A 114,217-nucleotide genomic window follows, 5' to 3' on the forward strand; every position below is an offset into this window, starting at 1 on the left:
GGAGGCCTATTCGATGCGCTGCCGGGTCAGCCAGAGCTGGGCCGGGGGTGGCTGGGGCGGCATGGTGATCCCCCGCATCGGCATGGAGGTCGTCGTCGAGTTCCTCGAAGGCGATCCCGACAAGCCGATCGTCGTCGGCAATGTCTTCAACGGCAAGAACAATGCCCCCTATCCCTTGCCGGCCAACAAGACCAAGATGGTCATGCGTTCAAATACGCATCAGGGCAGCGGGTTCAACGAATTCAGCTTTGAGGATCAGGCGGGCAGCGAGGAAATCTTCATGCACGGCCAGAAGGACCACCGGGTCCAAATCCTCAATGATCAAAACCAAACTATCGGCAACAACCGGTCGAAATCCGTCGGCAATGATCAATCCGAGTCGGTCGGCAACGATAAGTCGGTTTCCGTGGGCAATAACCATACCGAGACCATTACCGCCAACAAGACCCTGTCGGTCGGCGGATCGCATAGTGAAAGCGTTACCGGCGACATGTCGGTGAATGTCACCGGCAATCGTGCGGAAACAGTGAAAAGTGCTCGCACACTAACGGTCACCGGCAATGATACCACACTGATCGAACAGGGCGACCATTCGCTGACGGTCAATACGGGTAGCCAGTCCACCACGGTCAAGACCGGTTCGCGCCAGATCGAGGTCCTTGCTGCCGGGCAGTATACAACAGTCAATCAGGACATCGTGACAGTATCAAAGACGGGCGGAATATCCATCAAGGCGGCAACCAGCGTGGTCATCGAGGCTCCCAGCATCCTGCTGAAATCGGATGCGAACAACTTTATCCAGATCGGTGGCGGCCAGTTGATCATCGAAGGTGCAGAGACATATGTGAACCCCCGCATGACCGCACCGGATACCTCTGCCCCGTAGGGGAGCGCCGGAGGTGGTCCCGATCCGCAGATCGTCTAACCGTCAGGAGCCGTTTGCATGCCCGTCTGCCATACCGACCGCTACAGTCTCGAAGTGCCTGATGACTGGATCGACCGTAGCATGATCACCTGGGTGGCACCACCTTCGGCCGGATACAAGGTGATGCCCAACGTGCTGTGTTCAAAAGGTGAAATTTACGACACCGAGGATTTGGACAAATACGTGAACCGGCAACTCAAGGAGTTGATGGGCAAGGTAAAGAATTTCGACCTGATCAGCCGCCAGAACACCACCCTCGGCAGGGTGCCCGCGGTCGAACTGAGCTTTTGCATGCGTCCCCAGGGAATAATGCTGCAGCAGCGGCAGATATTCTTCCGAACGAGCCTGGGCGAACGCATTGTACATACAGTTGTTTTTACCGCTGCGCGCGACGATTTCGACAAGCTCGCTCCGACGTTCGACACTATCCTGAACTCGGTCTCATGGACTAGCTGACCATGCCTCCCGCCCTCGCTGCAGCCCATATCGGACATGAGATCGAACACAGTTCTGCCCTGATGGGCTTCCTGATCGGGGCGGCGGTCGGGCTTGCAGTCGGTGCGCTGATCGTGGCCGCGACGGTGGCAACCGGGGGCGCAGCACTGGCGGTTGTCGCTGCCGTCGGCGGGGCGGTTGCCGCAACCGGTGGCGGAGCCTTGTCCGGGATGTATATCGGCGCCGCGCATATGAGCCCGAAAGGTCCGATCTCGTCCGGCTCGCCGAATGTGTTCTATGGTCCAGGCCGCATTCCGGCAGCGCGTGCCATCATCGATACCGTCACCTGCCAGGATCATGGGCAGAAGTTTCTGGCTACCGGCAGCGACAGCGTCTTCATCAACGAATATCCGGCCGTCCGGGACGACGACAAATCCGAATGCGACGGCACAGTAAAATCGGAATTCGACAATATCTTCATTGGTGCCGAAACTGCGCAATATCTGGAAATCGACCCGGAAGTCCCTGAATGGATGGTTAATGTCGCCATGGGGATGGTGATCGTGGGCGGCACAGTTGCGCTGGTCTTCGGGGCAGCGGCAGCAGCGAGCGCGGCTGGTATCTGCGGATTGATCAATTTTGGTGGAACGGTAATCGGAGGAGTATTGGGATCGGCAATCCTGGCGCCGATTGGCGGCATGATCGGCGAGTCACTCGGAGGAGAGCTGGGCAAGCGTATCGGCGAAACTGTTGGGGGGTTCCTGGGCGGTTTGGTCGGCGGTGGGTTGGGCAATCGGCTATCGGCAGGCCATCCCGTCGATGTGGCGACAGGTGAGCTTTATACATCGGAGACCGATTTTGTAATTGGGGGGATCATCTCCGTAGCCTGGGAGCGGTTCTGGATTTCGTCATCCACGCAGCATGGTGCACTCGGTGCGAAATGGCATCATCCGCTGGACATGGCTATGGCCCCGGCTGATAATTACATCGTCCTCCGTGTCGAGCATGGACGACTAGTGTTATTGCCGCAGCTTCGAGTTGGCCAGAGTTTCTACCATCGGGCGGAGAAACTTGTCGCCATGCGCAAGGGCGATGCCGACTGGACCATTCGAAAAAGCAATGGTCTTCTTTATCAGATGAGGGAAGACCCGACGGGTCGCGCATGGCTGCGTCTATCGCGGATAGAGGACGATAACGGTAATTGTGTGACAGTTGAATATGACGATCGGGGCAACCTTGCAGAGGCCGTCGGCTCGGACGGTCTCCGCTATCTGTTTATTTCTGACCTAAATGATCGCATCAAGACCATTGAAAGGACCGATGGAAAGCATCGGGTAAAGCTTTGCGAATATCATTACGATTCTCTGGGTGATCTGGTAGCAGCTGCCGATCCCCATGGCGTGCCCATACATTATGAGTATCGCGCGCACCTGATGACAAAAGAGACAATGCGTGGTGGGTTATCATATCACTTCAAATGGGATAATCACGCTTTAGGCCTTCAGGCGCGCTGTGTTTCGACATGGGGCGATGGCGAACTGTATCGCCGAAATCTTGAATACTTTCCCGGAGAGCGCATCACACGCGTCACCAACGCACAGGGCGCCTCAGAAATATTTGAATATGATGAGAATGGGCTTGTCACTTATGTCAGACAACCTCTCGGCCAGGCTTCAACTTTGAAATACAACCGTTTCGCAGAGCCGGAGCAGGTCATAGATCCCAACGGTGCGACGAGCAGTTGGCGCTACGATGCCTTTGGACGGGTAGTTGAAACAGTCAACCGAGGTGGAGCCAAAACGCGCTTTAAATACCGGGCCGACAATCCGGAAAATCCGAACTTCTTCAATATCTACGGAGAAGTTGATGGTCTGGATGCCGAGACAGCCTACGAATATGACGCAAGAGGTAACCTTGTAGTAATCGCTGATGCCCTTGGTAATGAAACCCGCATCTTGCGTGACCAGCGTGGCCTTCCATTGAACTTGCAAGACTCCGAGGGGACGGTGGTCCGCTTTTCCTGGACCCCGACTGGTCGGCTTCGGGAAGAGCGGGCCTCTAAAGGGGGCCGCATTTCACTTGATTACGACGGTTTCGGTCGTGTTATCCGGGAGACGGTAGAGAATATAGAGCCGACGACGTTCGATTATGACTCCAGCGACCGCGTCACGCATGTCCATCATCCAAACGGTCGTAAAACCGTGATAGATTATGATGCAGATGGCAATATTGCAGCATTGACCGCGCCATCAGGTAAAACCACACGTTGGGAATATGGCGGCCTGCCAGCACCATTAATGCGGATCAACGCCGATGGTACCCGCTTCAATTATCGCTACGACACTGAGATGAGCTTGGTCGAGTTGACGAACGAGGTGGGTGACACTTATCGACTGGAATATGATCTCAACCAGCGCATGAAAACCGAGATCGGATTCGACGGACGGCACCAGACATACACCTACGACGATGCCGGCTACGTGGTTGGTATCGTCGATGGTCACCGGAAGCACAAATTCCAGCGTGACCTTATGGGCCGTCTATTGCGTCGCGACAGCAGTGACGGAAGCTGGGCGAGTTACACATACGATCTGCTCGGTCGAATGTTGCGTGCCGACAATGATGTGCGAAAGATCAGTTACAGTTACGACGCGATGGGTCAAGTCATCGCCGAGATCCAGGACGATGCCGAGCTTACACATACGTATTCTCCTAGAGGCAGGAGAATCATGAGCCTTTTGCCGGATGGAAGGCTTCTACGCTTTGGCTATGATCAGAATGGTGACTTTGACAGCCTTATACTTGGTTCACGAGAGATCATGAAGTTAGATCGCGATCGTATCGGACGGATATGACGGCGGCAGGGCGGCGCCATTACCCAAACAACTGATTACGATCCTCAGGGTCGGATCTCGCGTCAGCTTGCCTATCGAAATACGTTGTCGAATCCGATATTTGGAAGAATCTATAGTTACGATCCTGCGGGGCGAGTTAGTTCTGTCGTAGATGTTGTGCGAGGTGAAGCCGCTTTCCAGTTCGATGATCGCTATCGCTTGCGCCGCGTACTAACAAGCGAGAGCGAAGAGTTCTTCGAGTTTGATCCGGCGAACACGATTCTGGTCGACGTCCGGAATGTAAGAGATGCCTCAGTTCAGGGTGGGCGTGTGCTGATGCGGGGAGATTGCCACTACGAATACGATAATGCAGGCAATCGTGTCCGCTTGCGACGCGGGCAAGGCGGTGCCCACATATTCAGATATGTTTACGATGATATGAACAATCTGATCGAGGTGCGTGAAGAACGGGGTCGAACGCGGCGCATCACGCGATTTGCCTATGACGCACTGACCCGCCGCGTATCAAAGGCTCATCGGGAAATCATGGAGGCGGCCAATAGCCCGCTGACTCCTGATAGAGAAGATTCAGAAGAACTCGTTCGCGACGAGACGACATGGTTTCTTTGGAATGGTGACGCCCTGTTGGCAGAAGGGCGATCGAGCGGTACTGGCACATTTGATCCCCTGGCACTCGTCTATGTGTACGAGCCAGATAGCTTCCGACCCGCTGCTCAGATCCTCCGTCACTCTGCCGACGCCGAAAGCAAGATCCTGCTGTATTGGCTAGACCATATAGGAACGCCTCAGGAACTGTCTAACGAGAACGGTGAACTGGTCTGGCAAGTAGCATTGAAGGCTTGGGGCAAAACCGCTCGTGTGTTCGTTGGCCGTGTGTCGCAGAATTTGCGCTTTCAAGGCCAGTACTACGATGAGGAAACCGGGCTTCATTACAATCGCTTTCGACACTATGACCCTTCGTCAGGCATTTTCTTGAGCCAAGACCCCATTACTCTTCTAGGAGGTGAACGACCGTTTTCCTATCCAACCAACCCTATGAACCAAGTTGATCCGTTAGGGTTGATTGATCCAGGTGACACCAATGGCGGTAAGGGTTATGTTGTCTATCAGTTGGTAGATAGAAAAACCGGTGATGTAAAATACGTTGGTATAACGGAGGCAGATCGATACGAACAGCGTATGGCGGAACACAGAAGATCCGGACGCTACCATGGAGGCCTCAGAGACGGCACAATAACAAATACCTCGACATATGGAGCGGCCCGCGGTGCCGAGCAATACCATATCGAACACGCAAACAATGGCAAAGGAACATTGAGCCTGGATTCCAGAGGAAAGCCGCTTGGAAAAGGCACCGAAGGAAATCGTGCGAGGTCATATGATCCTGCAAGAACTGACCTGCGCGCAACTGCATATAAGAACGAGTACGATAATGAAAGACGGCGCGTGACCAGCATTGGTCTAGGATGCAATTGAAAAACGGAGTTTCATTTTGTCTTCAGATACGAAATTGGCAAAAGACGGCATTGACTGGTTTCAGCGCAAAGCCAAAGGTATCGAAGCAGGAGATATTTTTTCAATTCCACTACCGGGGGGGGGGTATGGGTTCGGCCGGGTCATGAATACTCAGGATGGTGCCCGTATCGCCGAGTTTTTCCGTTTTTGGCAGGAGGATGACTCGTTTTCGGATGCTATCTCCGCGTCGGGAAGGCTGTTTTCACCCATCGGGATTTTTCTTGACGATATCGCCTATCGCAATCGAAAACGCCCATGGAAAGTCATTGCCAAAAACACAAGTTACTACCCCGACGATCTTTACGAAATACCATTCCTACTCGAAAAAGGTCCAGGGTATGATTATGGATACTTTACTTTGAATGAGAGGTATGAGCGTTTCGGACCTGTCTCGCAGGAGGATGTAGATAAAGGAAGAGTTTGTTCGCTTCTTCCACAACATCCTGACATGATTACCGAGATGGTTGAAGAATTATTGACTAAGCTTGGAATTCGCCAAGCTTAAATATGACATTGGTTGGGCGCTGATGACACAGGCGCCGCCAAAGAAGGCAAATGCCCTGTCGTTGGGCGTCGAAGACCATCTCTTGTGTCTCGCGCGGATATGACTCGCCCATCTGATTGGTCCGGTTTGATTGTTAGTGCATGAGCGGGTTCGGGTCTATCGAGACGATGGTTTTCGGTGTCGGCGGGCGATAGCCCAGAGCGCTATGCGATCGTCTCGTGTTGTGTAGTGTTTCCTCCATTTTTCGATCAGTATCTGCGTTTCTTGCAGGCTGTAAATGCGGGTATTGGGCACAACGCTCTAATGAGTCGATCAGGATCAAGATTTGTTCGGTTTTGGCCCAATCTGATTCTGACCCGTTTGGAAATCGGCGTCATATGTACTGAATGATCGCCTTCGTCCTTTCGAACCATGAAGGTGGGCAGCGCTGCGATACTTGAAGTCTCCGCGCTTCCCGCCTTCGCTACCACTGGTGACATCGTTGACGCGTCTCCAGATTCTCATCTTAGATGTCGCGGCGTTCTCAAGTGAGCTGTCGCGCTATAGGTTGCTCATGCCGAGTGTCTTAACTTGGTGGATTCGCAACGTGAATCCCCCCGCACCAGAGTTCTGCAACAGCGCCCGGGCGATATCATCAATTTGCCCCTTGAACCTCTGGTTGCTGTAGGAATTATGTAATTCGGACCCAAGCGAATCAGAGGTCCATGTCATGCCATCCGACTCCCGTTCTCACAGTCACGACCACGCCGCCGGGCGCGGATGTTCTCACGATCACGGTCCCAGACATTACCACAGCGAGGGCGGCAGCTGTTGCGGTTCGGCTATGCCGGAAGGCCCGGTGAACTCCGCCGGACGCAGCTTTCAGGTCAGCGGGCTGGACTGCACGGAAGAAGTCGCGATCCTGAACCGTGTCGTGGGACCGGTGGTCGGCGGAACCGAGCATCTGGCGTTCGATGTCATCAATGGCCGGATGACGGTTCTGGACACGGCGGGATCCGTCCCCGACGACAGAATCGTCAAGGCGGTCGCGGGCACCGGGATGAGCGCGCGGCCATGGAATGCGGACAAGGCCGAGGCCGACCGGGCTGCGCATCTCAAGCGGCAGGCCCGGTTCACCGCGGCGAGCGGCAGCTGCTGGGCGGCGGGTTTCCTCTGGCACCTTGTCGAGACGGGTATGAACAGCGCGCTCGGTCTTTTTGCAGGCCATGGTGAAGCGCCGATGCCCCTGATCGAGAGAGGGCTTTTCGGCCTCGCGATCCTTTTCGGGGTCTGGCTGGTTGCGCCCAAGGCGTGGTCCTCGGCACGCAGGCTCAGCCCCGACATGAATCTGCTGATGGTGATAGCGGTCGCCGGTGCCATCGGGCTGGGCGAATTCTTCGAAGCGGCAACCGTTGCCTTCTTCTTTGCGCTCTCGCTTTATCTCGAAAGCTGGTCGGTGGGACGTGCGCGCAACGCGGTTTCGGCACTTCTCGACCTTGCGCCGCCAACAGCGCGGGTGGTCCGTGCGGATGGTTCCGAGGCGGATCTGCCGGCGGCACAGGTTGCTGTCGGCGATCTCTTCGTGGTGCGTGGCGGCGACCGTATCCCGCTGGACGGCGAGGTGACCGACGGTATGGGCGCAGTCGATCAGGCGCCGATCACGGGAGAAAGTGCGCTGGTGCCAAAGGAACCGGGCGACGAGGTTTATGCCGGCACGATCAACGGTGAGGGTACGCTGACAGTCCGTGCGACCAAACCCGCCACCGATACGGTGCTGGCAAAGATCACCCGTATGGTGGGGGACGCTCATTCTCGCCGCGCGCCGGTGGAACAATGGGTGACGCAGTTTGCCCGCATCTACACCCCTGCGGTGATGATGCTGGCCGTTGCCATCGCCCTGCTGCCGCCCCTCGTGACAGGCGGTGCCTGGGGCTTCTGGTTCTACAACGCGCTGGTTCTGCTGGTCATCGCCTGTCCCTGTGCACTGGTGATCTCGACGCCCGTTTCTATTGTCGCGGCGCTGACGGCCTCCGCGCGGGCGGGCGTGCTGATCAAGGGCGGTGCCTATGTAGAGGCGCCGGGCCAGACAACCGCTCTGGCGTTGGACAAGACGGGCACGATCACGGAGGGCAGGCCGGAACTGGTGGCGGTGCATCCCTTCGGCGATACTACCGACACCGGATTGCTTACCATCGCCGCATCGCTTGAGGCACGGTCATCCCACCCGCTGTCACGCGCGATCCTTGAGCGTGCGGGATCGGATGTTACTGCCGCCGAGGATACGCGCACCGTGCCGGGCCGTGGGCTGGAAGGCCGGATAGGCAGCCGCAAGGTCTGGCTTGGTTCGGACCGTTTCGCCGCCGAAAGGGGTATCGGCAAGGCAATCCCTGCCGACCTGCGCGACCGGATCGAAGGCACTGGCGCAACAATGGTCGTCGTCGGCGACGACACCGGGGCGCTGGGCGTGCTGGAACTGCGCGACCGTATCCGGGCGGATGCCAGGCAGATTGTCGCGCAACTGCACGCGCAGGGCGTCAAGACCATTGTGATGTTGACTGGTGACAATGAACGCACCGCACGCGCAGTCGCCGCAGAGGTCGGCATCGACGAAGTGCGCGCCGAATTGCTGCCCGAGGACAAGGTTGCCGCCATTGAAGGACTGGTTGCCAGCCATAAGATGGTCGCCATGATCGGCGACGGGGTGAACGATGCCCCGGCCATGGCTCGGGCGCATTACGGTATCGCCATGGGCGCTGTGGGTTCGGATGCCGCCATCGAGACGGCGGATATCGCGCTGATGACCGACGACATCGGCAAGGTGCCCTGGCTGATCGGCCATTCGCGCCGGACCATGGCAATCATCCACCAGAACATCGGCATCTCGATTGCGACCAAAGCCGTCTTCGTCGCGGCGACAGCCTTTGGCATGGCGTCAATGTGGGGGGCGATCGCTGCCGATGTGGGCGTGTCACTGCTGGTGGTGGCCAACGCCCTGCGCCTGCTGAACACGGCCAGTCGCGAGGCGCCGGCAGAGGGAGGCAAAAGCAAGTGGATCACAAACGTAAAGGCGCCGGTATCTGCTGGGGAATGACCGTTGTCATGGTGCCGCCGCCGACCTTATCGGGCGGCGGCGCATCAGTTCAGCCTAGCCAGACGTCGAGGAACAACATGATGACCAGCCCGATGGACAGACCAAGGGTAGCCTTGTTCTGGTGCCCGTTCCGATGGGTTTCGGGGATGATTTCGTGACTGATGACATAAAGCATTGCCCCCGCGGCAAAAGCGAGGCCCCAGGGCAGCAGCGGTGCGGACAATGTGATGATGCCGGCGCCCAACAGTCCGCCGGCTGGCTCGACCAGCCCGGTAAACGCGGCGATGCGCCAGGCGCGCCATTTGGAATAACCCTCGCCGAGAAGCGACACAGCCACGGCCAGCCCTTCGGGTGCATTTTGCAGGCCGATGCCGATGGCCAGCGGCAAACCTCCATCCACGCCGCCCGACCCGAAGCCTACGCCGACGGCGAGGCCCTCGGGGAAGTTGTGGATCGTGATTGCAATGGTGAAGAGCCAGACACGCCGGAGCGAGGCGGCCTCGGGGCCTTCACGCCCGGTACGGAAATGCTCGTGCGGCAGCTTCTCGTTCATCAGGGCTACCGCGCCGATGCCCAGCAGGATCGCCACGCAGACGATTGCGGCGGGTGCCGGGCCACTGTCGAAACGCATCTCTGCCGCATCGAGTGCAGGAATGATCAGCGAGAAGAAAGAGGCTGCCAGCATCACGCCGGCCGCGAAGCCCAGCAAAAGATCCCGCGTTGCCCGCGAAGGGACGCGTCCGAACAGGACCGGAATTGCCCCGAACGTGGTAAGAGAGCCGGCGGCGAGACTGCCCAGAAACCCAAGGGCGACAGGAGAAAGCTCAATCACAATCTGCTCCAGGCTTGCCTGATGGCATCGGCAAACAATGTTTAAGAACGATCCGGAACCGAAAAGCCGAGTCGATCACAAAGGTTTGCTCAACGATGAAGGTTGCATAGTTTTCAATGCTATCCGGGTTTGAAATACTGCACAAAAGTGGAAGGGATGCGGTTTCATGTTTACCAGACGCCATTTCATCGGAGCGACTGCCGCTCTGTTTTCTCCCGCGATATCCAGCCCTGTCCTCGCCAGCTCCTGGCCGACAGAGGCTGAGAAAGCTGCCTGGGACGCGCAGGTGACGCCGCCCTTCTACGATCCGGCAACGACGAATCCGTGGGGACTGCATCCGCGGCTGTTGCCGCAGCGGGTGGAAGCCCGTGCCGGTCTCGTGCCCGGCGATATCCATGTCGACGCGGTCGCGCGGTATCTCTATCATATTGAGGAGGGTGGGACAGCCATGCGTTACGGGGTGGCTATCGGCCGTGACGGTCTCTATGAGCCGGGCACTTACACGATCCGGCGCAAGGTGGAGTGGCCCCACTGGACCCCCACGGCGGATATGATCCGGCGCGAACCAGAGATCTATGCCCAGTATGAAGACGGCATGGAACCCGGTCCCATAAATGCGCTGGGGTCGCGAGCGCTCTACCTTTATGTCGGTGATCGGGACACGTATCTTCGTATCCACGGTACTCCCTATCCGCGCTCGATCGGCAGCCGTGCGAGTTCGGGCTGCGTGCGTATGGTCATGCCACATATCAACGATCTTTATGAAAAGGTCGAAACCGGCGTCACTGCCTTTCTTTATCCGGCCGAGGGTGATGGACCCACGGCTGCACATAGCGGTACGGTCTGACGGTACTGTTTGCATCTCAGGCGGTCTCGACACTGCAAGCGGGATTGACGCCACGGCTGCCTTCGGAAGACAGCATTATCCTGTCACCGGCAGCGTGTTTTCCCGCGGCCTGCAGATCAAACGACCATCGATCGTGCGCAGCGGCAGCAGGGTTGTCTCCACCGGTCCGGCATGACTATACCAGTAGCACCCATCCTCGGGATTCAGGCGCACGGCCTGCAAATTCTGGTAGGGCGCCGCTTGTGCCGCCACCTGCTCGGGCACTTCCTCCAGGAAAAACGGCTGGGCTTCGGGGGACCGGCTAGGCGGTGCTGCGCAGGCTCCAAGCGCCAGCAACGCCGTTGTGCCGACAATGACCCTCAGGATTCCGGCCGAGCCATCATGCGTTCGAACTGATTTTGTATCATGCATTATTCACCACTTCCTCTGTAACTGACGAAAATTTTTGCCGGACGCTCGTCCACGAATAACTGCAGTATGTCCGATACGGCAATACACGGCCGCGTCATGTGTCATAGCGTTTCACCCGTGCCGGGGTCGTCGCGCAGACTCACCAGCTTCTCTTCCAGAAGAACTCGTGCGTCACTCAAACGTGCAAATGCGGTGCCGTCATCCTCACCACGCTCTGCGGCATCCGCAAGCAGGTTGTCTGACAGCGGATCGGTTGGCCTGCCGTCTACGCGCACTTCGTAATGCAGATTCGGGCCTGTCGCTATCCCCGTCGCGCCCACATTGCCGATGCTGTCACCTGCCCGACGCAATCGCCCACGGAAAGTCCGCCGGGCACGGCACTCAGATGGGCATAAAGGGTTGTGGTATCGGACCCGTGCGCAACCTCGACCACGCGGCCATAGCCACCGCGCCACCCGATGAAGCTGATGTGGCCGGGACCGGTTGCGTAAACCGGTGTCCCGCGCGTGGCCGCGACATCGACACCTGTATGCATGCGCACGTTGTCATAAATCAGGTGAGTCCCGCGCCCGAAAACCGAGCTGATTCGAGCCCCTTCGACAGGTTGGCCGAAGACACGCATCACCGCGCCATCACGATAAATCGTGGCACGGCCGGAGCCATCCTCGGACCAGACGACTTCGAAGAGCGCATCGCCAAGATCAAGCGCAGCGAAGGCCAGTTCCGGCTGATCTGTAATCTCATTTCCGGTCCATGCCTCGCGCCACAAAAGACGAAGCGTTTCGAGGACACCTTGCATCCGGGCCGCTTCAAGCACGCGGATCGCCTCGACCGAGGTCTCGCCGTGGAACGGCGTGTAGCGGATCGCGACACGCACCGCATCGCCATGCCCTGCCATGATATTCTTGACGGCCGGGTAGAAGGCACGGCACGCTTCGCAGGCCGGGTCAAAGAATTCAACGATGGTGACAGGCGCTTCGTCAAGACCGAGAATCGGGGAATATGGCCGAATAAGAGCTTCCGGCTGCTCGGAAGAGGCTGCAACAGTGGCAGCCGTGGGGACGGATCGTGTCGCATACCAAGCCGCAGCCGCAAACACGGCCAGGACAAGGACGAAGATCGACAGGATCAATGGGCGGGTCGACGTGCTGATCAACAATGCGGGTATCGTGCCCCTCTCATCCCTCGAAACACTCAAGGTCGAGGAATGGGACCGGATGATCGATGCGGACCTCAAGGGGGCGCTGCACGGTATCGCGGCCGTGCTTCTGCTCGGCCACACGGCGCATCAGTTCGACCATCGGCATGTTGGCCGCAAGGTCCTGAGACCGATCGGCGCGCGCAGCTTCAGGCAGGTATTCGAGGCCATCGCCAAGATTTACGACATGTTCCCGACCCAGGAATACCAGAACTTCTTCAAAGCCGCAGGATATGTCGCAGGTTAAAGGAGAAATGCTTTAAGCCCTGCGGGTGCATATGCCGAGCTATATCAACATGGCCGCAACCAGCGCTTCATCACCAGCTATAGCGAGCTCCATGAAAAGCCGGTCCCTTGTATCCATGATGTCCACGAAGCAGACGCCCTCGAAGCTCAAAGCCCTCGCCGTGCTTGCCGTAACAAGGCCGATGCCAACGCCTCCTGCAACAATGGCCAGCTGCGAGTGAACACGTGGTGCGCTTGCGGCGACGTTCAATGTTGTTCCGTGCTCGAATGCGAGCCGTTCGATTGCACCCATGAGCGACGGGCCCTGTTCACGCGGGAACAAAACGAAGGTCTCGGCAGCAATTTGTGCAAACGAGATCCGCCCGCTCTGCGCAAGCGGGTGATTAATAGGTAAAGCCGCAACGAACGGGTCGCGTCCAAGAGAATGGACCGGCATGTCCAGGAACGCTATCGGCGGATGCAGCAGGCCGACATCTATCCGCCCCTCGAGCAAAGCGGCCTCTTGTTCGGGGGTGGTCATTTCCAGCAGGTTTATTGGCTGCCCTGCAAGAGTCCGTAAAAGGCGTTGCAGCGCGCCGGTCAGCGCGGCGCTGACGAAACCGATCCGCACCACTGGATTGTTCTCAGCCACTCTCCGGACTCTGGTTTCTGCCCGGCTGAGCTGGGCGAGCACCTCCCGCGCTTCCTCCGCCAGAACGCGGCCCGCCTCCGTTAGTGCCATTCCCTTTGGCAATCGGTCGAACAGCACAAGACCGAGATCATCTTCCAGACGTTTGATTGCCTGTGTGAGCGGCGGTTGTGAAATATTCAGCGCCACGGCGGCGCCACGGACTGAACCGGCATCGGCGACGGCAAGGAATTGCCGAAGGAGCTTGTGATCGAGAGCGAGACGGGACTTGGATCGAAGCATATTCCGATAGGTAAACCAGATCAATTGCGTTGATAATAGTATTGGAATGATATCGCAAAAACCTCCATCTCTGTGCGCGGAAATTCAATTCGAAGTGAGCGTTATGCCAAACCAATCCACCAGGACTGCAATCCGTTCATCCTCCTCGCTCGCCATCTTCATGATAACGGCGCTCGCCGGATCGGCGACAGCAGATGTCATCCGCGAAGATTTTACGGTGCCTTCGGCTCCGGGGATCGATCTCTTTGTCCGGCAGGTGCAGGAGGAGGAGGTCGAGACGCGCCGCGGGCCCGTGCTCTTGTTGCATGGTGCACGTGTCGGCGGACTTGCTTCCTTCGACGTGGACGTTGATCAGTTATCACTGGCGGAGGATCTCGCGAAAGCAGGGTATACCGTCTACATCGCAGATTTGCGCGGCTATGGCCGCTCGTCGTTTCCACCGGCGATGCAGGGCCATCGTTTTGCCGCCCCACCTGCCGTGCCGACAGCAGAAGCCGTCGAGGATGTCAAGGTGGTGCTGGATGAGATCGGGAGGCGCCACGGGAGCGAAGCGATTGGCGCGATGGGTTGGGCCACGGGTTCCCATTGGCTCGCCGCGACAGAAGCCACGTATCCGGGCTCAATCGATTATCTGGTCTTCTACAACTCTGTCTACGGCGGACAGGGCGAATGGGCTCTGACAGGGAGCTTCGCGGTAAAGGACGAACCCGCGATCTTCAATTATGACAGGTTCGGCGCCTATCGTCTCTCCGATGCAGCAAGTCTGATCGGGCGCTGGACCAAGGCGGAAGGAATAAGCGATGCATTCGTCGATCGTTATGTCGAGCTGGCAATGGAGGGTGATCCGGCCGCTGCAGAGCGTGATCCGGCAAGCTTCCGTCATCCCTCGGGTCCCATTGCCGATACACTGAAGGCTGTCAACGATGCGCCGCTCTATGATGCCGGGAAAATCCGCGCCAACGTGCTAATCCTCCGTTCGGGCGAGGATTTCTGGTCGCGCCCAGTGGATGTGGAGACTATGGTGGGCGACCTGATCGCGGCTGACGATGTCGCGGTTCACGAGTTGCCGGGTGCATCCCACTATGTGCATCTGGAGCCGGGCGAGGGACGCCTCTCGTTCATCAAGGTTCTGATCGACTACCTTGCTGACGGCACGTTGGACGAGGTCGGGAGGCAGACACCCAATGAGGTTCCGACCTGACTTGCGCGGTGGTCCTCTTCAGGGAAGCTATGACGCTCTTTCCAATTCTTCCGTTGATCCTGCCACTGTTTATCTCCTCGCACCCGCACGAAGAGATGGCTCGTTCAAAGCAGTGTCATCACGCCGCCGAAGTCGATGACTGCTGCGAGCCGCCAGCCAGCAGGCGTTCGTGATAGCAGCAGGTCTTTGGGAAGCCATTCGCCGGTCAGGATAACGGGCCGCATATTTTCGGAAGGCCGGAAGGGCGCTGCGCAGAAGCTCGGATAAATCGGCCAGAAGATGTGCCGGTAAACAATCATATCCGTCATTGCCCTCATTGATCGGAGGGAGATTTCCCGGCATGCCCGGCCTCATCATGCGCTGACGTGCTGCAGCCTCGTCGGCGAGGATGAAAGTGCTTTCGATAATGGAGGACGGCAGCGCGTCGGGTTTCTTTTCCGCCGGTCGCGATCGGGGGTGATTGACGTTCGATAAGTTTATACATATAGAATAATTAAGTTTAGACATAATGAAATATCGAAAATGGGGCATCCATGCGGCTTCTCAGCAACGCTAGGCTTGCGCGGATTGACGGGAAATCAGCGCATTACGCGGTGAGCGAACCAATGCCGCTGGTCAAGCGGGGCGACCGAATCGCGTGGATTGGCGCAGAGGATGCGCCGCCTGACGATTTCGCGGGGGCCGTGCCGCATGACCTGGGCGGGCGGACCGTCACGCCGGGGCTGATCGACTGCCACAGCCATATCGTCTTTGGCGGCGACCGCGCCCGCGAATTCGAGATGCGGCTGGAAGGCGTCAGCTATGAAGATATCGCCTGCAACGGCGATGGACGATACGGTATTACGGTCAGCACACGCCTGGTGCCCACGCCATCCAGATGGAGCCGGCGCAATCGACGCATCTTGCAACGGAAACTCCACCTTTCGACTATGACGAAGCCAAGGCAGAGGCGTTGAGAAGGCCACTGTGTGAAATTCTGATCCGGCTGGCCGCTTTGGAACAGGAGCTGGCAGCATGAGCGGTCCCTTGACCGGTATCAAGGTTCTGGACCTGTCGCGGGTTCTGGCCGGCCCTTATTGCACCGCGCTTTTGGCCGATCTGGGCGCAGAGATCATCAAGCTGGAGCCTCCTGGGGGCGACGATTACCGCCATATCGGCCCCTTCAAGAATGGCGAAAGCGCGTTGTTCACGCTGAACAACCGCGGCAAGAAAAGCCTGTCACTTGACCTAAAAAATCCGGCGGATCTGAAGCTCGCCCAACAGATTGCCACCCATGTCGATGTGGTGGTCGAGAATTTCCGCCCCGGCGTGGCCGACCGGCTGGGTCTGGGGGCCGAGACGCTGCGCGAGGCCAATCCCGGCCTGATCTATTGCTCGATCTCGGGATTTGGGCAGGACGGTCCGTTCCGCGACCTGCCGGCCTATGATCTGGTCGTGCAAGCCATGTCGGGATTGATGGCCGCAACGGGCGAAGAGGGTGCTGCGCCGCTCAAGACCGGCGAAAGCATGGCGGATCTGATTGCCGGGCTGTTCGCAAGCTGGTCGATTACTGCCGCGCTGGTCGGCCGTCAGGCAACCGGGCAGGGCACCACGCTCGATGTTGCCATGTATGACGCGCTGTTTTCGATGCTGACGACCAGCCACGCGCTGTATCTTTATGCCGGTCAACTGCCGCAGCGTGTCGGCAACCGTCATCCGCTGTCCACGCCCTTCGGCTGTTTTGCGACCCGCGATGGACAGGTGGTGATCGCGGTTTTGAATGCCAGCCAGTTCGGACGGCTTGCAACGCTGATAGGAGCGCCGGACGCAGCCCACGACCCGCGCTTTTCCAGCGACGAAAGCCGCACCGCGCATGAGCCTGCCCTGAAGGCGCTGATCGAGCAGTGGTCGAGCGGTCTGACCACCGAACAGGCCGTCGCGGCATTATCCGGCGTGGGACTTCCCGGCGCACCGATCTGGAACATTGCCCAGGCCGCAACCAGCGATCACGCTGTGGCGCGTGGCCTGATCAACGATCTGCCGCATCCGCTATTGGGCCGGGTGCCCGTAGTTGGCCAGCCGGTGCACTTTGATGGGCAGAAGCCGGTGGCCGCGACTCCGGCCCCGTGCCTCGGCGGCGATCTGGAAACAGTTCTGGCAGAATTGGGGTTGGAGAAAAGCGTATGAACGATGATTGGTACATGCTGGCCGAGGAAGAACGGCTGTTCTGCGATGTGCTGGCCCGACTATGCGCCGACCGGATCGCCCCGAAGGCCGCTGAAACCGATGAAACATCAGCCTTTGTCCGCGCTCAACTGACGCAGCTAGGCGAAGTTGGCATGATGGGCGCCAACCTGCCCGAGGAATATGACGGCAGTGGAATCTCGGCGCCCGCCCTCTTGCGGGCGGTGGCGATCGTTGCCGGCGCCTGCGGCTCCACCGCCTCGGCGCTGACCGCGCATTATCTTGCCACGGACTCGATCCTGATCGGCGGGACTGACGCGCAGAAAAGGGCATGGTTGCCAAGGGCAGCCGCAGGGCAGGCCCTTGGCGCATTCGCTTTGACGGAACCCACCGCGGGTTCGGACCCTGCCGACATGAAGACGCGAGCGCGCCGACAGGCCGATGGCTGGCATCTGAAAGGCACCAAGTGTTTTATTTCCAATGGCGGGGTGGCGGATTTCCTCATCGTTTACGCAGTGACCGATCCGGAAAAGGCGCATCATGGCATTTCGGCCTTCATTCTGCCGAAAGGCACTGCGGGGCTGGATGCCGGTCCGCCGGAACGGACGATGGGGCTGAAGGGGGGACATGTTTTTACGCTGAATATCGATTGCCAGCTGCCTGAAGCCGCGCTGCTGGGTGAGGAGGGTCGTGGCTTCCGTACCGCAATGCAGGTGCTCGATAATGGCCGAATCGAGGTGGCCGCCCAATGTCTGGGCATGGCCGAGGCCGCGATGCAGGTCGCATGCGAATATGCGAAGGACCGGGTGATTGGCGGGAAAGCCTTGACTGATCGGCAGGGTATTCGCTGGATGATCGCCGATATGGGCGTAGCCTATCGTCAGGCGCTGCTCCTGGCGCAGGACGCTGCGCGGCAACGTGACGCAGCCCATCATAGCGGCGGGCGGTTTTCGCTCGCGGCGTCGATGGCCAAGCTGGCGGCATCCGAGGCAGCGGGGCGCATCGCCGACACCGCGCTGCAACTGCATGGCGGCTATGGCTTTACCCGGGACTTTCCTGTGGAACGAATTAATCGCGATCTGCGAATCATGCGCATCTATGAAGGATCCAGTGAGATCCAGCGTAACATCATCTCCGGCCAGATGCTGGCCTGACCATCGGAGCGAGACATGGACAGTCCCCGTCACAACTGCCGCGACATCCATGCTGTGACCGGCACCAAGATTATCGAGAAAAGCTGGCTGACCGAGGCGCCGGTGCGAATGCTGATGAACAACCTGCATCCCGAAATGGCCGAGAACCCGCATGAACTGGTCGTCTATGGCGGCATCGGGCCTGCCGCGCGAACATGGCGCGATTTCGACCTGATCTGCTGCGACGGCAGCAAGGATGCCGATGCACGGATCGTGCGGGTGCTGTGGAACGACCCGGCAGCAAGAGTGATGCGTCACGCCGATGCCGGTTACGAGATTGCGTTGCACTGCGCGAAAGAGCATCAACTGAATCTGCCCGGTATCCTGTAACGCCGAGTCGATGCGGCACTATCATTGGCGGTAGTGCCTTGAACGGATAATAGACCGAAACTACCCAACAAGGAGACTGACATGACCCTGAAGACCACCCTGAAAGGCGCCCTGCTCGGGATCGCCGCACTAGGCCTGGCCGCGCCCGCCATGGCCGACCAACTCGCCGACATCAAGGCCGAAGGCAAGATCATCACCGCGACCGACATGCATTATGCGCCCTTCGACATGCTGAGCAACGGTACATATGAGGGCATGACCAAGGACCTGTTTGACGAGGTCGCCAAGGAAATCGGCGTCGAGCCTGTCTATCAGGACATTCCCTGGACGGCCGAACTGCCGGGGCTGGAAGTCGGCAAGTTCGACATCGTCATCGCTCCTGTGACGATTACCCCCGAACGGCTGGAGCGTTACACCTTCACTCCGCCGATTGCCGATGCGACAGTCTCGCTGGTGAAGGCCAAGGGCAATGACGATCTGCAGAAGCCCGAAGATATCGCCGGCAAGACCGTAGGCGTTCAGCAAGGCACGGCGCAGTTCCGCCAGCTTCAGGCCTATGGCGAAGAGCTGGGTGGAATCACCATCAAGGAGTATGGCACCACCGACGAAGCATATGCCGATCTGGCTGCGGGCCGTCTGGACGCTGTTGCAGGATCGCTTCCGAACCTGACCTATCTGGTAAAGAACCGCCCCGAAAGCTTCGCCCTGTTCGAGCCTGCGCAATTCGGTGAACCCACTTATTTCGCATGGGTTCTGCGCAAGGAAGAGGCCAGCGAAAGTTTTGCCAAGGCCATTGAGGACGCCATCGCCAAGATGACTGAAGATGGCCGCATCAAGGCGATCCAGGAAAAATGGCTGGGCAGCTATACCGAACTGCCGCTGACCGCATCCGCCAACTGATTTCCTGCCGGGCGGCGTTTTGAACCTGCCCGGCCTCTCGATCAAACGGAGTGGCGATGTTCTCTATCGAGACATTCTTCGACAGCTTCGGCCCGCTGTTCTGGGCGGCGCGTTATACACTGCTGGTTTCGGGCCTTGGCATTGCGCTGGGGCTGGTGATCGGGGCTCTGATCTGTGCCGCCGGCCTGTCACGCTGGACCGCTGCACAGCGTTTCGCAGCGATCTGGGTCAGCTTCCTGCGCGGGGTGCCGTTGCTGGTCCAGCTTTTGCTGATGTATTACCTGCTGCCGGTCATAGGTATCAACGTGCCTGCCATTGCCGCAGCCGTCATTACCGTCGGCATCTGTGCCAGTGCCTATATCAGCGAAATCTGGCGTGGAGCGATCGGTGCCCTGCCCAAAGGCCAGTCCGAGGCGGCAATCGCCATAGGCATGGACCCGCGTAACGTCTGGACCCGGATCATCCTGCCACAGGCGGTTGTCCTGTCGCTGCCGGCGCTGGTCAACGAGCTGATCCTGCTGGTCAAGGCTTCCTCGCTGGTGTCTGTCGTCGGTATTCTCGAGGTCACCCGCGCCAGTCAGGCGCACGCTGCCACGACCTTCCGCCCGCTGGAGGTTTATCTGGCCGCCGCCTGCATTTACCTGCTGATCAATCTGTGCCTTGCCGGGCTTGGCCGCTATCTCGAACACAGGACGGCCGTCTGATGGAATGGAGCATTTTTCAGCAATACGGCCCTATGTTGCTACGCGGCTTTCAGATTACGGTTTTCTGTTGGCTGTTCGGCACGATCTTCGGGATGATTCTTGGCCTGCTCATCGCGCTGGCGCAGCGTTACGGCGTCAAGCCTGTTCGCTGGCTGCTGCAGGCCTATATCGAGATCATTCGGGGCACGCCGTTTCTGGTGCAATTATTCGTGCTGTATTACGGCGGTCCGCTGATCGGACTGCGGCTGGACGCGTTGCCGGCCGGGCTGTTGGGTCTGACTATCTATGGCAGCCCGTATTTCGCGGAGATCTTCCGCTCGGCCTTTCGCGCCGTTCCGCATGGCCAGATCGAGGCAGCCCGGGCCATCGGAATGGCCGAGGTCTCGATCATCCGCCGCATCCTGCTGCCGCTCGGGCTGGTGTCGGCCCTGCCGGCGCTGGTCAATTTCTCGATCATCCTGACCAAGGAAACGGTGATCCTGTCGATCATCACGGTTCCCGAACTGATGTATCAGGTTCAGCGCATGTCTACGGAAACCTTCCGCTATCTGGAAGCGAATCTTGTTCTGGCGCTGTTCTTCTGGGCCTTGGTCGAACTGATCTCGCGCGTCGGCCGCCGGCTGGAAATCCGCATTACGAAACATCTTATCGAAAGGACCTGAGATGGTTCAGGCATCCTCTGTCGAGATCCGCAAGGTGAACAAGTTCTACGGCCCGTTTCAGGCGCTTAAGGATATTGACCTGTCCGTGCCGCCGGGCAAGGTCACCTGCCTGATCGGACCATCCGGCTCCGGCAAATCCACGCTGCTGCGCTGCATCAACTTCCTTGAGGAATACGATTCCGGCGAAGTTCGCATCGACGATCAACTGATCGGCTATGAAGTGCCGGGCGGGCGCAAGATGCCGGCCCGCAAACTGCGCGAGATGCGCCGCTCGATCGGGATGGTATTCCAGCAGTTCAACCTGTGGCCGCACATGACCGCGCAGGAAAATGTGGCCGAGGGGCTGATTCGCGTGCGGGGCCTGCCCAGGGCCGAAGCCGCCGACCGCGCAGTCGAGGCATTGCGCAAGGTGGGGCTGGGCGACAAGATGGCCAATCACCCGGCGCGGCTGTCGGGTGGGCAGCAACAGCGCGTCGCGATTGCCCGCGCCATCGCGATGGAACCGCAGCTGATGCTGTTCGATGAACCGACCAGCGCGCTGGATCCCGAACTGGTAGGCGAAGTGCTGAACGTCATGAAGACGCTGGCAGGCGAGGGCATGACCATGGTCGTCGTCACGCATGAAATGGGCTTTGCCGCCCATGTCGCCGATCAGGTCGCCTTCATGGAGGCAGGCGAGCTGGTTGCCGTCGATGCTCCGGCCCGCATCTTGCATCAGCCCGAAGATCCTCGCATTCAGGGTTTTTTGCGGACCTATCACGAGCGAAATGCGTTCTGATGATCAACGGGCAGCCCCATCGCGATGGGCTGCGCGCCTTGCGCATCTGGCCGGAAGTCTGGGTGTCCTGGATGAGCGTTTGTGCCGTTGCCCGGATGACTGGCCCCGATTGGTGCCAGCCGCAACCTTGCATGGTTGGAAGCACGGGCTGATCCATGAGAGCACGGGCAGGGCGGTTCAGGATGTAGCGTGCGGCGATTTAAGACTTGAACATCTTCGAGCAGGATTAGAGCGCGTCGCGTTTGATCGGTTTTGTATCCGGCGGCTTTGAAGAAGTTGTGGCATTCCTCTTCGCTGAACAGATCGCAGGCCTGTCCGACATCAGAGCTTGCGAGCTCACTGTGACCAGGAGATATCGACCACCCGTCTGATCTCGTCGATCATGTGCATCATCTCCAAAGTTGCGGTCAACGGCCTCTGACCAGCCTCAAAGCGACCATCGGCGATGCAGCGCGCGACCTCTGCCGCCTCGAAATACAGCCCCTCGAAATGACGACCGGCGGGTTCCTCATAACGCAGGCATGTTGAACCATCCGCCGAGATAAGTTCGAACGGGCCTGGCAGATTGAATTCCGATCCGAACCGGATGGTTGCCTCTGTGCCGACGATGGCGGCGTTCGTCGGGGTAAGGCCGTAAAGCGTCGTCGACATGGTGCCATGATTTCCGGCTGCGTTCGCCATGGCGATCGAGAGCTGCCCATGCACCCCACTCGGGTCGTCCTGTTTCAGGCCGACCATCTGCTTGGCCGGTCCAAGAAGCTTTGACAGGAGTGAAATCGGGTAAGTGCCCAGATCAAGCAGTGGACCGCCTGCCAATGCCGGGTTGAAAATACGGTGATCGCGGGTGAAATATTCGCCATATTCGGTATGGATCGACTTGATCTCGCCCAGGACTCCCGCGTCGAAAAGCTGTTGCAGCACGTCGAATTTCGGCAGGAAATAGGTCCAGAGCGCTTCGCAGAGGAACAGTTCTTTCTTGCGAGCCACGGCCACCATTTCGGCAGCCTGCGCATGGTCAAGCGCCATCGGCTTTTCAACCAGCACATTGCGCCCCGCGTTCAGCGCCAGCAGGACATGAGCATGATGCGTGTTATGCGGTGTGGCGACATAAATCACGTTAAGGCTGTCATCCGCGACCAGTTCCTCGTAACCGCCATATACGTGCGTGATATCCCAGTTGCGGGCGAAGGTGGCGGCCTTTTCCGGGCTTCGGGAGCCTACGGCAGCAATCTCCTGTCGCGTATGAGCGCGGACGGATCGAATGAATTGCTCGGCGATCCAGCCGGAGCCAAGAATGCCCCAGCGAAGCGCCGGGGCCTGCATCGGGTCAGGGACGCGCGAGGCAGGCAGGGCATTCGGAAAGGCCATCAGACAATCTCCCATGCGCGGGATTGCAGCGAGCGTTCCATTGCATCCGCGATCCGCATGTTTTGCAGGCCAAAGGCAAAATCGGGGTCACAGCCATTCTGTCCGCATATACCGGCGATCAGATCATGGACCTCGATTACCTTGACGTCGAAATAGCCCAATCCGCCGCCGCCAAAATCGAAAGGGAAAAAGGCGGCGAATTGCGGCACCTGTGATCCGGCAAGCAGGGTCTTGAAGCCCCGGTCGCGTTTGTCATCGCCGAATCGTGCGACTTTCAACTCGTTGAAGCGTTCGCCATCCATGATGATCGTTCCTTCGGTGCCCGAGATTTCCCAGTAGATGCCGAACACCTTGCCCGCCGCGACGCGGGACGCCTCGATCGTGCCGCCGGCGCCGCTGGCAAAGCGGATCATCGTCTGGATCTGGTCTTCGTTCTCGACTTCGCGCCGGGGCGCGCCGGGATCGGCCTTGGCACTGTAGCTTGCAGCACCCTGCGGCACGGGTCGGGTCGGGAAATATGTCTGTGCTTGCGCAATCGCGCTTTCAATATCGCCCATCAGGTATTGCGCTACCGAAATAACATGGCTGCCCAGATCGCCGAGCGCACCGGATCCGGCCTCCTTGCGGGTGCAGCGCCATGAAAACGGAAGGTCGGGATCGTTGAAGAACCCCTGATCGAACCAGCCACGGAAGCGCATCGGGGTGCCGATCTCTCCGGCCTCGATGATCTGCCTGGCCAGCATCGCGGCGGGTGTCTTGACGTTGTTGAAGGCAACCATTGTCTTGACGCCTGCGGCATTGGCGGCGGCGGTCATCTCTTCCGCCTCGGCCACCGTCACGGAAAGCGGTTTTTCGCAATAGACATGCTTGCCCGCCGCAATCGCCGCCAGGGCCATCTCGTGATGCAAGGCGTTCGGAGAGGTGATGTCGACCACATCCACCTTTGGGTCGGTCACGAGGTTCCGCCAATCTCCCGTCCAGGTCTCGAAGCCGAAGCGTGCGGCAGCGTCGGCAGCGAGTTCTTCGCTCACATCCGCCAGTTTATAAAGATGGGGCACGGCGGGCAGATCCTTGTAGAGCATTCCCGCGCGGCGGAAGGCGTCGGCATGGGCCTGCCCCATGAAGCCCGATCCGATCAGGCCAATATTGAGTTGTTGCTTGGTCATCAGAACTCTCCGGAAATGTGGCGGAATACGGTTTCGACATGGCGAATCGCGCGGGTGACAGCAGGCAACGGCGGTGCCTTGGCCGGATCCTGCTCGGCCTCTACCACCATCCATCCCCGATAGCCGCTGTCGTGCACAAAACGCGCAACAGGAGCGAAATCAACGCAGCCGTCACCCGGCACGGTGAACATGCCTGCCCGGACGCCGGTATTGAAACTGGCATCGCGCGAGCGGATATCGTCCATGACCTGACGTCGAATATCCTTCAGATGAATATGCACGATCCGGTCGCCATGACGCTCGATCAGCCTGGCATGGTCAAAGCCGGCAGCGGCGGCATGGCCTGTGTCCAGCAAAAGGCCCAGTTCCAGCCCGGCATGGTCAAGAATAGCGCTGATCTCGGGTAATGTTTCGGCGACCATCATCAAGTGGTGATGATAGGCCAGCCGCAGCCCGTATTCACCATGCAGCCAGCGGGCGAATTCCGTCAGACGCCGCGCATAGCCGGGCCGGGCATCCTCATCCATTACCAGCCGCCGCGACATGGGTTCATTCAATGGCGCCTCGCCCGTCATCATCGCGACCTCGCCATAGACCATGACATCGCAGCCCATTTCGGTCAGCAGCGACGCATGTGCCTGCGCGGCGGCGCACTCGTCCGCGGCGTTCCGCGTGGCAAGCTTTCCGGAATACCAACCTGACGCGAGGTTCAGATTTTCCGCTGTGAGAAGAGGCGCGAGCTGCCCGGCTTCTCGTGGAAACAACCGCCCGAGTTCTACCCCCTGATACCCGGCCCGCGCCGCCTCCTTCAGGCAGGTCTCGACCGGAGTGAGGCCGCCCAGATCCTCCAGAACGTCATTTGTCCAGGATAGCGGGCTGACCGCCAGACGCACCCCTTTTGGCAGGAACTCCATCGCTCACCTTCCCTGAGCCGGGGACCAATCGGGTCCAAAAGCGATGGCCTGACCCGTCTGCGCGGATTGGGCGGCAGCCTCGACCAGCCGTTGCGCCTCCAGACCGTCTCCTATTCCGGCAAGTGGCTGGGTGCCGTCACGCAGCAGGGCGACGAAGGCATCCATCTCATCGCGATAGGCCTGCGCGAAACGTTCAAGGAAATAGTTCTCGGGCGGGGCGGTCCTGCATCCTTGCGGGTCACAGATACTCAGCGTGGATTGAGGCTGGTTCCCGACTGTCAGAACTTCCCTGGCGCAAAGTGCTTCCAGCCGCTGATCGTAGCCCATCGGCCCCCGTCGGCACGCGGTAATCTGTGCCATGCGCCCGGATTGGGTGGTCAGTGTGATCATCACCGTATCGACATCGCCAGCCGCGCCGATCTCGCCGGAAATCAGGCAGGAGCCGACTGCGTAAACGCTGGCAATGGGTTCCTCGAGAAGGTGCCGCGCCATATCGACATCATGGATGGAACTGTCGCGGAACATCCCGCCTGAGGTTTCGACATAGCTGCGCGGAGGCGGCGCCGGATCACGCGAGAACATCACCACCTGTTCCAGCCGTCCGCTGATGCCGGAGGATATGCGCTCCTTCAACTGCCGGAAGCTTTTGTCATATCGGCGCTGGAAACCCATCATGCAGGGAATGCCCGATTCCCGCACCTTTCGCACGACATTGGCGGTCAAGGCGAAATCCAGGCTGACCGGTTTTTCGCAGAATACTGCCTTTCCAGTTTCGGCGGCACTCAGCAGCAACCCGGCATGGCTGTCGGTTGAGCTGGCGATAATGATCCCGTCCACGCTGTCATCTGCGAAGACTTCGCCTGATCCGGCGATTTCAGCGCCGGTTCGCGCAGCAAGAAGATTGCGATGAGTGCCTGCCGCCGGATCGACCAGATAGGCCAGTTCCACATCGGCATGCGCGGCCGCATTGACCGCATGAATCTGGCCGATACGGCCCGCACCGAAACAGGCAAGCCTGATCATGGAATCCTCCTTTTCCACCTCGTGGTAGCCCTGCTTGCAGGATTGCGATTGCGAGTGCTGCCGCCAAGCGTCATTCTTGAAGAAATTTCTTCAAACGAGGTGACAATGGCGCGCAAAGCCACAGCGCAGGATGTCGCGCGCGAAGCGGGGGTCTCGGCATCCACCGTGGATCGAGTGCTTAACGGTCGCGGCGGTGTCAGTTTTGAAAAGGAACAGCGTGTCTATTCCGCAGCCCGCCGATTGAAGCTGGATCGCGCGCTGAATCCGCGCGATGCGAGGACACTTCGTGTCGCGGCATTCATTCAGCCGCCCTCGAATCCGTTCCACGCGGCACTGAAACGGGCCATCCAGGATGAGAACCAGGGGCCAAATCCGTTCAATATCCAGATCAGGGTGTTTCATCTCGATATGTCACGCCCGGCGGAAATCATCCGGAAGGTAAGTGAGGTCGGGCCTTCCCATGATGCGCTCATCATTTGCGTTGCCCATGACGAAGGGCTGGCGCAGGTGCTGAGCCGTTTCGTTGCCGCAGGTCAGCCGGTTGTGGCCTTGGCGACCGATATCCGTTGCCCTGGCGCGATCTATGTCGGCCCTGACAATTATCGCTCGGGGCGGCTGGCCGGAGAGTTGATGGGGCGACTGCTCGGGCGGGACGGTGGAGATGTGATTGTCATTGCCGGGCTCTTGACCATGATCGGGCAGCAGGAACGCCACGCCGGGTTCCGGGCTGTCCTGCAGGAGCGCTATCCGAATTGCCGTATCGTCTCGGTGCATGAAAGCGGGGAGCGGGGCGACAGGGCGGGCAGTCTCGTTCGGCGTGCTTTGCGGCAATGGCCGAAAATCAGAGGCATCTATAACCAAAGCGCGGGCGCGGGGCCGGTGGTCGATGCCTTGCGGGCCAATGGCAGGTTGGATGACATCCTGTTCGTTACCCATGAACTGACCGACAATCGCAGGAAGTTGCTTGAAGCCGGTGCCATAGACATGTTGATAGACCAGAACCCGAGACTTGAAGTTGAAGCTGCGGTCAAGGCGATTGCCGGCGTTTTCGGAAGGCTTGATCCACCGCCGGGCCAGACAATCACACCGGTCACCATCTTCACGCGTGAAAACTGCTGACGATCGCCGGGGTTGTTGCAATACATCATCATCTGAATGATGATATACATCATTCAATGTGATGGGGTGGCATCATGACCCGACCGACGATTGCCGATTTGGCCAAGGCCGCCGGTGTCAGCACGGCCACCGTTGATCGGGTGCTGAATGGCCGCCAGAACGTGCGCGAGGAAACCGTGCGCCGCGTCCATCAGGCTGCCGGAGAGATCGGGTATCACGGCGCGAATGTGATCCGGCATCGGATGCTGGCCGATAAGGCCCAGCTGCGCATAGGCCTCTTGCTGCAAAAACCGCGCCACGCCTTCTATCAGGATGTGCAGGCGATTTTCGAGGCACAGGCGCGCGCCTGCATGCAGCGCCGAGTCGAGGTCATGACGCGCTTTACCGAAACTGGCCAGCCCGAAGAGATTTCGGACATTCTTCGTAGCTTCAGGGGTCGCGCAGACGCGGTTGCCGCGACGGGGATAGATCATCACCTGGTCACCCAGGCCGTGCAGGAACTGCGTGGGGCCGGGGTTCCCGTCTATTCGCTTTTGTCGGATTTCGCGCAGGGCGTGCGTGAAAGCTATATGGGGACAAATAACCTCAAGGTTGGTCGCATCGCGGGCTGGTTCATCGCTGGCCTGTCGAAACGACCAGGCAAGGTTGCGCTGTTCATCGGCGGATCGCGTTACCACGGGCATGAGTTGCGGGAGACGGGTTTTCGCAGCTTTTTCCGCCAATCGGCGCCGGCGTTTCAGTTGCTGGATACGCAGATCAACCTCGAGACACGGCAGTTGACATATGAGGCGACGGTTAACCTTCTGGCCAGACATAGCGATCTGGTTGGGCTTTATTGCGCGGGCGGTGGCATGGAGGGCGCCATCGAGGCCGTGCGGGAGATGCGCAAGCCCGGTGATATGGTGCTGATCGTCAATGAATTGACGCCGGAGTCGCGTGCGGGTCTGCAAGACCAGACACTCAGCGTGGTTCTGTCAACGCCGGTGCAGCAGATTGCCGATGATCTGATAGAGATGATGATTGCAACCTCGGATAAGGGAATGTTGGAAACGCCCGGTCAGCGGTTCTTTCCGGCGCAGGTCTGGACTCCTGAAAGCGAATTCATGAGGTGATTACATCATTCTGATTTTATTTTACATCATGAATGATGTTTTCCGGTGACTCATTTTATTGACCGGTTGAGCGGAATCGGGAATCGTAATGCCATCGGCACGGGTAGGAGGCCCTGCTGCAATCTAGTGGGAGCCGGGCTGCTGCCACCGCGTTCAGCGGGTGGGTGAGTTTGTCCTTGTTGCACAGGCGGCGCTTATGTGCCGCGTTTGGAGGAGACAATGAAAAAAATTCTGCTTTCGACCACCTTGATCGCCGGGCTGGCCGGGACGGCCTCGGCCGAGAATATCGGCGTCAGCATGGCGCTGTTTGATGATAACTTCCTGACTGTGCTTCGGAACGGCATCCAGGACCTCGCCGACGGCATGGATGGTGTCGATGTCCAGATCGAGGACGCACAGAATGACGTTGCCAAGCAACTTGACCAGATCAACAACTTCATCGCCAGTGGCGTGGATGCGATCATCGTCAATCCGGTCGATACCTCGGCCACACAGGCGATGACCGATGCGGCAGAGGCGGCCGGTGTGCCGCTGGTCTTCGTCAACCGCGAGCCGATCAATGTCGATACGCTGCCGGAGGGCCAGGCATTCGTCGCCTCGGATGAGCGCGAATCCGGAACGCTGGAAACCATCGAGATCTGCGACCAGCTTGCCGGGGCCGGTAAGACCGAGGCCAATGTCTATGTCATGATGGGTGAGCTTTCGAACCAGGCCGCCGTGCAGCGCACAGCCGATATCCATGACGTGATCGAAGCGGGAAAATGTGCCGTGACGCTGAACATCATTGATGAGCAGACGGCCAACTGGAACCGCGACGAGGCACAGGACCTGATGACCAACTGGCTGACGACGGGCGAGCCCTTCGATGCCGTGATCTCGAATAATGACGAGATGGCGATTGGCGCCATTCAGGCCATGAAAGCGTCGGGCGTCAGCATGGATGATGTTGTCGTCGGCGGGATCGATGCCACGCAGGACGCGCTGCTGGCCATGGCGGCAGGGGAGTTGGACGTCACCGTGTTTCAGGATGCTGCCGGGCAGGGCTCCGGTGCCCTTGATGCAGCGCTGAAGCTTTCGCGTGGAGAAGAGGTGGAACAGAAGGTCTATGTGCCGTTCCAACTGGTGACACCCGAGAACATGTCCGAGTTCACGCAAAGTAACTGAGGCATGGCCTTGCATCCGGGCGGCGCGCAAGGTGCCGTCCGGGGATCGGCAGGCGAGACGTGTCTCGCAAGAGGGGATCAATCATGTCAGATACGTCGCACGGAGTCGGCGGACTGAGCTTTGATCAGTCAAAGCGCGGGCTTCCCGCAGAAGCAGGTGTCGCCATTGCACTTGTCCTGATCATTGTCGTGTTCGAATTGCTCGGCCGGATACTGATGAACGACAGTTTCCTGTTCAATACGCGCGAAAATGTTGACGCGATATTCAACATGGCGCGCCTGGAAATCATCATTCTGCAGGTTTCGATCATCGGAATCATCGCGCTTGGCGTGACGCAGGTCATCATTACCGGAGGTATCGATCTGTCATCGGGTTCCGTGGTCGGCATGACCGCGATGATCGCCATGAGCTTTGCGCAGGTGGGCGAGATCAACGGCCTGGAAAATACCCGTGCTGTCTTTTTTGACCTGGGCTGGGTCAATTTGCCCGTTATCATTCCTGTGCTGGTCGGGTTGGCCTGCGGGCTGTTGGCAGGACTCATCAACGGGCTGCTGATCGCCTATACCAAGATTCCGCCCTTCATCGCGACGCTGGGGATGATGGTCTCGGCGCGCGGAGTCGCAAAATGGTGGACGGCCGGGCAGCCGGTGTCTTTCCCGACCGGAGGCTATGCAGCTATCGGCAAGGGCATGATGCCGGTGGTGATATTCGTTGTCCTGGCGATCCTGTTCTACCTGATCCTGAAATATACAGTCTATGGCAAGCATACCTACGCGATCGGCTCGAACGAGGCGGCGGCGCGCATGTCCGGTATCAATGTCGCCCGCCACAAGGTTCTGGTCTATACCATCGCCGGGTTGCTGGCGGGTATCGCCGCCATCGTGCTGAGCGCAAAGAACCTGACCGCGCAGGCCGGCATGGGGGTGATGTATGAGCTGGACGCGATTGCCATGGCGGTCATCGGCGGCATTTCCCTGGCCGGTGGACGCGGGACGATCCTGGGCACCGTTCTGGGCGCACTGATCTTTGGCGTCATCATATCGGGTTTCACCTTCCTGAGGCTGGATGCCTATTACCAGGAAATGGTCAAGGGCGCGATCATCGTCGGTGCCGTCGTGCTGGACCAGTGGCGTCAAAGCCGCGCGGCAGCAAGGTCCTGAGGAGGATATCATGTCAAGCGATCTGCAAACCAACATCTCGGGCGCCGAGGCCCCGAAACCGCAGGCCGATCCGGGTGAGGTGATCCTGCGCACCGAAGGCCTGACCAAGCATTACGGCGGTGTCCACGCACTGATCGATTGCAATTTCGAGATCCGCAAGGGCGAGCATGTGGCGATCATGGGTGATAACGGAGCCGGCAAGTCCACATTTGTTCGCCAGATCACCGCGGTCGAGCAGAAGACGGCGGGCAAAATCTGGTTCAACGGCGATTACGTCGAGTTCGACGGACCACTGGCCGCGCGCGAAGCCGGGATCGAGACGGTGTTCCAGACCCTCGCGCTGGCGGATCATCTCGACGTGCCCGACAATCTGTTTCTCGGACGGGAAAAGCGGCTGTTCAATCTGGGACCGTTCTCGATCCTCGATTACAAGGCCATGCGCGAGGCGACGATGCGCGGGTTGGAAAAGACCGGGGTAAAAATCCCCAATATCCGCAACACGATCCAGAACATGTCGGGTGGTCAGCGGCAATGTGTGGCCATCGCCCGCACCGCGACCTTCCATTCCAAATTGACCATCATGGACGAGCCGACGGCGGCGCTTGGCGTTCAGGAAACCGCGCAGGTGGAAAACATCATCCGGACCTTGAAGGAGGCGGGCGAGCCGCTGATCCTGATCAGCCACAACATGCGGCAGGTGATGGATTTATGCGACCGTATCGTCGTCTGGCGGCGTGGCCGGATCTGCGCGAACCTGCGGAAAGAGGAAACCGACGGCGAAGACGTCGTTGCCTATATCACCGGCGCCAAGACGCAGCCGGAATATGAGATCGCAGCCTGAACCCGTTAGCAGCAGGAGAGCATGATGCAATTCTTGACGAAAGCTTTTCCCGCGCTGGCGGTGTTTGGTGCCGGAGTGGTTGTCGTGGGTTCCGCGATCACTGCTGGTGAAAGCGCTGACCGCAATATCTGGAGCCCGTCCGGGCCTGTCACCCGCGCCAATCCCGACGCCTACAAGTAGCCCGGCCGCGGGTTGCGCCCGCGCCGTACTCGACCACGCGGAACATGTGGCACGTCGGCGACAGCGCGGCGGCCTGTCCGCTACACCTCAAAGGTAAGATCATGAAAATCGCCCTCGACCCTTTTATGCATCGCCATCTGAGCCTGGAGAAACTACCCTCCAAGGTGGCAGAGCTTGGCTACGAGTGGATCGAACTCAGCCCACGCGCCGATTTCCTCGAATGGTTCAAGGCACCGCGCGCGTATCCCGACCGCGTCAGGTCCTTCAGGAAGGCGCTGAGCGACGCCAGTGTCGGTATTGCCAGCCTGCTGCCCATGTATCGCTGGGCCAGCAACGACGAGGAAGAGCGCAAGGCCGCCGTCCGGCACTGGAAACGTGCCATCGAGATCGCCGTGGAACTGGGCGTCGATACGATGAACAGCGAGTTCGGCCGCGGTCCGCATCCCGACAAGGGCACCTGCTATTGCTGTCATACCGGCTCGATGATCGAAGCCTGCGAGGATGCGTGGTGGCGGTCGATGGAGGAACTGGTGCCGATCCTCGAGAAGGAAGGCATTAACCTGCATATCGAGCCCCATCCCGAGGATTGGGTGGAAACGCTGCAACCTTCGGTGGATCTGATCCGCACCGTGAACTCGCCGCGCGTCAAGTTCCTGTATTGCACGCCGCATACCTTCTATTTCGGCGATGACACCGTGGCGATGCTGCGCGAATGCGCCGATGTGTTGGCCCATGTCCACATCGCCGACACTTTCAATCACAAGGCCAGCTCAGGCCTGCGCTATATCATCAACCCCCCGGGTTCGTCCGCCCGCGTGCATCAGCATCTGAATATCGGTCAGGGCGAGGTGCCATGGGACGACTTCTATCGCACGCTGGCCGAGATCGGCTTTGATGGCATCATGACCGCCTGCGTCTTCGCGTGGGAGGAAAAGGCCGACGAGTCGGGCAAGTTCATGCGCAGCGAGATGCAGCGCTATGTCGATCAATATTTCAAATGAGGCACAGGACATGACCGTCAAAATTGGCGTTATCGGAACAGGCATGATCGGCCGCGACCACACGCGGAGAATCCAGCAGGTGTTGGCCGGGGCCGAGGTGGTCGCGCTGAGCGATTATAACCCGGATGCGGCGAGGGCCGTTCAGGCCGATCTCGCGCCCGGTGCAAAGGTCCATGAGACAGGCGAGGGTCTGATCTCCGCCGGTGATGTGGACGCGGTGCTGGTCTGCTCGACCGGCTCGACGCATGAGACCTATGTGCTGGCGGCGATTGCGGCGGGCAAGCCATGTTTTTGCGAAAAACCGCTGGCGACGACAGCCGAAGGTGCGCTTCGCATCGTCGATGCGGAAGTTGCTCATGGCAAGCGGCTGGTTCAGGTTGGTTTCATGCGCCGCTACGATGCCGGATACCGAATGCTCAAACAGGCTGTCGATCATGAGATCGGCACCCCGCTGATGGTCCATGCCGCGCATCGGAACCCCACGGTGCCAGAGCAATATGTCACCCCGATGGCGATCCATGACACGCTGATCCACGAGATCGATGTGTTCCGCTGGCTGCTGGACGATGATTACGTTTCGGCGCAGGTCGTCTTTCCGCGCAAATCAGGCCATGCCCATGACAGGGTGGCTGACCCGCAGATCGTGCTGCTGGAAACGGCAAAGGGCATCCGCATCGATGTCGAGATTTTCGTGAATTGCCGCTATGGTTACGACATCCAGTGCCAGGTTGTCGGAGAGGAGGGGCTGGTCAGTCTGCCCGACCCGATGGCGGTTACCCTGCGCAAGGAGGCGCGGTTGCAACGCGAAATCCTGACAGACTGGAAGGACCGTTTCATCGACAGCTACGATGTCGAGTTGCAGGATTTCATCACCGCTGCCGCGAAGGGAACCGCCGCTGGCCCAACCAGTTGGGATGGCTATGTCGCAGCAATCTCTTCGGATGCCTGCGTCGAGGCGCAGGAGAAATCCGGCCAGATCATTTCCATCTCTCTGCCGGACCGACCGGCGCTTTACGACAGGGGCTGACCCATGCGTTTCGCGATCAATCATATTTCGGCACCGAAACTGCCACTGGCCGGGTTTTTCGCCATGTGCCGTCGCCTCGGCGTCTCGGAAGTCGAGATCCGCAACGATATTCCGGATGTTCTGGGAGCCATGACCCCTACCGCTGTCCGTGCCGAGGCTGCGGCACAGGGTATCACCATCCTGTCGATCAACGCATTGTATCCGTTCAACCTGTGGGCCGGCGATCTTCCCGACCGTGCGCAGAGAATGGCCGATTATGCGGCGGAATGCGGGGCGCGGGCGCTGGTCATGTGCCCGCTGAACGACGGGAACAAGGTGCCGCATTCCGAGGTGGTGAGGGCGCTGGATGCCATGAAAGACATCCTGCATGAGCGGAACCTGACCGGTCTGGTCGAGCCTTTGGGTTTTCCGGTCAGCTCATTGCGCAACAAGGCTGAAGCCATCACCGCCATCACCGAGGCTGGCGCAGACGGCACCTATGCATTGATGCATGATACGTTCCATCACCATCTTGCCGGCGAAGCCGGGCTCTTCCCGAACCGCACCGGCCTCGTTCATATTTCCGGCGTGACCGATCCGGGCGTGGAGGTTGACGATATGCTGGACGCGCATCGTGTTCTGGTGGATGGGGGCGACCGGCTGAAGAATATCTCGCAGATCAGGGCGCTTCTGGCAGGGGGGTATGACGGTCCGTTTTCATTCGAACCCTTCGCGGAAGAAGTTCACAACTCCGCCAACCCCGAGGCGGCGTTGCGTCAGAGCATGGATTTCATTCTGGCCGCTTTGGCTGAAGAGGGGGCGGCATGAAAACGCTTGACGTGATCACGATTGGGCGGAGTTCGGTTGACCTTTACGGTCAGCAGGTCGGCGGCCGTCTGGAGGATATGGGGAGCTTTGCCAAATATATCGGCGGCTCCCCGACCAATATCGCCTGCGGGACGGCGCGGCTCGGGTTGCGCTCGGCAGTGATCACCAGGGTCGGCGACGAGCATATGGGGCGGTTTATCCGCGAACAGCTTGCGCGCGAGGGCGTGGATCTGCGCGGCGTGGCGACCGATCCTGAGCGGCTGACGGCATTGGTGCTGCTGGGCATCCGCGACGAGGACAGTTTTCCGCTGATCTTTTACCGCGAGAACTGCGCCGACATGGCACTGAGCGAGGACGATATCGACGAGGATTTCATCGCCGAGGCGCGCTCGGTCCTGGCGACGGGAACGCATCTGAGCCATCCGCGCACCGAGGGCGCGGTGCTCAAGGCGCTGGAACTGGCGCGGAAGCATAGAGCCAGAACCGCGCTGGATATCGACTACCGCCCGAATCTCTGGGGAGTGGCCGGGCATGGAGAGGGCGAAAGCCGCTTTATCGAAAGCGCCAAGGTGACGGCCAAGCTGCAATCGGTGCTGCATTTCTTTGACCTGATCGTCGGCACCGAGGAAGAATTTCACATCGCGGGTGGCACCACCGATACGGTGGCAGCTTTGCGCGCGGTGCGCAGGGTCACGAAGGCCACGCTGGTCTGCAAGCGTGGGGCGGCGGGGGCGGTGGCTTTCGAGGGCGCGATTCCCGACAGTCTCGATGACGGCGAAAGCGGGCCGGGCTTCCCGATCGAAGTGTTCAACGTGCTGGGCGCGGGGGACGGGTTCTTCTCGGGCCTGCTGAAGGGCTGGCTGGATGGTGAAGGCTGGCCGACCGCGCTGAAATACGCCAATGCCTGCGGCGCCTTCGCGGTCAGTCGCCACGGCTGCACGCCGGCCTATCCCTCGCTGGCCGAGTTGGAATTCTTCCTCACGCGCGGGGTGATCCGCCCCGATCTGCGCAACGATCCGGAACTGGAGCAGATCCACTGGGCGACCAATCGCGGCGGCGACTGGTCCAGCATGCGGGTATTCGCCTTCGATCACCGGATTCAGTTGGAGGAAATGGCGGGCTACACGCCCGAGAAGGGCGGGGCCTTCAAGGAACTGTGCCTGAAGGCTGCGCTGCGGGTCGCGGACGGGCGGTTGGGCTATGGCATCCTTTGCGACAACCGGATCGGGAAGCGGGCGCTCCATGCGGCCTCGGGTACGGGGCTGTGGATCGGGCGTCCCTGCGAATGGCCGGGCTCGCGCCCGCTGGAGCTGGAGCCGGAACTGGGGCCGGATTGCGGCGGCTTGCAGGAATGGGCGCGCGAGAATGTGGTGAAGGTTCTGTGCTTCTGCCATCCCGATGACGATGCGGCCATCCGTGCGGATCAGGAGGCAACGGTCAAGCGGCTGTTCACGGCGGCACGGAGGAGCGGGTTGGAGTTCCTGATGGAGATCATCCCCTCGAAACTGGGGAAGATGGATGACGAGACCACGGCCACGCTGATCCGGCAATTTTACGCGGCGGGGATTTATCCCGACTGGTGGAAGCTGGAGCCGCTGAAGACGCGCGCGGCCTGGGCGAATGCCATCGCCGTGATCGAGAAACATGACCGGCATACGCGCGGCATCGTGGTGCTGGGGCTGGACGCGCCCGAGACGGAACTGGCCGCCAGCTTTGAAGTCGCAGCCGGGTTCGATCTGGTCCGGGGCTTTGCCGTGGGCCGGACGATCTTCGGCGAGGTGGCGCGAGACTGGCTTGATGGGCGGATCGGGGACGACGATGCCGTGACGCGGATGGCGGAACGCTACGCGCGGCTCTGCGGGATCTGGGATCAGGCTCGTATTCGGGCGGCAGCATGAGATTGGCAGGGAGAGGCAGGGGCGCCGCCCCTCTTGGCCTGCGGCCAATTCACCCCGAGGTATTTGGACAAAGAAGAAGGGGCTTGAGATGAGTGGAACGGTTCGACTAACGGCGGCTCAGGCCATGATGCGCTGGTTGTCAGAGCAGATGACCGGGGAAGGCGAGCGTTTCATCGAGGGGGTCTGGGCGATTTTCGGGCATGGCAACGTGGCCGGGCTGGGCGAGGCGCTGCACGGGATTGGCGAAGCGCTGCCGACATGGCGTGGACAGAACGAGCAGACGATGGCCCATGCCGCGATCGCCTATGCCAAGGGCAAGTCGCGCAGGCGGGCGATGGCGGTCACGAGTTCCATCGGGCCGGGGGCGACGAATATGGTGACGGCGGCGGCGCTGGCGCATGTGAACCGGCTGCCGGTGCTGTTCATCGCGGGCGATGTCTTTGCGAGCCGCAGGCCGGATCCGGTCCTGCAGCAGGTCGAGGATTTCGACGACGGCACAGTGAGCGCGAATGATTGTTTCCGTCCGGTGGTGCGTTATTTCGACCGCATCACCCGGCCCGAGCATCTGTTGACGGCGCTGCCACGTGCACTGCGGGTGATGACCGACCCGGCCAATTGCGGGCCGGTCTGCCTGTCCTTTTGCCAGGATGTGCAGACCGAGGCCTTTGACTGGCCCGAGGAATTCTTTGCATCGCGTGTCTGGCATATCCGTCGGCCCGAGCCGGATGCACGCGAGCTGGAAGAGGCTTCAGAGATGATCCGGGCAGCGAAAACCCCGGTGATCGTCTGCGGCGGTGGGGTGGTCTATTCCGGGGCGGAATCGATTTTGGGTGAGTTTGCGACCCGCCACAATATCCCGGTGATCGAAACTCAGGCCGGAAAATCGGCGCTGGCGCAGGCGCATGAGATGAATTTCGGGGCAGTCGGGGTGGATGGCTCGGCGGCGGCGAACAGGGTGGCGGGTGAGGCCGATCTGGTGATTGCGGTCGGGACGCGGCTGCAGGATTTCACCACCGGCTCTCGGACCTTGTTCGGGGAGGCGAAGCTGATCGGTATCAATGTGCAGCCCTGTGATGCCGCCAAGCATGGCGCGGTGAGCCTTGTCGCCGATGCGAAGGTTGCGTTGGAGAAGCTGACGGCGAAGCTGGGCGATTACCGCGCCGATGCCGCCGATCCGCAGGCGCGCGCCGACTGGCTGGCGGCGGTGGATGCGCATTGTGCCGAGTCTGCCGTGGGGAACGAGTTGCCGACGGATGCGCAGGTGATCGGTGCGGTGCAGCGGGCCTCGACCCCGGCCAGCATTGCCATGTGTGCCGCCGGAACGATGCCGGGGGCGCTCAAGCTGCTCTGGCAGCCTGCACAGGGCGGCTATCACATGGAATATGGCTATAGCTGCATGGGCTACGAGATTGCCGGGGCCATGGGGCTGAAGCTGGCGCAGCCGGACCGCGAGGTGCTGTGCTTCGTGGGTGACGGCAGCTACATGATGGCGAATTCCGAACTGGCGACGGCGGTGATGCGGCGCATCCCCTTTACCGTGATCCTGACCGATAACCGGGGATATGGCTGCATCAACCGGCTACAGCAGGGCTGCGGCGGGGAAGAGTTCAACAATCTCTACAAGGATTGCAATGTCGAGGCGCAGCCGCAGATCGACTTTGTTGCCCATGCCGCCAGCATGGGCGCGCATGCGGTGAAGGCGGCGGGTATCCCCGATCTGGAGACGCAGATCGCGGCGGCGCGGGGCCGGGACATTCCGACCGTGATCGTGATCGACACCACTGCCGTTCCGGGGCCGGGCGACGGTTTGGAAGCGGCAGGCCATTGGTGGGATGTCGCCGTGCCGGAGGTGGGCGGCAGTGAAAAGCTGAAACGGGCCTATGCCGAATACCTGGATTATGCCGCACGGCAGAGCCTTGCGAATTGAGGGGGACGCGATGATTTTCTACGGCACCAATCCGATTGCCTGGTCGAATGACGACGACCACTCGATCGGCGATCATCTGAGCCTGGATGACTGCCTGTCCGATTGCCGCGAGATCGGTTTCGACGGGATCGAGAAGGGGCACAAGATGCCCTCGGAAGGCGCGGCGCTGAAGGCCGCGCTTGGCGCTTACGGGCTGCGATTTATCGGTGGCTGGCATTCGACAAATATTCTTGCCGATGATTCGACGCCGGAAACCGAGAAGGCGGCGATGGACGCGCATATCGCCATGTCGAAAGCGGCAGGGACGGATGTTCTGATCGTCTGCGAATGTTCGAACACCGTGCATGGCCGACCGGATGTGGCGGTGAATGACCGGCCCGTGCTGTCGGATGCGGAATGGGATCGCTTCATGGCCGGGATCAATGCGCTGGCCGAACATGCGAGCGCGCAGGGGATGCGTTTCTGCTATCATCACCACATGGGAAGCTGTGTGGAGAGCGCGGCGGATATCGACCGTTTCATGGCGGCGGCGGGGCCGAACACTCTGCTGCTGCTGGATACCGGCCATTGCCTGTTCGGGGGCGCGGATCCGGCGGAAGTGGCGCGGAAACATGTGGACCGGGTGGGGCATATCCATTGCAAGAATATCCGCCGACCCGTCATGGAGCAGGTGCGCGCCGAGGGGCTGAGCTTTATCGAGGGAGTGAAGCGGGGCGCCTTCACCGTGCCGGGCGATCCCGAGGGATGTGTCGCCTTCGAGCCGGTGCTGAAACTCGCGGCCGAACATGGTTATCGGGGCTGGCTGGTGATCGAGGCCGAGCAGGACAGCGCGATCCGCGAGCCTCTGCATTATCAGCGCATGGGCTATGAGGCGCTACGTCGCATGGCGGTCGAAGCGGGGCTCGACCGGGAAGCCGCCGCGTGACCATGGGCGAGGGGGCGCTCGCGCCCCCTCTTGGCCTGCGGCCAATTCACCCCCGAGGATATTTGGATGAAGAAGAAAGGGACGAGGATGAGTCAACTACTGCGGCGACCCTTTGGCAGCCATGGCAAGACCCACCAGATCACGCCGGCGGATGCGGGCTGGCGCTATGTGGGGTTTTCCCTCTACCGGCTGCGGCCCGGCGAGAGTGCCGGGGAGGCGACCGGCAGTAACGAGGTGATCCTGGTTATGGTCGAGGGCAAGGCCGCCTTTCACGCCGCGGATCGCGATTGGGGTGTGCTGGGCGAGCGGATGGATGTGTTCGAGAAAACCCCGCCGCATTGCCTTTATGTCCCCAATGGCGCGGAATGGCGCGCTGTGGCGGAGAGTGATTGCATTATCGCGGTCTGCGCCGCCCCCGGGCGGGGCGGGCATGATGCGCGGCGGATCGGGCCGGACGGAATTTCCCTGACCGAGCGCGGCAAGGGCGGCAATACCCGCTATATCAACAATATCGCCATGGAGGCCGAGGATTACTGCGACAGCCTGCTGGTGACCGAGGTGTTCACGCCCGCCGGGCATTGGTCCTCCTATCCCAGCCATCGCCATGACGAGGACGATTTTCCACGCATCACCTATCTGGAGGAGACCTATTACCATCGTCTGAACCCGGCGAATGGCTGGGCCGTGCAGCGTGTCTATACCGATGATGGCAGTCTCGACGAGGTGATGGCCGTGCGGGACCATGATGTGGTATTGGTCCCGCGTGGCCACCATCCCTGCGGTGCGCCCTATGGGTTTGAGCTCTATTACCTGAACGTCATGGCGGGGCCGCGCAGGAACTGGCGCTTCGTGCCGGCGCCGGAAGTGGAACAGCTCATGTGAGGGGTAAGGCTGCCCGTCTACGAGCCCGATCCCGGCACGGGGCTGTATTCGCGTTGTATCTGATGCAAGATCTGTGATTTTACCCTTCGCCCTCCAGAATGGATTCGATCAGGGTCAACCCCGTATCCACGCGGGCGGGAAGCGGAATGTTGCGATTGGCCAGAATGACAAGGCCCAGATCCTCGTCGGGGATGAAGGCGACATAGCCGCCGAAGCCATTGGTCGATCCTGTCTTGCTGAACAGCGCGGCGTGGTCCGATGTTTCGGGGGATGACAGCCGCGTCGCAGGCTGGCTTTCGGTGGTCATTTCCGGTGCATTCCCGGCCAGCAACTGATCGCGTGAAACCGGCCAGGGGTAGCGTTCCCAGATCATCGCCTGCACGAAATTCCTTGTGCGTGTCTGGCCCAGGTGGGTTTTCGCCACAGCCTCACGCAGGTCCGACGGGACATCCATATCGCCCAGGCTGACCCGCAGAAACCGCAGCATGTCGCGCAGGTCCGACTTGAGGCCATAGGCTTCGTCATCCAGCATTCCCGGATTCACCCGGATGGGGCTGTCATCCTCGCGCGAATAACCCCAAGCGTAGCTCGGCATGGCAGCCGTTGGCACATCGATGTAAACATTCTCCAGCCCCAGCGGATCCAGAACATGGGCTTGCAGTGCCTCGGCATAGGTTCCATCGAAAGCGTGAGCGGCAATGCGTCCCAGAAGGCCGATGCTGATATTCGAGTAAGATCGTTCGCCCTGCCCCGGCGCAGGCTGCCATTCCTGCAGCCAGCGCATCATCGTGCCGTCATCGCTTGCCTCATCCGGCACCTGCAGGGGTAACCCGCTGGTCTGATGGGTGGCGAGATCCATCAGTGACACGGAGCCAATTGCACTGTCTTTCAGTTCCGGCAGATGGTCCGCTACCGGATCCGCGAGTGACAGGCGTCCTTCCTGTTCTGAAAGAGCGGCGAGGATCACGTTGAAGGTTTTGCTGATCGAGCCAAGCTCGAACAGGGTATCCGCTGTAACCGGCCTTGCCTCCGCACGATCAGCTTTGCCTGTGGTATAGATATATTCCCGGCCCTGCCAGATCACGCCGACGGCGAGACCCGGAATGTCATGCTCCGCAATGACGGGGGCAAGAATGCCGGCCGTCATTTGTTGAAACTCGGCTTCGCTCATCGCCGATGCCGGCATGGCAAGACCGGCTGCAAACAGGCCAAGGCCCACGCATCCATAATTCATGCTAATGTTTCCGCTTTGTCTTATATCCGGTCGACGGGGTCTCGCCGACATATGCAGGGTTACGGCGAATTTGCGTCAAAGCACAAACGATCATATTTCAATTCGGCCATGAGATAATCTAATCTCGCTTCATGGATCGTCCTCAACTTCCCCTGAACGCCCTGCGTGCCTTCGAGGTGGCCTCGCGCCATCTGAACCTGACCCGTGCCGCAGTCGAGCTTTGCGTGACGCAAGCGGCGTTGAGCCATCAGATCCGAGGCTTGGAGGAACGCCTTGGGGTCACCTTGTTCCGCCGCGTTCCGCGCGGGCTGGTGCTGACCGAGGAAGGCATCATGCTGGCCCCGGTCCTGACCCGGATTTTTGACGAAATGTCCGGGACGCTGGACCGCTTTTCCACAGGACATTATCACGAGACCATCAATCTGGGCGTTGTCAACAGCTTTGCCGCGGAATGGCTGATCCCGCGCATCCCGGATTTCCAGCGGCTTCATCCTTCGATAGATCTGCGTGTCCATACCAACAACAACCGCGTCGACCTGGCGGGCGAAGGGCTGGATCTTGCGATCCGCTTCGGTGACGGAAGCTGGCACGGCGTGGCGGCGACAAGGCTGATGAGAGGCGCGATGATGGTGGTTTGCAGCCCCGGACTGGCCGACCGCCTGCGCAATGTCGAGGATCTTTTGTCTATGCCCTTGCTGCGGTCCTACCGCGCGAATGAATGGGAGCGGTGGTTCGCCATCCACGGCCTTCCGGCGCCACAGCTACGGGGGCCGGTCTTTGATACCTCTCTGGCCATCGCCGAAATGGCTGCCCGGTCCCACGGGGCCGGGCTGGTGCCTGTCGCGCTGTTTTCATCCTGGATCGAGTCCGGACGGTTGGTCCGGCCGTTCGAAGCCCTGCTTACGGCAGGCGACTATTGGCTGACACGTTTGCATGCCAATCCGGAATCCACCGGACAAGGGGCGTTCCGGGAATGGCTTGCGTCAAGCTTCGGGACGGAGGCATGATGAGATATTTAGGCCAGCGCATTATCAATAGCGATTGAAGCGGCCCTCAGTATTTCTGAGGCACATACAGTTCGCGTGGCAAGACCTCGCGCTCGTAATCGGGGTTGAACACCCGGTTGGGCAGCGTCACCTCCTCGTGCGGCACCTCGGTATAGGGGATCAGGCTCAGCAGGTGACTCATGCAGTTCAGTCGGGCGCGCTTCTTGTCGTTGCCGGGAACGATATACCAGGGCGCCTCGGGAATATTGGTGCGTTCGAACATATCCTCCTTGGCCTTGGTATAGGCCTCCCACCGGACGCGGGACTGCAGGTCCATGGGTGAGAGCTTCCACTGTTTCAGCGGATCGTGGATGCGAATCAGGAATCGCATCTGCTGTTCCTCGTCGGTGATCGAGAACCAGTATTTCACCAGACGGATCCCTGACCGGACCAGCATCCGCTCGAATTCGGGAACGTCCTGAAAGAACTGTTCCACCTGATCCTCGTCGGCGAATCCCATCACCCGCTCGACCCCGGCGCGGTTATACCAACTGCGGTCGAACAGCACGATTTCGCCGCCCGCGGGCAGATGCGGAACGTAGCGCTGGAAATACCATTGCGTCTTTTCGCGGTCCGACGGGGCGGGAAGGGCGACGACCCGGGCGACGCGGGGGTTCAGGCGCTGCGTGATCCGCTTGATCGCGCCGCCCTTGCCCGCCGAATCGCGACCCTCGAAGATCACCACCACCTTTTCCTTGTGATAGCTGACCCAGTCCTGCAGCTTGATCAACTCCGATTGCAGGCGAAGAAGCTCGTGGAAATATTCCTTCCGGGGCAACTGGTTGGGATGGTGGCTGCGATAGATGCGCTTGATCTCGGCCGAAAGGATGGCGTCCTCCATCTCGATTTCGACATCCTCGTCGATCGTGTCCTGAAGCTCGGCTTCCAGCCAGTCCCTGGGTTGTTCGCTCATGATCCTCTCCGGCGTTTCGTTCCCCCGTTTAAGGCGGAAATGTAACGGAATTACGGCCCCGTCCCGGGCATTCCCCGTCTCAGCGCCCGAACCTGAAGGCGCAGCCCCGGGTGACGGCCAGCACGAAGCTGCCACCGCTTCCGGAATCGACCGTGCCGCACCATTCGCCGCCCACGGTGAACAGGCTCCTCGTGCCGCTGGCGGGGCGGTAGGCGACCCGGCGGCCATTCACGTCGAACAGGTTCAGAACGCCGCCGGCATTGGTCGCATAATAGCCCAGAACGCCACCATCGGCCGTGATGATCAGCCGCTTTTCATTCGCCGGATTCGAGGGGCGGTTTTCCCATGCAGAAGGGGAGTTTGCCGTGTTCCCGGCCGAATTCCACGACGCATTGGGCGAGTTCGACGGCTTGGCAGGATTGTTCGCCGGATGGCCGGGACCAAGATCGAAAGGAAGCTGATTGCGGTCAAGGATGATCAGGGGGGCATCCGCGATGGCTGGTGCCGCGCCCATGATCAATGCAGAAAAAAGGGCTATGAGGCGAAGCATCGGTCCTCCCGGGGCGGATGCCCCAAATCTGCCCGAAGCCGTGTCGAAAAGCCAGCGTTCCGGATGTCACGCTGTGCGGAGCGCGGCAGTCAGCCTGTCCCACTCTTGCGAATTGCCGGGTATTCCAAGCCGCAGCCAGCGATCGGAATAGGGAAAGCGCCGGGTCCAGATATGTGCGCGGGCAAGCCGGTCCTGCGCTGTCGCTGCATCCCCGGTGTCATAGAGGCGAAACAGATGGGTGCCGCCAGCGGGCTGCCAACCCGCCGCCATGGCAAGGCGGTCAAGGCGCAGGCTTGCTTCCGAATGATACATTACCGCAGTGTCGGCCCAGATATGGTCGGCCATGGCGGCCGCGCCGATCTCCAGGGCGGGACCGCTGACGGACCATGGCCCCGCAGCCTCGGCGATCTGCCGAAGCAGGGCCGGCGCGGCGATGACAAAACCAAGGCGCAACCCCGCAAGACCCCAGAACTTCCCGAAACTTCGCAGGATGATGGCATTCTCCGGCAACAAGGGGGCAAGCGACAGGTCGGGGCGAGGATCGGCAAAGCTCTCATCGACGATCAGGTGGCCAGTTCGTGCCGCAAGCGCCGCAAGGGCTTCGGGCCGCCATTCGCGGCCATCCGGATTGTTCGGGTTGACCACGACGGCAAGATCGGCTCCGGCCATGTCCTCGATCCGCGCGGCTTCGCCGATCTTCCAGCCTGCGGAGCGCAGACTGGCGGCATGCTCGTTATAGCTGGGCGCAAGGATGGCGGCCCGTCCGTGCGGCAGAGTGCGTGGTATCAACTGAATGGCCGCAGATGCTCCCGCAACCGGCAGAACCAGCGAGGGATCGCAGTGAAACCAGCCTGCGGCCACCTCGGTGAGGCGGTGCCGTGCGGCGGCTGTTGGCAGGGCATGCCAGACATGATCATTCAACGGGGCGACAGGCCAGGGGCGGCGATTGATTCCCGTGGAAAGGTCAATCCAGTCACCGGCACCATAACGAGTCGCCGCCACATCGATATCGCCGCCATGGTCACGCTGCATCTTGTGCCTTTCTGACAGGTCGCCCCAGGGAACCGAAAGGGCCAGCCGGGGATTGTTACAATGCGACAGATATTTTCCCTTTACAGCAGAGGCAATCCGAACCACGATATATTGTAAGCGCTTCACGGCGATCCCGCCCGGTGTAGAGGTCGCCACAACGCTTAGCGGTCGAAGAATCGCTTTGGCAGTCAGGCAGGAGACAGGTATGGCACATACCGGCGAATTTATCCCTAGCGACGACATCCACCCTATCGACATCGTTGAAACGGTCGCCACGCATCACGAATGGGACTTCGACCGATTGGCCGATGACCAGATCGCGATGATCGTCGAAGGCCAGTGGCGCAGCTATTCGCTGACGCTGGCATGGTCCCCGGGCGAGGAGATGCTGCGCCTGATCTGCACCTTCGACATGGACCCGCCGGCCGAACGGTTGCCGGCGCTCTACGAGATGCTGAACCTTGCCAATGATCAGGTCTGGGAAGGGGCCTTTACCTTCTGGTCCGGTCAACGGCTGATGGTCTGGCGCTATGGGCTCGTGCTCGCCGGCGACAACCTGGCCACGCCCGAACAGATCGACGAGATGATCGGCAATGCGCTGAGCGCCTGCGAACGCTATTACCCGGCTTTCCAGATGATCGGTTGGGCCGAATCTTCCGCGACCGAAGCGCTGGACATCGCCATAGGCGAGGCCTACGGACGGGCATGAGGGGACATCCGGTCCCCGCATGACAGGAGGGGAGCGGATGAGCGATTTCGACGATATCAACGCGCGCGGCCTGGTCTTGGTCGGTTGCGGCCGGATGGGTGGCGCGATGTTGCGGGGCTGGCTGGCACAGGGCCTGCAACCCGGTGCGGTCACGGTGATCGACCCGAAAATTGCACCCGAATGGCTGGACATGGGGCTGCGCGTGAATGCGCCGCTGCCCCATGACCCGGCAGTGCTGGTATTGGCGGTCAAGCCGCAGATGATGGCCGATGCCTTGGGTGAATTGCCGGTGCTGAAGGATACGCTGGTCGTCTCGGTCGCGGCGGGAACGATGATTTCCACCTTCGAGGGGGTCTTTTCCGGTGCTGCCATCGTCCGGGTGATGCCGAACACTCCCGCAGCGATTGGCAAGGGGATTTCCGCGATCATCGGTAACGCGGTTGCCACGGCGGCGCATCTCGATCTGGCCGAGGCGCTGATGGCTGCGGTGGGGCGCGTGGTGCGCTTGGACAGCGAGGATCAGATGGACGCGGTTACCGGCCTTTCAGGCAGCGGCCCGGCCTATGTGTTTCACATGATCGAGGCAATGGCCAAGGCGGGCGAGGCGCAGGGGCTGGCCCCGGCGCTGGCGCTGGAACTGGCGCGGATGACCGTCGCCGGGGCAGGGGCGCTGGCCATCGATACTGACGAGGATCCGGCGGTGCTGCGCGAAAACGTGACCTCACCGGGGGGGACCACTGCAGCGGGGTTGAAGGTGCTGATGGATGCCGATACGGGGCTGCCGCCGCTGATAGCCCGAACCGTCGCGGCGGCGACGGAACGGGGGCGTGAACTGGGGAAAGGCGCGAAATGACGATCAGTTTCGACGATTTCCTGAAAGTTGATATCAGGGTTGCGACCATCATCCGCGCCGAACCTTTCCCCGAGGCGCGCAAGCCCGCCATAAAGCTGTGGCTGGACCTCGGAGAACTCGGCGAGCGCAAATCCTCGGCCCAGATCACCCGGCATTATCAGCCGGAACAGTTGATCGGCAAGCAGGTGCTCTGCGTGGTGAATTTCCCGCCGCGCCAGATCGGGCCGGTCATGTCTGAGGTGCTGGTTCTGGGTGTGCCCGACAGTGACAGTGAAGTGGTGTTGATCCGGCCCGATCTCGAGGTGCCGAACGGGGGGAGGCTCTATTGATGAAGCTCTTGGTGACACGACCGATGACCGAAACCGCGACGAAGGCGCTGGAGGCACGGTTCGATACGGTCTTTCGGGACAATACCCCGATGATCGAGACCGAGGCGGGGGCGGCATTGCGTGACTATGACGCGATTATTCCGACCTTGGGGGACGCTTTCACAGCCAGGACCTTCGAGGGTGACTTGCGCTGCCGGATCCTCGCCAATTTCGGGGCAGGGTATAATCATATCGACGTGGCGGCGGCGAAGGCAGCCGGGGTGGCCGTTACCAATACGCCTGATGTCGTGACCGATGCCACCGCCGATATCGCCATGGCGCTGATCCTGATGACCATGCGCCGCGCGAGCGAGGGCGAGAGATTGCTCAGGGCGGGACAATGGACCGGCTGGAACCCGACCCAGCTTCTGGGGGGCAATGTCACCGGGCGGACCGTGGGTATCATCGGCATGGGCCGGATCGGCAAGGCCATCGCCCGGCGGTGTCATCTGGGCTTTGGCATGCGGGTGGTATTCCACAACCGCTCGACGGTATCGGCGCTGGACATTCCGGCACGGCAGATGCCGGGACTGCACGAGATGCTGCGGGCTTGTGACATCGCCGTGGTGGCGGTGCCGGGCGGGGTTGGGACGCGTCACATGATCGGCAAGGCGGAACTGGAGGCTCTGGGCCACAGATCCTACCTGGTCAATATCGCCCGCGGCGATGTGGTCGAGGAGGCCGCACTGATTTCTGCCCTGAACGAGTGCGTGATCGCGGGGGCGGGGCTGGATGTCTACGAGCGCGAGCCAGAGGTGCCGCAAGCACTGATCGACGCTCCGAACGCCACGCTGCTGCCGCATCTGGGGACTGCCACGGACGAGGTGCGCACCGATATGGCGATGCGTGCACTCGCCAATCTGATTGCCTTTACCGAAGGGCAGCACCCTGGCGATCTGGTCAGCTGAAGGGGCCGCCGATGCTCTATGCCTATGTCACCCGCAACGGCCGGATCACGCGGCTGGAAAAAGGGGCCGATCTGGAGCAGGCGATCTGGATCGACCTGATCCAGCCCGGCGACGAGGAGATCGACAGTTTGCGGGCGATAGGCGTTCCCGTTCCCAGCCTTGCCGATATGGAAGAGATCGAGATCTCGAACCGGCTTTATCGCGAGGATGGGCTGGATTACATGACCGCCGTTCTGCCCGGTGAGCGTGCCGATGGCGACCGTGCGGCTATGCCCGTCAGCTTTATCCTGTCGATGCAGCGGCTGGTGACGGTGCGCCACCATTCGCCGCGCCCTTTCCTGACATTTCCCGACCGGGGAGAGCGTTCGACGCTTGGCTGCGGCAGCCCGGATCGGTTGTTCGTGGGGTTGCTGGAGGAAATCATCGCCCGGCTGGCCGATATCCTCGAAGGCTCCGGCAGGGTGCTGGACGACACGATGTCGGGAATATTCGAGCCCCGCGCCAGCAGCATGGGCTCGGATCGGCTGCAAGCCGCCCTGCAAAGGGTCGGGCACGAGGCCGAGTTGCTGGCACGGGTGCGCCTCGGGCTTCTCACGGTCGAGCGTATCCTCGCATTCTATACCGCCATCATTGACGAACGCCCCGAAGCAGAGCGGCTTCGCCCGGTGGTCCGCTCGCAATTCCGCGATGTTCAGGCACTTGAGGTGCATGCGGATTTCCTGTCTTCGCGGGTCAGCCTGACGGTGGACACGACGCTTGGCATGATCAATCTGCAGCAGAACAACACCGTCCGCGTGCTGTCGGTCGTGGCGGCATTGTTCCTGCCGCCGACGCTGATCGCCAGTATCTATGGCATGAACTTTACCGATATGCCCGAACTGGATCAGCCATGGGGTTATCCGATGGCGATTGGCCTGATGATCGGCACTGCGGTCGGAATCTGGTTGCTGCTGCGCTGGAAAAACTGGCTATAGGGTCCGTCCGGCCCGGCCGGAAGCGGCTGTAACCCTTCTTCTTTGTTCAAATACCTTCTTGTGTGCCTGCGGCACGAGACCTGCCGGTGATGTGGCAGGTCCCGGTTTGGGGCTCAGTGCAGCAGGCGCTGCTTGACCATGGCGCCCACGGCTCCGAAATCCATCTGCCCGGCATGGCGCGCGCGCAGTTCGGCCATTACGCGGCCCATGTCGCGGATACTGGATGCGCCCAGATCGGACACCACGGCGTCCACCGCCTGTGCGACCTCTGCGTCATCCAGCTGGCGTGGCAGGAACTCCTGCACGATCTTGATTTCTTCCTCTTCCTTCTGGGCAAGCTCCAGGCGTCCGCCTTCCTCATAGGCCTTGGCCGATTCCTGGCTTTGCTTGACCATCTTCGAAAGGATCGCAATGAGGTCGGCATCGCTCAGCCCGGCCTCGTCGCCGCCTTCTCCGCGTGCGGCAATCTCCCGATCCTTGATGGCCGCAGAGATCAGGCGCAGCGTCGAAAGCCGCGCGTTGTCCTTGGACTTCATCGCCTCTTTGGTGGCGGCTTGCAATTTGGCTCGCAGTTCCATGACTGACTCCCGGGATGATCCCATATGCCTCGGGCCCCGTGTCGGGGCCGGCGGAAAGACCGGGATCTAGGGAAAACCCGCGCATAATTCAAGCCATCGCAGCGATCGGCAAGGATGCCAGCGCTTGACCTTGCCCGCCGCCACCCCTATTCACCGGCTGATTTCACGACAGAGGTGCCGACATGGCCAAAAAACCCACCGCCTGCCTTGTGCTTGCCGACGGGACCGTGTTCTACGGCCGAGGCTTCGGAGCCACCGGCGAGGTCGTGGCCGAACTGGTCTTCAACACCGCCATGACCGGTTATCAGGAGATGATGACCGATCCCTCCTATGCCAGCCAGATCGTCACGTTCACCTTCCCGCATATCGGAAATACCGGGATCACGCCCGAGGATGACGAAGCACAGGACCCGATCGCCAGCGGTATCGTCGTGCATTGGGATCCGACTGTGCCGTCCAACTGGCGCTCGGCGGGCGAGTTGTCCGGCTGGATGGAACGGCGCGGCCGAATCGGTATTGGCGGCGTCGATACAAGACGGCTGACCCGTGCGATTCGGCAGCAGGGCGCGCCGCATGTGGTGCTTGCCCATGACCCCGAAGGCAATTTCGATCTGGAGGCGATGGTTGCCCGGGCGCGTGACTGGAAGGGGCTGGTCGGGCTTGATCTGGCCAAGCAGGTCAGTTGCGCGCAAAGCTATCACTGGGATCAGGGAAGCTGGGAATGGGGCGAGGGGTTCGGTGCAAGCCCCGAGGACAAGCCTTTCAAGGTCGTGGCGCTGGATTACGGCGCCAAGCGCAACATCCTGCGTTCGCTGGTGGCGCATGGTGCCGATGTCACCGTCTTGCCCGCGACGGCCACCGCTGAGCAGGTGCTGGCCCATCAGCCCGAGGGGGTATTCCTGTCGAACGGTCCCGGAGATCCGGCCGCGACGGGCGAATACGCAGTGCCGATGATACAGGAATTGCTGAATCGCGACCTGCCGATCTTTGGTATATGCTTGGGGCATCAGATGCTGGCCTTGGCCTTGGGGGCGCAGACGGTCAAGATGAACCACGGCCATCACGGCGCCAATCATCCGGTGCGGGACAACGAGACCGGTAAGGTCGAGATCACCTCGATGAACCACGGTTTCGCGGTCGATTCGCAAACCTTGCCAAAGGGCGTGATCGAAACGCATGTCAGCCTGTTCGATGGCAGCAATTGTGGCATCCGGGTTGCCGATAAGCCGGTCTTCTCGGTCCAGTACCATCCCGAAGCCGCGCCGGGACCGCAGGACAGCATGTATCTGTTCCGCAGGTTCATCGAATCGATGCGTAGCCGCAGAAGCTGATCCGACCAGCCAGCCGATTAACCGGTTTTTAGGCGAAGCCATGTGAAGAACGGGTGTTCCAGAAAGGACATCCGATGACCGGTTTCAGTCGCGCAGCACCCCCTGCAAATTCGTTATCCCCCGATGACGGGGGATGTCTAAACGCTACGAGGCTGCCGTCCGCGAAATGCACTCTGGGACAGTGCCTGCTTGATGAGGGTGCGGTTGATCCCGCCCATCTGATAAAGGCGGCGATGATGCGGCATCGGCATGATACACCGCTCGGACGGATTCTTCTCGCTCATGGATGGGTGACGCCCGAGGCGTTGGCCCGTGCGCAGTCCCGGCAATGGGGCGTTGATGTGATCGATCCTGTCGCAAGCCCGCCCGATCCACGCCTGATCGATGCTGTTGGGGCGGCCCACTGCCTGACCCACAATATCCTGCCCTGGCGCCGCATGGGGAATATCACCTGGGTTGCAACCTGCGACCCCGAGCGCTTTGGCGACCTGATCAGGATGCTTCCGGCCGAATTCGGAACGATACGCATGCTGATTTGCAGCGAAAAGCAAATCCATGCGGCCATCCTGGCGATTCGCCGGACCGAGCTGATCCGCATGGCTGAAGTCTGCGTTCCCGCTACCGAAAGCTGTCGGACAAGAAAGCACAGGATGCTTGGCGGTGTTTATCTTCTGGCCGCCAGCATGGTGATATTGGGGTTCTGCTTGCTTCCGGTTGCGATGCTGAGGACTTTGGTGGCGATTGCCGCAATAGGACTGATCGCGCAGGCCGGATTGAAACTGGTTTGTTTCGTGACGGCGTTGTGGACATCCTGGAAGGATCGACGGTGCAGGAAAACGCTGATCGACGAGGAAGCAGGGGCTATGGAAATGGCCGTGCCGCTGCCTGTCATTTCTGTCTTGGTACCGCTGTTTCAGGAAAGCGATGTTGCAGAGCAGCTGGTCGCACGTTTGTTGCGACTCCGGTATCCGCGGGAGCTTACCGATATCGTGATGGTGGTTGAAACCGGCGATGAGGTCACCAAGGACGCATTGGCGGTTGCCGATCTGCCGCACTGGATTCGCGTGATCGAGGTGCCGGATGGTCCGATTCGCACCAAGCCCCGGGCTTTGAATTACGCTCTGGGCTTCTGCAGGGGGGAGGTTATCGGCATCTGGGACGCCGAGGACCAACCTGATCCCGACCAGTTGCATCGTATCGCGCGGCATTTCAGCTTTGCTCCGCCCGAGCTTGGCTGCCTGCAGGGGGTGCTGGACTACTACAATCCGCAAACCAATCGGTTGGCGCGCTGCTTCACCATTGAATATGCCGTCTGGTTTCGCGTCCTGCTGCCTGCCTTCGCCCGATTGGGGTTCGCGATTCCCTTGGGCGGCACGACCTGCTTTTTTCGCCGCGAGGCTCTGGAAGATGTGGGAGCCTGGGATGCGTGGAACGTGACCGAGGACGCGGATCTGGGGATACGCCTTGCTCGTCATGGCTGGCGGACGGAGGTTGTCGCGACCACCACGGAGGAAGAGGCGAATTGCCGCCCCCTTGCCTGGATCAGGCAGAGATCGCGCTGGCTCAAGGGCTATGCCATGACCTGGGAGGTGAACATGCGCTCTCCCCGGCGATTGTGGCGTGATCTTGGCCCGTGGCGTTTCTGTGCTTTTCAGGTCCAGTTCCTGTTCATGCTGACACAGTATCTGCTCGCGCCGGTTATCTGGGGGTTCTGGCTGCTATCCATGGGGATATCCTATCCGCTTCGGGAGGCGCTGCAAAACACGTTCGGGGCTGTGACCTTGTCCGTCCTGCTTGGGATCCTGATCGGTTCCGGGGTTCTGGATGTTGCCGTTGGGATTTTTGCGGTTCGCAGGCGGAAACATCGCCATTTATTGCCATGGGTGCCGATGATGCAGCTGTATTTCCCCTTGGGATACGTTGCCGCGTGGAAGGCGTTCTACGAAATGCTGAAATGCCCCTTCTATTGGGACAAGACCGCGCATGGCATCTTTGCCGCGACCACGCCGCAGAATGTTCCGATGACTCCCCCCGATACTGTCCTTTTGCCGGTGATGGGGCAAATCGGCAAATCCGAACAGGCAGAAGCGGTAGGCGTGATCACAGGGCGGAACGGGGAGGCGGCGAACAGCGCCATCCATTTGCCTCGGGCGGGGTAGATGGCCTCAGCTATCTGCCTCCTTCGTATCGTCAGGCAATTCGCCTGCGATAAGCTCTGCGGTATGGGAGGAGATATCGTTCAGCCGCGATGCAAGCTCCTGCATATTCGCGCAACCGCATTCACGCAGCAGGAACTCCCGTCCGCCTTGGCCGACCTCGTTAATATTCATTGTCTTTTCAGCAAGTAAGCGCCCGGAGGCATGCAGTCTCCAGAGGAAGCGATGGGCCGATGAAAGCTTATCGGCGGTAGTCGCCGCCAGCGTCCCCGAACGGCGCCCTGCCTGCAACTGGGCAACCGAGGCACGGGCCGGATCACCTGCGCGTAATGCGCAGGACTGGGCGATCAGGTCGATATCCTGCAATCTTCCGGGGCCGATCTTCGTTTCCCATGATCCGCTTGGGGATTTCGCCGTGAAAATCCTTTCCCGCATAGCCGCGAGATCGGGCATCACGCGCGGATCCTGTCCGCGGTCCCGCAGCACCGACAGGCGCAGCGCCTCGACCTGATCGGCCAGGTCGGGTGCATGGTCGCCCGCCATCGCCACGACGCGGGCACGGGTGAGGGCCAGATGTTCCCATGTCCATGCCTCGGTCATCTGGTAACTTTTGAAACTCTGCACCGAGGTTGCCACCGGCCCTTGCCGGCCCGAGGGACGCAGCCGCATATCGACCTCGTATAGCCGCCCCTCGGCGGTCGGTGCCGAGATCGCGGTGATCATCGCCTGAGTAAGGCGCGAGTAATACGGCCGTGCCGCCAGAGGGCGTGGTCCATCGGAGCCATCGACCCCATCGGCGTCGTAAATCACGATCAGATCGAGATCCGAGCCGGCGTTCAATTGCCGTGCGCCCAGGGAGCCCATGCCCAGTACCACGGCGCCCCGCCCCGGCGGCGGCCCATGACGACGAGCGAAATCGGCAGTGGTCACGGGCATCATCGCCGAAAGGCAGGCATCGGCCAGATCGGCATATTGGCCTCCGGCCTCATCCGCGTCGATCAGGCCGCGCAAATGATGCACGCCGATGCGGAATTGCCATTCGTGCGCCCACCGTCGGGCGGTATCCAGCGCACGCTCGTAACTGCCATCCGGACTCGACAGTGCCGATTGCAAGGCTCGTGCCAGTTCTTCGCGCAAGGCCTGCACGCCCGGCCACGGTGCGAAAAAACTGCCTCCGAGGACCGCATCCAGAACCGCCGGATGACGCGCAAGATAGCTGGCCAGTCCCGGCGCCGTGCCGCAGATGTCAACGATCAACTCGATCAATTGCGGGTTGGCATCGAAAAGCGAAAACAACTGAACCCCCGCCGGAAGCCCTGCGAGGAAGCTGTCGAAACGCAGCAGGGCCTCGTCCATATGCCCCGACCGCGCCATGCGGGACAGCAATTCGGGCTCGACGCGCTTGAATATCTCGCGCGCACGGTTCGAGCGTATCGCGGGATAGCCTTGCCATCGCGCGATGATTGCCTGCGCTTCCTCGGACAGTTCGGGCCGTTCGCGGCTGTCTTGCGGGGCAAAGAAGGATTCGGTCAGTTCATGCACCCGTTCCAGCCGCGATTTCAGCCGGGTGGACCACGCATCCACGTCGCTTTCGCCCATCATTGCCGCGATTACCGCCAGACCGTCGCGATCCTTGGGCAGGCTGTGGGTCTGCGCGTCATTCACCATCTGGACGCGATGCTCGATATCGCGGTGCTCGCGATAATGTTCGGTCAGTTCCTGCGCGACATCTTCGGGAATCCAGCCCTTTGCCGCCAGTGCCGCCAATCCGCCCATCGTATCGCGTTGCCGCAGGTCGGGGTCGCGTCCGCCCGCGATCAACTGTCGGGTTTGGGTGAAAAACTCGATCTCGCGGATACCGCCCTGACCCAGCTTCATGTTATGGCCGGGGACGTCCAGCCGTCCGCCCAGCCCCTTGTGATCGCGGATGCGCAGCCGCATGTCATGGGCATCCTGAATGGCGGCGAAGTCCAGATGCTTGCGCCAGACGAAGGGGCGAAGCTCCTGCAGGAATCGTTTTCCCGCCACGATATCGCCCGCAGCCGCGCGGGCCTTGATGAAGGCGGCACGTTCCCAGGTGCGGCCTTCGGCCTCGTAATAGGCCAGCGCGGCAGAGACCGAAATGCAGACCGGAGTCACCGAAGCGTCGGGGCGCAGGCGCAGATCGGTGCGAAAGACATAGCCATGGCCGGTCACGTCGGACAATGTGGCGGCCATCTTGCGGGTGGCGCGGATCAGCGCGGCGCGGGCCTCGAACTGGTCATCCGCGGCATAGGCAGTATCATCGTAAAGAACGATCAGATCGATATCCGAACTGTAGTTCAGCTCGCACGCGCCGCCCTTGCCCATCGCCAGCGCAAAGATTCCGCCCGCATCCGCATGTGTCTTGGGCAGCTTGCCGCGCCTGATCTCATGGGCAACATGCACCCGCAGCGCCAGATCCACGGCACGATCAGCCAGGTCGGACAGCGCGCCGGTGACCTCTTCCAGCGTCCAGACTCCGCCCAGATCGGCCAGCGCCGCGAACAGCGCCACGCGGCGCTTGGCCCGGCGCAGCGCAACGGCCAGTTCTTCGGCATCAAGTTCCTCGAAGGCTTCGGTTTCTCGGCTGACCACCTCCTCGTGCCGTAAGGCATCGGGCAGCCAGTCGGCCTCCCGCTCCAATAACCCGGCAAGATAGGGACTGGTGCCTGCCACGCCCTCGATCAGATCCCGCACGGGCCGGGGCAGGTCCGAGAACAGTTCGCGGGCTGATTCCGCCCGGCTCCGGTCCAGCGGCAATGGTTTGCGAGTGATACGGGTTGCGAAATCCATGCCGGTCACACTATCCAAAGCCCGCCCCTCGTCAACGCGCAAACATTGCGTCCGTTAACCCTTTCGGTGCTTGGCGTGCCCGGGAATCGTTGTTAGGCTCTGGCTGACACAACCTTCCGACAGGATTTCCCTGCCCATACGCGCATGATCGGCACTGACACGCAAATAGACCATATCGGACACGCTTGATGCGCCATACCGTTCCGCACGCGCCCCAGTTCTATGTGACGGCTCCGCAGCCCTGCCCCTATCTGCATGGCCGGGCGGAGCGGAAGCTGTTCACGGCTCTTCAGGGCGAAAACGCGGCGGAACTGAACAACGCGCTTTCCCGGCAGGGTTTCCGGCGCTCTCAGAATGTTCTTTACCGGCCAAGCTGCGAAAGTTGCGTGGCCTGCATGTCGGCGCGGATACGGGTGGCGGATTTCGATCCTTCCCGGACGCAAAGGCGGCTTTTGCGGCGCAATGCCGGGTTGACGCGGGTGAACATGACCCCCTGGGCGACCGAGGAACAATACGAATTGTTTCGTAGTTACCTGGATTGCCGCCATGCGGATGGCGGCATGGCGGATATGGATGTGTTCGAATTCGCAGCGATGATCGAAGAGACGCCGGTTCAGACCCGCATCATCGAGTATCGCTGCGACGGGGCCGTGCCAGAGGATCTCGCCAGGGGCGACGACCATCTGGCAGCAGTCTGCCTGACCGATGTGCTGGATGACGGGCTGAGCCTCGTCTACAGCTTTTACGATCCCGCACTGCAATCGGCCAGTCTCGGGACTTATGTCATCCTCGATCATATCGAGATCGCGCGTTCGGCGGGGCTGCCCTATGTCTATCTGGGTTATTGGGTGCCGGGCAGCCGCAAGATGGATTACAAGGCCCGGTTCTCGGCGCTCGAGATATACAAGGGCGGTGTCTGGCAGAGCATCGGGCGGCCGCAGGATCATTCGAACGAAACCCATCCCCTGTCGGTCGATCCTATTGTCGAACAGGTCGCGCGCATCTCTTTGCCGCAGTTCGATCGCTGAGATTCCTGCTATCTCGCGAAAGAAAATTTCAATTTCGGGGCGGTTGGCGTCATTTTTACCGTCGAATCCCATTGACCCTTCCGACCGGCGACCATAATTTGCGCCGACGCGGCGGCGGGCCCTGCTCGTGCGCCGCGAGATTTTGTCAGATGGAGTAGAGAAGATGTCCCGAATCATGACGGGTGCGAGAATGGTCATCGAAGCGCTGCGCGATCAGGGCGTCGATACCGTATTCGGCTATCCGGGCGGGGCGGTGCTACCTATTTATGACGAACTTTTCCAACAGAATGACATCACCCATGTGCTGGTGCGCCACGAACAGGGCGCGGTGCATATGGCCGAGGGTTATGCCCGCTCGACCGGCAAGCCAGGGGTGGTCCTGGTCACATCGGGGCCGGGCGCGACCAATGCCGTGACCGGGCTGACAGATGCGCTGATGGATTCGATTCCGCTGGTCGTTCTGTCGGGGCAGGTTCCGACCTTCCTGATCGGCACCGATGGTTTTCAGGAGGCCGACACCGTCGGGATCACCCGTCCCTGTACCAAGCATAACTGGCTGGTGAAGGACACGGCCAAGCTGTCGGAAACCATCCACAAGGCATTCCATGTCGCCACCTCGGGTCGTCCGGGGCCGGTGCTGATCGACATTCCCAAGGATGTCCAGTTCGCCGAGGACGCGTATCAGGGACCGAAGCAGATTGATCCTCCGCGCTATCAACCCGTGCGCAAGGGCGATGTCACGGCGATCACCCGGCTTGTCGAACTGATCGAACAGGCCGAACGCCCGATCCTGTATACCGGCGGAGGAGTTATCAATTCCGGCCCCGGCGCCAGCCAGTTGCTGCGCGAACTGGCCGATGCGACGGGCATCCCGGTTACCTCGACATTGATGGGGCTGGGTGCCTATCCCGCCTCTGGCAGGAACTGGATCGGGATGCTGGGAATGCATGGCCTCTACGAGGCCAATCTGGCGATGCATGGCTGCGACCTGATGGTCAATATCGGCGCGCGTTTCGACGACCGGATCACCGGCAGGATCGCCGAGTTCAGTCCCGGCTCCGTCAAGGCGCATATCGATATCGACCCGTCCAGCATCAACAAGGTGATCCATGTCGATATTCCCATCATCGGCGATGTCGGCCATGTGCTGGAGGATCTGCTGAAGATCTGGAAGTCACGTGGCCGCAAGGTGAATACGGCGGCGCTTGGCAAATGGTGGGAACAGATCGAGGGCTGGAAGAGCAAGAACTGCCTGTTCTATCGCGGCAGTGACACGATCATCAAACCGCAATTCGCCTTGGAACGGCTGGAGGCACTGACCAAGGGGCGTGACCGCTATGTCACCACCGAGGTGGGGCAGCATCAGATGTGGGCAGCCCAGTTCCTGCATTTCGACGAGCCGAACCGCTGGATGACTTCGGGCGGGTTGGGAACGATGGGATATGGTCTGCCTGCCTCGATCGGCGTGCAGATGGCCCATCCGGAATCGCTGGTCATCAATGTCGCCGGTGACGCGAGCTGGCTGATGAATATGCAGGAAATGGGAACCGCGGTGCAGTTCCGCCTGCCGGTCAAGCAGTTCATCCTGAATAACGAGCGGCTTGGCATGGTCCGGCAATGGCAGCAATTGCTGCATGGCGAACGCTATAGCCAGAGTTGGTCGGACAGCTTGCCCGATTTCATCAAGTTGGCCGAGGCCTTTGGCTGCAAGGGCGCGCAGGTCCAGGATCCGAAGGATCTGGATGACGCCATCCAGCAGATGATCGATTATGACGGGCCCTTCATCCTTGATGTGCTGGTCGAGAAGCATGAGAATTGTTTCCCGATGATCCCTTCGGGCAAGCCGCATAACGAGATGCTGCTGGGCGATGCCGAAACGCAAGGGGCGATACAGGGGGCCGGTGCGGCCCTGGTCTGACCATCTGCGGGCGGGGGCCAGCCAGCCTCCCGCACCCCCGGGATATTTACATGAAGAAGAACAGGGGCGAATCATGAATGCGTTGAACATCCAGAAGGGCGCGTCGAGTCATTCGGCCTATGATCTGCGCGATCCGAATGCACAGGTCGAGGAAAGCCATACCCTGGCCGTGCTGGTCGAGAACGAACCGGGGGTACTGGCCCGCGTGATCGGGCTTTTTTCGGGGCGCGGCTACAACATCGATAGCCTGACCGTGGCCGAGGTCGATCATACCGGGCATCAATCCCGGATCACGATGGTCACCAGCGGCACACCGGCGGTGATCGAGCAGATCAAGGCCCAGCTTGGACGGATCGTGCCGGTGCATGACGTGCATGACCTAACGGTTGAAGGGCCTTCGGTCGAGCGTGAACTGGGCCTGTTCAAGGTCCGTGGTCAGGGCGACAAGCGGGTCGAAGCCCTGCGCATCGCCGAGATCTTTCGCGCCAATGTCGTGGATTCGACCTTGGAAAGTTTTGTGTTCGAGCTGGTGGGGACACCTTCCAAGCTGGATGCTTTCGCCGAGTTGATGCGCCCCCTCGGGCTGGCCGATCTTGCCCGGACCGGGGTTGCGGCTTTGGCGAGAGGGGCTTGAAACATCCTTCAGTAGGGCGCGTCGCCCTGGAAGCCGTGTCGGGTCAGCCGCAGCGGGCTTTGCAAGGGGGGCAGGTGTAGTCACAAACGGGAAAGGCAAGGCTGGTGCAGTCCGGATTGTAGGGGCATCGCAGTTCCTGTGGAATCGCACCGCCTTTTTCCTGCGGAACATGCGAGACATGCCGGGCATGGCGCAGCTTTCCGATGACTTCATCCTCAAGTTCGACCAGATCGCCGGGCCTGGGCCAATAGGATGGATCCCGTAGCTGATCGCGCCCTTCGAGATAGACCAGAGACGCCTGATCCTCGCACCAGATCACGGCGCTCTCGCTTTCTTTCCTGTCCCAGATGACCACACCGATCATTGGTATCTTTTCCCCTTTAGCGGCAGCCTGATACATGTTTCCGCTGCGAATCCCCGCAGGTCATGACTTAGCAGGCCAGTTCTGAATGCATCCTTAACAGGCAGCCGGTAATCGCGGTTGCGTGTTCATCGATGCCTGATCCGGCGATAAGGCACCTGTCGCAGATATTCAACCTAAAGGAGAGTGACCTTACGCGAGGTTATCCCAAGGTTCACACCGCTTCAGCCATGCACGGCAATATCATGCATATGAGCTCTAGCGCGTTCTTCCGTATTGGACATCCGCGATTGCGCGTTCGACCTGGGCAAGTCTTGCGGCTCTTGGTGGATGGGTGCCAAGCACGCGGTTACCCGGATCAGGCAGGCGCTCGAAGAAGCGGGCGCCGTTTCTTGGGTCAAAGCCCGCATTCAGCGTAATGATCGCACCCAGGTAATCCGCCTGAAGCTCCCAATCCTGGGAATAATAGCGCGATCCGACCGAGGCGCCGATCTGCTGTGCCGTCGCGATCGCCGATTCGTTGCCGCCATAAACCGAGGCGATACTGCCAAGGATTACCGCACCAGCCGTTGCCGCGCCCGCCTTGCGGTCGAGATGGTTCAGGATGTGATGACTGGCCTCGTGCCCGACGACAAAGGCGATCTCATCGGCATTGCGGGTCGCTGCGATCAGGGACAGGGTAAAGCCGATGATCGGGCGGCCATTGTCGTCGATGGTCTGGAAAGCGTTCGGTTCCAGTCCCGGCCGATCATCGACGACGAACTGGAAATCGCAATTGATCGGCTGTGTCCGCCGTTGTAGGCATTCGCGCTCTACCGCAGGTTCCATGCGGCGCATCACGCTGACAAAGGTTCGCGCGGCTGTATCCGGAGAGGTGATCGTCGCCGGTGCCGGTTGTGGTTGGATCACAGCCGGGCGCGTCGGCGCGGTTTGCCCTTCCGGCGGCAGCGGAGCACAGGCCGACAGGATCGCGAATCCCGCCAGAACTGCCGCAGCAAGTTTTGCTTTGCCCAAACCTCTGCTCATCCTTATGTATTCCTCGTCCCGCCTGACGCGATTGATCCACCGCTTGATTGCCACTTTATCCCGGTGCTGCGGTCGTGCAAGCCCCGACCCTTGCCCGTTCAGCCGTTTCACGCGATTGTCGGTCGAACCAAGGAGGCCCAGATGTTCACCATCGAGCATGATTTCGACGCCACGGTCATTACCCTCATCGACGAGACAGGGCCGAATACCCGTCCGCTGAACGAGGATGTGGTGATTCTGACCTTCGACGACCGGGTGATCGTCGAACAGATGAATGCCGATGGTGAAGAGGTGGCCCGTGTCACCTTCACGATGCACCAGCTTGCAGAGTTGCGCCTGGCGCTGAACCTGCCGGAAGGGAACTACCGGATCGAGAAGGACAGCTAATCCAGCCGGAAGACCTTGTCGCGCGAAGTTACTCCACGCAAAAGGGTCAGTCGCGATTTCGCCACTCCCAGGGATTTCGCGAGCAGCTTGACCACTGCGGCATTGGCCTTTCCATCTTCGGGCGGAGCCGTCACATGAACCCGGATTTCGTCACCGTCGATGCTGATCGCGTTACGTCGCGCCCTTGACGTCACGCGCAGACGAATTTCGCTGCCCTCATGGGCCAGATGGCTGAGATCGGTCATGTCCAGCAGAATGCTGCCCCGGGCGGTCTTTCGCAATCCCTTATGCCTTGCACAGCAATGCGGGCTCTGGGAAAACCGCCTACGGTTCCCTATCTGTGACCGCTGAAGGAGATGCTCATGGAATACCGCAACGAGGCGGCACTGGAGTTTTTGGCGACCCGCCGCTCGCACCCGCCGAAGCTGCTGACCGAGCCCGGGCCAAGCCGTGATCAGGTTCAGGAACTGCTGACGCTGGCGGCTCGCACGCCCGATCACGGCAAGTTGGAGCCATGGCGGTTCCTTGTGCTTGGCCGCAGCAGGTTGGATCGGCTTCAGCCGCTGTTGCGGCAGGAAGTCTTGAATGACGGACAGGATGAAGCAGCGGCGGATAAGGCGGCATCGGCGTTTTCCTCCCCGGTGATCGTCGCAGTGATCTCCTCTCCAGTGGATAGCACCAAGATTCCCCAGTGGGAGCAGGTGCTTTCTGCCGGGGCCGTTTGCCTGGGGCTTGTGAACGCGGCGCTGGCCTCGGGTTGGGGCGCGGCATGGCTGACGGGTTTCGCCGCGACCAACGATGACTTCGCACGTTCGCATCTGGGCTTGCGGGACGGGGAGCGGGTGGCAGGGCTGGTTCATATCGGCACGCGGGGCAACACACCTCCCGAACGGCCCCGCCCTGATATCGCCACAAAGACGAGCTGGCTGGAATGATTGTTACAAGCGCATTGTTTCGTGCATGGGGCGATCTGCTACGTCCCCGGATCCTTTCGCTGGTGCTTATGGGAATTGGGCTGACGATCCTGCTGTTCGTCATCCTTCAGGCCGGGGCTTTCTGGCTGATCCGGGCATTCACACCCGGCAGTTTCAGCCTGCCCTGGATCGGCGCGATTGACCTCGGCAATACCCTGTCGTGGAGTTCTCTGGCCCTGTTCCCGCTGATGGGAATCTTCCTGATGGCCCCTGTTGCCGCTGGTTTCTGCGGCATCTTCGCCGAACGCGTCTCGGAAGCGGTAGAGCAAATCCATTACCCTTCTGCCGAGGGGCAGCCAGTAGACTTACTGGACGGGCTGCTGGAATCGTTGGCGTTGGTGGCCGCCGTGATCGGTGTAGCGGTCCTGTCGCTGGTGCTGACGCCCTTTCTCGGGCCATTTGCGCCGGTCCTGTTCTATGGCGCGAATGGCTGGCTGCTGGGGCGGGAATTCTTCCAGATGGCGGCACGGCGGCATCTGCGCGGGCCTCAGGCGACGGCTTTGCGCAAGCAGAACAATGGCAAGATCACTATTGCAGGGGTGATGATTGCGATTCTGCTGACCGTGCCCGTGGTGAATATCGTCGGACCGCTTCTGGCCGCAGCCGCTTTTACCCATCTGTTCCACCTCATCCGCGGAAGAACAGGTCGAAGCTCTCCAGTTCCTCGCGGCTGATCACACCGCCCAGGATCACCCAGGCAATGACGGCCCATATTGCGGCAGAGATCACCGTGGTCCAGATCACTTTCCGGGCGGGTTTGAAATCGGCCGGAGCACCTGCCGGGGTGCCGGGGACGATCTCTCCGGCATCGGCCTGCGATTTCTGACCAATCAACACGACTATGAACAGGGTCAGGAACCACAGCACGGCATAAAGAACGATACCACCTGTAAGATTCATCAGACCTGCTCCAGCTCTATCAGGCAGCCGTTGAAATCCTTGGGATGCAGGAACAGCACCGGTTTGCCATGCGCTCCGATCTTGGGTTCGCCATTGCCAAGAACGCGGGCGCCTTCGGCCCTGAGCCTGTCGCGTGCGGCAAGAATATCCTCCACTTCAAAGCACATGTGATGAATACCCCCGGAAGGATTCTTTTCGAGAAACCCTTTGATCGGGCTGTCATCACCCAAGGGGTAGAGCAATTCGATCTTGGTATTGGGCAGTTCGATGAAAACCACGGTCACGCCGTGATCGGGTTCGTCCTGCTGGGGGCGGACGGTCGCGCCCAGCGTGTTCTCATACTGGGCCGCCGCTGCCTTCAGGTCGGGCACGGCAATGGCAACATGGTTAAGGCGTCCGATCATAGCAACCTCCGTTTGCCTGTTTTCTAGGCCCTGTGTAACGGAAGTGAAAGTAAAACCCGACGCGGTTAACCTGACTTTAGCATCCGGCAAACACACTTGGCCTGTCTCCACAGAATCGCGGGGTGAAAGAGATGTTGTCAGAAGTTGCGGCGGAAGCGGGTGCTCCCTTGCCGATGGCGAGGGTGACGCCGCCCGGTCGTCCCTTGGCCGGGTTGACAGTGCTGGTAGTCGAGGATTCGCGCTATTCGAGCGAGGCCATGCGGTTACTATGCATGCGTTCGGGTGCGCGGGTCCGGCGGGCGGACTGCCTTCGTTCGGCGTTCCGGCATCTGCAGGCCTATCGTCCAGACGTGGCGATCATCGATCTGGGACTGCCTGATGGCGACGGTGCCGACTTGATTCGCGACCTTGCGCATGCCACGCCACGGGTTGCGGCGATTGTCGGTATCTCGGGCGATCCAGGTTTGCATAATACCGTGCTTGCGGCCGGTGCGGACGGTTTCCTGGCCAAACCGGTAGAGAGCGTGGCGATCTTTCAGCATGCGGTGATGTCGATCTTGCCTGCCAACCTGCGCAGTTGGAGGCCGACCGCTGTTTCCGATGACATGATTCAACCTGATAACGCGAGCCTGCGTGAAGATCTCGCCTATGTGGCGGAAATCCTGTCCCGTGCCAGCGATCCAAACTGCATTGACTACGTCGTCCGCTTTCTGTGTGGAGTGGCACGGTCAGCCCATGATGAGCCACTGCAAGAAGCCGCTTTGGCGTTGGCGGGTGATCTTCGGAAGGGATATGCAATCACTGCCAGTCTCGCAGGTATCAGCGCCATGGTTGAGGACAGGCTTGCCCGAACCATAGCGCATTAGGGCAGACCGCTTTCCGACCTGCTTCAGCCATCCTTGCGACCGGGCAATGCCTGCGCGGTCAGTGATGACAGGCTGTGACGCTGCGATCCATCGGCATCGAAATTCGCAGGCTCTAGCCATTGCCGATAGGCGGCGTCCAGAGCCGGCCATTCACCGTCGATGATCGAGAACCACGCAGTGTCGCGGTTGCTGCCTTTCACGATCATATGCTGCCGGAACTCGCCCTCGAACCGGAAGCCGAACCGAAGCGCCGCCCGGCGGGAAGGCGCGTTCTGCGCGTTGCATTTCCATTCGACCCGGCGATAGCCCGTCTCGAAGGCCCAACGGATCATCGCCATCAGGGCGGCGCTGCCGGTCCTGCTGCGCTGCAGGGCGGGGCTTAGCATGATATTGCCGATCTCGATCACGCCGTTGGTCCGGTTGATACGCATGAAGGACGCCACACCCGCCGCCTGTTCCGTCCACGGATCCACGATGGCATAGAAGCGGGGATCGGACGATGTGGCCGTCTGCACCTGCCATTCGCGATAGGCGTCAAGATCGGAAAACGGCCCTATGGCCAGATAGTCCCAGACCTGATCGGCATCCCGGACCGCCTTGAAAATCGGCTCGGCGTGACGGTCGGGATCAAGTTGTTCAAGTCGAGCCCAGACCGCGTCTATGATGCGCATGTCCGGTGCGGGTGGCGGGACGAAATTCAGAAGCTTCTTGGCAGTTTCGTTCATATGATTCTCCTGAAGAAAACTCTGGCGTTTTGTATTAAAATTGTAAAGCTATAGAGTTTGCGCTTCGGAAGCTTCTGCGAGAGTTTATAAAAGAAAATTCGGATATCCAGGCGAGAGAAAGATGGCGCAAAAGATCTATAAGCTCGGGAATATCGTTGATGCTGACGGCGCTTTTTCCTGGCAGTCAGGAGGGAGAGATCCGGGGCCCGTGATAGATGAGGTGAGATATGTTCCGAATGCCTTCAGGGGGTAGGTCTACATCTATAATGGTGGTGATCCCTATGCGGTCACACTGACCGATGATGAGACGGATGAATATTATGTGGAAGGTGATTATAATCAGCTTTTAGGGAAGAATTTCATAATCAACGGTAAAGAGTGGCCGGCGGGCACGCAAATTGTGCCTGCAGGGCAGATCACCTTTGTAGAATCCAACACAGGCGAAACCTAAGTCGCCTGGATAAATTCCATTGATACATCCAGCACCGGCGTTAATACTGAAACGGAATTCTATATCTGGAAGGACGGCAAAATCCCTTCGCGGGGTGCAGCGCTTACGGTTGCCGAAAGCAGTCAGCCTTCCAGACTGCGTTATTCAACTATTTCCGAGGAGGTCGAATCGGTAGATGCCGCTTGCTTTGTTTCCGGAACATTGATCGAGACATCTTCGGGTTTACGGCTGGTCGAGGAGCTGAAAGCCGGGGATGCTGTTCGGACATTAGATAATGGATACAGGAAAATCCTGTGGACCGGAAGCTGGAGTGTCGACAGCATAGATCTTCTATATAAACCAAAATTATACCCGATCAGGATTCGTGCCGGTTCTCTTGGAGAAAACATGCCATCCAGAGATCTGGTGGTAAGCAGGCAACATCGTATACTGATTGGATCAGAAATCTCCAAGCGGATGTTCGGCTCCACAGAGGTGATGGTTCCGGCAATCAATCTTGTTGATTGTGATGGTATAAGTATCGAAGCTGATGCCAGCTCCGTTACCTATTGGCATGTTCTTTTGGAAAACCATGAAGTCTTGTTTGCTGAAGGTGCGATGGTCGAAAGTATGTATCTGGGAAAGATTGCAATAAGAAACCTTTCTTCTGCCGCTAGGGAAGAAATTTCCCTGATTTTTCCGGGAATCTCAGATCCGGATTTTTTCTACCCACCTGCCCGGAAATTTATCGAGGCACGAGAGAGTGCGCGCAAGCTCATTCATCGGTATAAAAAAGACAATATGCCGATGATCACGGATAAGACCGTGTGCCGTGACGGGCCGACATCATGGCCGAAGGCATAAGGGCGGTTACTCTTTTGGCAATACCCGTAACCGCAATTCGCGCAGTTGCTCATTCGTCGGCTCACTTGGTGCACCCATCATCAGGTCCTCGGCGCGTTGGTTCATCGGGAACATGATGACTTCACGAATATTCTGCTCATCCGCCAAAAGCATCACGATCCGATCGATGCCTGCGGCGCAGCCGCCATGCGGAGGCGCACCATAGCGGAACGCCTTGACCATACCGCCAAAACGCGCCTCGACCTCGGAGGCCGGATAGCCCGCCAGTTCGAACGCCTTGAACATGATTTCCGGCTTGTGATTCCTGATCGCACCGGAAACCAGTTCGTAGCCGTTGCAGGCAAGGTCGTATTGATAGCCCCTGACCGCCAGCGGATCGCCTTCCAGCGCCTCTATCCCGCCCTGCGGCATGCTGAACGGATTATGACTGAAGTCAATCTTGCCCTCGTCGGTCTTCTCATACATCGGAAAGTCGACGATCCAGGCGAATTTGAACTGGTTCTCGTCGGTCAGCCCCAATTCGCGGCCGATCTCGTTGCGGGCCCGGCCTGCCACCGCCTCGAAGGATTCGGGCTTGCCGCCAAGGAAGAACGCTGCGTCGCCCTCACCAAGCCCAAGCTGCTGACGGATTGCCTCGGTGCGTTCGGGGCCGATATTCTTGGCGATGGGACCAGCCGCTTCTGTCTGGCCATCCTCGCCCTTGCGCCAGAAAATATAGCCCATGCCGGGCAGGCCCTGTTGTTGCGCGAAGGCGTTCATGCGGTCGGCGAATTTGCGGCTGCCGCCTCCTGGCGCGGGAATGGCGCGGACCTCGGTGCCCTCCTGCTCCAGCAGCTTGGCAAAGATCGCAAAGCCCGAGCCGCGGAAATGCTCGGACACGACCTGCATCTCTATCGGGTTGCGCAGGTCGGGCTTGTCGCTGCCATATTTCAGCATCGCCTCGGCAAAGGGGATGCGCGGCCAGTCGGCATCGACCGGGCGGCCGCCTCCGAACTCCTCGAACAGGCCCTGTATGACCGGCTGGATGGCGGCAAAGACATCCTCCTGATCGACAAAGGACATCTCGAGATCGAGTTGGTAGAAATCGGTGGGTGAGCGGTCGGCGCGGGGATCCTCGTCGCGGAAGCAGGGAGCGATCTGGAAATACTTGTCGAAGCCCGCAACCATGATGAGTTGCTTGAACTGTTGCGGGGCCTGCGGCAACGCATAGAACCTGCCCGGATGCAGGCGAGAGGGGACCAGGAAGTCGCGCGCGCCCTCGGGGCTGGAGGCGGTGATGATCGGGGTCTGGAATTCGGTGAAACCCTGATCCCACATGCGGTTGCGCAAGGACCGGATCACCTGCGAGCGAAGCATTATATTATTGTGCAGGCTGTCGCGGCGGAGGTCGAGGAAACGATAGGCAAGGCGGGTTTCCTCGGGATATTCCTGGTCTCCGAATACCGGCAGCGGCAGTTCCTCGGCGGGGCCCAGAACCTCGAGTTCCGCCGCATAGACCTCGATCTCGCCCGTGGGCAGCTTGGGATTGACCAGTGATGCATCGCGCATCTTGACCTTGCCGTCGATGCGGATGACGGTTTCGGCCCGCAATCGTTCCATTGCGGCAAAGGCGGGGCTGTCGCTGTCGGCCAGCACCTGCGTCATGCCGTAATGATCGCGCAGATCAACGAACAGCACGCCTCCATGATCGCGGACACGGTGTACCCAGCCCGACAGGCGGACGGTTTCCCCGGCATTGGCGGCGGTCAATTCGGCGCAGTTATGGCTGCGATAGGCGTGCATGTCCGGTCCTCAGATCGCGAAAATGATCGTTAGTTGTGTGATCACTGGCATAGCGATCACTTCAGCAACCGCATGAACCTTTTGGCGACGGGGAAGTCAACCGCTCAGAACGGCCGCACCACGTTCCCGGACCAGAAATAATAGCCCATGCCTACTGCAAAGAGGATATTCCCGGCCACCGCATGCAGCACCCAAGCGGCGGGAAAGCCGTGACGCAGATAGGCGCGGGCAAAGACCCAACCGCCGACGAAAGTCATCGCGGCCACGATCCATGACCAGTACATCAGATGCGCAAAGGAAAAGATCAGCGCATTGATCGCGATTGCGCCCCGCCCCTCGGGCAAAAGCGAGCCGTAGCGGTGAAAGAACAGCGGGCGAAAGATCAGCTCTTGCGGCAATGCCGAGAGAAGCGGGTAGAAGCACCAGATTACCAGCAGGAATTCCGGGCTTGTCCGCAGGATTGCAAACAGCGCATCGGGACGGACCAGAGACAGGATTGCGACGCCCGAGACCAGCGTGGCAAGGGTGATGCCCAGAACCTCCCACCACGGGATGCGCCGGCCACGGACCAGGTTCCGCCAGCGGAAGCCACCTGTCCGCCAAAGCAGCAACAGGCCTGCGACGCTGAAGACGAACAGGGCAGTGAACATTCGCTGCGGCGGCAGGAACAATGCAATAGCCAGCGGCGCCCCGATATAGAGCGCCGCGAACTCGGCCATCAGCCAAAGGCGCGGTCTTACCGCGTCAGACGTGTCTGCAACCATCGCGACCAATCCGCAGCAGAGCCGGCGAAGGCGTTCAGATCGACATCGCCGTCGATTCCCGGAACGATTCCAGTACCAGTATACTGCCAGAAAGCCCATCTCTGGCCCGGATAGATGTTGTCCGGATGATCGGCAACCGAGCGCAGCCAGAATTCGGCCCGCAGGTCTCCCAGATCGTTATCGTGGTAGAAGTCCACGGTGGTATAGACGATCGGGCGCTGGCCGTAATGGCGACCGACGATATCCAGGAAGATCGAAGCCTCGCGCTTGACCTCGGATGCCGGGGGGCGGTGCGGACAGGTTCTGGAGTGGGTCCATTCGATATCCAGCACGGGTGGCAGCGAACCACGTTCGCGCGGGACATTGCGGATGAACCAGCGTGCCTGTTCCGCTCCGCTGCGGCAGAAATAATAGTAGTGATAGGCACCGCGGGGGATCCTCGCCCCGGCAGCCTCGCGCCAGTAACGGTGAAAATTGGGATCTATGTGATCGCCGCCCTCGGTCGATTTGATGAAGGCAAAGCTGATTCCGGCGCCGCGCACCCGTCCCCAGTCTATATCACCCTGCCAGCGGGAAATATCGATGCCATGCACCTGATGCTTGTAGGGATGGCTCCAGCCCCAGTCATGCGGCGCACTATCGCCAAGCTGCGGATTCGCCCCTGGGCCCGGTGCTCCGTATCTGCCTGACGGCGTCCTTGCACAGGCCACTGCCAATACTAGCATGAGGCCTAGTAGTACCTTGGTAAAATGGCGCATTGCTGCCCTCGCTCCTGCCTCGTTTACCCTGCCGCGTTTGCCGCGGCTTTTGCCCGTTATCGCAAACCCGTGAGATAAAGTCACCGGGCCGTGACAGTCACGAAAGCGTCAGTTGCGGTCCGGTACCAGTTTTCCGGGGTTCAGGATGTTGCCGGGGTCCAGAGCGGCCTTGATCGCGCCCATCACCTGCCAGCCCTCGCCATGCTCCGCCTCCATGAGCGGGCGCTTGCCGATGCCGATGCCATGCTCGCCAGTGATCGTGCCCCCGACTGCCAATGCGCGCTCGGCCATGCGAGTGGCGATGCGCTTGGCCGCGGCGATCTCGGCCTCGTTGCCCGGTTCGACCAGCAATTGCGAATGGAAATTGCCGTCTCCGACATGGCCGACGATCGGCCCGATCAGCCCGGCTTCGCGAATATCCTCGGCGGCGGCGGCTACGGCTGCGGGCAGATGCGACATCGGTACGCAGACATCGGTGACGACGCCGGTCGCACCCGGGCGCAGGGTAAGGCAGGCGTGATAGGCCCCGTGCCGCATGCGCCACAGCCGGGTGCGATCCTCGGGCGAAGTGGCCCAGTCAAAGCCCTGGGCTCCGAATTCGCGCGCCAGTTCACCGAAACGTTCGGCATCCTCGCGTACGGCAGAGGGCGAACCGTGAAATTCCACCATCAAATGCGGAGTTTCGGGCAGGGTTGTGCCAGCATAAAGATTGAAGGCACGGGCGGCGACGGCATCGACGAACTCGATCCGCGCCATCGGAATCCCTGACTGGATCGTTGCGCTGACGCATTCGACCGCGTGCTCGAGGCTGTCGAAGGCGCAGACCGCCGCCGCCACATCCTCGGGCTGGCCATGCAGGCGCAGGGTCAGTTCGGTGATTATTCCAAGAGTGCCCTCCGAGCCCACGAACAATCCGGTCAGGTCATATCCGGCGCTGGTTTTCGCCGCCCTCGTGCCGGTGCGGATGATTCGTCCGTCCGCAAGCACGACCTGCAATCCCAGCACATTGTCCCGCATGGTGCCATAACGCACTGCGGCAGTGCCGCTGGCACGCGTCGCGGCCATGCCGCCAAGGCTGGCATTGGCGCCGGGATCGACCGGGAAGAACAGTCCGGTCGCCCGCAACTCGGTATTCAGCGCCTCGCGGGTGACGCCGGGCTGAACGCTGGCCTGCATGTCCTCGGCCCGGATATCGACAACCTTGTCCATCCGGGTCAGGTCGATGGTCACGCCGCCGCGCGTCGCCAGAGCGTGTCCTTCCAGCGAGGTTCCCGTGCCCCATGGGACCACCGGCACGCCCGCACCGGCGCAGGCCCGGACGATCGCCGACACTTCCTCGGCGCTTTCGGGCCAGGCTACCGCGTCAGGCGGCGGCGCGCGATGAAAGCTTGCTGATTCCGCGTGGTGATCGCGATCTGCGGCACCCTGCGACAGGCGCGAACCCAGCAGTGATTCCAGTTGCTCGATCAGGTCGAGTGGCAAACTCATCGGCAGTCCTCCGCTTGTCGGCAGGAGGTTAGCCTCATGATGGAACTTGGCAAACCCCCATATTTTCTGTCATCTACGGGTCATGGAATTGCCATAGCGTGGCGCTCGCATTAGCAGGATCGAAGGCAGGAAGCAGTTCTAGATGGATACCACCCGTATTTCCCCCATTCGCCCGGCCCGCCTGCAAAACGCCAGTCATGCGTTGCCCGATGGGCTGGCGGCCGAGGCCGGACCGCGATCGGACCATGCTTATGTGACGCTGGTCAGTAATCCCGATTACCTGCCGGGCGCCGAGGCGCTGCTGCGCTCCCTGCGGCTGACCGATACCGGGGCCGATCTGGTGGTGATGCATCGTGGTCTTTCAGCGGCGCATCTGGCGCGGCTCCGTTTGCATGGCGCGCGGCTGGTCGCTGCCGATCTGTTGCCGACATCCGAGGCTTTCGACGCCACGCATGCCCGCGATGCGCTGCATAAGCGTGCGGTCTTCACCCGTGGAGGCAAGCCGGACTTTCACACTCCATTGGACAATTTCGTCAAACTGCGCCTGTGGCAGCTCGATTACGAACGCTGTGTTTTCATCGATGCCGATGCCGTGGTGCTGCGACCGGTGGACAAGCTGTTCGAACTGCCGGAGTTCTGTGCTGCGCCCAATGTCTATGACGGGCTGGACGGGTTTCACAGGATGAATTCCGGTGTTTTCACCGCCCGTCCGGATATCCGCACATACCGCGATATGCTGGCAAGGTTGGATCGGCCGGGAGTCTTCTGGCGCAGGACCGACCAGACCTTCCTGCAGGATTACTTCCCCGACTGGCACGGGCTGTCGATCCATCACAACATGTTGCAATATGTCTGGTTCAACATGCCCGAGCTGTGGAGCTGGGAAGATATCCGCATTCTTCATTTCCAATACGAAAAACCGTGGCAGGACCACGACAAGGTTCATTTGCTGCGCCCCCTGATCGATCTCTGGCATGCCATTGCCTCCGGCCAGCCCGTTCCGGACCTCTCTGCCCAGGCCCGTCCTGCCGCCTGATGCGGATCGCCCTGACCGGAGCAAGCGGGATCGTCGGTGGCTTTGCCTTGCGGGCTGCCCGCGCAGCCGGGCACGAGGTTACGGTCCTTGACCGCAGCAACGGTTATCTGCTTGGCGATGCCCCTGATCTGTCGGGGCATGACGCCTTGATCCATTGCGCCTTCGCCCATCGACCCGGTCGCTATCGTGGCGGCGAAGGCGATGATCCGGAAGGATTTCGCCGGGCGAATCTCGATGGCACGATCCGGCTGTTCGATGCCGCAGCGGGTTCCGGGCTGCGGCGTATCCTGTTCCTGTCCTCCCGCGCGGTCCATGACGGCCATCCCCGGCATGTCGAACTGACCGACGATTTTCCGGCCCGCCCGGCGAATCTTTATGGCGAAGTGAAGGCACTGGCCGAAGAATATCTTCGTGGCCTTGGCCTGCATGGCACGGCTATCCGTGCCACAGGTGTCTATGGCCCCGGCCCAAGGCATAAATGGCGCAGCCTCTTCGCGGACTACCTTGCGGGCATAAGGATCGCCCCACGCGCCGGAACCGAGCTGCATGGCAAGGATCTTGCCGATGCGATGCTGCTTTTGCTGGAGCAGGAGACTCCGCCGTCCAGCGTGAACGCCAGTGACCTGATCCTTGACCGGCACGATCTGCTTGCAGAGGTCCGGCGCCTGACCGGCAGCACCTCGCCCCTGCCTCCGCGCACGGATATCTCGGCACTGCGGGTCCTGAAATGCGACCGGCTCGCGGCGATGGGCTGGCAGCCCGGAGGCATGGAACTTCTCCGGGCCAGTCTGCCCGCTATGCTGGACCCGAAAGCGCATTTGTGATTCGCTGTCCCAAGCGGACAGGACAGTGAAACGGCAATGAGTAACCGGCTTTCAGGAAGAAACGGCAGTAGTAAATCGCGACTCGCGGAACGGTGGAAACTGAACCGGCGCTATGTCCACGGTCGTTTCAGCAAGGCTGTCCGGATCATGCGCGAACGTGGCCCGAGCCAGGTTCAGTTCTGGCTCCTGGCGGTTTTTATCGGCATTGGGGCCGGGTTCGCGGCACTGGGATTCCGTTTGGGCATCGGAGCGCTGCAGCGGTTGATCTATGGTGCCGACGACCTGACGCTTGCCACCGTGGCCGAGCGGCTGCCATGGTATTGGGTCCTGATCGTGCCGGTGATCGGTGGGCTGATCGTGGGGCTGATACTGGACCGTTTCACCTCGGATGGCCGTGTCCGTGCCGTAGCCGATGTGATCGAAGGCGCCGCGCTTGAAGGCGGGCGGGTCGAGACGCGCGAGGGGCTGGCTTCGGCGGCGGCTTCGATGATTACCCTTGGAACGGGCGGCAGCTCGGGTCGGGAAGGGCCGGTCGTGCATCTTGCCGGGGTTATCTCGACCACCGTCGCCAGCCGCATCAAGGCCAGCCCGATGACAGGCCGCGACCTGCTGGGCTGTGCCGTCGCGGGCGCGGTCGCCGCCAGCTTCAACGCACCCATTGCCGGGGCGCTTTTCGCGCATGAGGTGGTGCTGCGGCATTTCGCCCTGCATGCCTTTGCTCCCATCGCTATCTCCGCTGTGGTGGGCACCGTCATCAACCGCCTGCAATTCGGCGGGTTGACTGAATTCGAGCTCGAGCAGGAAATCGATCTCGCCTTCTATGTCGAACTGCCCGCCTTCATGCTGCTGGGTCTTGTCTCGGCGCTGGTCGCGGCGGCGATGATGAAAGCGATCTTCCGGGCCGAGAAGATCGGCGACCGGGTCATGAACCGGATCGGCTGGCCGCGCTGGTCGCGCCCGGCCATCGCCGGATTGCTGCTGGGACTGATCGCCATCCCTTTCCCGCATATCATCGGCGTCGGCTATGAAACGACGGCGGCGGCGCTGGCGGGGCGGATTGGACTGACAGCCGCGATCACCTTCGCCGTAGTCAAGGCCGTGGCCGTGGCGATCACCTTTGGCGGCCGGATGGGTGGCGGGGTTTTCTCGCCCGCACTCGTCATGGGCTCGCTGACCGGGCTGGCATTCGGGATCATCTCGACATCGCTGCTGCCCGATATCTCCGGATCGGTCAATATCTACGCTTTCGCGGGAATGGGCGCGGTCGGGGCCGCAGTTCTGGGCGCGCCGATCTCGACCGCCCTGATCGTCTTCGAGATGACCGGGGACTGGCAGACAGGCATTGCCGTGATGACAGCCGTTTCGCTCAGCTCGGCGCTGGCGTCACGGCTTGTCCATCGCTCGTTTTTCCTGACGCAACTTGAAAATCGCCATGTCCGCGTCGCCGAGGGGCCGCAGGTCTGGCTGCCGCAAAAAATGCGTATCACCGCCATCCGCCGCCCGATGGATGCCGAAAATGCGCCCTCCCTCGACCTTGCCCGCAACTTGCTGGCCGCCGGTCAGGCATTGACCGAGGGAACCCGGCTCGACGAAGCGCTTAGCGAATTCGACCGCACGGGCGCGGCCTTCCTGCCGGTGATCCGGCCCCTAGAAAACCCGGCGGGGGAGGGGGCCGAAAACGAGTTGGAAGAACCCGAGATCATTGGCGTGGTCTATCATGTCGACGCCCTGCGCGCGCTCAATCAGGCATTGGCCGAAACCGCCGCCGAAGAGCATAGTTAAGAGCTTATTCCTTGCTCAAATACCTTCAGGTCCTGAACAGCGCCCCGTGTTCGGCTCGCAGCGCCGCCTTCTGCACCTTGCCCATGGTGTTTCGCGGCAATTCATCGACCACGATCACCTTCTTGGGCTGCTTGAACCGCGCCAATCGGTCGGCCAGCCCGTCGATGATCGCCTGCGGGTCGGGCTCGGCATCCTTCGCGCGAGCGACCACGGCCACCACACCCTCGCCGAAATCCGGATGCGGGACGCCGATCACGGCGCTTTCCAGCACACCCGGCATCTCGTCGATCAGCAACTCGACCTCCTTGGGATAGATATTGAACCCGCCCGAGATGATCAGGTCCTTGCCGCGCCCGACGATGCTCACATAGCCATCCGCGTCGATCATCCCCAGATCACCGGTCTTGAACCAGCCGTCCGCGCCAAGTTCCTCGGCGGTCTTTTCCGGCATCCGCCAATAGCCCTGAAAGACATTGTCGCCCCGCACCTCGATCTGCCCGATCTCGCCTTGCGAAAGCTCCGCCCCGTCCTCGCCCACGATCCGCAACTCCACCCCCGGCAGGGGGAAGCCCACGGTTCCGGCCCGGCGTTCCCCGTCATAGGGGTTCGAGGTGTTCATGTTCGTTTCGGTCATGCCGTAGCGTTCAAGGATGCGGTGCCCGGTCCGATCCTCGAAAGCGCGGTGGGTCTCCGCCAGCAATGGCGCGCTGCCCGAGGTGAACAGCCGCATGCCCGCCACCAACTCGCGGTCGAAATCGGGCCGGTCCAGTAATCGCGTGTAAAAGGTCGGCACGCCCATCATCGTGGTTGCCTGAGGCAGCAGCCCGACCACTTGCGCGGCGTCGAATTTCGGCAGCCAGATCATCGCCCCGCCCGACAGGATCATCACATTCGAGGCCACGAAAAGCCCATGGGTATGAAAGATTGGCAAGGCATGCAGCAGCACATCTTCCGAGGTAAAACGCCAGGCATCGACCAGCGTGCGGGCATTGGACAGCAGGTTGTCATGGCTCAGCATCGCGCCTTTCGAGCGACCGGTGGTGCCCGATGTGTAAAGGATCGCCGCCAGATCGCCGCCCTCGCGTGCGACCGGATCATGCGCCTCGTCATGGGCGGCGGCTTCGATCAGGCTACCCTTGCCATCCGCGCCAAGCGTCATCAGCTTGCCGTCAGCGGGCATGAAATCGGCCCGCTTGCCCTCGCGCGCCGGATCGCAAATGACCAGCGCAGGCTCGGCATCGCCGACGAAATAGGCGATCTCGGCGGGGGTATATGCGGTATTCAGCGGCAGGAACACGCCCCCCGCCCGCACCGTCGCCAGGTAGAGCGCCAGCGCCTCGGGCGATTTCTCGACCTGCACGGCGACGCGATCGCCGGGCTTTAACCCCTCGGCCTGCAGCAGGTTGGCCAGACGCCCTGACAATCGATGCATCTCGCCATAGCTGATCCGCTTGCCGTCCCCGAGGATCAGGAAGTCACGGGCCGAACCCTCATGCGGGCCCATCAATGCGTCAAAAAGCGTGTTGGTCATTTCTTCTTCTTTCCGTCCGTCTGCCTTGCTTCGGTTTCGGCCTTGCGGGCCAGTTCCTGCAATTTCTTCGGTGCGGCGATGGTGCCGCTTTCGGTGAACTCGTCATGCTGCGCCTCGATCCGGCGGCGGTCATAAAGATAATTCACCATCATCCCAAGCGACTGTTTCTGCCCACGTTTCGATATATCGGCACTGGAGATCACCCGATGCGCCTCGGCACCGTTGCCAAGGTGGAACCGCGCCACCGGATCGCGCGGCCGGCCCCTGTCGTCCTTGGCCAGAAGCAGATAGCGGGCGGTCTGTGCCGACAGCGCGGCGGGCGTGGGATCATCCAGCAGTTTGGCAATGGCGGTTTCTCCCGCCTTGGACCGCTCCTCCAGCCATGCCCGCAGGCCGGGAATGGGAGAAAGCGTGACGAAAACCGAAAGCCCCGGGAGTTCCCGCGACAACTCGGCCACGACATTCTTGATCAACAGGTTGCCGAAACTGATCCCGGCCAGTCCCGCCTGGCAGTTCGAAATCGAGTAGAACACCGCCGTGTCGGCCTTTTCCGGCGGCAGCAATTCGCGGGTCTCTTCGATCAGCCCCTGAACCGAATCCGGCAGGCCCTCGGTCAGGGCCACCTCGACGAAAATTAACGGCTCGTCCGGCATGGCCGGGTGCATATAGGCGTAACAGCGCCGGTCGGGCGGCAGCACCCGCATCTGCAGGTCGCGGAAATCGCGGATCTCGTGCACCGCTTCGTATTCGATCAGCTTTTCCAGCAACAGTGCCGGGCTGCGCCAGTCGATCCGCACAAGCTCCAGGAAACCACGATTGAACCATGATTTCAGCAGGTGCCGGAAATCGGCATCGACGCGGGCGAAAGCCGCGTCCCGCCCGGTCAGCCGCAACAGGTCGGCCCGCATGCCCACCAGCCGTGCCGTCCCGCCCGGAGCCATGTTCAGCCGCCTGAGCAATTCCTGCCGTGGAGGCTCGGCCAGGCGCGACAGGTTCTCCAGCGCCGCCGGATCGCCAATGTCCAGGTAAGCGCGGGCGGCGCCCGCCAACGCCTCGGGATCGGGGTCGAAACCGTCGCGCAACGCGTCGAAGAACACCCGCTTTCCGGCATCATCCAGTGCCGCGTAACCGTCCAGCACCTCAACGGCCATCGCCATCACCCGGGTCTCGGAGCGCAGCCCCGGCAGGGCGCGGGCAGATTCGATCAGCGCCTCGGGTTTGGGCGCCGCCTCCTTGCCGCGTCGCCAGCTGGAACTGACGACGAGGCTGCTGAGACGGTCATAAATCTGTGCGGTCAGGGTCATATCGCGGGTCCCATGACGAGTTCGGGCAGGAACAGGGCGATTTGCGGAAAGACCGCCAGCAACAGCATACCCAGCACCATCATCCCCACGAAGGGCATCGAGCCCACCAGGATATCGCGCAGTGATATTTGCGGTGCGATGCCGTTGATGACATAGAGGTTAAGCCCGACCGGAGGCGTGATCAGCCCGATTTCCATGTTGATCGTCAGCATCACCGCGAACCAGTAGGGGTCGAACCCGGCCGAATCGAGGATCGGCATCAGGATCGGTGCGGTCATCAGGATGATCGCCACCGGAGGCAGGAAGAAGCCCGCGACCAGCAGGAAGATGTTGATCACGATCAGCAGCACCCAGCGGTTGACCTCGAGGCTGGCGATCCCATCCGCCACCGTCTGCGTGATGAACAGCGAAGACAGCGCGAAAGCGAACAGTTCCGCCGCGCCGAGGATCAGCATGATCATCACCGCCTCGCGGATCGTGTCGCGGAAGATCGCGACCATCGGCCCGGCCTTCCACATGCGATAGATCACCGCGACCAGCACGAGGCAGATCAGCGCCCCGGTTCCCGCCGCCTCGGATGGCGTGGCGACGCCGCCGTAAAGCACGAAGAGGATCAGCGCCACGATGATCAGGAAAGGCAGCACCCGCGGCAGCTTCTCCAGCCGTTCGGCAAGCGAATAGCGGCGCGTCACATCCGACAGCCCCAGCCCTCGCCGCCAGCAGTCGAACAACGCCCAGACCATGAACAGCGCGGTCAGCATCAGCCCCGGTATCAGCCCGGCAAGGAACAACCGCCCGATAGAGGTCTCGGTCGCGATGCCATAGACGATCATCGTCACCGAGGGCGGGATCAGGATGCCAAGCGTGCCGCCAGCCGCGATGGAGCCTGCGGCCAGTGAGTCTGGATAGCCGCGCTTGGTCATTTCGGGGATGCCCATCTTGCCGATGGCCGCGCAGGTCGCCGGGCTGCTGCCAGACAGTGCCGCGAACAGCGCGCAGGCTCCGATATTCGACAACACCATGCCGCCCGGCACGCGATAGAGCCAGCGATCCAGCGCCTCGTACAGATCCTTGCCCGCAGGCGATGATGCCACCGCCGCGCCCATCAGGATGAACATTGGAATTGACACCATCCCGAAATTTGCGAGCCCCGCGAAAAATGTTTCCGAAACACCGCCGATGGCGGACCATCCCTCCGACAGCACCAGGGCGGCAACTGCGACGAAGCCCATCGTGAAGGCGATCGGGGTCCCGGCCGCCAGCAGGGCAAACATCGTCACCAGAACGGCCAGACCTGACATAGATGGAGACATCACGAGGCTCCTTCCGTTGCAGCAAGCTCGGGAAATACCGCGAGGACCATCTGCATGACCAGTTGCAGGCCCATAAGTGCAAAGGCGAAGGGCACCGGCCAGAACGGGATCCACAGGGGCAAGGCCCAGATTGTGTCGGTGGTCCAGCCCTTCATCGTTGCCTCGAAAAGGAAATGTGCCCCTGACCATGCCAATGCGCCGACAAAGAAAAGCGAGGCCAGCCCCGAGATCAGCGCCAGCACCCGGCGCATCCCGTCACCCGCCCGCTCGACCAGCAGATCGACGCCGACATGGCCTTTCAGCGCAAGCACATAGGGTGCCCCCAGCATCATCGCCGCCGTGGTCGAAAAGATCACGTATTCGGTCTGCCAGACGGTCGAGGCGCCCAGGAAATAGCGCCAGATGACCATCTGCGTGACCACCACCGTCGCCGAGGCCAAGAGCAGCATCGCAAGGATGCCGCTCAGCCGGGCCAGACCGTCCAGAATCCGCAAGACAGCGCTCATGCCCGTCATTCCACCGCCAGCGCCTGGTCAATCAGTTGCTGACCGCCATCGACCTCTTCGGCGAAGGTCTTGTAAGATGTCTCCTTGGCTATGGCGAGCCATGCGTCGTAATCCTCCGGGCTCATCGTGGCGATCTCGACTCCGGCCTTCTCGAACTCTTCGATCATCTTGCTGTCCAGTCCGGCGGCCTGTTCGGCGAACCAATCCTCGGCCTTTTGCCCGGCGTCGCGCAGCGCCTGTTGCTGTTCTTCGCTGAGACGCTCGAATTTCTTCTTCGAGATCAGCACCGGCTCATACATGAACCACAACGCGTTTTCGCCCGGGGCGGTCAGGCATTTTGCCTGCTCGAACAGCCGGTAACTGACCATCGAGCCGGACGAGGTGTTCGCCGCGTCCAGCACCCCGGTCTGCATGCCGGTGTAAATCTCGGAGGAGGGCATCGAGGCGATAGAGGCCCCCGCGCCGACCAGCATCTGCTCGAATGCCGGACCTGCGGCGCGTGTCACCTGCCCCGAGATCGAATCCGGCGCGGTGATGCAGTTCTTCTTGCTGACGAAACCGCCGGCGAGCCATGCGTCCGACAGGACCAATGCGCCGCTTTCCTCGATCAGCCGGTAGATTTCCTCCATGAAGGGCGAATCGTTCAGGCGTTGCGCGCGTTCGTGGTTGCGCACCAGCCCCGGCATCAGCGTGACGCTGAACTGGGGCACCCGGCCGGCGGCGTAGTCCAGCGGAAAGGACGTCATGTCCAATTGCCCGCTGGTTACCGCGCTCCATTGTTCGCGGGCCTTGTAAAGCGATTCCCCCGGGTAGACGCGAATCTCCAGATCGACGCCGGCATCTGCGACCTCCTTGGCGATCATTTGCACCATCTCGTCACGCGCGTCGCCCTTGCCGCCCGGAAACTGGTGGCTGGCCTTCAGCACCTCGGCTCCGGCAGCCAGCGGCATGGCGGCGGCGATCGCTGCGGTCGTTACTGCGGCGGTCATTATTCTGGTCATGATATTTCCTCCCTCGCGGCACATTGCGCCGAATCTCACACTCCAATGTGCATACTGTCTCGACTTTTGTGTATACACAAGGAATAATAATGGATGCATATTGGTAGAGGTTGAAGGATGGCCAGCGTTGCCGACAATATCAGCGAGAGGCTGGAGACCGAGATCGTCGAAGGTCTGCTCCCTCCCGGCACAAGGCTGGAAGAGCCGGCGCTTGCAGAGCGGTTCGGCGTCTCCCGCACCCCTGTGCGAGAAGCGTTGCAGCGGCTGTCGGCCTCGGGCCTGGTCGAGCTGAAACCGCGCAGGGGCACGCAGGTTCTGAACCCCTCGATCGGGCGCATCGTCGAGATGTTCGAAGTCATGGCGGAACTGGAGGCCGTATGCGCGCGTCTCTGCGCCCGCCGCGCGGATCCCGATCTGATCAGTAAATTGAAAGCATGGCTGATGTCCTGCGAAACCACGGCAGCGGCGCAGGATGTCTCGGCCTATTACGAGGCCAACCGCCAGTTTCATCACACCATTTACCGCGGCTCGGGCAACGGATTCCTCGCAGAGCAGGCCGAATCCCTGCATCTGCGTCTGACACCCTTTCGCCGCCAGCAACTCCGCGTGCCGCGCCGGTTGCGGCAATCGCTGGCCGAGCATACGCAGGTCGTCACCGCCATCGAAGCCGGGGACGAGGCGGCGGCAGAGGCCGTGCAGCGAGCCCATATCCTGATACAGGGGGAGCGCTTCGGCGACTTTCTGGCGCAGTTCGGCGCGGGCGCGCGGACAACGGCGGACTGATCCGCATATCCAGCTATCGCGAATGTGAAAATGCTGGCTTGATATACGCGGTCCGTAAGAGATTTACGGGCTCCGGGGTCCAGCATTTGTTAGCCAGAGCTCATCTTCCGCTATATCTGTGTGAAATTCAGGGCTGCCTTTCTTGCGCGAAAAATCTCTCTGCGACCTAATGCCGGGTGGCCTTGGTGATTCCCCTTTCTTATAAGCTCTCCGGGACACCCAGCTATTGTGAGTGAGGAGAGCCAAATGAAACCTGCAATGATCGGAGGCGTTCTGAGCATCGCTCTTGCCATGCCCGCCTTCGCCCAGGAAGAAGGCGATGTTGCCGCGGGGGAAAAGGAATTCCGCAAGTGCAAGGCATGCCACATGATCCAGAGCGCGGATGGCGAGGACATCGTGAAGGGCGGCAAGACCGGCCCGAATCTCTGGAACATCGTTGGACGCAAGATCGCGTCTCAGGAGGGGTTCAAATATGGTGACGGCATCATTGCCGCCGCGGAAGCCAATCCCGACCTCGTCTGGACCGAGGAGGAGCTGGTCGCCTATGTCACCGACCCGAATGCCTGGCTCGAGGAAAAGACCGGCGATTCCGGAGCCAAGACCAAGATGACCTTCAAGCTGCGCAAGGGTCAGGCCGACATTGCGGCTTATCTTGCCAGCGTGTCGCCCGATGCCCCGGCGGCCGAGTGAGGTGGCGCGAATTCCTGCGGCAATCAGTCGCATGACAACAGGACCTCACCCCCGCGGAATGTGATATTCTTGCGGGGGTATTCAATTTTTGGTCAGCGTAACGCATTGCCCGGTGCCGAAGGCTGGTCTAGAAGAACGCAAGACACCGCCGGTCGGCCAGACCGGCTCGACGATATCTGAGGGAGTTCGGGTATGGCAGACGCAGCCGCTCACGGCCACGAAGACCATCACGACCAACGCGGGTTCTTCACCCGCTGGTTCATGTCCACCAACCACAAGGACATTGGCATCCTTTACCTTTTGACGGCCGCGGTGGTTGGCCTGATCTCGGTCTGCTTCACCGTCTACATGCGGATGGAGCTGCAGCATCCCGGCGTACAGTACATGTGCCAGGAAGGTGCGCGCTTCATCGCCGATTCGACGGCGGAATGCACGCCAAACGGGCATCTGTGGAACGTCATGATCACCTATCACGGGGTGCTGATGATGTTCTTCGTGGTGATTCCGGCCCTGTTCGGCGGTTTCGGCAACTATTTCATGCCGCTGCATATCGGCGCTCCGGACATGAGCTTTCCGCGCCTGAACAACTTGTCCTACTGGATGTATGTCGTCGGCGTCTGCCTCGGCATCGCCTCGCTTCTGGCACCGGGCGGCAACCAGCAGCCGGGTTCCGGCGTGGGCTGGGTGCTTTACCCGCCGCTATCCACGACCGAGGGCGGCTATTCGATGGATCTGGCGATCTTCGCCGTTCACGTCTCGGGCGCATCCTCGATCCTCGGCGCGATCAACATCATCACCACATTCCTGAACATGCGCGCCCCCGGCATGACGCTGTTCAAGGTGCCGCTCTTCGCCTGGTCGGTCTTTATCACCGCGTGGCTGATCCTGCTGGCGCTGCCGGTTCTGGCCGGGGCCATCACCATGCTGCTGATGGACCGCAATTTCGGCACCAATTTCTTCAACCCGGCGGGTGGCGGCGACCCGATCCTGTATCAGCACATCCTGTGGTTCTTCGGCCATCCCGAGGTGTATATCATCATCGTGCCGGGCTTCGGGATCATCAGCCACGTCATCTCGACCTTCTCGAAAAAGCCGATCTTCGGCTATCTGCCGATGGTCCTGGCCATGGCCGCGATCGGGGTGCTGGGCTTCGTGGTCTGGGCGCACCACATGTATACCGTCGGCATGTCGCTGACCCAGCAAAGCTATTTCATGCTGGCCACGATGACCATCGCGGTGCCCACCGGCATCAAGGTCTTCTCGTGGATCGCGACGATGTGGGGCGGCTCGGTCGAGTTCAAGACGCCGATGCTCTGGGCCTTCGGCTTCCTGTTCCTGTTCACCGTTGGCGGTGTGACCGGCGTGGTGCTGTCGCAGGCGCCGCTGGATCGCGTCTATCACGACACCTATTATGTGGTGGCGCATTTCCACTATGTGATGTCGCTTGGCGCGGTATTCGCCATCTTTGCCGGGATCTATTACTGGATCGGCAAGATGTCGGGCCGTCAATATCCGGAATGGGCGGGTAAACTTCATTTTTGGATGATGTTTATCGGCGCGAACCTGACCTTCTTCCCGCAGCATTTCCTGGGCCGTCAGGGCATGCCGCGCCGCTATATCGACTATCCTGTCGAATTCGCGTTCTGGAACAACATCAGTTCGCTTGGCGCCTACCTGTCCTTTGCCTCGTTCCTGTTCTTCTTCGGCATCATGTTCTACACGCTGCGCGCCGGCCAGCGGGTGAATGTGCCCAACTACTGGAACGAGCATGCCGATACGCTGGAATGGACCCTGTCCTCGCCGCCGCCCGAACATACGTTCGAGCAGCTGCCCAAGCAATCGGACTGGGACCGCGGCCACGCTCACTGATGCCTTATGAATGGCATGACACGGCCCCGGAGGATTCCGGGGCCGTGTCATATCGGCTGATCCTCTGGCCCTATCGGTCGCTGCCTCGCCGCGGTTTCGTCTGGTTTATCGGGATAACCGCCGCCCTGATGGCACTGCCGTTGGCCGCCGTACTCGGCACCTCTGTCTTATGGGGATTGCTGCCTTTTGCTGTCGCTGCGATCTGGGCCATTTGGATCGCTTTGCAGCGCAGTTATCGCAGTGGCGAGACCCGTGAGGAACTGCGGCTGGACCGCGACAGGCTGGAGATATGGCGACATGATCCAGGCAGAGCCGACCGAATATGGCAGACCAACCCTTATTGGGTTCGGGCCATGCTGCGGGAAGGCCCGGTCGAGAATTACCTGACCCTGACCGACGGGCAGCGCGAGATCGAACTGGGAGCCTTTCTGACAGCGCAAGAGCGGCGAGAGCTATGTGACGAACTGGCCCGGCGGCTCGCCGAACTGCGATAGCCTTTCATGTGAACGCTGCCAGGCTGGCCGGGGCCGCTTCGGCAGCCAATGCGTCAAGCAAGTGCCTCCGGCAATCCCGTTGAACTCTAACCTGTCAGGGCATGCCGATCGATCATGTGGAAACGCCCCTGCATATCCTCGCCAGCCAGCGTGACCGTGTCGATTACATGCGGGTCTGGCAGCAGGGGGACAAGTCTTGGGCGCAGCGTTTCAAGAACCCGCGCAGCTTCCGGGTCAGGCAGGCGATTTCCCAATGTCATGTGAAAACGAAACTGCTCCATGACCCAAGGATATCCCCAACGGTCCAGGTTGGCACGCTGCTCGGGGCTGAGCCGATCCGGATTCCGCCGTGCGCGGTCGGCTTCGCTCAACGGGGCGCGATGCCGGTCGAGGTCACGGACTAGGTATGCGGCCAGTGCGGTGAGGGGCGGATGTGCCGTGCAGGTTAGCGCCGGGAATCCATCCAGCATGGAGAGACGCAACCCGCCGGAGACCGTCACGGGGGGGCGACGCGCCGCGATTGCGGCCAGGTCCTGTCGCAAGGCGGTTTCGTTGCTATTCGAGGCAAGTGCGAAGGGAGGTTTCAGTGTCGCGTGAAAACCGTAGCGGCGGGGTGTGGCGGTCATGCGGGCGATTTCGTCCGCGTCCATCTGCCCAAACCCTTGATGCGCCAGTTCGCCGCCAGTTGCGATATCCCAGCCCAGCCACGCTGCTCCGAATTCGGCCAGCGCACCGGTCGCGGTGTAATAGATCGCATAGCGTTTCCAGTTCTCCATAGCAGATCTTGCCCCTGTTCCTGCCTTGCCGTCAGTTGGTGCCGAACCTGCCCGAGCCCGGCGTGATTGACCATATGAATTCATCCGAACCGGGTTATCTGCCCGAGGTCGTTACCGGCCTGTTGGGTGCCGGTTTCATCGCCACTGCCTTCGTCAACTCGATCATGTGGAACAAGCGGCACGCGGCTGTGGAAAGGCATTCCCGAACCGCGCCTAGATCCGATCGATCAGGTCCAGCATTTCGGGCGGTAGCTGATCTTCCCGTATGATAAAGCTGCGGCTGCGGTGACCCTCGATCGTTACGGTGATGCGATAGCTGATCCGGTCGGCACAATCACCGCACTCACGCGCGGCAAGGCGCTGCAGCTCCTTTGCGTCGAAGGCGTTGCTCAGCTCTTCCTTCACCGGCTCCGCCTGGGCCTCCACATCGATCCGCTTGTGCAGCGCGGCGGCGGCAATTCCGCTAAAGCCTCCTTCCGCGTCGATTTCGATGATCATGATTGCGTATCCGAAATAATTTTCCAGTCATGGAAATGTAGGCTCAGATGCTGATTCCGACAAGCTTCCATGCCCGGCGCAGCATCGCCGCCTCGTGACTGCCCAGACCAGCCAGTTCGGTCGCGGCCTGCAAGGTCTGGTCAGCCCATTCGGTGAAAGAGGCCATCGGATTGTTCAGCCTTTCCAGCGCGCGATACCAGACACGCCCGGGCAGTTCCCATGACTTTCCACCCAAATAGCTGCAAAACAGGTAGAAAGCGTGGTTCGGGATGCCGGAATTGATATGCACGCCGCCATTGTCCTCGGTGGTGGTGACAAAGCCATCCATATGCCAGGGCTGAGGATCCTGCCCCAGCAGATCGTCGGAATAGGCGGTGCCGGGGGCCTTCATGCTGCGCAGGGCCACGCCATTGATGCCGGGGCCGAGGATTCCTCGCCCGACCAGCCAATCGGCCTCATGTACCTGCTGACCAAGGCTTCTTTGCAGGGTCAGGCTGCCGAATACATCGGCGATGCTTTCGTTCAATGCGCCCGGCTGATTTTCATAGATCAACCCGCCGGAATACTGGATGACGCCGTGGGCCATCTCGTGCCCGATCACGGAAAGTTCCAGAAAGGTTCTGAAAACCTTGCCATCCCCGGTGCCGTAAGCCATCTGGTTACCGTCCCAGAAAGCGTTGTTGTAGTTGCGGCGATGATGGACGGTTGCGATCAGCGGCATGCCCGAGCCATCCAGCGAGTTACGGCCATATTCCTCTGCAAAGAGCGAGAAGACCTGTCCTGCACCGTCATAGGCGAGATCGGCATCCTCGATGCCGGTGGGGGCGTCGCCTTCGCTGCGCACCAGTTTGCCGGGCAGGGCGGCCTTGTATTCACCGTCATGGATGCGGCGGTCCGGGCAGCAGATTTCTCCTGTCTCGTCGAGTGCCGGGCCGGCGAATGCGTCGGGACGGATTGGCGGGGTAGGGGTCACATGCTCGGCCCGGTCGTCGCGCAGCTTTTCCGTCTGCTTCAACAGGCTGCGCGCCATGCGCGAGGTCTGTGCATCGCCGCGCAGGGCCAGCACGCGCAGCATGTGAGGCGGGACGATGCAGTTGATCGGATGATGGGCGGATGCGGACAGCGAAAAGCACATGGGAGGGCCTCCGGGCTGATATGTCGAACCAGTCTAGAACCGATCGGGCGGGGATGGAAACAGTTCGCGCAATTGCAATTTGTATTATATCCACCCACCGCGCAACGCGGAGCACGTCAGCCTGTAATTGCGGGTTATCGGCTGCACAGCCTTACACCGGGCGTATGTCGGAGGCGTGTGTTACGGAGCGATGGGGGCCTGAGGTAAGTTCTGGTTGAGCTTTCTTGTGGTATGATTAATGCGAGAGGGGTAAAGGCCTAGCCGGATATTGCGTTCCATTGAGCCTCCTTCGATTTCACCAGCATCCTACTCCGCAGGCTTGGTCACCGGAAGCGGATCATTGACCCAGGTCACGGGCAACACCAGCTTCAGCTCGGCCTCTTTCATGTCGGCGGTAAATGGCAACAGCTTCAGGCCGTCCAATGCGCCCAGAACCTGAGAGTCCGCAGTTTCGTTGCCTGAACTTTCGAGGATTTTCAGTTGGCTGATGTCACCGGTATCGGCGGCGGTGAAGCCAACAACCACATGAAATTTCCCCCAAGGGCCATTCTTTCTGACTGTTTTCGATGGTTGCGCAAAATGTGCGATATATGGTCCCTGCAGTTCATACCAACCTCGCTTGTTTCCTATCAGCAGCGTTTTGCCATCCGGTGAAATGAGGGCTTGAGCGGCTGATACTCCTGGCCAGGCGCAGGCTAAGAGGACGATAAACAAATACTTCATAACACTTTCCGTAGTCCGACTTACTATGCATCTGCCCCAACTGTGGGTACAACTGAACATATAGTGATTGGAGCCTCAAGCTATCTATCGGAGTCTCTTTGATCGCTTTTTCATCAATCGACCCTGTTTCCGCTTTCCCGGTTGAACAGATGCAGGTTCTTGCGTTCGAAACCCAGCTTCAGCGTATCGCCAAGCGGGGAGTCCGAGGGCAGTGCGATGGTGATCGCCTCGCCGCCGGTCCGTCCATGCACAAGCCGTTGTGCGCCAAGTTCCTCCACCGCGATCACCGTCATCTCGATGGGGCCATCCTCGGCGAGGATCAGGTCCTCGGGGCGGATGCCGATGGTGCCCGCATGGGCGGTGCCGGGCAGATGCGGCACGGCGCGGGCGTCGAGCAGATTCATCGCCGGACTGCCGATGAAGCTTGCCACAAAGGTCGATGCCGGGCGGCGATAGACCTCCAGCGGAGTGCCGATCTGCTCGATCCGGCCACCATTCAGCACCACGAGCCGGTCGGCCAGCGTCATCGCTTCAAGCTGGTCATGGGTGACATAGATCGAGGTCGTGCGCAGGCGTTTCTGCAGTTCCTTGATCTCCAGCCGCATGGCCACGCGCAGCTTGGCGTCAAGGTTGGACAGCGGCTCGTCGAACAGGAAGGCCGCAGGTTCGCGGGTGATGGCGCGACCCATGGCGACGCGCTGGCGCTGCCCGCCTGAAAGGGCGCGAGGCTTGCGGTCGAGGAAAGGACCGATCTGCAGGATCTCGGCCGCCTCGTTCACGCGGCGCTCTATCTCGGCTTTCGGCGTGCCGCGGTTCTTCAGCCCGTAGGCGAGGTTCTGGCGCACCGACATATGCGGGTAAAGCGCATAGTTCTGGAACACCATGGCGATGTCGCGATCGGCCGGTTCGACATTGTTGACGACGCGGTCGCCGATGCGGACCTCACCCTCGGTGATACTTTCCAGTCCGGCGACCATGCGCAGCAGCGTGGATTTGCCGCAGCCCGAGGGGCCGACCAGCACGATGAATTCGCCATCCTCGATGTCGATATTCACGCCTCCCACGGCACGGGTGCCACCGGGATAGACCTTGCCGAGATTATCAAGAGTGATCGATGCCAATTTATTTCTCCGTCTCGACAAGACCCTTGACGAACAAGCGCTGCATCCCGATCACCACAGCCACCGGTGGCAGCATCGCCAGGATGGCGGTCGCCATGACCAGATGCCATTGCGGCAGGCCGTCCACCACGTCAGCCATACGCTTGATGCCCGCGACGATGGTGTAATATTGCGCGTCGGTCGTTATGAGCAGCGGCCACAGATACTGGTTCCAGCCATAGATGAACAGGATGACGAACAGCGCTGCCATATTGGTGCGCGACAGGGGCAGCAGGATGTCGCGGAAGAATTTCATCGGGCCTGCACCGTCGATGCGGGCGGCCTCGGTCAATTCGTCGGGGATGGTCAGGAATACCTGCCGGAACAGGAAGGTTGCCGTGGCGCTTGCGATCAGCGGCAGCGACAGGCCGGCATAGGAGTTCAGCAGGCCCAGCCCGGCGACGACCTGAAAGCTGGGAACAATGCGGACCTCGACCGGTAGCATCAGGGTGATGAAGATGCACCAGAAGGCCAGACCACGGAAGGGAAAGCGGAAATAGACGATGGCGAAGGCCGACAGCATCGAGATGGCGATCTTGCCGATGGCGATGGACAGTGCCATGATGAGGCTGTTGAACATCATCCGCCCGACAGGCGGCGTGCCGCTGGTCGAAAGCCCGGTATCCAGCATATGGCTGTAATTCGCGATCAGGTTCGGGCCGGGCCACATCGGAATCGTGCCGGACATGAAATCGGTTGCGCCATGGGTCGAGGCGACGAAGGCGACCCAGACCGGCAGGGCGACGATCACCACACCGGCGATCAGCACCAGATGGGCAAGGAAAGTCAGGCCGGGGCGGTTCTCGATCATCAGTATTCGACCTTTTTCTCGACCCAACGGAACTGGATGATGGTCAGTGCGATCACGATCAGCATCAGCACCACCGATTGCGCTGCCGAACTGCCCATGTTCTGGCCGACGAAGCCGTCGAAATAGACCTTGTAGACCATGATATTGGTGGCCTGCGCCGGGCCGCCCTCGGTCGTCGAGTCGATCACCGCGAAGGTTTCGAACATGGCGTAGACGATATTCACCACCAGAAGAAAGAATGTCGTCGGAGACAGGAGCGGGAAGGTGATGTCGAAGAAGCGCCGGACGGGACCTGCGCCGTCTATGGCGGCGGCTTCGCGAAGGCTGGCGGGGATGGCCTGCAGGCCGGCGACGAAGAACAGGAAATTATAGCTGATCTGCTTCCACGCGCTGGCAATGACGACAAGGATCATCGCATCGCTTTTCGAACTGACATGGTTCCAGTCATAGCCGATCATGTCCAGCATATAGGGCATGATGCCAACGGTCGGGTTGAAGATAAACCACCACAGGATACCGGCGACCGCCGGAGCGACCGCATATGGCCAGACCAGCAGCGTGGTATAGACACGAGAGCTTTTCAGCATCCGGTCCACCGAGACGGCCAGCAGCAGCGCCACGCCCATCGACACCAGTGTGACCGAGACGGCGAAAACCGCCGTGACTTTCAGCGAGTTCAGATATTCGGCACTGTCCAGCAGCGCGGTAAAGTTCCTCAGCCCGACGAAAGTCGTGTTGATGCCGAAAGCGTCCTGGCTGAGAAAGCTTTGCTTCACGGCCTGACCCGCAGGCCAGAGAAAGAAGATGAAGGTGATGGCAAGCTGTGGCGCCAGCAAAAGCCATGGCAGCAGTTGATTGTTGAAAATCGTGCGCTTCATCGGGATTCCGGTCGGGACGTGAAACGGGAGCTGCGTTATGCCGCAGCCCCCGGGATCGGGTTACTGGCTCTGGGCTTCGAATTCTTCCAGAAGCGCGTCTCCGCGTTCCACCACCGCGTCGAGCGCACCCTGGGCATCCTTGTCGCCGGCCAGCAACTGCTCGAATTCCTCGTCGATGATGCCGCGGATCTGGACGTAATTGCCAAAGCGCAGGCCCTTGGAATTCTCGGTCGGCTCGTTCAGCGTGACCTGCTGAAGCCCGACTTCAGAGCCCGGGTTCTCTTCGTAATAGCCCTGTTCCTTGCCCAGATCATAGGCTGCCTGCGTGATCGGCAGGTAGCCCGAGAACTGGTGCCAGTCTGCCTGAACCTCGGGGCTGGAGAGATACTCGAAAAACTTCGCGGCACCCGCATATTCCTCATCCGGGCGGCCCGACAATACCCAGAGAGTCGCCCCGCCGATGATCGAGTTCTGCGGCGCACCCTCGACATCGTCGTAATAGGGCAGCATGCCGTAGCCCAGCTCGAAATCCTTGGCATTGGCGATCACACCCGCCCGGCTGGCCGAGCTGTTCATGATCATTGCGCATTCCTGGGAATAGAACAGCGGGGGCGCATTGTCGCCGCCAACGGGGCCGCCATATTTGAAGATGCCTTCATCGGCCCATTTCTTCAGATTTTCCCAGTGTTTCACCTGCACCGGACCGTTCAGGCTCAATCGTGCCGACGGGCCGCCGATACCGTTCTGCTCGGTGCCGATGGGCTGGTTGTGGAAGGCACTCAGATTCTCGGTCTGGATCCAGCTTACCCAACCGGTGGTAAAGCCGCATTTGGCCGCGCCGGATTCCATGATCTTTTTGGAGAACTCTTCCATTTCAGCCCAGGTCTTGGGCGGTGCCGCGGGGTCGAGGCCAGCCTTCTCGAACACGTCCTTGTTGTAATAGAGGATCGGGGTCGAGCTGTTGAAGGGCATGGACAACATGTTGCCGTCGGTATCGGTATAATAGCCCACGACGGCGGGGAGGAAGGCGCTCGGGTCGAATTCCGCGCCCTGTTCTTCCATCAGTTGGTAAACCGGAACAATAGCGCCCTCGGCGGCCATCATTGTGCCGGTGCCTACTTCGAAAACCTGCACAATCGCGGGCTGTTCCTTGGCGCGAAAGGCCGCGATGGCGGCGGTCATGGTTTCGGGATAGGTGCCCTTGTAGGAGGGAACGACGTTATACTCGTCCTGGCTTTCGTTGAAGCCCTTGACGATCTCTTCAAGCTTGGCCCCCAACTCGCCGCCCATGGCGTGCCACCACTGGATTTCGGTTTTGGCATGGGCAGCGGACAGCGACGCAATCAGCGCCACCGCGGATGCGGTGAAAAGTCGAGACATGTGAAATTCCTCCCCGTGGAGTTGCGGTTCGCAGCCGGACCTACTCGCCCGTTGTGACGAAGACGCAACATTATTGCGAAGGAAATGTGACAGTCTTTGATCGAATGGTCAACGGTTTTGGGTTTCCGGATGCGCGAAGTCATTCGCTTGTGTTCTCGAATGTTCTGGTTTCGGTATCCGAGAACATAAGGCGAAGGTGATGTTTCAGCGCGCCCCGGCACCGCCGAACAATCGTTTCACTCCCCCTATCAACGGCATGACGGTCGCTGACAGGACCGGGTTGATGACCCGCTCGACCACCGGGATCAGGATCAGCCCCAACACAAGCCCGAAGATGCCGTCGAAAAAGGCCGTCACCGCCCATTCGACCAGCCCGGGCGCCTGTGGCACGGCATGGGCCGCGGCCTCGGCCTGGTGATGGACCCAGTCATAAGGCGCATGCCAGCCCATCTCGCCCAGCCCGTGCAGGATGATCTGCCCGCCGACCCAGATCATCGCGGCGGTGCCGACGATGGTCAGCACCTTCATGAAACCCGGCATGAACTTGACGATCCCGCGCCCCAATGCGGCAATGGCCCCGCTGCGCCGGGTAGCCAGATGCACGCCGGCATCATCGGCCTTCACGATCAGCGCGACGAAGCCGTAAACCGCAACCGTGATGCCAACAGCGACCACTGCGAGGATCAGGGCTTTCAGCAGAAGCGAATCGTCAAAGGGGATGGTCGAAAGCGCGATGGTCATGATTTCGGCCGAAAGAATGAAATCGGTCTTGATTGCCCCCGCAACCCGCTGTTCCTCAAGCGCGGCGCCGTCGCTTTCGGGATGGGTATGCTCTTCGCTGTCATGCTCATCCCCGTGACCGAAGGCATGCGCAATCTTTTCGGCGCCCTCGAAACACAGATAGGCGCCGCCGATCATCAATAGCGGTGCGATCAGCCACGGCGCGAATGCCGACAGCAGCAACGCCACGGGCAGAAGGATCACCATCTTGTTGAAGATGGAGCCGCGGGCGATTTTCCAGACTATGGGAATCTCGCGGCTGGCATCGAAGCCATGCACGTATTTCGGCGTCACCGCAGCGTCGTCGATGACCGCGCCCGCGGCCTTGGCCCCGGCCTTGGCTGCCTGTCCCGCCACGTCGTCGATCGATGCCGCCGCGACCTTGGAAATGCTTGCCACATCGTCCAGAAGTGCAATCAGACCACTCATTTTCCCTCGATTCCATTTACTGCCGCCGGATATCATCTGTGCAAAGCAACGCGCCGGGTTCAAGCCCGGTTCGATCGGAAAGCCGGATCGCGGGGCTTCGGACAATGAACAAGGTCCCGGCCGTCATGGACGCGGTATGCCCTGACCAGCCCGTATCTAGTTCCGCCACCACAGGAACGCTGCAATGGCAGCGATGACGATCAGCCCAAGCAACATTCCCGCTGGCCCTCGCCACCACGAAGGCGATTTGGCGGGATCCTCTGTCAGCGGCGCGGCGATATGTCCCAGCCTTTCGCGGATACCCTGCCATGCACGGGCAGGGGCCATTACCGGGGTCAACCCCTCGGTCATACCTGCCAGACGCTCTTGCCAATCGCGGACGCTTTGGGCGAATGCCGGATCGTCGGATAACCGGGCCACTGCGGCTTGCGCCTCCTCGCCTTCCAGAAGGCCGAGCGCCAGTTCCGCCGCCAGGGCGTCATCCTCCTGCTGCGGGGTGAGCGGGGCTTTCTCGGTCATTGGCTGATACAATCCTTCAGCCGCAGCAGACTGCCGCGCAGCCAGTTGCGGGCGACGCTGACCGGCATGTCCACGCGTGCGGAAAGATCCGCATAGGTCAGGCCCTCGAGGTAAGCGGTGCGGACGGCACCGGCCCGATCCTCGCCAAGTTGCACAAGGCATTCGTCCAGGGATTTGTGCTTTTGCGCATGGCTTCCGGCGGCGTCGGAGCCTGTTTCGGCCGGACCGGCCGACGCGGCCTCTTCGGTAAAGGAGCTGGTCGGGCGCGAGGTGCGGGCGCGCAGGCGGTCCACGGCACGGTTACGGGTGATCGTGATCAGCCATGTCATTGGAGAAAGGCCGCTGGACGCATGGCGCCCCGCCCCCTGCCATATTCTGATATAGACCTCTTGCAGCGCCTCTTCCGCTTCGGGCCGGTCCTTCAGCACCGACAGGCATATGGCATGCAACCTGGGCGAGGTCACCTCGTAAAGCGTCGCGAAGGCGCTGCGGTCCCCGTTGGCCGTGCCTGCGATCATCTTTTCCAACTGGTTCTTGCGGGTGCCCTGCACGCGTGGCCTCGGGATTGCGTTTCTGGATTCAGCCGCGACATTATGGGCGCCATCACGGCGCGTCAACGCGCGCCTGCTTGCACAAGGCGGACGAATGCGCAATCAAGGCGCGGATGCGAGGAAAGGGCCAGACAATGTTGGACATGAACGCCAAACCCACCGAAGAGATCGATCTGCGCGAAATTTTCGGTCTGGACAGCGATATGAAGGTAAAGGGTTTTGCCGAGTCCAGCGAACGCGTGCCCGATATCGACAGCACCTACAAGTTCGACCCCGACACGACGCTCGCGATTCTGGCGGGTTTCGCCTATAACCGCCGGGTGATGATCCAGGGCTATCACGGCACCGGCAAATCGACGCATATCGAGCAGGTCGCCGCGCGCCTGAACTGGCCCTGCGTTCGGGTGAACCTCGACAGCCATGTTTCGCGGATCGACCTGATCGGCAAGGACGCGATCAAGCTGGTCGATGGCAAGCAGGTGACGGTGTTCCACGAGGGTATCCTGCCCTGGGCGCTGCGCAACCCGACCGCCATCGTTTTCGACGAATATGACGCGGGCCGCGCCGATGTGATGTTCGTGATCCAGCGTGTGCTGGAGGCCGATGGCAAGCTGACACTGCTGGACCAGAACGAGGTGATTACGCCCAATCCCTTCTTCCGGCTGTTCGCTACCTCGAACACGGTGGGTCTGGGCGACACGACCGGCCTCTATCACGGCACGCAGCAGATCAACCAGGGTCAGATGGACCGCTGGTCGCTGGTCTCGACGCTGAACTATCTGTCGCATGACGCCGAGGCCGCCATCGTTCTGGCCAAGAACCCGAACTACAACAACGAAAAGGGCCGCAAGGTGATCAGCCAGATGGTGACGCTGGCCGACCTGACCCGGACCGCCTTCATGCAGGGCGACCTGTCCACGGTGATGTCGCCGCGCACGGTGATCACTTGGGCGCAGAACGCCCGGATCTTCGACAATATCGGCTATGCTTTCCGGCTGACCTTCCTGAACAAATGCGATGAACTGGAGCGCCAGACCGTGGCCGAGTTCTATCAGCGCCTGTTCGACGAGGAACTGCCGGAAAGCGCGGCGGCGATGGCGGGGTGATCGCGTAATAAGCTTACATATTCGATGCCTTTTCGGCAGAGACCAGAGCGAGGAGACATTAAAATGAAAAGAGTGGTGGCCATTGGGAGCATCCTTGGACTTCTGGCGGCTTGTTCGTCGGGGATGACGCCAGAGCAGCGAAGCGAGCGTGCGGCCAACTTAGCGAAAAACAGTGCGATCTGGAAAACACGCAAGACTTACAATATGGAAGGCGCAACGATTGACTTGGCGGTAAGCCCTGATCGTGATTACGCGTTGATCTGGCCGGCCCCAAAAAATCAGAAGGTAACGATTGGGCAGGTTGAACGAGGCGTTACCTCGGTGACAGGTTGTAAGACCCAATTTGACGGGTTGCTGTTGATGATCGCAAAAGGAGATCGCAATGCGATCGCGCCTTTCGACAAGATGAGCAACATGCAGAATGGCTTGAGGATGGATTTGGCGTGCTAAAATCCAGACCTGCCTCACTTTATGGCCTGATCATCGGACTGGCGGTCGGTATTGCCGGTTGTTCCAGCAGTATGGGGGAACGGACAAGCGAGCTTCAGGCGATAATGGCACGTCCAACCGAATTTCCGAACTACCCGCAAAGCGACAATACCTATCTTACTTTTTCGCAGCATCACGGGTTTCAGGTGAACTATCTTGCCGCTAATGGACGTTCGTGGCTTTGGTATCCGGGGAACGATGGTGCTGTTCCCGAGCTTTGGCGGGTCGATCAAGCCCAGGATCGCGTTTGCTGGAAGCATCCCAGCAACAGCTATAATCCTGTCACTGGTCAACATGGTGGGCAAGAAAGTTGCGAGAACTTGACGCTATCACGCAAGCTTGTAATCGCCAAACTGCGAGGCGACCCTTATAATCTAGCTAGTGGTCATACACCGGCAACGCTCGATAAATGCACCGCTCCGAAAGAATTTCGCTTCGACCGGGAAAAATATCGTTGCAAATAGGTAAGATTTCATACCGCCTCAGTGACTTCCGTCGCATCTATAAACTCTAATGTCAGCATGAAAACCACCGACAATCCCGCCGATCCGTTCAAGAAGGCCCTGACCGAGGCCACCCGCACGCTGGCCGATCAGCACGAGTTGAACGTCACCTTCAGCGCCGATCCTGCCGGGGTCTCGGGTGATACGATGCGGCTGCCGCAGGTCAGCCGCCGGATGGGGCGGGATGAGGTGTTGCTGGCGCGCGGCACCGCCGACGCGCTCGCCATGCGGATGCGCCATCACGACGCCGCGACTCATGCCAAATTCGCCCCCGCCGGGCCGATGGCGCGCGAGCTTTACGAGGCGATGGAGACTGCCCGCTGCGAGGCATTGGGCGCGCGCGACATGCCCGGCGCGCTGTCGAATATCGACGCCAAGATCGGTGCGGATGCCGAGAAGAAGGGCTATGCGCAGATCAAGGCGGCCTCGGATGCGCCGCTGTCGGTGGCGGCGGGCTATATCCTGCGGCAGGCCGCAACCGGGCGGCCCTTGCCCGGGGGAGCGCAGCATGTGGCCGATCTGTGGCGGCCCTTTGTCGAACAACAGGCCGGCGATACGCTTGGCGAGGTGAACGAGGTTCTGGCCGATCAGGCCGCTTTCGCGCGCCTTGCCCGCCGGGTCATCAGCGATCTGGGCTATGGCGACCAGCTTGGCGAGGACCCGGACGAGCCCGAAGAGGACGATGCCGAGGAAAACGCCGAGCAGGACGAGGAAGCCGGCGATAATCAGTCCCGCGACCAGGATGACAGCGAGGATGCCGAGGCCTCGCCCGAACGCAGCCAGGAGCAGCAGCAGGACGAGCGGCAGGCGCAAGTCAGCATGGACGACCAGTCCGAAGACGAGTTGACTGACGAGGCCGAGATGCCCGAGGCCGAGAGCCCGCCGGATATTCCTCCGCCGGTCAGCGAGGCGTCGCCCGACTACAAGGTGTTCAGCCAGCAATGGGACGAGGAAATCCGTGCCGAGGATCTGGCCGATCCGGCGGAGCTGGAGCGGCTGCGGGCCTATCTGGACAAGCAGCTTGAGCCCCTGCGCGGCGCGGTCAGCCGCCTGGCGAACAAGCTGCAGCGGCGCTTGCAGGCGCAGCAGAACCGTTCATGGGAGTTCGACAAGGAAGAGGGCGTTCTGGATGCTGGACGTCTCGCCCGGGTCGTCGCGAATCCGACCACGCCGCTGAGCTTCAAGGTCGAGAAGGACATGGAGTTCCGCGACACGGTGGTGACGCTGCTTCTGGACAATTCCGGTTCCATGCGGGGGCGTCCGATCTCGATCGCGGCGATCTGCGCCGATGTGCTGGCGCGCACGCTCGAACGCTGCAGCGTCAAGGTCGAGATCCTCGGCTTCACCACCCGGGCATGGAAGGGCGGGCAGGCGCGCGAGGCGTGGTTGCAGGCCGGGCGGCCCGCGACGCCGGGGCGGCTGAACGATCTGCGCCATATCATCTACAAGCCCGCCGATGCGCCATGGCGGCGGGTGCGGCCCAATCTGGGGCTGATGATGAAAGAGGGGTTGCTGAAGGAAAACATCGACGGCGAGGCGCTGGAATGGGCGCATAAGCGGCTGGTCAAGCGGCCCGAGGCACGCAAGATCCTGATGGTGATCTCGGACGGCGCGCCGGTCGATGATTCGACGCTGTCGGTGAATCCGGCGAACTATCTGGAAAAGCATCTGCGCGACGTGATCGCCATGGTCGAGCGCAAGAAGCTAGTCGAACTTCTGGCCATCGGGATCGGCCACGACGTGACCCGCTATTACGAGCGTGCCGTGACGATCACCGATGCCGAGCAACTGGCGGGCGCGATTACCGAGCAATTGGCGGCGTTGTTCGACAGCGATCCGCGCAAGCGTGCCCGGGTGATGGGGATGTCGGCGCTGCGTCGTGCGTGAGATCGCGTCCCGCGATGGCTCCGTGGCAGGCTGCCGTCCTGCCTGCCCGGCAATATGGAGGGGATGATGCTGGTCGATCCGAATGCGCCGTTTTTCCGGCCGCTCTGGGTGCGGGTGCTATGCGTGGCACTGCCGCTGATCTGGGCGGGGGTCGAACTGTCGATGAACAGTTTTTTCTGGGCGATCCTGTTCGGGGCGGCGGGGGTTTACCTGGGATATGAGTTGTTCATTCGCCGGAAAGCCGACTGACCGCGCGTCCCTTCAGGTCAAAGCCGCCGCAAAGAGCCGCGAGATGTCACGCCAGTTCCGGACCCGTTGATAACGGTTTTCCCGGCGGTTCTTCGGAGCGTCGTAAAGAATGCCGCGCCCGCCCAGTTTCTCGAAGTGATGAGGGGTGTCGTCGATCAGGTAATCGACATCCACGACATGCTTGTGCCCGCAGAACACCAGCCGCAGCGGGTCGAAAAACGGCAGATGCTCACCGACCCATGCGAATTTGTGCTGAAGGCTGCCGGGATGTTCCATCGCCGCCGTAACGATGAAGATGTCATGGGCGTGATAAAGTTCGGTCAGGACCTCTATCGCATCATCCATCGGGGCGAGATGCCGAAAGATCGAACCTTCGTTCAGCATTTCTGTCATGATGGCGTTCTGTGGCGGGGTCAGCAACGTTTCGATCGGCTCGTCGGCCCGGTCGCTCAGGGAGAGGCCGAACTCCCGCCCGGCCCATTCGATCAGGCTGGCATGGGTGTTGCAGATCACATCGTCCATATCGACGCCGATCCGGTATCTTGTGCTGGTCATGGAATGGTCCTGTCAGGCTTGCAGATCAATATTGCCGCTCAACCATGCGAAACCGTTCGCGGGCAGAACAAGCCTGCCTGCCGACAATGACGCATGGGAAGGGCCGGAGAGCACGGTGTCGCCCGTGACGGTCAACTGTTCTGGACTGGCGGAAAGGTTGAATACACAGGTCAGGCTCGTGCCTTCATGAGTTCGGCGGAAGGCAAGCACCGGTTCGGGCAGATCTGGGAATTCGGTTTGCCCCCAACGCAGTGCGGGTTGCGATTTGCGGAAGGACAGGATGGCGCGATAGGCGGCCAGCACGCTGTCGTTGTCGGCCTGCTGGATTGTAACGGCCCGGCTGGCCTGTGGTGCCTTGACCGGCAGCCACGGATCGGCGGTGGTAAAGCCCGCATTCGGGGCATCCGCATCCCAGACCATCGGGGTGCGGCAGCCGTCCCGGCCCCTGACCTCGGGCCAGAAACGCAGGGCGGGCGGATCCGTGAGTTCCTCATAGACCAGTTCGGTCTCCGTCTGGCCCAGTTCCTCGCCCTGGTAGAGACAGATCGTGCCGGGGAAGGACAGCAGCATTGCCGCCGCCTGCCGGGCGAGTGCATCGGGGTTGCCTGCATGGTCCTGCCAGCGGGTGACGTGGCGGATCACGTCATGGTTCGAGAAACTCCAGCAGGAATGCCCGTCCGGGGCGCCCTTTTGCACGCCCTCGATGCAGCGGCGGAAATGCGCGGCGGTGAATTCCGGGCTGAGCATCTCGAAGCTGTAGCACATGTGCAGCCGGTCGTTTCCGGCGGTATATTCCGCCATGATGTCGATGGCGGTCTGGCCGCCATCCCCGACCTCTCCCACCATCATGCGCGCGTCGTATTCGTCGGTCAGCGCGCGCATCCGTTTCAGGAAACCGATATTCTCGGGGCGGTTCTTGGAGTGGACATGGCGCTGGAAACCATAGGTTTCCGGCCCGGTATGGTCGGGATTGGGCGGGTTGTCGCGCAGCTGGGCATCGTGGAAATAGTAGTTCACCGTGTCCAGCCGGAAACCGTCCACGCCGCGCTCCAGCCAGAAGCGCATGGTTTCCAGCAGCGTGTCCTGCACGGCCGGGTTGTGCATGTTCAGATCCGGCTGCTCGATCAGGAAATTATGCAGGTAATACTGCCTGCGGCGCGGCTCCCATTCCCATGCCGGGCCACCGAAGACCGAGGGCCAGTTGTTCGGGGGCGTGCCGTCGGGATTGGGATCGGCCCAGACATACCAGTCGGCGCGCGGGTTGTCGCGACTCTGGCGGCTTTCGGCGAACCATGGATGCTTGTCGCTGGAATGGCTGATGACTTGGTCGATAATGACTTTCAGTCCCAGTTCATGTGCCCGTGCGACCAGTGCGTCGAAATCCGCGAGCGTGCCGAAAAGCGGGTCGATATCGGTATAATCCGACACGTCATACCCCATGTCCTTCATCGGCGAAGTGAAGATCGGCGACAGCCAGATCGCATCCACGCCAAGCCCGGCGACATGGTCGAGGCGCTGCGTGATACCCTTCAGATCCCCGATCCCGTCGCCATCGCTGTCCTGAAAGCTGCGGGGGTAAATCTGGTAGATCACCGCGTCACGCCACCATTCCACCATCGACTGCTCCTGTATCCTCAATGAGATTCGGCCCGAGTAAATCATGACTGTAGCCGGGAGCGAAAGAAATTGTTAGCGTTAACTAACGCATTGCTCGAATCTTTGCGCCGGATAGAGTGGGGGCATGGAACACGTAACGAACACGGCTATGATTGGTGCGGAGGATCTTGCCCTGCTGCTCGATGCGCGGCACGACCGGCCATTCGACGTGCTGGGGCCACATGAGAGGGGCGGGCGGATCTGTGTGGCGGCTCTGGTGCCGGATGTCGCGGCGCTGGTGGCGCTGACCGACAAGGGCGAGATGCCGCTGGAACGGATTGGCGGCGATCTCTTCGCGGGGCCGGTCGGGTCCGGCGCCTATCGGCTGAAGGCGCGTTCGGGCGGCGGGATCGAATGGGAGTTCGACGATCCCTATCGCTTCGGCCCGGTGTTGGGCGAGACGGACCTGTATCTGATCGGCGAAGGCACGCATCGGCGGCTGTGGCAGGCGCTTGGCGCGCATGTGATGACGCATGAGGGCGTTCGGGGCACGCATTTCGCGGTCTGGGCGCCGAATGCCCGCCGCGTTTCGGTCGTCGGGGATTTCAACCGTTGGGACGGGCGGCGTCACCCGATGCGGCGCGCAGGCAACGGGTTGTGGGAGATCTTCCTGCCCGATGTGGCCGAGGGCGCGCTGTACAAATACGAGATCCTCGATGCCAATGATGCCTTGCAGCTCAAGGCTGATCCGGTCGGCTTCGGTTCGCAGCATCCGCCGGAGCAGGCCAGCGTGGTGCGCGATATCTCGGGCTATGGCTGGCATGACGAGGCCTGGATGAAGGACCGTGCCAAGGCGCATGACCGCCATGCGCCGATCTCGGTCTACGAGGTGCATCTGGGGTCGTGGCGCAAGCGTTGGGACGATGGCGGGCGGCCCCTGTCCTACAAGGAAATGGCGCGCGATCTTGTGGGCTATGCCAAGGATATGGGCTTCACCCATCTGGAATTGCTGCCGGTCAGCGAGTTTCCCTTTGATGGTTCATGGGGTTACCAGCCGGTGGGGCTTTACGCGCCGACGATCCGTTTCGGCCCGCCGCATGAATTCCGAGATCTGGTCGATGCGGCGCATGAGGCCGGGCTGGGCGTGCTGCTGGACTGGGTGCCGGGGCATTTCCCGACCGATGCGCATGGGCTGGCGCATTTCGACGGCACCGCGCTGTATGAGCATGCCGACCCGCGCGAGGGATTCCACCAGGACTGGAACACGCTGATCTACAATTACGGCCGCACCGAGGTTCAGAATTACCTGATCGCTAATGCGATCTACTGGCTGCGGGAATATCATATCGACGGGCTGCGCGTGGATGCGGTGGCCTCGATGCTGTATCGCGACTATTCGCGCAAGGAGGGCGAATGGATCCCCAACAAGGATGGCGGGCGCGAGAATTACGAGGCCATCGCCTTCCTGCAGAACATGAATATCGCCGCCTATGCCGAGGCCGAGGGGATCATGACCGTGGCCGAGGAAAGCACCTCTTATCCGCAGGTCTCCAGCCCCGTGGATGCCGGCGGGCTGGGTTTCGGCTATAAGTGGAACATGGGCTGGATGAACGACACGCTGCGCTACATGCAGCGTGATCCGGTGCATCGGCAGCATCATCACGACCTGATGAGCTTTGGCTTGATGTATGCCTTCTCGGAAAATTTCATCCTGCCGATCAGCCATGACGAGGTCGTGCATGGCAAGGGCAGCATGCTGGGCAAGATGCCCGGCGACGAATGGCAGAAATTCGCGAACCTGCGGGCCTATTACGGTTTCATGTGGGGGCATCCGGGCAAGAAGCTCCTGTTCATGGGCTGCGAGTTCGCCCAGCCCGAGGAATGGAACCATAATGCCGAACTGAACTGGCATGCCGCTGAACAGCCCCCGCACAAGGGCGTGCAGACACTCGTGCGTGACCTGAACTGGCTATACGCGCATACGCCCGCGCTGCACAGGCGAGACTGCGAGGCCGAGGGATTCCAGTGGATTTCGACCGATCCCGAGCAATCGACCTATGCCTGGATCAGATGGGGAGAGGAGGGGGATCCCCCCGCCATCGTGATCTGCAACTTCACTCCGGTTCCGCGTGAGAATTTCCGGATAGGCGTGCCGCGAGAGGGGTATTGGGCCGAGGCGTTGAACACTGATGCCGTGATCTATGGCGGCAGCGGCATGGGTAATCTGGGAGGGGCAGAGGCGGATGGTGGGCCGCAGGACGGGCAGCCCGCCTCGATGGCCGTGACATTGCCGCCATTGGCAGTGGTAATTTTCACCGCGTCGGAGTGATTTTTCAGGGGAGGGGATAGAAAGAATGGCCGAGACAAAAAGACTGACCCGGCGGGCGATGGCCTTCGTTCTGGCCGGGGGGCGCGGCAGCCGGTTGAAGGAACTGACCGACAGGCGCGTGAAACCCGCCGTCTATTTCGGCGGCAAGACCCGGATCATCGATTTCGCACTGTCCAACGCGATGAATTCGGGCATTCGCAAGATCGCCATCGCCACACAATACAAGGCGCATAGCCTGATCCGCCATTGCCAGCGCGGCTGGAACTTCTTCCGGGCCGAGAGGGGCGAGTTTCTGGATATCCTGCCTGCCTCTCAGCGGATGGACGAGGAAAGCTGGTATCGCGGCACGGCGGATGCGGTGACGCAGAATATCGACATCGTGGACAGCTATGGCGTCGATTACGTCGTGATCCTTGCCGGCGATCATATCTACAAGATGGATTACGAGATCATGCTGCGCGAGCATGTCGAGAATGGCGCCGATGTGACCATCGGCTGCCTGACCGTTCCCCGCAAGGAGGCGAGCGCCTTCGGGGTGATGGCGGTGGACGATACCGGCCGGATCACCTCTTTCCTCGAAAAGCCCAAGGATCCGCCGGCCATGCCCGGTGATCCCGACAAGGCGCTGGCCTCGATGGGGATTTATGTCTTCAACTGGACCTTTCTGCGTGACCTGCTGCAGCGCGATGCCGAGGATCCGGATTCCAGCCATGATTTCGGCAATGACCTGATCCCCGGGATCGTGAAGAACGGCAAGGCGATGGCCCATCGTTTCGACGAGTCCTGTGTGCGGCGCGAGGGTGCGCCCGCCTATTGGAAGGATGTCGGCACCGTGGATGCCTTCTGGCAGGCCAATATCGACCTGACCGATTTCACGCCCGAATTGAACCTGTGGGACCGCGATTGGCCGATCTGGACCTATTCCGAAAGCGTGCCCCCGGCGAAATTCATCCATGACGAAAAGGGGCGGCGCGGGCTGGCGGTTTCCTCCATGGTGTCCGGCGGTTGCATCATCTCGGGAACCGAGATCCGCAACTCGCTGCTGTTCACCGAGGTGCACACCAATTCCTATGCCTCGCTGGATCACGTGGTCGCCTTGCCCTATGTGACGGTGCATCGTCATGCGAAACTGTCCCACGCGGTAATCGACCGCGGGGTGGTGATCCCCGAGGGGCTTGTCGTGGGCGAGGATCCGCAGGAGGACGCGAAATGGTTCCGGGTCAGCGAGGGCGGCGTGACACTGATCACGCAGGACATGCTGGACAAGCGGGCGGCGGCACTGTGATCCGCGTCCTGTCGGTTGCCTCGGAATGCGCGCCGCTGGTCAAGACCGGCGGGCTGGCCGATGTGGCGGGCGCCTTGCCCGCCGCGCTGGCGGGGCACGGGGTGCAGATGCGCACGCTGCTGCCCGGCTATCCCGCCGTCATGGCGGCGCTGAAGGGCAAGACAGAGGTGGAGCGGTTCGACGATCTTTTCGGAGGGCCGGGCCGGCTGTTCGCCGGTCAGGCGGCGGGGCTCGATCTGCTGGTGATCGACGTGCCGCATCTGTTTGCCCGTGAAGGCAACCCCTATCTCGGCCCGGACGGCCGCGACTGGCCCGACAATCCCGAACGTTTCGCGGCGCTGTCATGGGTCGGCGCGCATGTCGGGGCCAAGGGGGCAGGGGACTGGCGCCCGCGGATCCTGCATGGCCATGACTGGCAGGCGGGTTTCATGACCGAATACCTGCGGCGGATGCAGGCGGACAACTTGCGCACCGTCCTGACCATCCACAATATCGCCTTCAACGGTCCCGCCGATCCATCCCGGCTGCATTCCCTGCGCCTCGATCCGGGGCGCTTTCACAGCGAGGGATTTGAATATTGGGGCGCGATCTCGGCGCTGAAGGCGGGGTTGATGGGGGCGGACCGGTTGACCACGGTGTCGCCGACCTATGCCGAGGAACTGATGACACCTGAATTCGGCCTTGGCATGGACGGGGTCATGCGCCATCGCCGCGATGCGTTGACCGGTATCCTGAACGGCATCGACGAAGCGGTCTGGAATCCCGCCAGTGACCCGGCGATCAAGACCTATCGCGATCTCAAGGGAAAGCCCGCCAACAAATCCGCCTTGCGGGCCGAAATGGGCCTGCCCGAAAGCGATGGCCCGCTCTGCGTGATCGTTTCGCGGATGACCGAGCAGAAGGGGCTGGACCTGGTGTTGCAGGCACTGCCCGCCCTGCTGGAAGGCGGTGGGCAGCTTGCCCTGCTGGGCTCGGGCGATCCCGCCCTGCAGACGGCCTTCGAACGCGCTGCAAAGAACCCGCATGTCGCGGTCAGGATCGGTTATGACGAGGCGCTCTCGCATCGCATGATCGCGGGCGGTGATGCGATCCTCGTGCCCTCGCGTTTCGAGCCCTGCGGGCTGACGCAGCTTTACGGGCTGCGCTATGGCACGCTGCCGCTGGTTGGCCTGACCGGGGGGCTGGCCGACACGGTGATCAACGCGTCTCCCGCCGCCCTGGCCCAAGGGGTGGCCACTGGTATCCAGTTCTCGCCGATCACAGCCGAGTCGCTGCGCAATGCGCTGACCCGGCTTTGCGCGCTTTACAGGGATCGCGAAACATGGTCCCGGATGCAGGCGAACGCGATGTCGCAGCCCGTTGGCTGGGATCAATCGGCCAAAGCTTATGCCGCCATGTATGCCGGGTTGATCGGCTGAGCGCCGAACGGGCCTCCCGTTGCAGCTTGGTGCCGATGCGGCTATCTCCAGGCCATGGCGGGACGCGGTTCCCGGATTGCGCCGGATTGGCCGCCGGACTTTTACAATTCGCTGATACACACCGGGAATGACTGACAGATACGCGATCACCGCAGGGCTCCCGACCCCTCTGGGCGCCACATTCGACGGCGCCGGGGTGAATTTCGCCGTCTTCTCGCAACATGCCGAGCGAGTGGTTTTGTGCCTGTTTGACGCAACGGGTCAAGAGACCCGCATCGACCTGCCCGAGCGCGAAGGGCATGTCTGGCATGGTTTTATCGCGGGACTGCGGCCCGGCCAGAGATACGGCTATCGCGTCCACGGCCCCTATACTCCGCAGGAGGGCCATCGCTTCAATCCCAACAAGTTGCTGATCGACCCCTATGCCAAGCGCCTGACCGGCAAGCCTGTGAATCATGATGCGCTTTGCGGCTACCGCGTCGGTTATGCCGATGCCGATCTCAGCTTTGACCGGCGGGACAGCGCCGCCTATATGCCGAAATCGCTGGTGGTCGATCCCGGTTTTGATTGGGGTAACGACCGGCCTCCGCAGCATCCATGGACCGAAACTGTGATCTACGAGGCGCATGTGAAGGGCCTGACCGCCGGTCGCGAGGACATCTCCGGACGCGGCACATATCTGGCGATGGCCGCTGACCCGATCCTCGATCACCTGAACGATCTGGGCGTGACCGCGATCGAGCTTTTGCCGGTGCATGCCTTCAAGGATGACCGTTTCCTGACCGAAAAAGGGCTGGTGAATTACTGGGGCTACATGTCCTACGGCTTCTTCGCGCCCGAGCCGCGCTACATGCAGGATGGCGATATTGCCGAGTTCCAGCAGATGGTTGCGCGCTTTCACCGGGCCGGGATCGAGGTGATCCTCGACGTGGTCTACAACCACACCGCCGAAGGCAACGAGCTGGGGCCGACCCTGTCCTTTCGCGGCTTCGACAACGCTGCCTATTACCGGTTGACCGACGACCGGCGCTATTATGTCAATGACGCGGGCACCGGCAACGTGCTGAACATGGACAGTCCCTTCACGCTCAGATTGGTCATGGATTCATTGCGTTACTGGGTCGAGGTGATGCATGTGGACGGTTTCCGCTTCGACCTTTGCTCGGTTCTGGGTCGGACCGGAGGAGTGTTCGACCGCGACGGCCCCTTCTTTCGTGCAGTGCGCCAGGACCCGGTGCTGAACCGGGTCAAGCTGATTGCCGAGCCATGGGATATCGGGCCGGACGGCTATCAGCTCGGCTCGTACCCGGCGCCCTTCGCGGAATGGAACGACCGTTTTCGCGACCAGATACGTGGTTACTGGAAAGGCGATGCCGGGCTGATCGGCAAGCTGGCCAAGCGCATCGCCGGATCGGCGGCGCGGTTCGATCATGACGGGCGGGCGGCGACCTCTTCGGTCAATTTCATTGCCGCGCATGATGGGTTCACGCTGATGGATACGGTCAGCTACAACCAGAAACATAACGAGGCCAATGGCGAGGATAACCGCGACGGCCACGATCACAACGTCTCGGATAATTGCGGTGTCGAGGGGCCGAGCGACGACAGCGAGGTGCTGGCCCGCCGCGCCCGCCGCCGCCGCAACCTGATGGCGACGCTGATGCTGTCGCAGGGCACACCGATGATCCTTGCGGGTGACGAGTTGGGCAATTCGCAGGGCGGCAATAACAACGCCTATTGCCAGGACAATGCAACGGGTTGGGTGGACTGGGACGGCGCCGACCGGGATTTCCTGGATTTCTGCCGTCGGGTGATCGGTTTCCGCAAGGCCCATCCGATCCTGCGGCAAAGGCGTTTCCTGCACAGCCGCCCACGCCGCGAGGACGGCTTGCCCGACCTGTTCTGGCGCCGCGCCGATGGCGAGCCGATGCGCGAGGAGGACTGGACCAATCCCGATCTGCGCCTGCTTGCGGTCGAGATGCGGATGGCCTCGGGCACGCCCCCTTACGCGGCCTTGCCCGGAGCGGTCTTCCTGGTCTTCAACGCCGGGGAGGAGGCGCTGGTGCGCCTGCCCGACATCGCGGATGGCAAGGCATGGCGGCGGCGTCTGGACAGTTCCCGCGACGACGAGACCGATGATCCTGCGGCGGAGGCCGAAACGATCGCGGCCGACAGCGTCACTGCCTTCGTCATGTGTGGGGCGGGGGAAACGGAATGACCGAACCGTATGACCGCGGCGCGCAGGCTATATGCGTTGCGTGACCACCTGCCGCCATTCGTGCGGAGCAGGGGACATGTGCTGCGGATCGCAAGAGTCCGGGTGTGCAGATCAGTATGAAAAACATACCGAGCGTTTGACAGCCAGGACTTTCCGCCCCTTCTTCTTCATGGAAATATCCAACGGGGGCGCCGGTCGGTCGCCCCCCCCCCGGTTCGAATGATCCGCCGGCGACGGGAGTGTCCCCCGGTCATAACAGGAACGCAAGCGCCACCTGTGACGCATTTGCGCGCTCTTGCCCGATAATCCCGCCCGGCGCTTTTCAAGACCTGAGAAAACTGGCAACAGGTTCCGGTCGCTGATGGCGCTATCGGCGCCGCGATGATCGACAGGTTTCAAGAGGCAGATTTTGACCCGACACCCATTTTCCCAGGATCTTCGCGACCGGATCCTTTATCACCTGACCCGCACGCAGGGCCGTGAGCCCGAGGCCGCCACGATATTCGACTGGCGGCTGGCAGTCAGTCATACGGTGCGGGATCTGATGGTTGACCCCTGGATGACGGCCCTGCGACACACACGCGAACAAGGGGCCAAGCGGGTCTACTACCTGTCGATGGAATTCCTGATCGGGCGGACGCTTGGCGACGCGGTCATCAATATGCGGCTGAATGAGGCGATGGATGAAGCCTTGGGGCAATTGGGGCTCGACAAGCGGGAAATCCTTGAGGATGAACCCGATGCCGCCCTTGGCAATGGCGGGCTGGGGCGTCTTGCTGCATGCTTCATGGAGTCGCTGTCATCCCTGCAATGCCCGGCGGTGGGCTATGGCATTCGCTACGAACATGGGCTGTTCCGCCAGCGCTTCGAGGCCGGGCAGCAGGTCGAGACCCCCGAGGACTGGCTGAACCAGCCGCATCCCTGGGAGTTCACCCGGATCGATTACAGCTACACGATCGGCTTCAAGGGGCATGTCGAAGAGGTCGATGGCGGTGTCGAATGGCATCCGGGTGAAAGCGTGATCGCGCGGGCCTATGACATGCCGGTGATCGGCTGGAACGGCGAATGGGCCAATACGCTGCGGCTATGGGGCGCGCATCCGACGACGCTGCTTGATCTGCAGCGGTTCAACGCGGGCGATCACGCCGCCGCCGCCGAGCCCGAGGCGCTGGCACGGACCCTGTCGCGGGTGCTTTATCCCGATGATACGACGGAAGCCGGCAAGGAATTGCGGCTCAAACAGGAATATTTCCTGACCGCCGCCGCCCTGCAGGATATCCTGCGCCGCTTCCTGTCCGAGCATGGCGATCTGCGCCTGCTGCCCGGGAAAGTGGCGATCCAGCTCAACGACACGCATCCTGCCATTGCCGGGCCGGAACTGATGCGTCTTCTGATGGACGAGCATGGGCTGGGCTTTGAGGAGGCCCGCGACCTCGCGCGCGGCACGCTGAACTATACCAATCATACGCTTCTGCCCGAGGCGCTGGAGACATGGTCCACATGGCTGATGGGGCGGGTGTTGCCGCGCCACATGCAGATCATCGAGATGATCGACGCCGATCACCGCGCCGCCACGGGGCGCCCCGATCATGTCGGCATCGTCCGGAATGACCAGGTGCATATGGGCGAGTTGGCCTTCATCATGGCGGGCAAGGTGAACGGGGTCTCGGCGCTGCATACCGACCTGGTGCGGAGCACGGTCTTTGCCGATCTGCACAGGCTGCACCCCGACCGGATCGTGAACCAGACCAACGGGGTGACGCCGCGCCGCTGGCTGCGCATGGCGAATCCGGCGCTGGCGGGGCTGATCGACGAGACCATCGGCACCGGCTGGACCGCCGATCTGGACCGGCTTAGTGGGCTGGAGCCTCATGCAGACGATCCCGCTTTCCGCGAGGGCCTGCGGGCAGCCAAGCGGCGCAACAAGCAGTGGCTGGCCGATCACCCGCTGGGTGACCTGGGGCTGAAGGCGGATCCGGATGCGATCTTCGATGTGCAGGTCAAGCGAATCCATGAATACAAGCGCCAGCTTCTGAACATCCTCGAGGCCATCGCCCTGTGGCGGCGGATCCATGACGATCCGAATGGGGATTGGGTGCCACGGGTGAAGATATTCGGAGGCAAGGCCGCTCCGGGTTACTGGCTCGCCAAGACGGTCATCCGGCTGATCAACGATGTGGCCGCAACCATTAACAACGATCCGATGACCGGGAAATTCCTGCAGATCGCCTATCCGCCGAATTACAACGTCTCGATGGCCGAGATGCTGATCCCCGCCGCCGACCTGTCCGAGCAGATCTCGACTGCGGGCAAGGAGGCCTCGGGCACCGGCAACATGAAATTCACCATGAACGGGGCGCTGACCATCGGCACGCTGGACGGCGCGAATGTCGAGATCCGCGAACATGTGGGGGCGGAGAATTTCTTCCTGTTCGGCCTGACCGCAGAGGAGGCCGCTGCTGAGACCGCGCGCCCCGGCCATGCCCGCGCCGCCATCGAGGCAAGCGAGGATCTGCGCGCCGCCCTGCAGATGGTGGCCGAGGGCAGGTTCTCGGGCGGGCAGGGCGATCCGTATTTCGCGCTGCTGGACCGGACTTGGAATGACGATCCCTTCCTCGTCGCCTCGGATTTCGGCGCCTATTTCGCGGCGCAGCGTCGGGTCGATGCCGCCTATCGCGATCAGGCGGAATGGGACCGGATGGCGGCGCTGAATATCGCGCGCTCGGGCTATTTCTCATCTGACCGGACCATCAGGGGCTATATGGCCGATATCTGGCGGGCCGGGCCGGTCGGGGGATAGGAGGGGAAAGGTCCCGCGGAGTGCTCAACTCGTTCTCCAGTTCCGAGGCGAGTTCGAAAAAGCGCCGACGGATATCGGCCGAGTAAGGGTTCTCGCCTTCGATTGCCTTGAAGATCTCCGGCGCATCAAAGCGCACCATCTCCACCGCTGCCAGCAACAGGTCGAAACTGCGGGTGGTCATGCGTTTTGGCAGGGGCTCCATCCGGGTCAAAACCTTGGCGATAAGATGGGTGAGGCCCTGCACAGTCGCCGCCTCACGGTCATGTTGCTCTGCCGTGGTCACGATGACATCGAGCCGCAAATACCGGCGCAGGAACGCAGCAAGACGGAGATGCCGCCGCCCCCTGACCGGACAAAGCGCGATCTTCAGCCCTGCGATCCCGTCGCGGGCGCTTTGCGGACCGAAAAGCGGATGGGTGGCGACGATATCGACATGTTCGGGAAGCCCGCGCCGCATGATCCCGGCCGGGACGAGCTTTACCGAGCCGACATCAAGGACCAGCGTTCCGGGGCGGATATGCGGTGCAATGGCCTCGACGACCCCGGGGATCCGTGAAACCGGCGTGGCGATTACTATGACGGGATGGCTCGCGACCCGCTCCAGCGTGGTCAGAGTGACATTCAGCCGCGCCGCCGCCGCGTGAGCCGCCGGAGCGGGATCATGGGCCTCGATCGGGAAATGGGAACCAAGATGGCGGGCGATCAACTGCCCGAAAGCACCAAGACCGGCAAGGCCAATGGTCAGGGAAGGGTGGAATGGAGCGTTCTGTGGCATGGACGGGACCTTTGAAGGGCCGCAGGGCCAGGGACGTCCTGCCGGAACTCAACCGCTGGCCATGCAGCGGTTGAATATATGCTTCTCCCCGCCGCTATGAACGCGGCGCGTAATAGGCGATGGCGGTGAGGAAGGCATCTGTCATGCCGATGGCGGATAGCGGCGGTCGGGCGGGATGTCAATCCGCGCGGGGTGATCAGGCCATCACAGGCACCAGATGGTGATCCCATGCGCGGCCCCGATGCTTGGCCAGCGGATGCAGCGCCTCGCCCGCCCGCATCAGCCCGCCGAGACCATCTGACAGAAAAAAACCCCGATCCGCGGGGGCGATGCCGCAGACATCCTCTCGCTCGATGGCCCTCAGATGCCGCCCCGTCTCGTCGAAGACCTGCACCCGTCCGCCACGTGGAGAACTGATCGCGATCTGTCGGCGCTCCGCATCGAAGGCGATGGAGCCGACATAGCCCCGCATCGCCATAGCCTCATATACCGGCATCCGGTCCAGAACCGTCGCCTCGCCGCGCCGATGCAGCCCCATCAGCGGCATCCCGAGTGCCGGATCGCCCTGCCACTGCATTCCGAAGGCGACCAGCCCGTCCCGGCCAAGAGCGATATGGCGGATGGAATTGAGGCGCAGTTCCTCGTTCAGCTCGACCTTTTCCAGCAACTCGCCATCGGGGCTGACATAGGCGAGGTTGGGCCGCATCTCTGGCACGTCCAGCTTGACGCCGGGCCGGTCGGGATGATTGCGATAGCCGCCATTCGCCGCGATCAGGATATCCCCCGGCAAATGCTTGATCTCATGCGGGCCGACGCCATGGGTCGGGTTCTCTCCCACGCGTCGCCAGCCTTGGCTGCGGGACCAGAGCCCGATCCGGCCCTGACCGGTTTCGAAATCGTTTTCCGAGGTGCAGAGGATATCGCCGTCCGCGATGAAGGTGCCATGGCCATAGAAGTGCCGCCCCTCGGGCGCGACCAGCCGCGCCAGCACCTCGCCGGTGACACAGTTCAGCACCACGGCAAAGCGGCCGGGACTGCGGGCGAAGGCCACGGCCTCGGGTGCCGTTGGATGGGCTGCGGCGGCATGGCCCCGGGCGGGCAGGGGGATGCGGAAGCAATCGCCGCCATCCTCCGCGATACCGAACAACGCATAGCCGCCACTCTCCTCGCGCGCCGCCCCTAGGATGGCGGGACTGCCCGCATCCGCCCATGACAGGTGCGGCACGACCGACCCGGCAAGCAGGGCGGCGATGAAATTCCGACGTCCGATCATGACAGGTCCTCCCGAAACTGCCTGAAATTGCCTGCTCTTTCTTCTTTGTTAAAATACCTCGGGGAGTCGCCGAAACGGCGACGGGGCGGAGCCCCGGCCATCGCGGGACGCAATCCCCTCGGCAGCCCGGTCACGCGCAACTCCATCCTAATCCCCATCCCTCGAATTGAACCCGGCGCTCAGGCCGAGTCCGTCGCCGATCTCGGCCTCGATGGCGTCGCCTATCGCGCGGATCTGCTGCTGCAGGATCTCCACCTTCAGCCGTCCCTGCGGGGTTTCGACCCCGGCGAGCAGCGGATCGCCGAGCGCCTCTGCCGTCACCAGCGCCGTATCGAATGCTGCCTCGGTCGCTGGGATCGGATCGTCCGACATGGTCAGGGCGAGTCCGCGCAGGGCCTTCAGCGACAGGGTGACGTTCCGCAGGGGACGGTTCGAGCGCCAGGTCTCGGCGCGGGTCGGGCGCGGGCGGTCGAACGTGCCCATCGGACGGCCAAGCCGCTGATCGGCGTCGAACTCGATCGTCGTCAGCAGCGCGGTATAAAGAACCTGCGAGGCCTCGTTTTCCGACATGTAGCGGGCATTTCCCTCGGCCCCGGCGGTCCGCATCAGCTCTGCATGCTCCCGCCAATCGGCCAGGACCTCCCCGGCCATGCGTGACAGGTCGGCCGAGATGGCCACCGCATAACGGCAATTGTAATCCCCGGCCCCGTATGCCGACAGGGCATCGTCGTAAAGCAAGCGTTCGAGCGCCATCAGCCCGCGCCCCGCGACCGAAACCTCGGGGAAGCTTTCCGGATCATCAACCACCGGGTCGGCATCGGCAGTCATCCCCTCGACGGTGCGGGCGACCATGCCGCGCGGATCGGGCCAGAACTCGATGGCCAGCGCCCGTCCATCGGTTTCCAGCGGGCCGAAGGACAGGTGCGACAGACCCATCCAGGCGTCGAAAGCCTGTCGATAGGATGGGCGCAGCGCCTCTGCCGTGCAATCATCCGCCGCCGTTTCGGCCAGATCCGCGGTGGCGGCAGAGAATTCCTCGACGGCGGGCAGGATATGTTCCCGTATCGCTTCGGTCACGCCGGCCATGACGGGCATGGGGGCGAAGGCGGTCAGGGAGGCAAGGGCTAGGGCAAGCAATCGCATCACAGGCTTTCCACGAATCGGATCAGGGCGGCCCGGTCCCCGGGCGGCATGGATATCACGCGGTCACGGGCCGGTTCCGCCTCGCCTCCATGCCACAGCACGGCTTCGAGAAGCGAGCGGGCGCGGCCATCATGCAGGAAGAGGCTGTGCCCGTTGACCTGTTCAGTCAAGCCCAGCCCCCAAAGCGGCGGCGTGCGCCATTCCCGGCCGCTTGCGAGCCCTTCGGGGCGATGATCGGCCAGCCCTTCGCCCATGTCATGCAGCAGCAAGTCGGTATAGGGCCAGATTAGCTGGAAACTCTGCTCGGGCCGATCCTCCAGCCGAGCGGTGACGAATTTCGGGCGGTGGCAATCGGCGCAGCCGGTCTCGTGAAAGACCTGCTTGCCGCGCAGCACGTCCTTGTCGCCCACCCCCTGCCGTCCGGGCACGCCGAGATTGCGGCTGTAGAAGGTCACGAAGTCGAGCCCCTCGGCATCGATCTCGGTCCCGCGCGCATCGCCATCGCCATGCGGAGCCTTGACGCAAGCGGTCTGCGCCTTGGTGCAGTCGCCCCAGCCATCGGGATGCAGCGGGTTCGAGATGCCGATATCCCCGGCGAATGCGCTCGCCGATTGTTCTTCTATCGTCGGCATTCCGGCCTTCCAGCCGAAGCGGCCCAGCATCGGCGCATCGTGGCGTGCGGACCATGCGATCTGTGCACGCCCGGATATACCGTCGCCATTGGCATCCCCGGGATCGGCGCCTGACAGGATATCGGCGGCCGGGATCGCCTCCAGCAAGCCAAGCCCGATCATCTGCGGCGCCACGCGCGGGCTGAGCATCAAATCGTCGCGCAGGGGGCCATAGGCC

Annotated in this window: 108 protein-coding genes and 4 pseudogenes (1 of these 112 cut by a window edge); 63 read left to right on the top strand and 49 right to left on the bottom strand. The window is 61.1% G+C overall.

Translation table 11 applies throughout. From position 1 onward, the window contains the following. From C9E81_RS16675 to C9E81_RS16695, 5 genes are all read left to right on the top strand, one after another. The coding region (locus C9E81_RS16675; protein ID WP_122113495.1) for a type VI secretion system Vgr family protein at positions 1–886 on the top strand (886 nt) is incomplete at its 5' end. Between the two features lie 57 nt (positions 887–943). Beyond that, positions 944–1,381, top strand: coding sequence for a DcrB-related protein (locus tag C9E81_RS16680; RefSeq protein ID WP_122113496.1), 438 nt, complete (start codon positions 944–946; stop codon positions 1,379–1,381). A gap of 2 nt (positions 1,382–1,383) precedes the next feature. Continuing rightward, positions 1,384–4,215 carry a DUF6531 domain-containing protein gene (locus tag C9E81_RS16685; protein WP_122113497.1) on the top strand — a complete coding sequence of 944 codons (2,832 nt, stop codon included), beginning with the start codon at positions 1,384–1,386 and terminating at the stop codon, positions 4,213–4,215. An 18-nt stretch (positions 4,216–4,233) separates the two neighbouring features. Further along, positions 4,234–5,691: an RHS repeat domain-containing protein gene (locus tag C9E81_RS16690; RefSeq protein ID WP_481859702.1), complete on the top strand. Its 1,458-nt coding sequence runs from the start codon at positions 4,234–4,236 to the stop codon at positions 5,689–5,691. A 16-nt stretch (positions 5,692–5,707) separates the two neighbouring features. Continuing rightward, entirely contained in the window at positions 5,708–6,235 is a 528-nt protein-coding gene (locus C9E81_RS16695; protein WP_166461956.1) for an Imm26 family immunity protein, read from the top strand. A 133-nt stretch (positions 6,236–6,368) separates the two neighbouring features. On the opposite strand, the pseudogene C9E81_RS23370 reads toward C9E81_RS16695, so the two are convergent. Then, positions 6,369–6,511, bottom strand: a pseudogene (locus C9E81_RS23370) (integrase core domain-containing protein); the annotation flags it as partial. A 433-nt stretch (positions 6,512–6,944) separates the two neighbouring features. On the opposite strand from C9E81_RS23370, the gene C9E81_RS16700 reads away from it, so the two are divergent. Beyond that, entirely contained in the window at positions 6,945–9,305 is a 2,361-nt protein-coding gene (locus C9E81_RS16700) for a heavy metal translocating P-type ATPase (protein WP_122113500.1), read from the top strand. A 49-nt stretch (positions 9,306–9,354) separates the two neighbouring features. Here C9E81_RS16700 and C9E81_RS16705 read toward each other — a convergent pair whose 3' ends face one another. Next, positions 9,355–10,137 carry a ZIP family metal transporter gene (locus tag C9E81_RS16705; RefSeq protein ID WP_122113501.1) on the bottom strand — a complete coding sequence of 261 codons (783 nt, stop codon included), beginning with the start codon at positions 10,135–10,137 and terminating at the stop codon, positions 9,355–9,357. Between the two features lie 166 nt (positions 10,138–10,303). Here C9E81_RS16705 and C9E81_RS16710 point away from each other — a divergent pair, with 166 nt between their 5' ends. Continuing rightward, the gene (locus C9E81_RS16710; RefSeq protein ID WP_122113502.1) at positions 10,304–10,984 is read left to right on the top strand and encodes a L,D-transpeptidase; all 681 of its coding nucleotides are present in this window, start codon (positions 10,304–10,306) and stop codon (positions 10,982–10,984) included. A 75-nt stretch (positions 10,985–11,059) separates the two neighbouring features. On the opposite strand, the gene C9E81_RS16715 is transcribed toward C9E81_RS16710, so the two are convergent. The 3 genes and pseudogenes from C9E81_RS16715 to C9E81_RS23375 form a co-directional block, all read right to left on the bottom strand. Continuing rightward, positions 11,060–11,395: a hypothetical protein gene (locus C9E81_RS16715; protein ID WP_243698697.1), complete on the bottom strand. Its 336-nt coding sequence runs from the start codon at positions 11,393–11,395 to the stop codon at positions 11,060–11,062. A gap of 101 nt (positions 11,396–11,496) precedes the next feature. After that, positions 11,497–12,179 (bottom strand): annotated as a pseudogene (locus C9E81_RS16720) (M23 family metallopeptidase); the annotation flags it as partial. After that, positions 12,177–12,548: pseudogene (locus tag C9E81_RS23375) on the bottom strand (DsbA family protein); the annotation flags it as partial. The pseudogenes C9E81_RS16720 and C9E81_RS23375, both read right to left, overlap by 3 nt. On the opposite strand from C9E81_RS23375, the gene C9E81_RS23700 reads away from it, so the two are divergent. Beyond that, positions 12,451–12,840, top strand: coding sequence for an SDR family NAD(P)-dependent oxidoreductase (locus C9E81_RS23700; RefSeq protein ID WP_243698698.1), 390 nt, complete (start codon positions 12,451–12,453; stop codon positions 12,838–12,840). The pseudogene C9E81_RS23375 and the gene C9E81_RS23700 overlap by 98 nt on opposite strands. A 39-nt stretch (positions 12,841–12,879) precedes the next feature. Here the strand turns inward: C9E81_RS23700 and C9E81_RS16730 are convergent, their stop codons facing one another. Beyond that, positions 12,880–13,773, bottom strand: a complete 894-nt coding sequence (locus C9E81_RS16730; RefSeq protein WP_147457620.1) for a LysR family transcriptional regulator — start codon at positions 13,771–13,773, stop codon at positions 12,880–12,882. 22 nt (positions 13,774–13,795) lie between these two features. Between C9E81_RS16730 and C9E81_RS16735 the strand changes: the two genes are divergently transcribed. Further along, entirely contained in the window at positions 13,796–14,950 is a 1,155-nt protein-coding gene (locus C9E81_RS16735; RefSeq protein ID WP_122113504.1) for an alpha/beta fold hydrolase, read from the top strand. Between the two features lie 104 nt (positions 14,951–15,054). Here C9E81_RS16735 and C9E81_RS16740 read toward each other — a convergent pair whose 3' ends face one another. Further along, on the bottom strand, positions 15,055–15,258 hold the full coding sequence (locus C9E81_RS16740; RefSeq protein ID WP_122113505.1) for a hypothetical protein: 204 nt from the start codon (positions 15,256–15,258) through the stop codon (positions 15,055–15,057). 225 nt (positions 15,259–15,483) lie between these two features. On the opposite strand from C9E81_RS16740, the gene C9E81_RS23380 reads away from it, so the two are divergent. The 8 genes and pseudogenes from C9E81_RS23380 to C9E81_RS16785 all read left to right on the top strand — a co-directional run bounded on the left by C9E81_RS23380 (position 15,484) and on the right by C9E81_RS16785 (position 21,680). After that, positions 15,484–15,906, top strand: coding sequence for an amidohydrolase family protein (locus C9E81_RS23380; RefSeq protein WP_425010660.1), 423 nt, complete (start codon positions 15,484–15,486; stop codon positions 15,904–15,906). Between the two features lie 58 nt (positions 15,907–15,964). Next, positions 15,965–17,116, top strand: coding sequence for a CaiB/BaiF CoA transferase family protein (locus C9E81_RS16755; protein WP_122113506.1), 1,152 nt, complete (start codon positions 15,965–15,967; stop codon positions 17,114–17,116). Continuing rightward, entirely contained in the window at positions 17,113–18,267 is a 1,155-nt protein-coding gene (locus C9E81_RS16760) for an acyl-CoA dehydrogenase family protein (RefSeq protein ID WP_122113507.1), read from the top strand. The genes C9E81_RS16755 and C9E81_RS16760 overlap by 4 nt, the downstream gene beginning before the upstream one ends. Before the next feature lie 15 nt (positions 18,268–18,282). Next, positions 18,283–18,573, top strand: a pseudogene (locus C9E81_RS23390) (urocanate hydratase); the annotation flags it as partial. A gap of 144 nt (positions 18,574–18,717) precedes the next feature. Continuing rightward, entirely contained in the window at positions 18,718–19,536 is an 819-nt protein-coding gene (locus C9E81_RS16770) for a transporter substrate-binding domain-containing protein (RefSeq protein WP_122113509.1), read from the top strand. Positions 19,537–19,592: 56 nt separating this feature from the next. After that, the gene (locus tag C9E81_RS16775) at positions 19,593–20,240 is read left to right on the top strand and encodes an amino acid ABC transporter permease (RefSeq protein WP_122113510.1); all 648 of its coding nucleotides are present in this window, start codon (positions 19,593–19,595) and stop codon (positions 20,238–20,240) included. Beyond that, complete coding sequence (locus C9E81_RS16780; RefSeq protein ID WP_122113511.1) at positions 20,240–20,902, top strand: amino acid ABC transporter permease; 663 nt, start codon at positions 20,240–20,242, stop codon at positions 20,900–20,902. Before C9E81_RS16775 ends, C9E81_RS16780 begins: the two co-directional genes overlap by 1 nt. Before the next feature lies 1 nt (position 20,903). After that, the gene (locus tag C9E81_RS16785; RefSeq protein ID WP_122113512.1) at positions 20,904–21,680 is read left to right on the top strand and encodes an amino acid ABC transporter ATP-binding protein; all 777 of its coding nucleotides are present in this window, start codon (positions 20,904–20,906) and stop codon (positions 21,678–21,680) included. A 336-nt stretch (positions 21,681–22,016) separates the two neighbouring features. On the opposite strand, the gene C9E81_RS16790 is transcribed toward C9E81_RS16785, so the two are convergent. From C9E81_RS16790 to C9E81_RS16805, 4 genes are read right to left on the bottom strand one after another with little or no spacing between them, the layout of a single operon-like run. Beyond that, the gene (locus C9E81_RS16790; protein WP_208021210.1) at positions 22,017–23,048 is read right to left on the bottom strand and encodes a Gfo/Idh/MocA family protein; all 1,032 of its coding nucleotides are present in this window, start codon (positions 23,046–23,048) and stop codon (positions 22,017–22,019) included. Next, positions 23,048–24,214 (bottom strand): Gfo/Idh/MocA family protein, encoded by a 1,167-nt coding sequence (locus tag C9E81_RS16795; RefSeq protein ID WP_122113513.1) that lies wholly within the window; start codon positions 24,212–24,214, stop codon positions 23,048–23,050. The genes C9E81_RS16790 and C9E81_RS16795 overlap by 1 nt, the downstream gene beginning before the upstream one ends. Then, positions 24,214–25,128 (bottom strand): myo-inosose-2 dehydratase, encoded by a 915-nt coding sequence (iolE, locus tag C9E81_RS16800; protein ID WP_122113514.1) that lies wholly within the window; start codon positions 25,126–25,128, stop codon positions 24,214–24,216. The genes C9E81_RS16795 and iolE (C9E81_RS16800) overlap by 1 nt, the downstream gene beginning before the upstream one ends. Before the next feature lie 3 nt (positions 25,129–25,131). Beyond that, complete coding sequence (locus C9E81_RS16805; RefSeq protein WP_208021211.1) at positions 25,132–26,151, bottom strand: Gfo/Idh/MocA family protein; 1,020 nt, start codon at positions 26,149–26,151, stop codon at positions 25,132–25,134. A gap of 105 nt (positions 26,152–26,256) precedes the next feature. On the opposite strand from C9E81_RS16805, the gene C9E81_RS22735 reads away from it, so the two are divergent. The 13 genes from C9E81_RS22735 to iolB all read left to right on the top strand — a co-directional run bounded on the left by C9E81_RS22735 (position 26,257) and on the right by iolB (position 40,194). Next, a complete protein-coding gene (locus C9E81_RS22735) occupies positions 26,257–27,270 on the top strand; it encodes a LacI family DNA-binding transcriptional regulator (protein ID WP_166461957.1) in 1,014 nt (337 codons plus the stop codon). A 74-nt stretch (positions 27,271–27,344) separates the two neighbouring features. After that, positions 27,345–28,382: a LacI family DNA-binding transcriptional regulator gene (locus C9E81_RS16820; protein ID WP_122113516.1), complete on the top strand. Its 1,038-nt coding sequence runs from the start codon at positions 27,345–27,347 to the stop codon at positions 28,380–28,382. 219 nt (positions 28,383–28,601) lie between these two features. After that, positions 28,602–29,546, top strand: coding sequence for a sugar ABC transporter substrate-binding protein (locus C9E81_RS16825; RefSeq protein WP_122113517.1), 945 nt, complete (start codon positions 28,602–28,604; stop codon positions 29,544–29,546). 83 nt (positions 29,547–29,629) lie between these two features. Then, positions 29,630–30,706, top strand: coding sequence for an ABC transporter permease (locus C9E81_RS16830; RefSeq protein ID WP_122113518.1), 1,077 nt, complete (start codon positions 29,630–29,632; stop codon positions 30,704–30,706). Between the two features lie 10 nt (positions 30,707–30,716). After that, the gene (locus C9E81_RS16835; protein WP_122113519.1) at positions 30,717–31,547 is read left to right on the top strand and encodes an ATP-binding cassette domain-containing protein; all 831 of its coding nucleotides are present in this window, start codon (positions 30,717–30,719) and stop codon (positions 31,545–31,547) included. Between the two features lie 24 nt (positions 31,548–31,571). Then, on the top strand, positions 31,572–31,727 hold the full coding sequence (locus tag C9E81_RS22980) for a hypothetical protein (RefSeq protein WP_166461958.1): 156 nt from the start codon (positions 31,572–31,574) through the stop codon (positions 31,725–31,727). Positions 31,728–31,828: 101 nt separating this feature from the next. Then, complete coding sequence (locus tag C9E81_RS16840; protein ID WP_122113654.1) at positions 31,829–32,728, top strand: sugar phosphate isomerase/epimerase family protein; 900 nt, start codon at positions 31,829–31,831, stop codon at positions 32,726–32,728. Between the two features lie 10 nt (positions 32,729–32,738). Beyond that, positions 32,739–33,755: a Gfo/Idh/MocA family protein gene (locus C9E81_RS16845; RefSeq protein ID WP_122113520.1), complete on the top strand. Its 1,017-nt coding sequence runs from the start codon at positions 32,739–32,741 to the stop codon at positions 33,753–33,755. Between the two features lie 3 nt (positions 33,756–33,758). Beyond that, positions 33,759–34,562: a TIM barrel protein gene (locus C9E81_RS16850; RefSeq protein ID WP_122113521.1), complete on the top strand. Its 804-nt coding sequence runs from the start codon at positions 33,759–33,761 to the stop codon at positions 34,560–34,562. After that, positions 34,559–36,460, top strand: coding sequence for a bifunctional 5-dehydro-2-deoxygluconokinase/5-dehydro-2-deoxyphosphogluconate aldolase (locus C9E81_RS16855; RefSeq protein ID WP_122113522.1), 1,902 nt, complete (start codon positions 34,559–34,561; stop codon positions 36,458–36,460). Before C9E81_RS16850 ends, C9E81_RS16855 begins: the two co-directional genes overlap by 4 nt. Before the next feature lie 88 nt (positions 36,461–36,548). Beyond that, positions 36,549–38,387, top strand: a complete 1,839-nt coding sequence (gene iolD / locus C9E81_RS16860) for a 3D-(3,5/4)-trihydroxycyclohexane-1,2-dione acylhydrolase (decyclizing) (RefSeq protein ID WP_122113523.1) — start codon at positions 36,549–36,551, stop codon at positions 38,385–38,387. A gap of 10 nt (positions 38,388–38,397) precedes the next feature. Beyond that, complete coding sequence (gene iolE / locus C9E81_RS16865) at positions 38,398–39,312, top strand: myo-inosose-2 dehydratase (RefSeq protein WP_122113524.1); 915 nt, start codon at positions 38,398–38,400, stop codon at positions 39,310–39,312. A gap of 87 nt (positions 39,313–39,399) precedes the next feature. Further along, complete coding sequence (gene iolB, locus C9E81_RS16870; RefSeq protein ID WP_122113525.1) at positions 39,400–40,194, top strand: 5-deoxy-glucuronate isomerase; 795 nt, start codon at positions 39,400–39,402, stop codon at positions 40,192–40,194. 79 nt (positions 40,195–40,273) lie between these two features. Here the strand turns inward: iolB and ampC are convergent, their stop codons facing one another. Continuing rightward, the gene (gene ampC, locus C9E81_RS16875; protein WP_243698699.1) at positions 40,274–41,428 is read right to left on the bottom strand and encodes a class C beta-lactamase; all 1,155 of its coding nucleotides are present in this window, start codon (positions 41,426–41,428) and stop codon (positions 40,274–40,276) included. Positions 41,429–41,559: 131 nt separating this feature from the next. Here ampC and C9E81_RS16880 point away from each other — a divergent pair, with 131 nt between their 5' ends. Further along, positions 41,560–42,435 (top strand): LysR family transcriptional regulator, encoded by an 876-nt coding sequence (locus C9E81_RS16880; protein WP_122113526.1) that lies wholly within the window; start codon positions 41,560–41,562, stop codon positions 42,433–42,435. 46 nt (positions 42,436–42,481) lie between these two features. On the opposite strand, the gene ppk2 is transcribed toward C9E81_RS16880, so the two are convergent. The 3 genes from ppk2 to cobD form a co-directional block, all read right to left on the bottom strand. After that, positions 42,482–43,387 (bottom strand): polyphosphate kinase 2, encoded by a 906-nt coding sequence (gene ppk2, locus C9E81_RS16885; RefSeq protein WP_122113527.1) that lies wholly within the window; start codon positions 43,385–43,387, stop codon positions 42,482–42,484. A 79-nt stretch (positions 43,388–43,466) separates the two neighbouring features. Then, entirely contained in the window at positions 43,467–43,937 is a 471-nt protein-coding gene (locus C9E81_RS16890) for a hypothetical protein (RefSeq protein ID WP_122113528.1), read from the bottom strand. Positions 43,938–44,003: 66 nt separating this feature from the next. Next, positions 44,004–44,969: a threonine-phosphate decarboxylase CobD gene (cobD, locus tag C9E81_RS16895; RefSeq protein ID WP_122113529.1), complete on the bottom strand. Its 966-nt coding sequence runs from the start codon at positions 44,967–44,969 to the stop codon at positions 44,004–44,006. Between the two features lie 205 nt (positions 44,970–45,174). Between cobD and C9E81_RS16900 the strand changes: the two genes are divergently transcribed. From C9E81_RS16900 to C9E81_RS16920, 5 genes are read left to right on the top strand one after another with little or no spacing between them, the layout of a single operon-like run. Further along, complete coding sequence (locus C9E81_RS16900; protein ID WP_122113530.1) at positions 45,175–45,678, top strand: type III secretion system chaperone family protein; 504 nt, start codon at positions 45,175–45,177, stop codon at positions 45,676–45,678. A 37-nt stretch (positions 45,679–45,715) separates the two neighbouring features. Then, positions 45,716–46,531 (top strand): pyrroline-5-carboxylate reductase, encoded by an 816-nt coding sequence (proC, locus tag C9E81_RS16905; protein WP_122113531.1) that lies wholly within the window; start codon positions 45,716–45,718, stop codon positions 46,529–46,531. After that, entirely contained in the window at positions 46,528–46,860 is a 333-nt protein-coding gene (locus tag C9E81_RS16910) for a tRNA-binding protein (RefSeq protein ID WP_122113532.1), read from the top strand. The genes proC and C9E81_RS16910 overlap by 4 nt, the downstream gene beginning before the upstream one ends. Beyond that, positions 46,860–47,807 (top strand): 2-hydroxyacid dehydrogenase, encoded by a 948-nt coding sequence (locus C9E81_RS16915; RefSeq protein WP_122113533.1) that lies wholly within the window; start codon positions 46,860–46,862, stop codon positions 47,805–47,807. The genes C9E81_RS16910 and C9E81_RS16915 overlap by 1 nt, the downstream gene beginning before the upstream one ends. 11 nt (positions 47,808–47,818) lie before the next feature. After that, positions 47,819–48,781 carry a magnesium transporter CorA family protein gene (locus tag C9E81_RS16920; RefSeq protein WP_122113534.1) on the top strand — a complete coding sequence of 321 codons (963 nt, stop codon included), beginning with the start codon at positions 47,819–47,821 and terminating at the stop codon, positions 48,779–48,781. Between the two features lie 113 nt (positions 48,782–48,894). Here the strand turns inward: C9E81_RS16920 and C9E81_RS16925 are convergent, their stop codons facing one another. Continuing rightward, positions 48,895–49,359, bottom strand: coding sequence for a GatB/YqeY domain-containing protein (locus C9E81_RS16925; protein ID WP_122113535.1), 465 nt, complete (start codon positions 49,357–49,359; stop codon positions 48,895–48,897). 182 nt (positions 49,360–49,541) lie between these two features. Between C9E81_RS16925 and carA the strand changes: the two genes are divergently transcribed. Together carA and C9E81_RS16935 are read left to right on the top strand one after the other, a co-directional pair. Next, entirely contained in the window at positions 49,542–50,690 is a 1,149-nt protein-coding gene (gene carA, locus C9E81_RS16930) for a glutamine-hydrolyzing carbamoyl-phosphate synthase small subunit (RefSeq protein WP_122113536.1), read from the top strand. Positions 50,691–50,926: 236 nt separating this feature from the next. Beyond that, a complete protein-coding gene (locus C9E81_RS16935; RefSeq protein ID WP_243698700.1) occupies positions 50,927–52,849 on the top strand; it encodes a glycosyltransferase family 2 protein in 1,923 nt (640 codons plus the stop codon). 6 nt (positions 52,850–52,855) lie between these two features. On the opposite strand, the gene C9E81_RS16940 is transcribed toward C9E81_RS16935, so the two are convergent. After that, on the bottom strand, positions 52,856–55,660 hold the full coding sequence (locus tag C9E81_RS16940) for a [protein-PII] uridylyltransferase family protein (RefSeq protein WP_122113538.1): 2,805 nt from the start codon (positions 55,658–55,660) through the stop codon (positions 52,856–52,858). A 188-nt stretch (positions 55,661–55,848) separates the two neighbouring features. Here C9E81_RS16940 and C9E81_RS16945 point away from each other — a divergent pair, with 188 nt between their 5' ends. The 3 genes from C9E81_RS16945 (at position 55,849) to ilvN (ending at position 59,240) form a co-directional block, all read left to right on the top strand. Continuing rightward, entirely contained in the window at positions 55,849–56,688 is an 840-nt protein-coding gene (locus C9E81_RS16945; protein WP_122113539.1) for an arginyltransferase, read from the top strand. Positions 56,689–56,851: 163 nt separating this feature from the next. Next, positions 56,852–58,606 (top strand): acetolactate synthase 3 large subunit, encoded by a 1,755-nt coding sequence (locus C9E81_RS16950; protein ID WP_122113540.1) that lies wholly within the window; start codon positions 56,852–56,854, stop codon positions 58,604–58,606. 73 nt (positions 58,607–58,679) lie between these two features. Then, entirely contained in the window at positions 58,680–59,240 is a 561-nt protein-coding gene (gene ilvN / locus C9E81_RS16955; RefSeq protein WP_122113541.1) for an acetolactate synthase small subunit, read from the top strand. A 43-nt stretch (positions 59,241–59,283) separates the two neighbouring features. Here the strand turns inward: ilvN and C9E81_RS16960 are convergent, their stop codons facing one another. Together C9E81_RS16960 and C9E81_RS16965 are read right to left on the bottom strand one after the other, a co-directional pair. Continuing rightward, complete coding sequence (locus tag C9E81_RS16960) at positions 59,284–59,604, bottom strand: hypothetical protein (RefSeq protein ID WP_122113542.1); 321 nt, start codon at positions 59,602–59,604, stop codon at positions 59,284–59,286. Between the two features lie 255 nt (positions 59,605–59,859). Beyond that, positions 59,860–60,627: a M48 family metalloprotease gene (locus C9E81_RS16965; protein WP_122113543.1), complete on the bottom strand. Its 768-nt coding sequence runs from the start codon at positions 60,625–60,627 to the stop codon at positions 59,860–59,862. Positions 60,628–60,768: 141 nt separating this feature from the next. On the opposite strand from C9E81_RS16965, the gene C9E81_RS16970 reads away from it, so the two are divergent. Further along, positions 60,769–61,014, top strand: a complete 246-nt coding sequence (locus C9E81_RS16970; RefSeq protein WP_122113544.1) for a hypothetical protein — start codon at positions 60,769–60,771, stop codon at positions 61,012–61,014. On the opposite strand, the gene C9E81_RS16975 is transcribed toward C9E81_RS16970, so the two are convergent. After that, positions 61,011–61,259: a DUF167 domain-containing protein gene (locus C9E81_RS16975; protein WP_208021214.1), complete on the bottom strand. Its 249-nt coding sequence runs from the start codon at positions 61,257–61,259 to the stop codon at positions 61,011–61,013. The two genes, C9E81_RS16970 and C9E81_RS16975, sit on opposite strands and share 4 nt — an antisense overlap. 117 nt (positions 61,260–61,376) lie before the next feature. Here C9E81_RS16975 and C9E81_RS16980 point away from each other — a divergent pair, with 117 nt between their 5' ends. Together C9E81_RS16980 and C9E81_RS16985 are read left to right on the top strand one after the other, a co-directional pair. Beyond that, the gene (locus tag C9E81_RS16980; protein WP_122113545.1) at positions 61,377–61,949 is read left to right on the top strand and encodes a nitroreductase family protein; all 573 of its coding nucleotides are present in this window, start codon (positions 61,377–61,379) and stop codon (positions 61,947–61,949) included. After that, positions 61,946–62,662 carry an EI24 domain-containing protein gene (locus tag C9E81_RS16985; protein WP_243698701.1) on the top strand — a complete coding sequence of 239 codons (717 nt, stop codon included), beginning with the start codon at positions 61,946–61,948 and terminating at the stop codon, positions 62,660–62,662. Before C9E81_RS16980 ends, C9E81_RS16985 begins: the two co-directional genes overlap by 4 nt. Here the strand turns inward: C9E81_RS16985 and C9E81_RS16990 are convergent. Further along, entirely contained in the window at positions 62,616–62,888 is a 273-nt protein-coding gene (locus C9E81_RS16990; RefSeq protein ID WP_122113546.1) for a DUF1467 family protein, read from the bottom strand. The two genes, C9E81_RS16985 and C9E81_RS16990, sit on opposite strands and share 47 nt — an antisense overlap. Continuing rightward, on the bottom strand, positions 62,888–63,292 hold the full coding sequence (mce, locus tag C9E81_RS16995; protein ID WP_122113547.1) for a methylmalonyl-CoA epimerase: 405 nt from the start codon (positions 63,290–63,292) through the stop codon (positions 62,888–62,890). The genes C9E81_RS16990 and mce overlap by 1 nt, the downstream gene beginning before the upstream one ends. Before the next feature lie 173 nt (positions 63,293–63,465). On the opposite strand from mce, the gene C9E81_RS17000 reads away from it, so the two are divergent. Next, positions 63,466–64,158 carry a response regulator gene (locus tag C9E81_RS17000; protein ID WP_243698710.1) on the top strand — a complete coding sequence of 231 codons (693 nt, stop codon included), beginning with the start codon at positions 63,466–63,468 and terminating at the stop codon, positions 64,156–64,158. Positions 64,159–64,181: 23 nt separating this feature from the next. Here C9E81_RS17000 and C9E81_RS17005 read toward each other — a convergent pair whose 3' ends face one another. Then, positions 64,182–64,883: a GNAT family N-acetyltransferase gene (locus C9E81_RS17005; protein WP_122113549.1), complete on the bottom strand. Its 702-nt coding sequence runs from the start codon at positions 64,881–64,883 to the stop codon at positions 64,182–64,184. 601 nt (positions 64,884–65,484) lie between these two features. Here C9E81_RS17005 and C9E81_RS17010 point away from each other — a divergent pair. Beyond that, positions 65,485–66,177 (top strand): Hint domain-containing protein, encoded by a 693-nt coding sequence (locus C9E81_RS17010; protein WP_279432723.1) that lies wholly within the window; start codon positions 65,485–65,487, stop codon positions 66,175–66,177. 6 nt (positions 66,178–66,183) lie between these two features. Here the strand turns inward: C9E81_RS17010 and aspS are convergent, their stop codons facing one another. From aspS to C9E81_RS17030, 4 genes are all read right to left on the bottom strand, one after another. Further along, complete coding sequence (gene aspS, locus C9E81_RS17015; RefSeq protein WP_122113551.1) at positions 66,184–67,959, bottom strand: aspartate--tRNA ligase; 1,776 nt, start codon at positions 67,957–67,959, stop codon at positions 66,184–66,186. 104 nt (positions 67,960–68,063) lie between these two features. Then, positions 68,064–68,723, bottom strand: a complete 660-nt coding sequence (locus C9E81_RS17020; protein WP_122113552.1) for a CPBP family intramembrane glutamic endopeptidase — start codon at positions 68,721–68,723, stop codon at positions 68,064–68,066. After that, positions 68,696–69,481 carry a glycoside hydrolase family 25 protein gene (locus C9E81_RS17025; RefSeq protein ID WP_122113553.1) on the bottom strand — a complete coding sequence of 262 codons (786 nt, stop codon included), beginning with the start codon at positions 69,479–69,481 and terminating at the stop codon, positions 68,696–68,698. The genes C9E81_RS17020 and C9E81_RS17025 overlap by 28 nt, the downstream gene beginning before the upstream one ends. A 108-nt stretch (positions 69,482–69,589) precedes the next feature. Then, on the bottom strand, positions 69,590–70,969 hold the full coding sequence (locus tag C9E81_RS17030; protein ID WP_122113554.1) for an FAD-binding oxidoreductase: 1,380 nt from the start codon (positions 70,967–70,969) through the stop codon (positions 69,590–69,592). A gap of 142 nt (positions 70,970–71,111) precedes the next feature. Here C9E81_RS17030 and C9E81_RS17035 point away from each other — a divergent pair, with 142 nt between their 5' ends. The 3 genes from C9E81_RS17035 to C9E81_RS17045 are packed head-to-tail and all read left to right on the top strand — an operon-like array spanning position 71,112 to position 74,611. Then, positions 71,112–72,005: a glycosyl transferase gene (locus tag C9E81_RS17035; protein ID WP_243698702.1), complete on the top strand. Its 894-nt coding sequence runs from the start codon at positions 71,112–71,114 to the stop codon at positions 72,003–72,005. Next, the gene (locus C9E81_RS17040) at positions 72,005–72,829 is read left to right on the top strand and encodes an NAD-dependent epimerase/dehydratase family protein (RefSeq protein ID WP_122113555.1); all 825 of its coding nucleotides are present in this window, start codon (positions 72,005–72,007) and stop codon (positions 72,827–72,829) included. The genes C9E81_RS17035 and C9E81_RS17040 overlap by 1 nt, the downstream gene beginning before the upstream one ends. Positions 72,830–72,865: 36 nt before the next feature. Then, positions 72,866–74,611, top strand: coding sequence for a chloride channel protein (locus tag C9E81_RS17045; RefSeq protein ID WP_122113556.1), 1,746 nt, complete (start codon positions 72,866–72,868; stop codon positions 74,609–74,611). Positions 74,612–74,636: 25 nt separating this feature from the next. On the opposite strand, the gene C9E81_RS17050 is transcribed toward C9E81_RS17045, so the two are convergent. Genes C9E81_RS17050 through C9E81_RS17070 form a run of 5 tightly spaced genes read right to left on the bottom strand, consistent with a single transcriptional unit; the run spans position 74,637 to position 80,266 of the window. Continuing rightward, positions 74,637–76,142 (bottom strand): malonate--CoA ligase, encoded by a 1,506-nt coding sequence (locus C9E81_RS17050; protein ID WP_122113557.1) that lies wholly within the window; start codon positions 76,140–76,142, stop codon positions 74,637–74,639. Continuing rightward, positions 76,139–77,446, bottom strand: a complete 1,308-nt coding sequence (locus tag C9E81_RS17055; RefSeq protein ID WP_122113558.1) for a malonyl-CoA decarboxylase — start codon at positions 77,444–77,446, stop codon at positions 76,139–76,141. The genes C9E81_RS17050 and C9E81_RS17055 overlap by 4 nt, the downstream gene beginning before the upstream one ends. Next, the gene (locus tag C9E81_RS17060) at positions 77,443–78,759 is read right to left on the bottom strand and encodes a TRAP transporter large permease (RefSeq protein WP_122113559.1); all 1,317 of its coding nucleotides are present in this window, start codon (positions 78,757–78,759) and stop codon (positions 77,443–77,445) included. The genes C9E81_RS17055 and C9E81_RS17060 overlap by 4 nt, the downstream gene beginning before the upstream one ends. Beyond that, positions 78,759–79,265, bottom strand: a complete 507-nt coding sequence (locus C9E81_RS17065) for a TRAP transporter small permease (protein WP_166461960.1) — start codon at positions 79,263–79,265, stop codon at positions 78,759–78,761. The genes C9E81_RS17060 and C9E81_RS17065 overlap by 1 nt, the downstream gene beginning before the upstream one ends. Before the next feature lie 5 nt (positions 79,266–79,270). Then, on the bottom strand, positions 79,271–80,266 hold the full coding sequence (locus tag C9E81_RS17070; RefSeq protein WP_208021212.1) for a TRAP transporter substrate-binding protein: 996 nt from the start codon (positions 80,264–80,266) through the stop codon (positions 79,271–79,273). Positions 80,267–80,383: 117 nt separating this feature from the next. On the opposite strand from C9E81_RS17070, the gene C9E81_RS17075 reads away from it, so the two are divergent. From C9E81_RS17075 to C9E81_RS17090, 4 genes are all read left to right on the top strand, one after another. After that, positions 80,384–81,049 carry a GntR family transcriptional regulator gene (locus tag C9E81_RS17075; RefSeq protein ID WP_122113562.1) on the top strand — a complete coding sequence of 222 codons (666 nt, stop codon included), beginning with the start codon at positions 80,384–80,386 and terminating at the stop codon, positions 81,047–81,049. Between the two features lie 246 nt (positions 81,050–81,295). Further along, complete coding sequence (locus C9E81_RS17080) at positions 81,296–81,739, top strand: c-type cytochrome (RefSeq protein ID WP_122113563.1); 444 nt, start codon at positions 81,296–81,298, stop codon at positions 81,737–81,739. A gap of 192 nt (positions 81,740–81,931) precedes the next feature. Further along, the gene (gene ctaD, locus C9E81_RS17085; RefSeq protein ID WP_122113564.1) at positions 81,932–83,608 is read left to right on the top strand and encodes a cytochrome c oxidase subunit I; all 1,677 of its coding nucleotides are present in this window, start codon (positions 81,932–81,934) and stop codon (positions 83,606–83,608) included. Next, positions 83,608–84,102 carry a DUF2244 domain-containing protein gene (locus tag C9E81_RS17090; protein WP_122113565.1) on the top strand — a complete coding sequence of 165 codons (495 nt, stop codon included), beginning with the start codon at positions 83,608–83,610 and terminating at the stop codon, positions 84,100–84,102. Before ctaD ends, C9E81_RS17090 begins: the two co-directional genes overlap by 1 nt. Before the next feature lie 86 nt (positions 84,103–84,188). On the opposite strand, the gene C9E81_RS17095 is transcribed toward C9E81_RS17090, so the two are convergent. From C9E81_RS17095 to C9E81_RS17145, 11 genes are all read right to left on the bottom strand, one after another. Next, positions 84,189–84,878: a DUF1045 domain-containing protein gene (locus C9E81_RS17095; RefSeq protein WP_122113566.1), complete on the bottom strand. Its 690-nt coding sequence runs from the start codon at positions 84,876–84,878 to the stop codon at positions 84,189–84,191. 213 nt (positions 84,879–85,091) lie between these two features. Beyond that, entirely contained in the window at positions 85,092–85,376 is a 285-nt protein-coding gene (locus C9E81_RS17100) for a protealysin inhibitor emfourin (RefSeq protein WP_122113567.1), read from the bottom strand. 43 nt (positions 85,377–85,419) lie between these two features. Next, positions 85,420–86,511, bottom strand: coding sequence for a M4 family metallopeptidase (locus tag C9E81_RS17105; protein ID WP_122113568.1), 1,092 nt, complete (start codon positions 86,509–86,511; stop codon positions 85,420–85,422). Positions 86,512–86,817: 306 nt separating this feature from the next. Continuing rightward, complete coding sequence (locus C9E81_RS17110) at positions 86,818–87,234, bottom strand: TonB C-terminal domain-containing protein (protein ID WP_166461961.1); 417 nt, start codon at positions 87,232–87,234, stop codon at positions 86,818–86,820. A gap of 113 nt (positions 87,235–87,347) precedes the next feature. Further along, a complete protein-coding gene (locus tag C9E81_RS17115; protein ID WP_122113570.1) occupies positions 87,348–88,355 on the bottom strand; it encodes a sn-glycerol-3-phosphate import ATP-binding protein UgpC in 1,008 nt (335 codons plus the stop codon). Between the two features lies 1 nt (position 88,356). Further along, positions 88,357–89,205 carry a sn-glycerol-3-phosphate ABC transporter permease UgpE gene (gene ugpE, locus C9E81_RS17120; protein ID WP_122113571.1) on the bottom strand — a complete coding sequence of 283 codons (849 nt, stop codon included), beginning with the start codon at positions 89,203–89,205 and terminating at the stop codon, positions 88,357–88,359. Beyond that, positions 89,205–90,083 carry a sn-glycerol-3-phosphate ABC transporter permease UgpA gene (gene ugpA / locus C9E81_RS17125; protein ID WP_122113572.1) on the bottom strand — a complete coding sequence of 293 codons (879 nt, stop codon included), beginning with the start codon at positions 90,081–90,083 and terminating at the stop codon, positions 89,205–89,207. Before ugpA ends, ugpE begins: the two co-directional genes overlap by 1 nt. A gap of 60 nt (positions 90,084–90,143) precedes the next feature. Further along, positions 90,144–91,463 (bottom strand): sn-glycerol-3-phosphate ABC transporter substrate-binding protein UgpB, encoded by a 1,320-nt coding sequence (gene ugpB / locus C9E81_RS17130; RefSeq protein WP_122113573.1) that lies wholly within the window; start codon positions 91,461–91,463, stop codon positions 90,144–90,146. Between the two features lie 204 nt (positions 91,464–91,667). Beyond that, positions 91,668–92,672, bottom strand: coding sequence for a DUF808 domain-containing protein (locus C9E81_RS17135; protein WP_122113574.1), 1,005 nt, complete (start codon positions 92,670–92,672; stop codon positions 91,668–91,670). Positions 92,673–92,828: 156 nt separating this feature from the next. Continuing rightward, entirely contained in the window at positions 92,829–93,191 is a 363-nt protein-coding gene (locus C9E81_RS17140; RefSeq protein ID WP_122113575.1) for a hypothetical protein, read from the bottom strand. Continuing rightward, complete coding sequence (locus tag C9E81_RS17145; RefSeq protein ID WP_243698703.1) at positions 93,188–93,808, bottom strand: sigma-70 family RNA polymerase sigma factor; 621 nt, start codon at positions 93,806–93,808, stop codon at positions 93,188–93,190. The genes C9E81_RS17140 and C9E81_RS17145 overlap by 4 nt, the downstream gene beginning before the upstream one ends. 68 nt (positions 93,809–93,876) lie before the next feature. Here C9E81_RS17145 and cobS point away from each other — a divergent pair, with 68 nt between their 5' ends. From cobS to C9E81_RS17165, 5 genes are all read left to right on the top strand, one after another. Then, entirely contained in the window at positions 93,877–94,848 is a 972-nt protein-coding gene (gene cobS, locus C9E81_RS17150) for a cobaltochelatase subunit CobS (protein WP_122113576.1), read from the top strand. Positions 94,849–94,911: 63 nt separating this feature from the next. Beyond that, entirely contained in the window at positions 94,912–95,298 is a 387-nt protein-coding gene (locus tag C9E81_RS17155) for a hypothetical protein (protein WP_122113577.1), read from the top strand. Further along, positions 95,292–95,801: a hypothetical protein gene (locus tag C9E81_RS22740; protein ID WP_147457622.1), complete on the top strand. Its 510-nt coding sequence runs from the start codon at positions 95,292–95,294 to the stop codon at positions 95,799–95,801. Before C9E81_RS17155 ends, C9E81_RS22740 begins: the two co-directional genes overlap by 7 nt. A gap of 57 nt (positions 95,802–95,858) precedes the next feature. Next, complete coding sequence (gene cobT / locus C9E81_RS17160; protein ID WP_122113578.1) at positions 95,859–97,727, top strand: cobaltochelatase subunit CobT; 1,869 nt, start codon at positions 95,859–95,861, stop codon at positions 97,725–97,727. A gap of 66 nt (positions 97,728–97,793) precedes the next feature. Then, positions 97,794–97,976 carry a hypothetical protein gene (locus tag C9E81_RS17165; protein ID WP_122113660.1) on the top strand — a complete coding sequence of 61 codons (183 nt, stop codon included), beginning with the start codon at positions 97,794–97,796 and terminating at the stop codon, positions 97,974–97,976. 12 nt (positions 97,977–97,988) lie between these two features. On the opposite strand, the gene C9E81_RS17170 is transcribed toward C9E81_RS17165, so the two are convergent. Together C9E81_RS17170 and C9E81_RS17175 are read right to left on the bottom strand one after the other, a co-directional pair. Continuing rightward, complete coding sequence (locus C9E81_RS17170) at positions 97,989–98,531, bottom strand: 5' nucleotidase, NT5C type (protein ID WP_122113579.1); 543 nt, start codon at positions 98,529–98,531, stop codon at positions 97,989–97,991. Between the two features lie 12 nt (positions 98,532–98,543). Further along, positions 98,544–100,148 (bottom strand): alpha-glucosidase, encoded by a 1,605-nt coding sequence (locus tag C9E81_RS17175; protein ID WP_122113580.1) that lies wholly within the window; start codon positions 100,146–100,148, stop codon positions 98,544–98,546. A gap of 124 nt (positions 100,149–100,272) precedes the next feature. Here C9E81_RS17175 and glgB point away from each other — a divergent pair, with 124 nt between their 5' ends. The 5 genes from glgB (at position 100,273) to C9E81_RS17200 (ending at position 110,177) form a co-directional block, all read left to right on the top strand. Beyond that, positions 100,273–102,456 carry a 1,4-alpha-glucan branching protein GlgB gene (gene glgB, locus C9E81_RS17180; protein WP_243698704.1) on the top strand — a complete coding sequence of 728 codons (2,184 nt, stop codon included), beginning with the start codon at positions 100,273–100,275 and terminating at the stop codon, positions 102,454–102,456. A gap of 25 nt (positions 102,457–102,481) precedes the next feature. After that, a complete protein-coding gene (gene glgC / locus C9E81_RS17185) occupies positions 102,482–103,741 on the top strand; it encodes a glucose-1-phosphate adenylyltransferase (RefSeq protein ID WP_122113582.1) in 1,260 nt (419 codons plus the stop codon). After that, positions 103,738–105,159 (top strand): glycogen synthase GlgA, encoded by a 1,422-nt coding sequence (gene glgA, locus C9E81_RS17190; RefSeq protein ID WP_122113583.1) that lies wholly within the window; start codon positions 103,738–103,740, stop codon positions 105,157–105,159. Before glgC ends, glgA begins: the two co-directional genes overlap by 4 nt. Before the next feature lie 127 nt (positions 105,160–105,286). After that, positions 105,287–107,377, top strand: a complete 2,091-nt coding sequence (gene glgX / locus C9E81_RS17195; protein WP_122113584.1) for a glycogen debranching protein GlgX — start codon at positions 105,287–105,289, stop codon at positions 107,375–107,377. A 409-nt stretch (positions 107,378–107,786) separates the two neighbouring features. Next, positions 107,787–110,177 (top strand): glycogen/starch/alpha-glucan phosphorylase, encoded by a 2,391-nt coding sequence (locus tag C9E81_RS17200; RefSeq protein ID WP_122113585.1) that lies wholly within the window; start codon positions 107,787–107,789, stop codon positions 110,175–110,177. On the opposite strand, the gene C9E81_RS17205 is transcribed toward C9E81_RS17200, so the two are convergent. The 4 genes from C9E81_RS17205 to C9E81_RS17220 form a co-directional block, all read right to left on the bottom strand. Continuing rightward, positions 110,128–110,952 carry a prephenate dehydrogenase/arogenate dehydrogenase family protein gene (locus C9E81_RS17205; protein WP_122113586.1) on the bottom strand — a complete coding sequence of 275 codons (825 nt, stop codon included), beginning with the start codon at positions 110,950–110,952 and terminating at the stop codon, positions 110,128–110,130. The two genes, C9E81_RS17200 and C9E81_RS17205, sit on opposite strands and share 50 nt — an antisense overlap. A gap of 196 nt (positions 110,953–111,148) precedes the next feature. Continuing rightward, complete coding sequence (locus tag C9E81_RS17210; protein ID WP_122113587.1) at positions 111,149–112,225, bottom strand: DUF1513 domain-containing protein; 1,077 nt, start codon at positions 112,223–112,225, stop codon at positions 111,149–111,151. 147 nt (positions 112,226–112,372) lie between these two features. Next, positions 112,373–113,368, bottom strand: a complete 996-nt coding sequence (locus C9E81_RS17215; protein WP_122113588.1) for an imelysin family protein — start codon at positions 113,366–113,368, stop codon at positions 112,373–112,375. Continuing rightward, positions 113,368–114,217, bottom strand: the 3' portion of a protein-coding gene (locus C9E81_RS17220; protein WP_122113661.1) for a di-heme oxidoreductase family protein. It continues 710 nt past the right edge of the window; only the last 850 of its 1,560 coding nucleotides appear in the window; the start codon falls outside the window, past its right edge; the stop codon is at positions 113,368–113,370. Before C9E81_RS17220 ends, C9E81_RS17215 begins: the two co-directional genes overlap by 1 nt.

It is taken from the genome of Paracoccus alkanivorans, assembly GCF_003697785.1.
Lineage (GTDB): Bacteria > Pseudomonadota > Alphaproteobacteria > Rhodobacterales > Rhodobacteraceae > Paracoccus > Paracoccus alkanivorans.

Bases quoted from the DNA above. Each gene is read 5' to 3' on its own strand.
- C9E81_RS16680 (WP_122113496.1), top strand. From the start codon at position 944: ATGCCCGTCTGCCATACCGACCGCTACAGTCTCGAAGTGCCTGATGAC.
- C9E81_RS16685 (WP_122113497.1), top strand. From the start codon at position 1,384: ATGCCTCCCGCCCTCGCTGCAGCCCATATCGGACATGAGATCGAACAC.
- C9E81_RS16700 (WP_122113500.1), top strand. From the start codon at position 6,945: ATGCCATCCGACTCCCGTTCTCACAGTCACGACCACGCCGCCGGGCGC.
- C9E81_RS16710 (WP_122113502.1), top strand. From the start codon at position 10,304: ATGTTTACCAGACGCCATTTCATCGGAGCGACTGCCGCTCTGTTTTCT.
- C9E81_RS16715 (WP_243698697.1), bottom strand. From the start codon at position 11,395: ATGCATGATACAAAATCAGTTCGAACGCATGATGGCTCGGCCGGAATC.
- C9E81_RS16735 (WP_122113504.1), top strand. From the start codon at position 13,796: ATGATATCGCAAAAACCTCCATCTCTGTGCGCGGAAATTCAATTCGAA.
- C9E81_RS16740 (WP_122113505.1), bottom strand. From the start codon at position 15,258: ATGACGGATATGATTGTTTACCGGCACATCTTCTGGCCGATTTATCCG.
- C9E81_RS23380 (WP_425010660.1), top strand. From the start codon at position 15,484: ATGCGGCTTCTCAGCAACGCTAGGCTTGCGCGGATTGACGGGAAATCA.
- C9E81_RS16755 (WP_122113506.1), top strand. From the start codon at position 15,965: ATGAGCGGTCCCTTGACCGGTATCAAGGTTCTGGACCTGTCGCGGGTT.
- C9E81_RS16760 (WP_122113507.1), top strand. From the start codon at position 17,113: ATGAACGATGATTGGTACATGCTGGCCGAGGAAGAACGGCTGTTCTGC.
- C9E81_RS16770 (WP_122113509.1), top strand. From the start codon at position 18,718: ATGACCCTGAAGACCACCCTGAAAGGCGCCCTGCTCGGGATCGCCGCA.
- C9E81_RS16775 (WP_122113510.1), top strand. From the start codon at position 19,593: ATGTTCTCTATCGAGACATTCTTCGACAGCTTCGGCCCGCTGTTCTGG.
- C9E81_RS16780 (WP_122113511.1), top strand. From the start codon at position 20,240: ATGGAATGGAGCATTTTTCAGCAATACGGCCCTATGTTGCTACGCGGC.
- C9E81_RS16785 (WP_122113512.1), top strand. From the start codon at position 20,904: ATGGTTCAGGCATCCTCTGTCGAGATCCGCAAGGTGAACAAGTTCTAC.
- C9E81_RS16790 (WP_208021210.1), bottom strand. From the start codon at position 23,048: ATGGCCTTTCCGAATGCCCTGCCTGCCTCGCGCGTCCCTGACCCGATG.
- C9E81_RS16795 (WP_122113513.1), bottom strand. From the start codon at position 24,214: ATGACCAAGCAACAACTCAATATTGGCCTGATCGGATCGGGCTTCATG.
- iolE (WP_122113514.1), bottom strand. From the start codon at position 25,128: ATGGAGTTCCTGCCAAAAGGGGTGCGTCTGGCGGTCAGCCCGCTATCC.
- C9E81_RS16805 (WP_208021211.1), bottom strand. From the start codon at position 26,151: ATGATCAGGCTTGCCTGTTTCGGTGCGGGCCGTATCGGCCAGATTCAT.
- C9E81_RS22735 (WP_166461957.1), top strand. From the start codon at position 26,257: ATGGCGCGCAAAGCCACAGCGCAGGATGTCGCGCGCGAAGCGGGGGTC.
- C9E81_RS16820 (WP_122113516.1), top strand. From the start codon at position 27,345: ATGACCCGACCGACGATTGCCGATTTGGCCAAGGCCGCCGGTGTCAGC.
- C9E81_RS16825 (WP_122113517.1), top strand. From the start codon at position 28,602: ATGAAAAAAATTCTGCTTTCGACCACCTTGATCGCCGGGCTGGCCGGG.
- C9E81_RS16830 (WP_122113518.1), top strand. From the start codon at position 29,630: ATGTCAGATACGTCGCACGGAGTCGGCGGACTGAGCTTTGATCAGTCA.
- C9E81_RS16835 (WP_122113519.1), top strand. From the start codon at position 30,717: ATGTCAAGCGATCTGCAAACCAACATCTCGGGCGCCGAGGCCCCGAAA.
- C9E81_RS22980 (WP_166461958.1), top strand. From the start codon at position 31,572: ATGCAATTCTTGACGAAAGCTTTTCCCGCGCTGGCGGTGTTTGGTGCC.
- C9E81_RS16840 (WP_122113654.1), top strand. From the start codon at position 31,829: ATGAAAATCGCCCTCGACCCTTTTATGCATCGCCATCTGAGCCTGGAG.
- C9E81_RS16845 (WP_122113520.1), top strand. From the start codon at position 32,739: ATGACCGTCAAAATTGGCGTTATCGGAACAGGCATGATCGGCCGCGAC.
- C9E81_RS16850 (WP_122113521.1), top strand. From the start codon at position 33,759: ATGCGTTTCGCGATCAATCATATTTCGGCACCGAAACTGCCACTGGCC.
- C9E81_RS16855 (WP_122113522.1), top strand. From the start codon at position 34,559: ATGAAAACGCTTGACGTGATCACGATTGGGCGGAGTTCGGTTGACCTT.
- iolD (WP_122113523.1), top strand. From the start codon at position 36,549: ATGAGTGGAACGGTTCGACTAACGGCGGCTCAGGCCATGATGCGCTGG.
- iolE (WP_122113524.1), top strand. From the start codon at position 38,398: ATGATTTTCTACGGCACCAATCCGATTGCCTGGTCGAATGACGACGAC.
- iolB (WP_122113525.1), top strand. From the start codon at position 39,400: ATGAGTCAACTACTGCGGCGACCCTTTGGCAGCCATGGCAAGACCCAC.
- ampC (WP_243698699.1), bottom strand. From the start codon at position 41,428: ATGAATTATGGATGCGTGGGCCTTGGCCTGTTTGCAGCCGGTCTTGCC.
- C9E81_RS16880 (WP_122113526.1), top strand. From the start codon at position 41,560: ATGGATCGTCCTCAACTTCCCCTGAACGCCCTGCGTGCCTTCGAGGTG.
- ppk2 (WP_122113527.1), bottom strand. From the start codon at position 43,387: ATGAGCGAACAACCCAGGGACTGGCTGGAAGCCGAGCTTCAGGACACG.
- C9E81_RS16890 (WP_122113528.1), bottom strand. From the start codon at position 43,937: ATGCTTCGCCTCATAGCCCTTTTTTCTGCATTGATCATGGGCGCGGCA.
- cobD (WP_122113529.1), bottom strand. From the start codon at position 44,969: ATGCAGCGTGACCATGGCGGCGATATCGATGTGGCGGCGACTCGTTAT.
- C9E81_RS16900 (WP_122113530.1), top strand. From the start codon at position 45,175: ATGGCACATACCGGCGAATTTATCCCTAGCGACGACATCCACCCTATC.
- proC (WP_122113531.1), top strand. From the start codon at position 45,716: ATGAGCGATTTCGACGATATCAACGCGCGCGGCCTGGTCTTGGTCGGT.
- C9E81_RS16910 (WP_122113532.1), top strand. From the start codon at position 46,528: ATGACGATCAGTTTCGACGATTTCCTGAAAGTTGATATCAGGGTTGCG.
- C9E81_RS16915 (WP_122113533.1), top strand. From the start codon at position 46,860: ATGAAGCTCTTGGTGACACGACCGATGACCGAAACCGCGACGAAGGCG.
- C9E81_RS16920 (WP_122113534.1), top strand. From the start codon at position 47,819: ATGCTCTATGCCTATGTCACCCGCAACGGCCGGATCACGCGGCTGGAA.
- C9E81_RS16925 (WP_122113535.1), bottom strand. From the start codon at position 49,359: ATGGAACTGCGAGCCAAATTGCAAGCCGCCACCAAAGAGGCGATGAAG.
- carA (WP_122113536.1), top strand. From the start codon at position 49,542: ATGGCCAAAAAACCCACCGCCTGCCTTGTGCTTGCCGACGGGACCGTG.
- C9E81_RS16935 (WP_243698700.1), top strand. From the start codon at position 50,927: ATGCGGCATCGGCATGATACACCGCTCGGACGGATTCTTCTCGCTCAT.
- C9E81_RS16940 (WP_122113538.1), bottom strand. From the start codon at position 55,660: ATGGATTTCGCAACCCGTATCACTCGCAAACCATTGCCGCTGGACCGG.
- C9E81_RS16945 (WP_122113539.1), top strand. From the start codon at position 55,849: ATGCGCCATACCGTTCCGCACGCGCCCCAGTTCTATGTGACGGCTCCG.
- C9E81_RS16950 (WP_122113540.1), top strand. From the start codon at position 56,852: ATGTCCCGAATCATGACGGGTGCGAGAATGGTCATCGAAGCGCTGCGC.
- ilvN (WP_122113541.1), top strand. From the start codon at position 58,680: ATGAATGCGTTGAACATCCAGAAGGGCGCGTCGAGTCATTCGGCCTAT.
- C9E81_RS16960 (WP_122113542.1), bottom strand. From the start codon at position 59,604: ATGATCGGTGTGGTCATCTGGGACAGGAAAGAAAGCGAGAGCGCCGTG.
- C9E81_RS16965 (WP_122113543.1), bottom strand. From the start codon at position 60,627: ATGAGCAGAGGTTTGGGCAAAGCAAAACTTGCTGCGGCAGTTCTGGCG.
- C9E81_RS16970 (WP_122113544.1), top strand. From the start codon at position 60,769: ATGTTCACCATCGAGCATGATTTCGACGCCACGGTCATTACCCTCATC.
- C9E81_RS16975 (WP_208021214.1), bottom strand. From the start codon at position 61,259: ATGACCGATCTCAGCCATCTGGCCCATGAGGGCAGCGAAATTCGTCTG.
- C9E81_RS16980 (WP_122113545.1), top strand. From the start codon at position 61,377: ATGGAATACCGCAACGAGGCGGCACTGGAGTTTTTGGCGACCCGCCGC.
- C9E81_RS16985 (WP_243698701.1), top strand. From the start codon at position 61,946: ATGATTGTTACAAGCGCATTGTTTCGTGCATGGGGCGATCTGCTACGT.
- C9E81_RS16990 (WP_122113546.1), bottom strand. From the start codon at position 62,888: ATGAATCTTACAGGTGGTATCGTTCTTTATGCCGTGCTGTGGTTCCTG.
- mce (WP_122113547.1), bottom strand. From the start codon at position 63,292: ATGATCGGACGCCTTAACCATGTTGCCATTGCCGTGCCCGACCTGAAG.
- C9E81_RS17000 (WP_243698710.1), top strand. From the start codon at position 63,466: ATGGCGAGGGTGACGCCGCCCGGTCGTCCCTTGGCCGGGTTGACAGTG.
- C9E81_RS17005 (WP_122113549.1), bottom strand. From the start codon at position 64,883: ATGAACGAAACTGCCAAGAAGCTTCTGAATTTCGTCCCGCCACCCGCA.
- aspS (WP_122113551.1), bottom strand. From the start codon at position 67,959: ATGCACGCCTATCGCAGCCATAACTGCGCCGAATTGACCGCCGCCAAT.
- C9E81_RS17020 (WP_122113552.1), bottom strand. From the start codon at position 68,723: ATGGTTGCAGACACGTCTGACGCGGTAAGACCGCGCCTTTGGCTGATG.
- C9E81_RS17025 (WP_122113553.1), bottom strand. From the start codon at position 69,481: ATGCGCCATTTTACCAAGGTACTACTAGGCCTCATGCTAGTATTGGCA.
- C9E81_RS17030 (WP_122113554.1), bottom strand. From the start codon at position 70,969: ATGAGTTTGCCACTCGACCTGATCGAGCAACTGGAATCACTGCTGGGT.
- C9E81_RS17035 (WP_243698702.1), top strand. From the start codon at position 71,112: ATGGATACCACCCGTATTTCCCCCATTCGCCCGGCCCGCCTGCAAAAC.
- C9E81_RS17040 (WP_122113555.1), top strand. From the start codon at position 72,005: ATGCGGATCGCCCTGACCGGAGCAAGCGGGATCGTCGGTGGCTTTGCC.
- C9E81_RS17045 (WP_122113556.1), top strand. From the start codon at position 72,866: ATGAGTAACCGGCTTTCAGGAAGAAACGGCAGTAGTAAATCGCGACTC.
- C9E81_RS17050 (WP_122113557.1), bottom strand. From the start codon at position 76,142: ATGACCAACACGCTTTTTGACGCATTGATGGGCCCGCATGAGGGTTCG.
- C9E81_RS17055 (WP_122113558.1), bottom strand. From the start codon at position 77,446: ATGACCCTGACCGCACAGATTTATGACCGTCTCAGCAGCCTCGTCGTC.
- C9E81_RS17060 (WP_122113559.1), bottom strand. From the start codon at position 78,759: ATGTCTCCATCTATGTCAGGTCTGGCCGTTCTGGTGACGATGTTTGCC.
- C9E81_RS17065 (WP_166461960.1), bottom strand. From the start codon at position 79,265: ATGAGCGCTGTCTTGCGGATTCTGGACGGTCTGGCCCGGCTGAGCGGC.
- C9E81_RS17070 (WP_208021212.1), bottom strand. From the start codon at position 80,266: ATGACCAGAATAATGACCGCCGCAGTAACGACCGCAGCGATCGCCGCC.
- C9E81_RS17075 (WP_122113562.1), top strand. From the start codon at position 80,384: ATGGCCAGCGTTGCCGACAATATCAGCGAGAGGCTGGAGACCGAGATC.
- C9E81_RS17080 (WP_122113563.1), top strand. From the start codon at position 81,296: ATGAAACCTGCAATGATCGGAGGCGTTCTGAGCATCGCTCTTGCCATG.
- ctaD (WP_122113564.1), top strand. From the start codon at position 81,932: ATGGCAGACGCAGCCGCTCACGGCCACGAAGACCATCACGACCAACGC.
- C9E81_RS17090 (WP_122113565.1), top strand. From the start codon at position 83,608: ATGCCTTATGAATGGCATGACACGGCCCCGGAGGATTCCGGGGCCGTG.
- C9E81_RS17095 (WP_122113566.1), bottom strand. From the start codon at position 84,878: ATGGAGAACTGGAAACGCTATGCGATCTATTACACCGCGACCGGTGCG.
- C9E81_RS17100 (WP_122113567.1), bottom strand. From the start codon at position 85,376: ATGATCATCGAAATCGACGCGGAAGGAGGCTTTAGCGGAATTGCCGCC.
- C9E81_RS17105 (WP_122113568.1), bottom strand. From the start codon at position 86,511: ATGTGCTTTTCGCTGTCCGCATCCGCCCATCATCCGATCAACTGCATC.
- C9E81_RS17110 (WP_166461961.1), bottom strand. From the start codon at position 87,234: ATGAAGTATTTGTTTATCGTCCTCTTAGCCTGCGCCTGGCCAGGAGTA.
- ugpE (WP_122113571.1), bottom strand. From the start codon at position 89,205: ATGATCGAGAACCGCCCCGGCCTGACTTTCCTTGCCCATCTGGTGCTG.
- ugpA (WP_122113572.1), bottom strand. From the start codon at position 90,083: ATGAAGCGCACGATTTTCAACAATCAACTGCTGCCATGGCTTTTGCTG.
- ugpB (WP_122113573.1), bottom strand. From the start codon at position 91,463: ATGTCTCGACTTTTCACCGCATCCGCGGTGGCGCTGATTGCGTCGCTG.
- C9E81_RS17135 (WP_122113574.1), bottom strand. From the start codon at position 92,672: ATGAGTGGTCTGATTGCACTTCTGGACGATGTGGCAAGCATTTCCAAG.
- C9E81_RS17140 (WP_122113575.1), bottom strand. From the start codon at position 93,191: ATGACCGAGAAAGCCCCGCTCACCCCGCAGCAGGAGGATGACGCCCTG.
- cobS (WP_122113576.1), top strand. From the start codon at position 93,877: ATGTTGGACATGAACGCCAAACCCACCGAAGAGATCGATCTGCGCGAA.
- C9E81_RS17155 (WP_122113577.1), top strand. From the start codon at position 94,912: ATGAAAAGAGTGGTGGCCATTGGGAGCATCCTTGGACTTCTGGCGGCT.
- cobT (WP_122113578.1), top strand. From the start codon at position 95,859: ATGAAAACCACCGACAATCCCGCCGATCCGTTCAAGAAGGCCCTGACC.
- C9E81_RS17165 (WP_122113660.1), top strand. From the start codon at position 97,794: ATGCTGGTCGATCCGAATGCGCCGTTTTTCCGGCCGCTCTGGGTGCGG.
- C9E81_RS17170 (WP_122113579.1), bottom strand. From the start codon at position 98,531: ATGACCAGCACAAGATACCGGATCGGCGTCGATATGGACGATGTGATC.
- C9E81_RS17175 (WP_122113580.1), bottom strand. From the start codon at position 100,148: ATGGTGGAATGGTGGCGTGACGCGGTGATCTACCAGATTTACCCCCGC.
- glgB (WP_243698704.1), top strand. From the start codon at position 100,273: ATGGAACACGTAACGAACACGGCTATGATTGGTGCGGAGGATCTTGCC.
- glgC (WP_122113582.1), top strand. From the start codon at position 102,482: ATGGCCGAGACAAAAAGACTGACCCGGCGGGCGATGGCCTTCGTTCTG.
- glgX (WP_122113584.1), top strand. From the start codon at position 105,287: ATGACTGACAGATACGCGATCACCGCAGGGCTCCCGACCCCTCTGGGC.
- C9E81_RS17205 (WP_122113586.1), bottom strand. From the start codon at position 110,952: ATGCCACAGAACGCTCCATTCCACCCTTCCCTGACCATTGGCCTTGCC.
- C9E81_RS17210 (WP_122113587.1), bottom strand. From the start codon at position 112,225: ATGATCGGACGTCGGAATTTCATCGCCGCCCTGCTTGCCGGGTCGGTC.
- C9E81_RS17215 (WP_122113588.1), bottom strand. From the start codon at position 113,368: ATGCGATTGCTTGCCCTAGCCCTTGCCTCCCTGACCGCCTTCGCCCCC.